This window comes from Mesorhizobium sp. M0060 (assembly GCF_040323155.1).
In the GTDB taxonomy this organism is placed as follows: domain Bacteria; phylum Pseudomonadota; class Alphaproteobacteria; order Rhizobiales; family Rhizobiaceae; genus Mesorhizobium.
Genome location: NZ_JAMYUP010000001.1, coordinates 282,250 through 394,760 on the forward strand (window position 1 = coordinate 282,250; position 112,511 = coordinate 394,760).

The window sequence follows — 112,511 nt, forward strand, 5'->3', positions numbered from 1 at the left end:
CACTCGCCTTGCGGACATAACGCACAGCAGCCTGATCCAGGTCGAACAGCGGCCCCTCGGCATAGCCGGCCGATGCCGAAATGCCCTGCAGCCTAAGCGGTTCGGGCATGGTCCTTGCCTTCGTCGAAATCGCGCCGCACCAGCTCGACCAGCGCGCCGACCGCCTCGCCGGCGCCGTCGCCCTTGGCCCTGATATGCAGGACAGTACCTTTCGGCGCCTTCGCTGCCATCACCTTGACGATGCTCTTGGCGTCGAACCACGGCCCGTTGGCGGCGACCGCCACTTCGACCTCGGCCGAAAACGTCTTGGCAAGCTTGGTGAATTTCACCGAGGGGCGCGCATGCAGTCCAACCTCATGGGTGATCAGGACGCTGGCTTCGGCTGCTGCGGACATGCTGTCAAAATTCCCGTTCGTTCACGACGGCGACAATTCGTGCGCCGTCGCCACCACTTCCCTGAGCGAGGCGCCGCCGGAAGCCTCGGTCGCCGCCATCACCGCGCCTTCGACGATCGGCGCATTGCAGACGATGATCTTCTGGGCGCGTGGTTCGCCGATCATTTCGACCGCCATCTCGCTATTGGTCTCGGCGCCGCCGAGGTCGACGAGGATTGCGACACCCGCCTCCGACCAGGCCTTGTCGATGGCGCCTATGATCGCCTCGACATTGGTTCCCAGCCCGCCATGGCCGTTTCCGCCGCACCATGCAAGCGGCACTTCGTCGCCGACCATCTGCCGCACCATGTCTGCGGTGCCTTCGGCGACCAGCGGCGAATGCGATACGATGACGATGCCGACATTGCTCATGCGCGCCCCTCGATTGCTTCGGCGACGGCCCGCACCAGAAGTGCGGTCGAGCGTGCTCCGGCATCCATATGGCCGATCGAACGGTCGCCAAGGAAGGAGGCGCGTCCGCGCAAGGCCTTCATCGGCACGGTCGCCTCGGCTGCATTGTCAGCAATATCGACGATTTCCCCTGCTGTCTTTCCCCGCAGCAGGGCTTCATGCACCGGCTGCAGCACGTCGAGCATGGTCTTTTGCCCGGCCTGCGACTTGCCTCTGGCGGCCACCGCTTCGATTGCCTTGCCGAAGGCTGCGGCCAGATTGGCGCGATTCGGCACGGCGGAAATCTCCTTGCCGAGCGCCATGAACAGCGTGCCGAACAAGGGCCCGGAAGCTCCGCCGACCGTCATCACCAGTTTGGTGCCGATCGCCTTCAGCGCCTCGGGCAACGGCTTTGCCGCGAACGCGTCGGCCTCGGCCCGCACTGCCTCGAAGCCGCGTTTCATGTTGAGCCCATGGTCGCCGTCGCCGATCGCCTGGTCGAGCCTGGTCAGCTCTTCGGCATGGGCGGCGATCGTGTTTGCCGCCGCCTTGATCAGCCTGGAAAGATCCGCTGCCGCCATGTCACCCATGCTCCTGGCCCCTGCGCTGACGGCAGTACGAGAAAATTGCGTATCCGGCAATTGAAGCATCCTCCGCTCCGTCAGGCGGTTTCTAGCAACGCGGCGAGGGCAGTGAAGACCTCGGCGACGGCAAAGGCGCCGGGGTCGACCACGCCGTCGAGATGACTGCCGATATAGACGGACCGCCCAGCCTTGGCCTTGCGCATGGCAGCGGTGGCCTCGGCGCCGCTTCGCGCCGCGACCGCCGCGTCCTCCAGACTGCCGCTATCCAGCGCCTTCAAAGCGGGTTCCAGGGCATCGATCATCGTGCGATCGCCGACCCTCGCTCCGCCATAGAAGGACATCCGATCGAGGCCGGCGAGCAACGCCTTGGTAAGAGTCGCGCCGGACGCCAACGCCTGCGCGGCGGCGGTGAAGAAGATCGACAGCAGCACGCCGCTGGAGCCGCCCATGCTGGCGCTCAGGATGTCGCCCACGGTGGCGAGGGTTGCGGCAGGGTCGGCGAGCGGCAGTGTCTCAAGGCGGCTAAGCACGCTGCGCGCACCGGCCGCCACCGTCGATCCAGTGTCGCCGTCTCCCGCCTTGGCGTCCAGTCCGTTCAACGTGCCTTCAAGCGAGATCAGCCGTTCGCAGATCGCGATGATCAGCCGCTCGCTGGGCGCATCCTGGCTGGCTTTCGACGCGTTGCCCGGGCCGGCGGCTTTGGCCACCGGGACGATGCTCACTGGGCGAACGGCTCTTGCCGGCATCCAGGCGTGAGGCCCGACCGGCGCTCGCAACGCCGCTTCGCGCGGCGCATCGAGCCGGATCAGCGACAGGGAAAAACCGTTCATGTTGAGCGCCGTCATAAGCTGCCCGGGCCCGATCGTCAGCGTCACCTTTCGTGCCAGCGGTGAAGCCAACACCGCATTGGCGACAAGCAACATTTCCAGCGGTGGCACCGAACCGAGATTGTTGATCAGCAAGGCGTAGTCGCTGGCGGGATCGAGCCGCGCGGCAAGGCGCTCCGACATGATCGCGACCAGTCTTTCGGCACTTTGCACCGCAATCCGCTCAACGCCCGGTTCGCCATGAATGCCGAGGCCGAGTTCGGCGTCATCGGCGCCAAATCTTTCTTCATGGCTCTGACCGGGGATCGAGCAGGATGACAGCGATATGCCGAGGGAAACGATATCCGCCGCCGCGGCCCGCGCCGCCGCTGCGACCGCCGCCAGATCAATGCCTGCTTCCGACAGATGGCCGGCGATCTTGTGCACGAGCAAGGTGCCGGCAACGCCGCGCGGCTGGGCAATGTCCGGGAGGGCGATGTCGTCGGCGACAATCACCATCTCGACGCGAAAGCCTTCGGCGCGCGCCTTCTCGGCGGCCAGCCCGAAGTTGAGGCGATCGCCCGTGTAGTTCTTGACGATCAGCAGGCACCCGGCGGGACCGGTCACGGCGCGGATCGCCGCCAACACCGCTTCCACGCTCGGCGAAGCAAAGATCTCGCCTAATACCGCCGCCGTCAGCATGCCCATGCCGACAAAGCCGGCATGGGCGGGTTCGTGCCCGGTCCCGCCGCCGGAGACGATGCTCACTCTGCTCTTGTCCCAGTCCGCACGGAGAACGACTTTGATCTCGGGATAGCCGTCGAGGCGAGCGAGATCACCGGCGCCGATCGTGCCGAGAAAACCGTCCAGGGCTTCGGTGACGATCGTGTCCCTGCGATTGAAAAAATGCTTCATCGAATTCGTCCAGTTCTGTGCCCGAAATCGTCAGTCAGAATTGCAAGCACTGCTAGGAAAAACCGCTCACGTCAGCCTTCGCCCGTCGGCGCCGAAATACAGCGGCGAGCGATAGCGGATCATGATCTTGTCGCCCTGCGCCAGATCGGTGTCGGGGTCGGTCAGCGTCACCAGCTTCCTGGTCCCCACCGTCACGTGCAGATGGTTCTGGTCGCCGAGATGCTCGACCCAGTCGACGACACCGTCGGCATGGCCGTTCGCGGCCTTCGCGATCGAGAGATGTTCGGTGCGCGCTCCGATGGTCTCCGTTCCCGCCGGCGCGCCCGCATCCGGCAGCAGCCCGACCGGCAACAAATTGATTGCCGGCTGGCCGAGCCTGGCAGCGACATGAAGGTTTGCCGGCTCAGAATAGATCGTGCGCGGCGAACCGATCTGCACCAGCACGCCGTCGGCGAGGATGCCGATGCGGTCGGCCATGGTCATCGCTTCGATCTGGTCGTGCGTGACGTAAAGCATTGTGGCGCCGAGCTCGGCCTGGATGCGCTTCAGCTCGAGCCTGAGATCGGCACGCAGCTTGGCGTCGAGCGACGACAGCGGCTCGTCCATTAGGTAGATCGAAGGTTTGCGCACCAGCGCGCGGCCGATGGCGACGCGCTGCATCTCGCCGCCGGAGAGTTTGGTCGAGCGATTGGAGAGCTTGTGGTGGATACGCACCATCTTGGCCACGTCCTCGACGCGGCGGCGGATCTGGTCCTCCGGCATTTTCCGCGCCGGCGAGCGCAGCGGAAAGGCGAGATTGTCGTAGACCGACAGATGCGGATAGAGCGAATATTGCTGGAAGACGAAAGCGGTGTCGCGCTCGGCCGGCGACAGCGTCGTCGTGTCGTGCCCGGCAATATGGATCGAGCCCGCCTCCGGCCGCTCCAGCCCGGCGATCAGCCTGAGCGTCGTCGTCTTGCCGGCGCCGGTCGGCCCGAGCAGCACGACGAATTCCCCGTCGGCAATATGCAGGTCGAGATTGTCGACGGCGATACGCTCGCCAAAAGCCTTGGTCACGCCTTTGATGTGAACGTCAGCCATGATGCGCTCTTCCCTGAGAGGCCGCGTCATGGATTTCGGTGCGCACCGCACGGCCGGATCCTTGTTCGAACAGCGACAGCCGCGCGCTGCTCAGCGCCAAGCCGACATGATCGCCCGGATTGAGCCGGATTTCGGCTGGCACCCTGGCCTTGATGATGCCGTCCGCCGTCTCCACCGCCACGATCTGCGTGGTGCCGAGATATTCCGTGCCATAAATGGCGCCACGCAGCTTCGAAGTATCATCGAAGCGGATGTGCTCCGGCCGGATGCCAAGCGCCATCTCGGCCGGAGCGATATCCTCGCGCACCTCCGGCACAGCCACCTTGGCGCCCTGCACCACGATCTCCTTGGCGCCCTTTGAAAGCCCGCCGCCGAAGCCGAGGAAATTCATCGGCGGCGAGCCGATGAAGTCGGCGACGAACATCGTTGCCGGCCGGTCGTAGATCTCACGCGGCGTGCCGAACTGCTCGATGACGCCATGGTTCATCACCGCGATCTTGTCGGCCATCGACATCGCTTCCATCTGGTCATGCGTGACATAGACGGTGGTCGCGTGGATGCGGTTGTGCAGCTCGCGCAGCTCATGGACCATCAGGTCGCGGAATTCGGTGTCGAGCGTGCCGAGCGGCTCGTCCATCAGGAAGCATTTTGGCCGCCGCACGATGGCGCGGCCGAGTGCCACGCGCTGGCGATCGCCGCCGGCAAGGCCGGAGACGGATTTGTTGAGCAGATGGTCAATCCGCAAAAGCTTCGCCGTCTCTCCCACCCGGGTCCGGATTTCGGCGCGCGGCATACCTTGCGCCAGCAGCGGAAAACCGATGTTCTTCCTCACATTCATGTGCGGATAGAGCGCAAACAGCTGGAACACGAAGGCGATGTCCCGCTCGCGGGCGCGCCGCATGGTGACGTCCTCGCCGTCGAGCAGGATCTTGCCGCCGGTCGGCAGTTCAAGCCCGGCGATCATGCGCAGCGTCGTCGTCTTGCCGCAGCCCGATGGACCCAGCATGACGAAGAACTCGCCGTCCTCGACGACGAAGTTGGAATCCTGCACGGCGACGAAATCGCCGAATGCCTTCCTCAGATGTTCGACTCTGATCTCGGCCATCGTCTACTCCGGGAACTTCGAGACGATGATGAACATCGCCGTGCCGGCCAGCATGGTGATGAAGGAATAGGTGTAGAGCGCCAGCGCGAAGGGCTGGAACAGCATCAGGAAGCCGATGGCGATGATCGCCGTGGCCACGTTTTCCATCAGCCCGCGCCTGGCCCAGACAGGCCAGCGCGATTTGCGTTTTGCGGTCAGGCTCATTTGCGCACCGCGCCGAAGGTGATGCCGCGCAGCAATTGCTTGCGAAGCAGGATGGTGAAGACCAGGATCGGCACCAGGAAGATCGTCGTGCCGGCCGCGACCGCCGGCCAGTCCTGGCCGCCTTCGCCGATGATCGTCGGGATGAAGGGCGGCGCGGTCTGTGCCGTGCCCGAGGTCAGCAGCGCGGCGAAGGCATATTCGTTCCAGGCAAAGATCAGGCAGAAGATGGCGGTCGCGGCAATGCCGGTGGTCGCCTGCGGCAGCACGGTGCGCCAGAACGCCTGCAGCCTGGTGTAGCCGTCGATCATCGCCGCCTCTTCATATTCGCGCGGGATCTCGTCGATGAAGCCTTTCAGCAGCCAGACTGCCAGCGACACGTTGACCGCCGTATAGAGCAGGATCATGCCGAGCGCCGTGTCCGACAGGCCAAGCTCCCGGTACATCAGGTAGATCGGAATGGCGACCGCGATCGGCGGCATCATGCGCGTCGACAGGATGAAGAACAAAAGGTCGTCGGCAAGCGGCACCTTGAAGCGCGAAAAACCATAGGCCGACAGCGTGCCGAGGAACACCGCGCAGAAGGTTGAGCCGAAGGCGATGATCAGCGAATTGAGGAAGCGCGGCATGAAGTTCGACGGGCCGGCGATCACCATGTTGCGCTTGCGCACCGTCTCGTCGCACAGGCCCGTCGCCGGCCCCAGCGAGTTGATGTATTCCGGCGTTTGCCTGGTCCGCGTCGTGAACAGGTTGCAGTAGCCTTCGAGGCTAGGCTGGAACAGGATCTTTGGTGGATAGGCGATCGAATCCGGTGGCGTCTTGAAGCTGGTGGCGAAGATCCACAGCAGGGGCACGATCGAGATCAGCGCATAAAGCACGATGATCGTGCCGGCGACGCGCTTCGACGTGGCCGAGGGTGCTACGACAGAATGGGCTGACGTCAGGCTCATCTCTGCTTCACCTTGTTGAGCGCTTTGACGTAGATGTTGGCAAGGCCGAACACCGCGACGAACAGGATGATAGCGAAGGCCGAGGAATAGCCCGTCCGCCAGCTTTCGAAGGCCTGCCGCTTCAGCGTGATCGAGGCCACTTCGGTGGTCGATCCCGGCCCGCCGCCGGTGAGCAGATTGACCATGTCAAACATCTTGAAGTTCTCGATGCCGCGAAACAGCACCGCCAGCATGATGAAGGGCAGCGCCATCGGCAGGGTGATCGACCAGAACTGCCGCCAATTGGAGGCGCGGTCGACCTCGGCCGCCTCATAGATGTATTCGGGGATCGAGCGCAGGCCGGCGAGGCAGATCAGCATCACGTAAGGCGTCCACATCCAGGTATCGACGATGATGATCGACCATGGCGCGAGCGACACGTTGGAGAGCATGCTGATCTCGGTTGCCGGAATGCCGGTGACGAACGAGACGGCATAGGCGAACAGCCCGATCTGCGGCTCGTAGAGAAAGCGCCAGAAATTGCCGACCACCGCCGGCGATAGCATCATCGGCACCAAGATGATGGTCGTCCAGAACGCGTGGCCGCGGAACTTGCGGTCGATCAGCCAGGCCAGCGTAAAGCCGATCAGCGTCTGCAGCAGGATGGTCCAGAACACGAAATGCGCCGTCGTCTGCATGGCGATCCAGATATCCTGGTCGGCGAGGATGCGCTTGTAGTTGGCCAGCCCGAGGTTCTTCACCACCTCATTGGGACGATTGGCGCGAAAATTGGTGAAGGACAGATAGATTGCCCAGAACAGCGGGAAGATGTTGATGGCTAAAAGCAACAGGATCGTCGGCGAGATGAACAGCCAGGCGAGGCCCTTGTCGCTGATGCCCCGGACCTTGCGGGCCAACGGCTCGGGCGTAGCCCGGGCAACGCTGTCCGCAGTCCGATTGAGCATGGTCAGTCCTGCTTCGGTCACTTCGATCGTCTCGACAATGGAATTTATCTGAACTGTGTCCCGTGCCAAGGGCGGCACGGGACGGTTCGGTCATGGGCTCGGGAGGAGCCGGTTACATTTTGCCGTCGTCCTGGAACACCTCGGTCCAGTCCTTGACCAGGCCGTCGAGCGCGTCCTTGGCCGAGCCCTGGCCGGCAACGACATAGTCGTGGAAGCGCTTCTGCGATGCCTGCAACAGCGGGGCATAGCTTGGCTCGGCCCAGAAGTCCTTCACGATGGCCATAGAGTCGAGGAAGGTCTGCGCGTAGGGCTGGCTGGCCGGGAAGCCCGGGTCCTTGACGACTGCATTCAGGCAGGAATAGCCGCCGAGCGACCACCATTTGGACTGCACGTCCTTGTTGGCGAACCATTTGATGTATTTGAGCGCGGCTTCCTGCTTGTCGGAATAGGAGACCACCGAGATGCCCTGGCCGCCGAGCTGGGCGAACTGGTCGCCGTCCGGACCCTTGGGATTGACGAAGTAGCCGATCTTGTCGCCGCCGACATTCTCGTCCTTCTGCAAGCCTGGCCAGGTGAAGGCGAAGTTCATATGCATCGCCACCTGGCCGGATTTGAAGGCATCGACGCCTTCACCCATGTAGCTGTTCGAAGCGCCCGGAGGGGTGCAGCAATCATAGAGCGCCTTGTAGAACTCCAGCCCCTTCACCGATTTCTCGGAGTTGACGAAGCCTTCCATCTCGTAGGGCCTTTTCGGGTTCTCGTACTGGAAGCCGAAGCTGTAGAGCACGTCCATGGCGCCCATGGTGATGCCTTCGGAGCCCCGCTCGGTATAGATCGAGGCGCCATAGACGGTCTTGCCGTCGATCTCGCGCTTCTGGAAGAATTCGGCAATCTGCTTCAGCTGGTCGAAGGTCGTCGGCGGGCCGAGATCCCAACCGTATTTCTCTTTGAATTCCTTCTGTAGCTCAGGCTTGGAGAACCAGTCCTTGCGATAGGTCCAGCCGACGACGTCGCCCATGGCCGGCAGCGCCCAGTAATTCGGCGAATTCTTCGGCCATTCCGAGTAGCCGACGACGGTCGCCGGCACGAAATCGTCCATGCTGATCTTCTCCTTGTCGAAGAAGTCGTTCAGCTTGACGTAGTGGCCGTTCTCGGCAGCGCCGCCGATCCACTGGCTGTCGCCGATGATCAGGTCGCACAGCTTGCCGTGCGAGTTCAGCTCGTTGAGAAAGCGGTCGGCATAGTTGGTCCACGGCACGAACTCGAACTTCATGCCGATGCCGGTCTCCTTGGTGAAGTCCTTGGACAATTCCACAAGCGCGTTGGCCGGGTCCCAGGCTGCCCAGCAAAGCGTCAGATCTTCTGCCTGCGCGACGTTCGAAACGGCTGTCGACGCAAAGAGTGTCGAGGCCAGTCCCAACGCCAGTTTCAAGGTCGATTTCATGCCTTCCTCCCATTTGCGAAACGCGTCCGGATGACGGTTTCAAGAGCCCGCTAACCCCTCCTCGGGGGCCCAAACACAACGGCGGGGCAACGCGCCGGATGTTTAGTAATTTGTTTAGTGATGCAATTTTTACTAAACAAGGCAAGCGAATTCGTCGCTGCACCGCAGCATGGCGCGTCGGCTCCGGGCGCTGGTTCAGGAAAGGCGGCTTCTGTCAGGTTGTTTGGCACGCGGGGTGCCGGCTCATTTGACCATCTTGTCGCTGACCGTCACCGGACGGATCACCGGGGGCGGCGGCAGCAGGGCGCGGATGTCGGCGAAGGGGAAAACCGGCTCGAAGCGGAAGGCCTCGGCGAAGGCGCCGGACGCACCGTTGCACTGGCCCGCGCGAAAGGCGTTCTGTGTGCGTGCCGTGTCGACGAAACGTTCGGGGTCCTGCGACTGGTGCGCCCGGATCGCTTCCGCCTTGAGATCGAAATGCCGGGAGATGTCGACGTAATGCGTCGGCAAAAACCCGGTGCCGCCGAGCGTGTCGGCATGCAGTACCGGGACCGAAAATGACGCAGCGATGCGCAAGCCGTCCGACAGCGTGCGGTGGTCGCCATGATAGTCATTTGGCGCGTGGGTGATCGCCAGATCCGGCCCTATGTCGCCGATCAGCGCCTTCAGCGCCCCGATTAGCGCGGCATCCGCCACCAGCGCGCCGTCCGGAAAGTCGAGGAAACGCGGCGTCACGCCAAGCAGACCGGCCGCCGCAGTCGCCTCCTTGCGGCGCGTGCGGGCCAGCGCAGCCGGATCGCCATAGCCGCCCCTGGCGCCGTCGGTGGCTATGGCAAAAAAGAGCTTTGCGCCTTGCGCGACATAGGCGGCCATCGTACCGAACATGAAGATCTCGATGTCGTCCGGATGCGCGCCAAGCGCCAATATCTTCACTCTCATCTCTCCCGGAAATGGAAAAACGTGCCCAACGGAATTCTGCTCGCCCTCATCGCATATGCAAGCTATTCGTGCAGCGACGCCGTTGTCAAAAGCCTGGGCGGGCAGTTCAACGTCTTCGAGATCGGCTTCTTCTCGACATTGTTTGCCGGCTGCTTTCTGCTCTTTGCCAGGCCGACTGGAGAGCGCTGGCGTGATTTCTGGCGGACCAACCGGCCCTGGGCGGTGCAGGCCCGCGCCTTGGCCGGCATCGCATCGGGCGTGCTCAGCGTCTACGCCTTCACCACCATCCCGCTGGCGGAAGTCTATGCGCTGATCTTCCTGGCGCCACTGTTCGTCACCATTCTGGCCACGCTGGTCCTCAAGGAGAAGGTCGGCCCATGGCGGTGGCTGGCGGTGGTCGCCGGCTTTGCCGGCGTCATGCTGGTTGTCAGGCCGGGGTTTCGCGAATTGCATCTCGGTCATCTGGCTGCGTTCATCATCGCCTTCCTGGCCGCCGCCAATGTCATCCTGATGCGTTCGCTCGCCGCGCAGGAGAAGCGCACGACGATGCTCGGCGTGCTGATCGGCTACGGCCTGCTCTTCAACGGCGTCGGTGCGGCGGCTACCGCGTTCTCGCTGCCGGATGGAAGGCAATGGGCTTGGCTGGTGCTGGCCGGCGCGTTTACCGCCGGCGGCCAGCTGCTGCATCTCCTGGCGGTCAAATACGCACCGGCCAACCGCATCGCGCCGACGCATTATTCGCAGATCGTCTGGGCGGTGGTCCTGGGCGCCGTGTTCTTCAGGGAATATCCCGATTTTCTGTCGCTGGTCGGGCTCGCCGTGGTCGGCGGTTCCGGCCTGCTGACGATGGTGCGCGAGGAGGTGCGGCTTGGTACGGTGCGCTGGAACCCTTTTTCGCGGACCCGGCTTTGAGCTGGCGCCAACGTTGCGGGGCGACCAGCACCGCTGATATGCGATCGCTGCCACCTGGTACACATCCTAGGACAATGACCACAAAACCTTTGCCGGACCTGCCGGTCTCCACTGTCCTGCCGGCCCTCAAAGAAGTGCTCGGACAAGGCAACAGCGCCGTGCTGGTGGCGCCGCCCGGCGCCGGCAAGACGACGCTGGTTCCGCTGGCGCTGCTCGACGCTGGATGGCTCGGCGCTGGAAAGATCATCCTGCTTGAGCCGCGCCGGCTCGCCGCTCGCGCTGCCGCCCGCCGTATGGCCGAGCTCATCGGCGAGGAGCCGGGCGGAACGGTCGGCTATGCCATGCGCATGGAAAACCGCGCTTCTGCCAAGACCAGGGTCCTCGTCGTCACCGAAGGCGTGTTGTCTCGCATGATCCTTGACGACCCCGAACTGCCCGGTGTCTCGGCGGTACTGTTCGACGAGTTCCACGAGCGGTCGCTCGATGGCGATTTCGGGCTGGCGCTGGCACTCGACGTGCAGGGTGCGCTGAGGCCCGACCTCAGGCTGCTGGTCATGTCGGCGACGCTCGACGGCGCGCGTGTCGCAAGATTGCTTTCCGGCGCGCCGGTGATCGAGAGCGCAGGCCGCGCCTTCCCGGTCGACATTCGCTATGACGAGCGACCGGCCGGCATCGCCATCGAGGATGCCATGGCCAAGGCGATCCGCTCGGCGCTTGCCGGGGAGGAAGGCAGCGTGCTTGCCTTCCTGCCCGGCCAGCGCGAGATCGAGCGCACTGCCGAGCGGCTGGCCGGCAAGGTCAATGCCGACACCGACATCGTGCCGCTCTACGGCATGCTCGACAACAAGACGCAGGACGCGGCGATCAAGCCTGCGCCGCCCGGCCGCCGCAAGGTGGTGCTGGCGACGTCGATCGCCGAAACCTCCATCACCATCGACGGCGTGCGTGTGGTCATCGATTCCGGCCTGTCGCGGCTGCCGCGCTACGAGCCGGCCAGCGGCCTGACGCGGCTGGAGACGGTGCGTGCTTCCCGCGATTCCGCCGACCAGCGCGCCGGCCGTGCCGGGCGCACGCAGCCGGGTGTCGCCATCCGGCTATGGCGAGCCGAGCAGACGGCGGCACTTCCAGCCTTCACGCCGCCGGAAATCCTCGAAGCCGATCTTTCCGGCCTGTCGCTCGATTGCGCGGCTTTCGGCGTTGCCGACCCGACGAGCCTGTCTTTCCTAGACCCACCGCCGGCCCCGGCGCTCAACGAGGCAAGGGCGCTGCTGCGCGCGCTCGATGCCGTCGATGCGGCAGGGCGCCTGACGGAGCAAGGTGCCGCGATGCGCAGGCTGGCTCTGCCGGTGCGGCTCGCCCACATGGTCGCCGAGGCTACAAGGACCGGCCAGGCGCTCGAGGCGGCGATGCTCGCCGTGCTATTGACCGAGCGCGGCCTTGGTGGCGACGGCGCCGACCTCGAACGACGGCTGATGCGCTTTCGCGCCGAAAGATCGCCGCGCGCCACCGCCGCCCGGCAGCTTGCCGAGCGATTGCCAAAGCAGGTTTCACCCTTTCCCTCGAGTGGAGGGTCGGCGAGCGAGCCGACGCGAGGGAGACGGGTCGCCGATGGCGTCCCCGACCCGACCCGACGCCGCTCCGCTTCGCGGATCGACGTGCCGGCGCGAGCCACGGGTCTCGTCCGTCCTTCGGACCCCCTCAAGGGGGAGGGTAGCGTCGGCGCTCTCCTCATCCATGCCTGGCCGGATCGCGTTGCCAGGGCGCGCGGCGAGCGCGGCCGCTTCGTGCTTGCCAATGGCTCGGGCGCCATGCTCGACGCCGCCGATCCGCTGGCAGGCGAAACCTGGCTCGTCGTCGCCGACCTGCAGGGCAAGGCGCAGAACGCCCGCATCACCGCGGCGGCGGCAATCGACGAGGCCGATATTCGATCCGCGCTCGCGGAAAAGATCGAGACCCGCCGCGACGTAAGCTTCGACCGCGACAGGCGTGCGGTGCGGGTGCGCGAAACGGTTCGTCTTGGCGCCATCACGCTGTCCGAACGCATGCTGCCGGCCCCGAGCGGTGCCGACGCGGATCGCGCCATTCTCGACGCCTTGCGCGAACACGGGTTGTCGCTGTTGCCGTGGAGCAGGGAAGCGGAGACATTGCGGCAGCGGCTCGGCTGGCTGCATCGCGGCCTCGGCGCGCCATGGCCCGATGTCTCCGATGCCGCGCTCATCGAGCGCCTCGACGACTGGCTGCTGCCGTTCCTTTCCGGCGCGGCGTCGTTTGCGGCGATCGATCCCGGCGTGCTTTCAGCTGGCCTGATGACGCTGGTGCCGCACGAATTGCAGCGCAAGATAGACACATTCGCGCCGACCCATTTCGACGCGCCGTCGGGCAGTCGGTTGCCGATCCGCTATGACGGCGAATGGCCGGTGCTGGCGATCCGCGTCCAGGAGCTGTTCGGCCTCGACCGGCATCCCGCGATCGCCAACGGCAAGGTGCCGCTGACGCTCGAACTGCTGTCGCCGGCGCACCGGCCGATCCAGACGACGCGCGACCTGCCCGGCTTCTGGCGCGGCTCCTGGGCCGATGTGCGGGCCGACATGCGCGGCCGCTATCCCAAGCATGTCTGGCCGGAGAACCCGCTTCTCGCCACCGCCACCCGCCGCGCCAAGCCACGTGGTACCTGATGCTTCCCAGACCATGATCCCAAACCGAAGGTCCGCGTCAGCGGAAAGTGGTCCCGGTTTTCGGAAAAGACCTCCGGCGGTTTCCGCTCTATAATCCGGCCATGATAAACATTCTGCACGCGCCCGACTTCCAGCAAAGCCAGCGGCTGCGCCTCAACACGCTGATCAGGCTGCGCTGGCTTGCCATCGTCGGCCAGAGCCTGACCGTCCTTGTTGTCGCCTATGGGCTAAAATTCCCGCTGCCGGTCAGCATATGTTTTGCGCTGATCGCCTGTTCGGCCTGGATGAACCTGTTGCTGACCTTCCGCTATCCGGCGGCGCATCGGCTTACCCCGTTCTCGGCCTTTGCCATCCTGACCTTCGACAGCCTGCAGCTTGCCGGCCTGCTCTACATGACCGGCGGCCTCACCAATCCGTTCTCACTGCTGATGACGGTGCCCGTCGTCATCTCGGCGACATCGCTGCCGCTGCGGCTGACCGCCATCCTCGGCGCGCTTGTCATGGTGGCGGCGACGCTGCTGGTCTTCCACCACCTGCCGCTGCCCTGGCATGAGGACGCGCCGCTGGCGATGCCGTTCATCTATGTCGCAGGCATGTGGATGGCGGTGTTCTGTTCCATTGCCTTCACCGCGATCTATGCCTTCCGGGTGGCCGAGGAAGCGCGCCTGCTCGCCAACGCGCTCGCCGCCACCGAACTGGTGCTGCAGCGCGAGCAGCATCTCTCGGCCCTCGACGGTCTCGCAGCGGCCGCCGCGCACGAGCTCGGCACGCCGCTCGCCACCATCACGCTTGTCGCCAAGGAGATGGAGAAGGCGCTCGGCGCCGATCCCAAATACGGCGAGGACGTGAAGCTGCTGCGCTCGCAGAGCGAACGCTGCCGTGAAATCCTGAAGCGCCTGACCAGCCTGTCCTCCGAGAGCGAGGCACATCTCTCGCGCTTGCCGCTGACCTCGTTGGTCGAGGAAGTGACGGCCCCGCACCGCGACTTCGGCATCTCGATCAAGCTTCGGCCTGGCCAGCGCATCGGTCCCGAACCGGTGGGGCGGCGCAATCCCGGCGTCATCTACGGCCTCGGCAATCTGGTCGAGAACGCCGTCGACTTCGCCCGCAAGAGCGTTACGGTGGGCTGGAGCTGGAGCGAGGCCGCTGTAAGCTTCTCGATCATCGATGACGGGCCGGGCTTTCCGCCGGAAATCATCGACCGCATCGGCGAGCCCTATATGTCGACGCGCCAGGGCACCGAAGCCGGCGGCGGTCTCGGCCTCGGGCTTTTCATCGCCAAGACCTTGCTCGAGCGCTCCGGCGCTACGCTCGATTTTCGCAATTCGAGCGAGCCGGGCGAGGGGGCTATCGTTCAGATATCGTGGCCGCGCAGCGTCTTTCTCAACCCCGAATCGGCTTCGGCCAGCATGTTCGATACTGCGTAAATTGGACAATAGCGTCGCGAAACTATATCTGCGTAAAAATCAGGCAGCAGGATTGTCAGCACGATGAGTAGCGATGAAACGATTGGCGCAATGGTCGAAGGCGATGACACCTCGCTGCTGATCGTCGACGACGACAAGCCGTTCCTGACGCGGCTTGCCCGCGCCATGGAAACCAGGGGTTTTGTGGTCGAGACGGCGGAGAGTGTCGAGGAGGCGGTTGCCAAGGCGCGCGCCAATCCGCCGGCCTATGCGGTGGTCGACATGCGGCTCGCCGACGGCAACGGCCTCGACGTCGTTGCCGCCATTCGCGAGAAGCGCGACGACGCCCGCGCCATCATCCTCACCGGCTACGGCAACATCGCCACCGCGGTGACGGCGGTAAAGCTCGGCGCCATCGACTATCTGTCGAAGCCGGCTGATGCCGACGATATTTTTGCTGCCCTGACCCGCACGGCGGGCGAACGCGCAGCGCCGCCCGAAAATCCGATGTCGGCCGACCGGGTGCGCTGGGAGCACATCCAGCGCGTCTACGAAATGTGCGACCGCAATGTCTCGGAAACCGCACGCCGCCTGAACATGCATCGCCGCACGCTGCAACGCATTCTCGCCAAGCGCGCGCCGCGTTAAAGGGTCCGACAACAGACTTGCCCCGCTGTCGGTGTTTGCGCATCATCGCGCAATGACGCCGGCCCTGCCGGCCGCAGGACGGAGACAACATGCAGGACGAAAAGCGGCGGGTCTCCATGCTTCGCGAATTCCTCGACAGCGAGGCGGCCGGCGGCCTCATCCTGATGGCGGCAGCGGCACTTGCCCTGATCGTCGCCAATTCGCCTTTCGCCGAGGCTTATTTCTCCGCCCTTCACGCCTATCTCGGACCGCTCAGCGTCTCGCACTGGATCAATGACGGCCTGATGGCGGTGTTCTTCCTGCTGGTCGGCCTCGAGATCAAGCGTGAGATGCTCGACGGCCAGCTCTCCACCTGGCCGCGCCGCGTGCTGCCCGGCATCGCCGCCGCCGGCGGCATGGCGGTTCCGGCACTGGTCTATGTCGCCATCAACCGCAACAATCCGGCCGCTCTGTCCGGCTGGGCGATCCCGACCGCCACCGATATCGCCTTTGCGCTCGGCGTGCTGTCGCTGCTCGGCAGCCGCGTGCCGGGCTCGCTGAAGATATTCCTCACCGCGCTCGCCATCATCGACGATCTCGGCGCCGTGCTCATCATCGCGGTGTTCTATACCAGCGGGCTGTCGCTCGCCTATCTCGGCGCCGCCTTCGCCGTCATCGCGCTGCTGGTGGTGCTCAACCGCATGCGGGTGCTGACGCTGCTGCCCTATATCGTGCTCGGCGTCGTCCTGTGGGTGCTGGTGCTGAAATCCGGGGTCCACGCCACGCTCGCCGGCGTCGCGCTGGCCCTCACCATACCGCTGAAGATCTCGCCGGGCAGCGGCCACGATCTCGACCATTCGCCGCTGCACCGGCTCGAACACGGCCTGCACAAAATCGTACCCTTTTTCGTCATCCCGATCTTCGGTTTTGCCAATGCCGGCGTTTCGCTCAGCGGTCTCAGCGCTGCCGCCCTGGTCGAGCCGCTGACGCTCGGCGTCGCCGCGGGTCTCGTCGCCGGCAAGCTGGTCGGCGTGTTCGGGTCTTCCGCGCTCGCCATCCGGCTCGGCTTTGCCGATCTGCCGGTCAATGCCGGCTGGCTGCACATGATCGGCATTTCGCTGCTCTGCGGCATCGGCTTCACCATGAGCCTGTTCATCGGCCTGCTCGCCTTCGCCAGCGACGTCGCTCTGCAGGATGCGGTCAAGGTCGGCATCCTCGCCGGCTCTTTCATTGCCGCGATCCTCGGCGCCGCTGTGCTTCTGATCGCGCCGGCGGCGGGTGAGGAGGCGGAGGAGCCGCAAGAATAGTCGCGCCGCCCCTTCCTGCCCTTCAGGCCGCCTTCTCCCGCGTCCGGGTCCTACCCGTGCGCAACCATGACGTGGCGGACGGCGGTATAGTCCTCCAGCGCGTAGAGCGACATGTCCTTGCCGTAGCCGGACTGTTTCAATCCGCCATGCGGCATCTCATTGGTCAGCATGAAATGGGTGTTGATCCAGGTGCAGCCATATTGCAGGCGGGCCGCCGTCGCCATGGCGCGCGAAACGTCCTTGGTCCACACCGATGACGCCAGGCCGTAGTCGCTGTCATTGGCCCAGTTCACGGCCTCGTCGACTTCGGAGAAGCGGGTGACCGAGACCACCGGACCGAACACTTCGCGGCGCACAATCTCGTCTTCCTGCAGCGCACCGGCGACGACGGTCGGCTGATAGAAGAAGCCGGAGCCCTCGCCCGGCTTGCCACCGGTGGTGATCTCGATGTGCTTGAGCTCCGAGGCGCGCTCGACGAAGCTCGAGACGCGGTCGCGCTGGCGGCGCGAGATCAGCGGCCCGATCTCGTTCTCGGTATCGTCGGGACGATTATACTTGATGGTCGAGACGGCAGAGGAGAGGTCGGCGACGAGCTTGTCGTAGATCTTCTTGCCGGCATAGATGCGGCAGGCGGCGGTGCAGTCCTGGCCGGCATTGTAGTAGCCGAAGGCGCGCAGGCCGTTGACCACCGCGCCGAGATCGGCGTCGTCGAAGACGATGACCGGCGCCTTGCCGCCGAGCTCGAGATGGGTGCGCTTGACCGACTTGGCGGCGGCCTGCAGCACCTTCTTGCCGGTGGCGACATCGCCGGTGATCGAGATCATGTTGACCTTCGGATGGTTTATCAGCGTGTTGCCGACGCTGTCGCCGCGGCCGAGCACGACATTGACGACGCCTTCCGGCAGGATCTCGGCAAGGATTTTAGCCAGCTTCAGCGCCGTCAGCGGCGTCTGCTCCGACGGCTTGAAGACGACGGTGTTGCCGCCGGCGATGGCCGGCGCCAGCTTCCACGCCATCATCATCAGCGGATAGTTCCACGGCGCGATGGAAGCGACGATGCCGATGGCATCACGCCGGACCATCGAGGTGTGGCCGGGCAGATATTCGCCGGCGACCACACCTGGCATCGAGCGGACCGCTCCGGCAAAGAAGCGGTAGCAGTCGACGATCGCCGGGGTCTCGTCATTGAGCACGGCATTGATCGGCTTGCCGCAGTTCAGCGCCTCGAGGTCGGCGAAATCCTTCGCGTCAGCCTCGATACGATCGGCGATCTTCAGGAGATAGCCGGCGCGCTGCGCCGGCGTGGTGCGCGACCAGGTGACGAAGGCTTTTTCGGCCGCAAGCACCGCCGCCTCGATCTGCGCCGGGCTGGCTTCGGGCAGGTTGAGAATGGTCGCCCCGGTCTTGGGATTGAGGATCGGTTCCTCGGTCTCGGTGCCCCTTTCGAACTTCGAGCCGATCAGCATCTGCGTGTCCATGGAAGTCTCTCCCTTATGAACGTGTGAGGTCATTTGCCCGAACCGGCGATCTGGTCGCCGTCGCGGGTCAGATAATAGGCAGCGAGGATGGGAAGCAGCGTCACCAGCACGACGACCATCGCCACGACATTGGTGACTGGACGCTGACGCGGGCGGATCAATTCCTCCAGCATCCAGATCGGCACCGTCTGCTGCTGGCCGGCGGTGAAGGTGGTGACGATAACCTCATCGAAGGACAGGGCGAAGGCAAGCATGCCGCCGGCCAGCAGCGCCGTGGCGATGTTGGGCAGCACGACGTGCCGGAAGGTCTGGAAACCGTCGGCGCCGAGATCCATCGACGCCTCGATCATCGAGCCGGAAGTGCGGCGGAAACGGGCGACGGCGTTGTTGTAGACGACGACCACGCAGAAAGTGGCGTGGCCGAGCACGATCGTCCAGAACGAGAACGGGATCTCGGCGAGCGCGAAAGCCGAGCGCAGCGCAATGCCGGTGATGATGCCGGGCAGCGCAATCGGCAGGATGACCAGTAGCGAGATGGTTTCGCGGCCGAAGAATTTTGTGCGGGACACGGCGGCGGCGCAGAGCGTGCCGAGGACCAGCGCGATAGTAGTCGAGATGGCGGCGACCCGGACCGAGAGCGACAGCGCCTGCCAGACGTCGGGCCGGTTCCAGGTGACGGCGAACCATTGCGTCGTCAGGCCCGGCGGCGGCCAGACGAAACTCTTCTCCTCAGTGGTGAAGGCGTAGACGAAGATCAGCAGGATCGGCAGGTGCAGGAACAGCAGGCCAGCCGTGGCGGCGATCTTCAGGCCGAGCGGAGCCGACTGGCCGCGGTCAGAGCGCATCGAAGGCCCCAATGCGCTTGGCGCCCCAGAGATAGAAGCCCATGATCACGATGGGCACCACCGTGAAGGCGGCGGCGAGCGGGATGTTGCCGGCGGTGCCTTGCTGCGAATAGACGGCCTGGCCGATGAACAGCCGCGACGTGCCGATGATCTGCGGGATGATGTAGTCGCCGAGCGTCAGCGAGAAGGTAAAGATCGAGCCGGCAACGATGCCCGGCAGCGCCAGCGGAAACAGCACGTTGCGGAAGGTCTGGCCGGGCGAGGCTCCCAAATCGGACGAGGCTTCGACCAGGTTGCCCGGCACACGCTCGAGTGCTGCCTGCACCGGCAGGATCATGAAGGGCAGCCAGACATAGACGAAGACGATGAAGGTGCCGGTTGACGACACCGACAGCGAATTGCCGCCGACGACCGGCAGCGACAGCCAGGCCTCGAGCAGCCACAGAAGATGCAGCTTGGCGAGCAGCCAGGTCAGGATGCCTTCCTTGGCGAGGATCAGCTTCCAGGCATAGATCTTGACAAGGTAGCTCGACCACAGCGGCAGCATGACGCCGAGATAAAACAGCGCCTTCCAGCGGCCGCGCGCATAGCGCGCCGCGTAATAGGCGATGGGAAAGGCGATGATCGCCGAGGCGAGCGTGACCAGCGCCGCCATCGTCACAGTGCGCAGGATGATGTCGAGATTGGCGGCCTGCAACAGGTCGCCATAGCTCTTCAGCGTGAACTCCCGGTTGATCAAGCCGGAGAATTCGTCGATCGAGAAGAAGCTCTGCAGCAACAGCGCGAATAGCGAGCCGATATAGACGATGCCGAGCCACAGAACCGGCGGCAGCAGCATCAGGAGCAGCAGCAGCTTCGGCTTGCGCCAAAAAATATCCGACAGCGCGCCGCGCATGCCGCCGCTTCCCGGCAAGATGGCGGGCGTGTGATTGGAGTTGAGCGCGGCGATGGTCACGACACTGCTCTGTCTTGGCGGAGGGCATATGAGAGGCCGCGATCCTTCGCGCCCCCCTCCAGCCCATTAGCCAGCTTCAGCGCCATCAGCCCAACTCGTCCATCAGATGCAAATGCTCGCGGTTGAAGGTGAGCACGACCGCCTCGCCTTCCCGGGGCAAGGCAGCACCCGCCGGCACGATGGCATGCAGTCGCAACCCTTCAGCGTCCAGCGCGAGCCTTGTCGTAGCGCCGAGATAATTGGTCGACACCAGGCGGGCGGCAACGCCGTCGCCCTTGGCCGCCCGGCCGATGCGAATGGATTCAGGGCGCAGGCTGCCCCAGCGGTGCTGGCCGGCATAACGCTGGACGAAATCCGGCGGCAGCACGTTGGACGAGCCGACGAAATCGGCGACGAAGCGGGTCTTCGGGCGCTGGTAGATGTCTTCCGGCGTCCCGATCTGCATGATCTTGCCGTCGTTGAAGACGGCGACGCGGTCGGCCATGGACAGCGCCTCGCCCTGGTCGTGGGTGACGAAGACGAAGGTGATGCCGAGCGCCTTCTGCAGCGACTTCAACTCTTCCTGCATGTTTTCGCGCAATTTGAGGTCGAGCGCGCCGAGCGGCTCGTCGAGCAGCAGCACCTTGGGCTGGTTGACCAGCGCGCGGGCGAGCGCGACGCGCTGGCGCTGTCCGCCGGAAAGCTGGCCCGGACGACGGGCACCGTAGCCGGGAAGCCGCACCAGCGACAGCGCCTCTTCCGCCGCCTTCTGCCGCTCCGGTCTGCGGACGCCCTTGACCATCAGCCCATAGGCGACGTTGTCGAGCACGTTGAGATGCGGGAACAGCGCATAGTCCTGGAATACGGTGTTGACGTTGCGGCGATAGGGCGGGACGCCCTCGGCGCGTTCGCCGAAGATCGAGATCGAGCCTGCCGTCGGCTGCTCGAAGCCGGCGATGAGGCGCAGGCAGGTCGTCTTGCCCGAGCCGGAAGGCCCGAGCATGGCGAAGAACTCGCCCGGCACGATATCGAGATCGACCGCGTCGACGGCACGCACGTTGCCGAAATGGCGGGAGACTTTTTGGAACGAAACGGCTGATGTCATAGGCTGTCAGTCTGTTGCCGGTTAGCTTTATCGAGATCGCCCTCACCGCCTCCCAAAGGACGCAGCGGATGGCGCGGCACTTCACCTCCCCCTCGATGGGGGAGGTCGCGGCGAAGCCGCGGGTGGGGGTGATTTTACAAGCAAGAACTTGTCGAGGCGAACCCCCACCCCCGACGCTACGCGTCGACCCTCCCCACAAGGGGAAGGGTGAGGGAACTCACCGCCCGCCGATGACCCCGATATAGTCCGACACCCAGCGGTAATAGGGTACGCACTGGTCGTTCTGCGTGGCGCATTTCGAGACCGGCGTCTTCCAGAACTTGATCTTGTCGAAATTGTCGTAGCCGTTGGTCTTGCAGCCCGCTTCGCCAAGCAGTTCGTTGCCCTTGCAGGCCGCGGGCACCACCGGCAGCGAGCCGAACCAGGCGGAGACGTCGCCCTGCACTTTCGGCGACAGCGAATGCTCCATCCACATGTAGGCGCAGTTCGGGTGGGCCGCATCGGCTTCCATCATCGTGGTGTCGGCCCAGCCGGTGACGCCCTCCTCGGGGATGGTCGAGGCGACCGGCTTCTTGGCGGCGATCAGCGTGTTGACCTGATAGGGCCATGAACCGGAGGCGACGACGCCTTCGTTCTGGAAATCGTCGACCTGGATAGCGGCGTCGTGCCAGTAGCGTCCAACCAGCGTACGCTGGACGCGCAACAGGTCGAGCGCGGCCTTGTACTGGTCCTCGGTCAGCTCGTACGGATCCTTGATGCCGAGCTCAGGCTTGTGGAACATCAGGTAGTTGGCGGCGTCGGCGATGTGGATCGGCCCGTCATAGGCCTGGACGCGGCCCTTGTTCGACTTGCCGTCGGGCAGGTTCATTTCCTCGAAGACGATGTTCCAGCTCTTCGGCGCTTCCTTGAACACCTCGGTGTTGTACATCAGCACGTTCGGCCCCCACTGGTAGGGAACGCCGTAATGAACGCCGCCGACGGTGAACCAGGGTGCATCCTTCAGCCGGTCGTCGACCGTCTTCCAGCTCGGGATGAGGTCGGTGTTGATCGGCTGGACGCGCTTGCCGGCGACGAGGCGCAGCGAGGCGTCGCCCGAGGCGGTGACAAGGTCGAAACCGCCTTCATTCATCAACGAGACCATCTCGTCGGAGGTGTTGGCGGTCTTGACGTTGACCTTGCAGCCGGTTTCCTTCTCGAACGAGGTGACCCAGTCGTAGCCCTTGTCGGTTTCGCCGCGCTCGATATAGCCGGGCCAGGCGACGATATTGACCTCGCCTTCACCCTTGCCGAGCTCCTTGACCTGGGCGATGGCCTGGCCGGAGAAGGTCAGCGCGACCGTCAAGGCAGTGCATGATTTCAGCAATGAATTCATCGTCGATCTCCCATTTTTGCGTAACCCCGAAATCGGTTTCGGTTTTCGGAAAGGTCATGCGCCCGTTCAAAAACGTTGGATGCGCGGCTCTAAGCGTCGTGCTCCTCGCATCGGCCCGAAAATCGGAATCGATTTTCGGAAAAGCCCGATGCGAAAACTAAAAGTCTTAGAGCATACTATGTGCGTCCAATTGGACGCACGTCGCTCTAACGGCAGCTTTGTTCCCTGATGGAAAGTGCTGTGAATTTTCCGGTTTCGCAAATTCATTTATCAGAAAGCCGATATCGATTTTTCCGATAGCTGTCGGGTGATCTTTTCGGGCCGTTGGCGCACCATGCGCTGCGACTGGGCAAGCCCGACGAAGTCGCGCGCCGCCTGCGGCAGGCCGGAGCCGCGCCGCCAGACCATGCCGACCTGGACGACCGGCAACGACCCCGAAATATCGCGCGATTCGATGCGGTCGCCTTCCAGCGACCACGGCCGGTAGACGAGGTCGGGCAGCAGCGCCACGCCGGCCCCGGTGGCAACGAGGCTGCGCACCGCTTCGACCGAGCGGGTGCGGAAGGCGACATGCGGTTTGGCGCCAATCGCCGTCAGCAGCTTTCCGGTATTCTCCTCGATCTCGTCGACGGTCAGCATGATCAGCGGTTCCGAGGCGATGTCGCCGATGCCGATGATGTCGGCGCCGGCTAAGGGATGGCCGAGCGGCAGCCATAGCCGGTAGGCCGAGACTTCGAGGATTTCGGACTGCAGCGCCGTGCGGTCGCGCAGGTTCGAGGTGACCATGACGGCAATGTCGAGCTTGCCGCCGATCAGCAGATGCTCGAGATAGTCGCCATTGTCCTCGATTGCCGAGACCTCGACGCCCGGAAAAGCGCGGCGGTAGCGGGCAAGAAGATCGGACAGCACATAGCCGGCGACCAGCGAGGTGACGCCAAGTTGCAGCCGGCCGCTTGCCGCGACCCGTTCGCCGAAGAAGGCGCGGCGCGCATCGGAAACGTCGGCAAGGATCTTCGTCGCATGGCGCAGGAACTGGTGACCCTTATGGGTGATGTTCAAGCCGCGCGGGTGGCGCTCGAACAGCTCGACGCCGAGATCGTGCTCCAGCTCCTTGATCGCCTCGGTGACCGAGGATTGCGAGATCGACAGGTTCTGGGCGGCGCCCGACACCGTGCCTTGCTCGGCGACGGCGATGAAGAACTGCAATTGGCGGATGGTGAAAGCCATGGTCGGACTAAACACGGCAGAGGCGGCGCTGGGAAGTGGGTGCTGGTGCCAATCTCCCGATAGAGCTCAGCCCTCGCTTTCGCCATCGGCAACGCTGAGCCGCGCGCCGGCCCCGGCGAGGGCGGCGGCGATGTCGTGCGGCGGCCGCCGGTCGGTGGCGAGTTCGGAAAAGCCGTCGAAGCCGCAGACCTGAACCAGGCCGTGGCGGCCGAATTTGCTGTGGTCGGTGATAACAAGCGAACGCTGGCCGCGCGACAGCACCATGCGGGCGAACTCCGCCTCTTCCAGATCATAGTCCATGACGCCGGTGACGGCATCGACGGCACCGGTCGAAATTACCGCATGGCTGACGGAGAAGCGGCTGACGAATTCGATGGCCGAGACGCCGAAAGCTGCACCGGAATCGCTGCGCAGCTCGCCGCCGGCCATATAGACCTTGTTGCCGTTGACGGTGGCCAGCGTGCGGGCGATGTCGGAAGAGTTGGTGACGACCGTCAGCCGCCGGTGGCCGAGCAGTTCCCGGGCCAGGAAAGAGGTGGTGGTGCCGGTGTCGAGCATGATCGATTCGCCGTCGCGGATGGTGGCGGCGACCATGCGGGCAATTGCCCGCTTGGCATCCGCGTTCTCGCGCATGCGCCGCTCGAACGGCGCTTCGCCGGCAATCGACGGCAGGCCGACGGCACCGTGCATCTTGAGGATGGAACCGTCGCTGGTCAGTGGCTTGACGTCGCGGCGCACTGTCTCCAGCGAGACGCCTAGCCGGTCAGCCAGGCTGGCAATGGTCACGGTGCCTTCCTCCTTGAGGAGGCGCAGGATTTCGCCATGCCGCTTCGAGTGGACCATGGGTTCCATCCGGTCGGATTGTTGCATCATTGACCGTTTCTACGGCATAAATGCCACTAACTCCAAGAAATTTCGCAAAATTCGGGCAAAAAAGCAGAAAACACCACAATTTCGCGTTGACAACGTCTCCAGCGTGGCGCGACATTATCGCTGTGACAGGCTCGGAACGGAGGACGACGGCTGAGCCGGACAAAAAATCGCCTGCCCGAACGCCTGGGAACCTGCCCGAACGCCTGGGAACCTGCCCGAACGCCTGGGAAATTGTCGGGTGCAAGGGAACCGAAATTTTAGGATCCGCGGGGGCGGATGCCGGGGTCGAAGAACCCGGCACAAAGGGGCTCGTCGGTGCGGTGCGGGATATCGATCCCGAAATCTGCACCGACGAGATCTTCGCGTTGCCTCCATTCCTCCGTCCGATTGTCATCGCTGGCCAGCGATGACATGCGTGGAAAATTGACCCAATGTTGGACGAGATCGTGACTGTCGAAGACCGCATCCGCGCGCTGCCTTGCTGGACCGGCAACATCGACATTGCGCCGTTGCCGGGCGGGCTGAGCAACGCCAATTATCTGGTCAAGGATGCGGCCGGACGGCATGTCGTGCGGCTCGGCCAGGACTATCCGTTCCACCATGTCTTTCGCGAGCGCGAGATGATGACCGCGCGGGCAGCGCACGCGGCAGGCTTCGCTCCAGCCGTCCACTACACCGGACCCGGCGTCATGGTGACGGAGTATCTCGGCGCCAAGGCCTATGTTGCGCAAGACGTGCGCGCCGATCTCGGCCGCGTTGCCGCCTTGCTGCGCGGCTTTCACCGCGAGATGCCCAGTCATGTCTCCGGCGCCGGCTTCATGTTCTGGGTGTTTCACGTCATCCGCGACTATGCGCGCACGCTGGAGGAAGGCGGCAGCCGCAAGCTAAGCGAATTGCCCCGCCTTTTGACGCTGGCGGACGAGCTCGAGCGCGCGCAAAAACTGCTGCCGATCGTCTTCGGCCATAATGACCTCTTGCCGGCTAACATAATCGACGACGGCCACAGGCTGTGGCTCATCGATTTCGAATATGCCGGCTTCAATACGGCGATGTTCGACCTTGCCGGTGCGGCCTCGAATGCCGGCATGAGCGACGAGGAATCCTTCGCCTTCCTGACCGCCTATTTCATGAAGGAGCCGGACGAAGCGATACGGCGATCGCACGCCGCCATGCAATGCGCGTCGCTGCTGCGCGAGGCGATGTGGGGCATGGTTTCCGAGCTTTACCTCGACGCGCCCGGCGTCGACTACGCCGACTACGCCGACGAAAACCTGAAGCGGCTCGAAGCCGCCCTGGAAAATTACAGGACGAAATACGGGATGCGAACATGACCTTGCCCGCGCAGGCCGGCATCGTCGTCATCGGTGGTGGCATCATCGGCTGTTCGACGGCCTACCATCTGGCGCGCGACCACAAGGCCGACATCGTGCTGCTCGAACAGGGCAAACTGACCTCGGGCTCGACCTGGCATGCCGCCGGGCTGGTTGGCCAGCTGCGCTCGTCGGCGTCGATCACGCGGGTGCTCAAATATTCAGTCGATCTCTACAAGGGGCTGGAAGCCGAAACCGGCCTCGCCACCGGCTGGAAGATGACTGGCTGCCTGCGCCTCGCCACCAATGCCGACCGCTGGACCGAGTATAAGAGGCTGGCAACGACGGCAAAGAGCTTCGGCATGGATATGCATTTGCTGTCGCCGGCCGAGGTCAAGGAAATGTGGCCGCTGCTGGAAACCGGCGACCTCGTCGGTGCTTCCTGGCTGCCGAGCGACGGTCAGGCAAGCCCTTCCGACATCACCCAGTCGCTGGCCAAGGGCGCGCGCATGCATGGCGCAAAATTGTTCGAGGAGGTGCGGGTCACCGGCTTCGAAATGACGAACGGCCGGATCGTCAAGGTAAGGACCAACAAGGGCGATATCGCCTGCGACAAGGTGGTGAACTGCGCCGGGCAATGGGCGCGGCAGGTGGGTGCGCTGGCCGGCATCAACGTGCCGCTGCAGCCCGTGAAGCACCAATACATCATCACCGAAAGGATCGACGGCTTGGCGAGTGACGCGCCGACGATCCGCGACCCCGACCGCCGCACCTATTTCAAGGAGGAGGTCGGCGGGTTGGTGATGGGAGGCTATGAGCCGAACCCGCAGGCCTGGACGACCGGTCTGCCCGGTGGTGATGTGCCGGACGATTGGGAGTTCCGGCTGTTCGACGATGATTACGATCATTTCGAGCAGCATATGAGCCAGGCGATCGAGCGCGTCCCGGCGCTCGCCAATGTCGGCGTCAAGCAGATGATCAATGGGCCGGAGAGCTTCACGCCGGACGGCAATTTCATCCTCGGCGTGGCGCCGGAATGCCCGAATATGTTCGTCGGCGCCGGTTTCAACGCCTTCGGCATTGCATCCGGCGGCGGCGCCGGCTGGGTGCTGGCGCAATGGGTGGTCGACGGCGAGGCGCCGCTTGATTTGTGGGTGGTCGACATCCGCCGTTTCTCCAATCTGCACCGCGACCGGCAATGGGTCCGCGACCGCACTCTTGAAGCCTATGGCAAGCACTACACGATCGGCTTTCCGCATGAGGAATATGTCAGCGGCCGGCCGCGCATCGTTTCTCCACTCTATGAACGGCTGAAAAAACATCGCGCCGTGTTCGGCTCGAAGCTCGGCTGGGAGCGGCCGAACTGGTTCGCGCCGGAAGGGTTCGAGCCGAAAGACGTCTATTCGATGGGCCGGCAGAACTGGTTTTCGCCGGTCGGCGACGAACACCGCCACGTGCGCGAAAAAATCGGCATCTTCGACCAGTCATCCTTCGCCAAGTACGAAATGACGGGCGCGGACGCGCTGAAGGCGCTGGACTGGATCTGCGCCAATGACGTCGCCAAACCGGTCGGCCGGCTGACCTACACGCAGCTCCTCAACACGCGCAGCGGCATCGAGGCCGATTTGACCGTGGCGCGGCTCGGTGAGGAGAAATTCTACATCGTCACCGGCACCGGGTTCCGCACGCATGATTTCTCCTGGATTGCCGATCATATCGGCAAGCGGCTCGACGTGAAGCTGACCGATGTTACCGAGGATTTTGGCACATTGTCGCTGATGGGGCCGCGCGCCCGCGACGTGCTGTCCGATGTGACCGACGCGGATGTGTCGAATACAGCTTTCCCGTTCGGCCATGTTCGCGAGATCGCGATTGCCGGCCACATCGTGCGGGCACTGCGCGTCACCTATGTCGGTGAGCTCGGCTGGGAATTGCATGCGCCGATCGCGGCGACGGGCGAGGTTTTCGATGCGCTGATGGCGGCGGGCGAGACCTACGACATCCGCCCGGTCGGCTACCGGGCGCTGGAATCACTGCGGCTGGAAAAGGGCTACCGCGCCTGGGGCGCCGACATCACGCCCAACGACACGCCGCAGGAGGCCGGCCTCGGCTGGGCGGTGAAGCTCAGAAAAAACACCGATTTCCTCGGCCGGCGGGCGCTTGAAAAGCTCGATGGTTCGGCGCCCAGGAAACGTTTTGCCGGCTTCACGGTCGACGATCCGGACGTCGTCCTGCTCGGGCGTGAGACCATCCTGCGCAACGGCGAGGTGGTCGGTTATCTCACGAGCGGCGGCTATGGCTACACAGTGGGCAAGAACATCGGCTATGGCTATGTGCGCAATGCCGACGGCGTCAGCGATGATTTCCTCACCTCCGGCGACTACGAGCTGGTGGTGGCAATGGAACGGACGCCGGCTAAGATCTATCTCGAGCCGCTTTACGACCCGTCGGGGGCAAAGGTGAAGGCGTAGAGCCTTCCGGTTTTCGCCTCAGCTCACCCTGAGCACCAGCCCCCGACTCGGCACGGTATACGACTCGCCCGGCATGGAGACATAGGGCGGCGTTTCTTCGGCGCGGGTGACGATGCCTTGCACCTCGAGCTCGGCGATCCGCGCGGCAAACCCGGCATCCCACAGCGTGTTCTTCACCGTCAGCACGATCACCCCACCCGGCCGGCAGATGCGGATCAGCTCGTCCAGCCCCTCGGCTCCGACATGGCCCGAAGTGAAGACGCCGGCGGAGATGATCCCGGCATAGGCATCGTCCACGAACGGCAGCGGTCCGCCAAGCGCCAAGCAGTGAAGCGCCGAATAGACGCCCTTGCGCGCCGCCTGGGCCAGCATGCCTTCCGAGATGTCGAGCGCCTCGACCTGCGGATAACCGGTGATGGCAAGCCATTCGCCGATAAGCCCGGTGCCTGCCCCGGCATCGAGGAGAGGTGCGGCGCCGCGCGGCAAATGGCGGGCCAGCAAGGCAAGGCAGATGGTCGGATGGCGATAGCCGGCCGCCGACATGTCGGCGTCATAGGTGCCGGCCCAACTGTCGTAGAGCGCCGCGACGTCTTCCGGCCGCTTCGCCGCATAGGCTGCGGCGAGCGCGCTCTGATGTTTGCTGTTTGCCATTGCTGTTCCGTCCGCCGCAAAATCAATGTGCTACCGCGTCCTTTGCGCATCCAGAAAGGACGCGCCGCGCTGGAGTGGATCGCACGCCACGCTATGATAGCCAAGCGGCGAAAACTGTGGAACCGTCTCCACGATAAATAAAGCCGTGAAAGGGAGGCAGAGGTGATGGTGGACGAGGCACGCGCGGCGCTTGCGGCCATTCCGGTGCTGGCCGGCTACGAGGGACCGCTGGAACGGCTTGGCGGCCTCACCAATCTCGTCTTCAGAGCGGGAGATTTCTGCCTGCGCATCCCCGGCAAGGGCACCGAGGAATATATCAACCGCGCCAACGAGGCAGTGGCGGCGCGGGAGGCGGCGAAGGCCGGCGTCAGTCCGGAAGTGCTGCATGTCGATGCCCGGACCGGCGTGCTGGTGACGCGGTTCGTTGCGGGCGCCAAGACGATGTCGCCGGAAAAGTTCAAGACCCGCTCCGGCAGCCCGGCACGCGCCGGCAAGGCTTTTCGCAAACTGCACACATCCGGCGCAGTGTTTCCCTTCCGCTTCGAGCTGTTCGCCATGATCGACGACTACCTGAAGGTGTTGTCGACCAAGGATGTCGCGCTGCCTTCCGGCTACCATGACGTGGTCCGCGAGGCCGAAAGCGTGCGCTCGGCACTCACCGCTCATCCTCTGCCGATCGTCGCCTGCCACTGCGACCCGCTCTGCGAAAACTTTCTCGATACCGGCGACAGGATGTGGATCGTCGATTGGGAATATTCCGGGATGAACGATCCGCTCTGGGACCTTGGCGACCTCAGCGTCGAAGGGCAATTCGACACCGCGCAGGAGGAGGAGATGACGCTGGCCTATTTCGGCGGTGAGCCGACACCGGCGGAGCGCGGCCGCATCGTCATCTACAAGGCGATGTGCGATCTGCTGTGGACGCTCTGGGGCTTGATCCAGCTTGCCAACAAAAATCCGGCGGACGACTTTCGCGCCTATGCCGACGGCCGGTTTGCGCGCTGCAAGGCGCTGATGGAGACGCCGGAATTTTCGCGGCATCTCGCGGCGGTGCGCCGGGATTAATTGACACCTTTCGGCACGTTTTCGGGCGGCACGGTGTCGACCACCTTCTGGCGGTGGAAGATGAACAGGCCGGCCAGCACGACGATGGCCGAGCCGACCAGGATGCGCGGCCCAGGCACATCGCCGAAGAAGGCCAGGCCGAAGACCACTGCCCACAAAAGCAGGCTGTAATGCAGCGGCGCCAAGGTCGAGGCAGGCGCAAGCTTCAACGCCCTGGTGATCATCAGATGCGCGCCGCAGGAGACAATGCCGAGAAGCAGCATGGCGCCGAAATCGAGCGAGGACGGCGCCTTCCAACTGCCGATGGTCAGCACCGCGCCGACCAGCAGCGTGCCGATGGTTTGCCACGTGACCAGCGACGTGTCGCTGGTGCCGCGCAGCCGCCGGTTGAGGATGATGGCGAAGGCAAAGGAAATGCTGCCGGCGAGTGCGAACATCGACGACAGCGAGAACGCGGCCGAAGACGGCCTCAGCATGATCAGCACGCCGCAGAAACCGACCAGGATAGCCGCCCAGCGGCGCCAGCCGACCCGTTCGCCGAGTAAAAAGTGCGACAGCGCCGCGACGTAGATCGGCCCGGCCATGTAAAAGCTCATCACATCGGCGAGCGGCAGATAGACGACTGCCGCATAGAACAGCGCCGTGTCGAGCGTCGTCATCACCACGCGCAGCAGCTGCAGCTCCGGCCGCTCCATGCGAAACAGCTTGGCCGCACCCTGATGTGCAATCATCGGCCCGAGTATGAAAAACGCGCCGATCGAGCGGATCAGCACGACCTGGCCGACGGAAAAACTGGCGACCAGCCACTTGCCCATCGCGTCGTTCAGCGCAAACAGGAAATCGCCGGCGAGCATCAGCAGGATGCCGGCCAGCAGCACGTTCCTGATCGCCGAATTCTGGGCTGCGGGCTGCGCCATTCCGTTACCGGTTCCTCGCCGTGGATACGGTGACCCGCGTCGTAGTCGCTAGCAGCGGCCGTGACGAGGCGAAAATCGAGAATTCGGTAAGACCAGCGGCGGAAATCGGCTGGACTAAGCGTGGCGCCGGTTCACGGTGCCCGGCCTTCCGGCGATCGAAAGCCGCGTGTCCTGCCGGCTGCGCTCGGCCACCACCTTGCCCCTGGCAATGACGCAGAGACGCTCGGGGCGCAGGCGCAGCGCCTCGACCGGGCTGCCGGCATCGAGAACGATCAGGCTGGCGCGCTTGCCGACGGCCAGGCCAAGGTGGTCGAGGCCCATGATGGCGGCATTGACGTTGGTGACCATGTCGAAACAGCGCGCCATCTCGGCCGGGCTCGACATCTGGGCGACGTGCAGGCCCATGAAGGCGACGTCGAGCATGTCTGCCGTGCCCAGCGAATACCAGGGATCGAGCACGCAATCCTGACCCCAGCCGACGCGGATGCCCTGCGCCAGCATCTCCTTGACCCGCGTCAGGCCGCGGCGCTTGGGGAAGGTGTCATGGCGGCCCTGCAGCATGATGTTGATGAGCGGATTGGGGATCGCTGAAACGCCGGCCTCGGCAATCAGCGGCAACAGCTTCGAGACGTAGTAATTATCCATCGAATGCATCGAGGTCAGGTGCGAGCCGGCCACTCTGCCCTGCAATCCCAGGCGCTGCGTCTCATAGGCAAGCTGCTCGATGTGGCGCGACAGCGGATCGTCGGTCTCGTCGCAATGCAGGTCGACCATCAGGCCGCGCTTGGCCGCGATTTCGCAGAGCTCGGTGACAGAGCGCGTGCCGTCGGCCATTGTGCGCTCGAAATGCGGAATACCGCCGACGACATCGACGCCCATGTCGAGCGCCCGGATGGTGTTGTCGCGCGCCGTCGGCGAGCGGTAAAACCCGTCCTGAGGGAAGGCAACCAATTGCAGGTCGATATACGGCGCAACCGTCTTCTTCACGTCGAGCAGCGCTTCCGCCGCCAGCAGGCGGTCGTCGCAGACATCGACATGGGTGCGGATGGCGAGCAGGCCCATCGACACCGCCCAGTCGCAATAGGCGAGCGCACGGTCGCGCACCGCCTCGTGGGTCAGACGCGGCTTCAGCTCGCCCCACAGCGAAATGCCTTCCAGCAGCGTGCCCGAGACATTGATGCGCGGGATGCCGAGCGAAAGCGTGGCGTCCATATGGAAATGCGGATCGACGAAGGGCGCCGAGACCAGATTGCCACGGGCGTCGATCGCCGTGCCGGCGGTGACGTTGAGTTCGGACTCGATCGCCGCGATCGTCTCGCCGACGATGCCGATATCGGCAATCCTGCCGTCGGGCAGCGTGCCGCCACGCACCACAAGGTCGAAATCCATCTGCCGTCATCCCTTTGAAGAATCAAACCTATTCCGGCACATACCTCACCGCCCCCTTGGCAGCACTTGTCGCCATTGCCGCATAGGCGCGCAAGGCTGTCGTCACCTTGCGCTTGCGCTTTTCCTCGGGCTTCCAGGCAGCGGTTCCCTTGGCCTCCATGGCCACGCGGCGGGCGGCGAGTTCCGCGTCGTCGACAGCAAGCCTAATAGTGCGGTTCGGGATATCGATCTCGATCGTGTCGCCCTCATGCACCAGTCCGATCAGCCCGCCTTCCGCCGCCTCGGGAGAGGCATGGCCGATCGACAGGCCGGAGGTACCGCCGGAAAAGCGGCCGTCGGTGACCAGCGCGCAGGCTTTGCCGAGTCCCTTCGACTTGAGATAGCTGGTCGGGTAGAGCATTTCCTGCATGCCGGGGCCGCCGCGCGGCCCTTCATAACGGATGACGACGACATCGCCGGCCTTGATCTCGTTCGACAGGATCGCCTTGACGCTGGCGTCCTGGCTTTCGAACACCCTCGCCGGGCCGGTGAATTTCAGGATCGATTCATCGACGCCGGCGGTCTTTACGATGCAGCCGTCGAGCGCGAGATTGCCTTTCAGCACGGCAAGGCCGCCATCCCTGGAGAAAGGATGTTCGGCCGAGCGGATAACACCTTTCTCGCGGTCGAGATCGAGATCGTCCCAGCGGCGGTCTTGGCTGAACGCGACCTGCGTTGGCACGCCGCCGGGTGCTGCCAGGAAGAAATCGCGGACATTCTGGCTGGTGGTGCGCGAGATATCCCAATGGTCGAGCGCTTCGCCAAGGCTTGCCGTATGCACCGTCGGCAGGTCGCGGTTGATCAGCCCGGCGCTATCCAGCTGGCCGAGGATCGCCATGATGCCGCCGGCGCGATGGACATCCTCCATGTGGACGTCAGCCTTGGCCGGAGCCACCTTGCACAGCACCGGAACCCGCCGCGACAGCCGGTCGATGTCCTCCATGGTGAAGTCGACCTCGCCCTCGTGTGCTGCGGCGAGGATGTGCAGCACCGTGTTGGTCGAGCCGCCCATGGCGATGTCGAGCGTCATTGCGTTCTCGAAGGCGCCCTTCGAGGCGATGCTGCGCGGCAGCGCGGTGTCGTCGTCCTGCTCGTAATAGCGCTGGGCGAGATCGACGATCAGATGACCGGCCTCGACGAACAGCCGCTTGCGGTCGGCATGCGTGGCCAGCGTCGAGCCGTTGCCGGGCAGCGAGAGGCCGAGCGCCTCGGTCAGGCAGTTCATCGAATTGGCGGTGAACATGCCGGAGCAGGAGCCGCAGGTCGGACAGGCCGAGCGCTCGATGATCTTGACGTCCTCGTCGGAGATATTGTCATCGGCGGCCGCAACCATGGCGTCGACCAGGTCGAGCGCCTGGGTCTTGCCGGCGAGCACCACCTTACCGGCCTCCATCGGGCCGCCGGAGACGAAGACGGTGGGGATGTTGAGGCGCAGCGACGCCATTAGCATGCCCGGCGTGATCTTGTCGCAATTCGAGATGCAGACCATGGCGTCGGCGCAGTGCGCGTTGACCATGTATTCCACCGAGTCGGCGATCAATTCGCGCGACGGCAGCGAATAGAGCATGCCGTCATGGCCCATGGCGATGCCGTCATCGACGGCGATGGTGTTGAATTCCTTGGCGACGCCGCCGGCCTTTTCGATCTCGCGGGCAACCAGCTGGCCGAGATCCTTCAGATGGACATGGCCGGGCACGAATTGGGTAAAGGAATTGACCACCGCGATGATCGGCTTGCCGAAATCCGAATCCTTCATCCCGGTGGCGCGCCACAGGCCGCGTGCGCCGGCCATGTTGCGGCCATGGGTGGTGGTGCGGGAACGGTAGGCGGGCATTGAACTGTCCTTGCTGTCTGCGTCGCGCCAGCGGGGGCGCGGAAAACCGGAATTGAGCCGCAGGCCTTATAGACGCCACGCTCTGGTCTGGCCACAATTTTGCGCTGCGCCAGATATTGGCTGCATGGTGGAACGAGCGGCCGTGATCTCGGGCCAAAGGCGGCAAGCCGGTCCACCCAGTAAAAAAGTCAGAGGTGCTGTCGGATCGCGGTTTGCTCGAGCGTCCTTGGGTCAAACGGCGGGGACCAGGGCATTGATCGCCAGCCGGCCGTTTTACGAGTGAAAGCAAAGCCAAAACCAGCCCGAGGAGCAAGAGAATGCAAAAGATCACCACCTTCCTGTGGTTCGACGACCAGGCCGAGGAGGCCATGAACCACTACGTCTCCATCTTCAAGAACTCGAAGGTGCTGAGCGTGACGCGCTGGCCCAAGGGCAGCGGCGATCGTGAGGGCAAGGTGCTGGTGGTCTCGTTCGAGCTCGACGGTGTTCAGTTCCAGGCGCTCAACGGCGGGCCGCAATTCAAGTTCACCGAGGCAGTGTCGCTCTCCATCGACTGCAAGACGCAGGAAGAGGTCGACCATTTCTGGAACAGGCTCATCGAGGGCGGCGGCGAGCCCAGCCAGTGCAGCTGGCTGAAGGACAAATTCGGCCTCTCCTGGCAGGTCGTGCCGGAGCAACTGCCCAGGCTGCTGCAAGATCCCGACAGGGAAAAGGCTGGCCGGGTGATGCAGGCGATGATGCAGATGAGCAAGATTGATATCGCGAAGATCGAAGAGGCAGCCAGGGGGTGAGCGATGGCGCTCTTCCCCTTCTCCCCCTGTGGGAGAAGGTGGATTGGCGCGGAGCGCCAAGACGGTTGAGGGGTGTTGGACGTAACGAGGCGTTGGTGTTTCCTGGAACACCCCTCATCCGTCGCCTTCGGCGACACCTTCTCCCACAAGGGGAGAAGGCAAGGTGGCGCATCAAGCCGCTCTGTCGCGGACCTGGTAATCCTTGACCGCCGCGAAGCGGATCGCCTTCCAGCGTTCGGCCTCGTAGTTTAGCGAGAAGGCGTGCTGGGCGAGGAACACCGGATCGTTGTCGAGGTCGCGGGCAATGTCGCCGCGATGCGCCTCGATGAAGCGCTGGAGTTCGGCCTTGTCGTCGGCCGATATCCAGCGGCAGACGGAAAAACGCGGCATCTCGAAATCGACCGGCAGCGTGTATTCGAAGTTCAGGCGTTCTTTCAGGACATCGAGCTGCAGGGCGCCGACGACGCCGACGATGGCCGGCGAGCCGTCCTCCGGCGAGAACAATTGCACGACGCCTTCCTCGGCCATCTGGTGCAGCGCCTCCTTGAGCTTCTTGGCTTTCATGGCATCGCCGAGGCGAACGCGGCGCAGGATTTCTGGCGCGAAATTCGGCACGCCGCGAAACAGGATCTCCTCGCCTTCGGTCAGCGTGTCGCCGATGCGCAGCGTGCCGTGGTTGGGAATACCGACGACGTCGCCGGCAAACGCCTCGTCGGCGGTGACGCGGGTGCGGGCGAAGAAGAATTGCGGTGCCGACAGGCTCATTGGCTTTCCCGTGCGCACCAGCTTGGCCTTCATGCCGCGCTCGAGCTTGCCAGAACAGACGCGGACGAAGGCGATGCGGTCGCGATGGTTGGGGTCCATATTGGCCTGGATCTTGAAGACGAAGGACGTCATCTTGTCCTCGGTCGCCTCGACCTTGCGGCTGTCGGCCTCCTGCGCGCGCGGCGGCGGCCCATAGGCGCCTAGCGCCTCGATCAGATCGCGCACGCCGTAATTGCGCAGCGCCGAGCCGAAATAGACCGGCGTCAAATGGCCCTCGCGGAAGGCATCGAGGTCGAGCGGGCGGCAGGCTTCGCGCGCCAGCTCCAGCTCCTCGATGAAGGCCTCCCGCTCGTTCTCCGGCAACAGGCCGGCGACGCGGTTGGAATCGGGTCCATTGACCGGCGTGCGCTCCTTCTCGGCGTCGCCCTTGCGCACCGCGTTCAGCGCCAGATGGTAGGTGCCGGAAAAAGTCTTGCCGCGGCCGATCGGCCAGGTGATCGGTGCCGTGTCCAGCGCCAGCTTCTGCTCGATCTCGTCGAGGATCTCGAACGGGTCACGGCTTTCGCGGTCCATCTTGTTGACGAAGGTGATGATCGGGATATCGCGCAGCCGGCATACCTCGAACAGTTTCAGCGTGCGCGGCTCGATACCCTTGGCGGCATCGATGACCATGACCGCACTGTCGACCGCCGACAGCGTGCGATAGGTATCGTCGGCGAAATCCTCGTGGCCGGGCGTGTCGAGCAGGTTGAAGACAGTGTCCTCATATTCGAAGGTCATCACCGAGGTGACCACCGAGATGCCGCGCTCGCGTTCGATCTTCATCCAGTCGGACCGGGTCTGGATGCGGTCCTTCTTGGCCTTGACCTCGCCGGCAAGCTGGATGGCGCCGCCGAACAGAAGCAGTTTTTCGGTCAGCGTGGTCTTGCCGGCGTCGGGGTGGGCGATGATCGCGAAAGTGCGGCGGCGCGATACCGCTTGTTCGATGTCTTCAGCCAATTTCAGGAATCCTGTCTGTGGCGCGGGCTTCTAGCAGCGCTTTCCCTGCCTGTCGAACGGAAACACCGCTGATATCCCGGCAGCAGGTTCAGTCTCTGACGATAGCCGCCTGCGTGACCGAGCCAGCGTCATCCAGGCGCATAACCAGCCATTCAGAGTCGATCGAAAAAAATCCCCTTTCCGAACCAAGAACATAAACCAGACTCCAGTCCTCGAAATAGTCCGTCTTCGGCGGCTCGCCGAGCATGGCAACAACTTCTGCCCGCGATTTCCCAACCAACGCCGCGGTCAGCACCAAACGGTCAGCAATGCGATGGCGCTTATGCAAAGGATCCAGCCAGTTGTCGTCCTGCCACCAAGATCGAACGAACGGCAGCGGGCCGAAGAAGACGGCATAGACAATGGCGGCTCCGGCTGCAGCAAAAACCAGCCCTTTTATCCAGCGGCGCAAATGACCCTCATGTGATTGAGCTGAACGTTTCCAGTGAGGCGATCGTCATCGACCGCGCTTCGAGAGCGGTCCCGGCAACGTTCTTGGCAAGTATGTACCACGATGGCATGAGGGCAAGAAAGTCCTGGCGATTGAAGGTGCACTGCCGTGAGCAAGAACATCATCGTCATCGACGCCGGCATCATCGGCGCCTCCATCGCCCGGCACCGGCAGAGCTAAGCTGTCGACCTCTCCGGCGGCCGCGGCTGCTGGTTTACACTCCGGCGTCAGGCCGGTTCGGCGGCATAGCTCTCGGTGGCTATCTCGGGAATCCACTCGGCAATAGCGGCGCCGATCTTGTCGGCATGGTCCCTCCTGCAGATAATGCGCACCGGGTCCGAGGTCGATCAGGCGGCAGTTCTTCAGCCCGGCTGCGAATTCCCGTGCCGCCTGCGGCGAAACGAGGGCGCCCGGATCCGCTGAGAAAAGCAGCTTCGGGTAGGAGGAAGCCCGGAGCGCCCGATGGTCGTGCTCACTGATGGCAGCGACATCGGCAGGCTGGCCTTCGATCGGCAGGTCGCGCGGCAGCTGCAGGATCGGCTTGCGCGATTGCGGTGTCGGGAACGGCGCCCGGTAGGCGGCCATTTCCTCATCGCTCATCGTGCGCAGCACAGCAGCCGGCAGCACCTTTTCGACGAAGACGTTGTCTTCCAGAACAAGCTTCTCACCGACGCCAGGCGTACGCATTGCCTTGAACAATTCGCGCGCTTGCGGACGCTGGCGAAAATCGTCCCAACTCTCGAAGGGGCGGATGAATTCCATGAAGGCCAGGCCGAGGATCCGCTGCGGCCGCTGGAAGGCAAGTGCGGTGCCCCAGTCCTGCGCGACCACCATCATGTTGGTGATGCCAAGCGCCTCAAGGAAAGCGTCGAGATACCGGACGTGGTCAAAGAAGCGGTAGTCGATGTCCGGCTTGCCGGACTGGCCGCAGCCGATCAGGTCGGGCGCGATGCAGCGGCCGAACGGCGCCACATGCGGAATGATGTCGCGCCGGATGTAGGACGACGTCGGGTTGCCGTGCAGGAAAAGCACCGTCGGACCGGCCGCGCCTGCCTCGATATAGGACATGGTGGAATCGAGTACCGCGACTTGCGAGCGCGGCACCATTATGCGGGCTTCCAGCTTTTCGAGTTTCGGGTTCATCGGATCAGCTCCTTTTTGCGAAGACTGTTTTGAAGACGATGTTCTTGAAACGCTCGAGCGGTTCGGGACTACGCTCAATCTTCATGCGCAGCATCGCGCCTTGCCAGGAGCTCAAAAGGAAATCGGCGAGGTCCCCGGCATCGAACGCGTCCGTGATATCGCCGGCCGCCTGGCCTTCGGCGATGCATTCGGCGAAGGGCTTACGCCAGCGTTCGAAGATGGCGACGAGTTGCAGCCTCAGCGCCTCACTGTGAGCCGCGGTCTCAAGGCTGAGATTGCCGATCATGCAGCCCTGTGCCCAGCCATGTACCTCCAGTTTCGAAGTGATGACGTCGAGATAGCGGCGCAACCGCCCGACCGGGGCCGTGCCGTCCCGGGCGAGGGCCTGTTCCACCAAACCGCTCACATAGGCGAAATAGCGGTCCAGCACCTCGCTGGTGAATGCCTCCTTGGAGGCAAAATGATTGGTGAAGGAGCCCGGGCGGGCATCGGCCGCGGCGACGATGTCGCGTATGCCGGCGGACGAATAGCCGGAATTCCAGATGGTTTTGAAACCAGTGTCGAGGAGTTTTTCGCGAAGTGAATGTCTAGCCATCGTGACATAATACGTACGTACGTATTAGAGTTAAGAAGCGTGTTTGATGCCGCGCTCTCTTGGCAGAACCCCTCGGCAATGGCATCGGAGTGGTCGCGTTGGAACGAGGAGTGAAGCATGACACTGGCGAAAGAAATGATCGTCGTCGGCACCGGCATCATCGGCGCCTCCATCGCCTGGCACCTGACCAGGGCCGGGGCAAAGGTGACGGTCATTGCCGACAGCGGCGCCGGCGGCGTCGCGACGCCGAATTCCTTTGCCTGGATCAATGCCAGCTGGGGCAATCCAGAGCCGTACTTCCGGCTGCGGATCCGATCGATGGCCGAATGGAGGCGATTGGCGAACGAGGTGCCCGGCATCCCGTTGCAATGGTGCGGTGGCCTCCGCTGGGACCTGCAGCGTGCCGAGCTTGAAACCTATGCCGCCGAGCATTCCTCATGGGGCTACGGCATCGAGCGTGTCGACCACGCCGGGGCAGCGCGCATCGAGCCCAATGTGACCGAGCTTCCCGATTTCGCCCTTTATGTCGCCGAGGAAGGTGTCGCCGAGCCGGTCGCTGCCACGCAAGCACTGCTGACCGAGGCCGAACGGCGCGGCGCGCGGCTGCTGATGGGAGTTACCGCGACCGCGCTTGTGCAGGCCAACGGCTGGATAACCGGCGTCGAGACATCTGGCGGGCGGATCGCCGCCGACGAGGTGGTGATCGCGGCCGGAGCCGGCTCTCCGGCAATAGCGGCAACAGCCGGGATAGAACTGCCGATCGAGACACCACCCGGCCTGATCGTGCATTCGCGGCCGCACCAAAAGCTGCTCAACGGCCTGGTGATCGGCGACCGCCTGCACATGCGCCAGACGGCGGAGGGACGCATCATCGCCGGCTCGGATTTCGGCGGCGCCGATCCTGGCATGGATGCCGCAGCCACCGCCCGCAACCTGTTTGCAGCGATGAAGGCCATGCTGCGCGGCGCGGACGGGCTGGAACTCGATTTCCACACCGTCGGCTATCGGCCGACGCCGATCGACGGCTTTCCGATCATTGGGCGCGCGGAAGGCAGGAGCGGCGTTTACGTCGCGGTCATGCATTCCGGCATCACGCTGGCGCCGGCAGTCGGCCTGTTCGCCGCCCGTGAAATCCTCGAAGGCGAGCGCGATCCGCTGCTTGCGCCCTATGGCCTTACGCGGTTTTCTCAATAGCCGGGCGGCCTGCGAAAGCCGCCGGTGAGCGGCTCGATTGCCCTGGCGATCCCGAGCAGCCGCGCCTCCGACCAGCGTTTGCCGACCAGTTGCAGGCCGATGGGCAGGCCATTGCTGTCCTGCCCGCATGGCAGCGACAATGCCGGATGGCCGCTATAGTTGAACACCGCGCCATAGGCCGGCAGCATCCAGTAGCTTTGCTTCTTGCCGTCGACCTCGATCGGCGTTCCCGGCTCGCAATGCGGGAAGGCGGTGACCATGGCGACGGGGCACAGCAAGGCGTCGCAGTCTTCGAAGAACCGATCCCAGGCCAGGATGGAGCGGTCGCGGCGGGCGAGCGCCTCGAACCAACGCGAGACCGGCGTCGGCTTCTCCGGTGGTTCGGGCTGCGCCGTCTCCAGCATCATGCCGATCAGCGCGCCGCCTTGCTCCAGATCGTCGTGCAGGTCGAGCTTCGGCAATTTGGCCTCCTCGACGATCGCGCCTGCCGACTGAAGCTCCTTTGCCAGACTTTCGACCGCCGCACTGATTTCGCCTGCCACTGGAAAACCTGGGAAGGACGGCGCGACGGCAATACGCAAATTTTTGAGATCCAGCTCGGGCATGTCTTCGACCGGTACCGGCGCAAGGTCGGTGTCGCTTCCATCCGGCCCGGCAATGAGGCCGTAGATCAGTGCCAGGTCTTCGACGCTGCGCGCCAGCGGTCCGAGGCAGGACATCAGCCGCACGCTGCGCGATGCCCCGCCCGGATCGGGAAACGCGCCGGCCAGCGAGACGCGATGCTCGGTCGGCTTGAGGCCATAGACGCCGCAGAAGGCAGAAGGCAGCCGGATCGAATCCTGCATGTCGGTGCCGACCTCAAACGGCGTCATACCGGTGGTGAGCGCCGCCGCCGCACCGCCGCTGGAGCCGCCGGCGGTGCGCTGGAGATCCCAGGGATTGCCGGTGCGGCCGAACAGCGGATTGTTCGACTGCCAGTCGCCCAGCATCGTCGCCACGTTCGTCTTGCCGACCAGCACGCCGCCTGCGGCTTTCAGCCGGGCAACGACCGGGCTGTCTTGCCTCGCGACATAGTCGGCAAAGGGCGGGAAGCCGACGGTGGTCTTCATGCCCGCGGTCTCGTGCATGTCCTTCAGCGTGAACGGCACGCCGTGCAGCGGCCCGAGTGCGTCGCCGCGCGTCCGCGCTTGGTCGGCCTTTGCGGCGCGTTGCCGCGCGCCTTCCCGGTCGAGGGTTACGACGGCGTTGACCGCCTCATTGTGCCTGTCGACCTGCGCCAGATGCGCGTCGATCGCTTCCAGCGCGGAAATCTTGCCGTCGCGGATGGCGGAGGCCAGTTTGGTGGTCGAGGAAAAGACGATATCCATCGGGAGTGCTCCGGGCTATCGCGCCGCGCTCCTCAAAATGGCGGATTGCGGCGCGGCTTCAAGCCTGGCTCAGCATTTCGACGACGGGCGGCGCTTGATCGGGATTGCGCTGCCGGGATCCGTTGAGGGGTCGGCGCTGTCCCGCGGCCTTGCCGCAATCGGCACCTCCACGGCTTAACGTCCTCGGTGGTGCGTCCGCTCGTAGAGCTCGCGGATGATGCCGCTTGCCGTAGACTCGAACAAGAACGGCAAGAAAGCGTGAACGAGCGCGGCAAAAGCCGCCATGAACAATCGCGACGAGAACCATGCCGCGAAAGCCATATGGCCGAAATAGCTCTCGCCGACCGTGGCCGGGTGAGAGGTGAAAAGTCTTGCGAGCCGTGCCGTCATGTCGAATCCCTCCTGCCGGCATGAAGAGCCGGCCATGAGTATCCTGACATGGGCGCTCGGTTCATTCGTCTCAATTTATCCTTGTATAAGGCTGAATTTTGAGACAAACATCCCACAGGATGCCGGATATCGACGAAATAGACCGAAGATTGCTGGCCGAGCTGCAACGCGACGGCACGCTATCCGTCGACCAGCTCTCGGCAAGAATATCGCTGTCACGCAATGCCTGCTGGCGTCGGGTCAAGCGGCTGGAGGAAGACGGCGTCATCACCGGTCGGGTGGCGCTTGTCGATGCCGATAAGCTCGGGCTCGGCCTTTCCGTGTTCATCCTGATCCGCACCTCGAATCACGATCCCGACTGGCTGCAAAAGTTCCGGGCGGCGGTGACCGGCTTTGCCGAGATCACCGGTGCCTACCGCATGTCCGGCGACCTCGACTATGTGCTGCGCGCTCGCGTCGCCGATGTGAAGGCCTATGACCGGCTCTACCAGCGCCTGATCGCCAAGGTGGCACTGTCGGACGTCTCGGCCTCCTTCGTCATGGAGGAGATCAAGGAGACCACCGTCGTTCCGATGGAACTGCGCTGAAGCGGAACTGTGCTGAAAGAAAGCCGTTGATAGCATTGCCGCCGAGTTGACTGGATCGGCGTTCGCGACGATAGGATCAGCCTTATGCGCGCAGCACTTTATCCCTCCTCCGTCATCGGTCCGGCCGTCGGTTTCGTCAGGCTGCCGCATGGCGAGGGATTGCCGCTCCCCGCCTATGAGAGCTCGGGCGCCGCCGGCATTGATCTGCGCGCCGCGGTGCCGGACGACCGGCCGCTTTTGATCCTGCCGGGAAAGCGAGCGCTGGTGCCTACCGGGCTGATCCTGGAAATTCCGGAGGGCGTGGAAGGCCAGGTGCGGCCGCGTTCCGGCCTCGCCTTCAAGCACGGGCTCACCTGCCTCAACACGCCGGGCACCATCGACAGCGATTATCGCGGCGAGGTCAAGGTGCTGCTGATCAATCTCGGCGACGAGGATTTCGCGGTGACGCGCGGCATGCGGATCGCCCAGATCGTCTTCGCCCCGGTGACGCAGGCGACCGTCGAGGAGCGCACATTGGCCGGCGGCACGGCGCGCGGCTCGGGCGGCTTCGGATCGACCGGGACCGCTTAATGAAAATACCCAAGCTCGTCATCTTCGATTGCGACGGGGTTCTGGTCGACACCGAGAACCTGGCCAACCGGCGGCTCGCCGAATGGCTGACCTCGGCAGGCTTTCCGGCCAGCTTCGAATATTGCCGCAAGAATTTTTCCGGCCGCAGCATGGTCTCGGTGCAGAAGGAAGTCGAGGCGACCGGCGTCAGTCTTGGCGCCGATTTCGTCGAGCGCTGGAACGCCGGCCTGCCGGACCTGTTCGCGCATGGCGTCGAGGCCGTCCCCTATGTTCGCGAGTTCATCGAAACCGTGCACGCCGCCGGCATCGCCACCTGCGTCGCCTCGTCGGCACGGGTATCGAAAATGCACATCACGCTTGGCCAGACCGGGCTGCTGCCGCTGTTCGAGCACGCGCTGTTCAGCTCGACCATGGTCTCCCATGGCAAGCCGTTCCCCGACCTCTTCCTGCATGCGGCAGCGACGATGGGCTTCGCGCCCGCCGACTGCATCGTCATCGAGGACAGCGTGGCCGGGACGACAGCCGGCATCGCCGCCGGCATGCGCGTCTATTCCTACCACGGCGACCCGCTTTCCGACCACGACGGGCTGATCGAAGCCGGCGGTATCCTGTTCGACGACATGCGTGAACTGGCCGGGCTGGTGCCGATCCACTGATCGGGCCTTTGTTGAGGCTACATGCCTTAACGCTGTGTCGCCTTACGGGACGGTCCCAGCAAATGCTCTCGTCGCCTCGCGCAAATCCCCCTCGATTTCAGACCGGGCGCGGCGCCCCAAGTACTCGGTCGACCGTGTCGCGTATGAGAGTGCGCAGATTGGCCGGCCTGTCGAGATGACTGACGACAAGGAGGCCGTCGGCCGCCACTGTTAGCGCGTCTGCGGTGCGGTCCGGATCGGGATTTGCGTCCGTGATCAGCAGGTCCTTGAGGATGCCCCACTTCCAGTGACGATGCTTATCGATCGCCTGGCGAACCGAGCTGCTGGGGTCGGGATATTCGGCAGCGGCATTCTGGAACGGGCAGCCGCGGTAGCCCGGCTGATCTGCCGCATCGGCGATGAGATCGAATATGGCAAGGATCATCTGGCGAGCTGGCCGTCGGCCAAGGCTCGCGATGGCGGCCCGTCCTCCCTTGCTGAGCTCCTCGATATAGGCGCGGACGAGATCGTCCTTGGCCGCGAAGTGGTGATAGAACGTCGCTTTGGCAACGCCGGCCTCGGCGATGATGCGGTCGATGCCGACTGCGCGGACTCCCCCCAGAGAAAACAGCGCGGTCGCCGTATCGAGGATGCGGCGGCGCGCAAGGCTTTCGGGTCGACCATTGGTTCGGGCTGCGGACATGCCTTGACTATAGCAGACAGGTCTGTATAGATCCAGGTACAGACAGACAGGTCTACCCGCTAACAGAGGAACAGCGAAAATGGCTTCGATAGTCAGGGAAATCATCGTAGATGCTTCACCGGAAAGCGTATGGGCGACGGTCGGCGACTTCGCCGGCGGCGCCCAACGGATAGCCCCAGGCGTTTTCGTCGACTGCCGGGTGGATGAGGGCGACGTGCGGGCTCTTACTTTTGCCGACGGCAAAGTTGTACGAGAGCGGCTCATCGCCCGCGACGAGCAGAACCGGCGGATCGTGTGGGGATGGCTCGGCGACGAGGTCACCCACGATAATACCTCTATGCAGGTCTTCGCCGAGAGCGAGGGCCGGAGCCGCCTGGTCTGGATCCACGATACTCTGCCCGACGAACTCGGCACGTGGCTCGCAGCCGCCATGGATCAGCTGGTGCCGGTGTTCCAGCAGACTCTGGCGACCGAAGCCAAACCAGCATAGTGACGCAACGCCAGGTGTTTCCTCTTGGCCGCAAAATGATTTAGCTTGTGCGCGCCCGACATAACGAGCGCGCGCATGACCTTCCCCCGGCTTCGTTTCCTCTTTGCCTGCCTGCTGCTGCCCTGTCTCTGGACGACGGCCAGCGCTGAGGCCGTCAGCTTCCCGGAGCTCGGCAGCGCCGTCCCCCGCCACGGCGATATCACCTATCTCGATCTCGCCAGGATGGTCATTCCCGATCTGGCCGCGGACAAGGACGGCTTTTTTCGGGGATCGATGCCGATCGAGATGCGCCACATCGCTGGGCCGGACTACGGCGGCTCGCCGCCGGCGACGTCGGGTCTTTCCAACGCCGGCGTGCTCGGCATCAAGGCCGGCGGCAAGGACCGGCTGACCATGCTGTTCGACCTCGGCGACTCGCCTGACAGTGCCGAAGGTTATGCCGTGCTGGCACTCTACGACATCGCCGGCAAGCCGGCGTTGCTCGACGCGGTCAATGTCGCCGTCGACCGCAGCACCTATTTTCGCGATCCGGGCAGGCTATCGATCGGGCTCGGCGATGACGTCATCATCAATACGAGCACGCATTTCAATTCGAGCCAGGGCTATGTGATCACGCCGCTGGTCATGGTCCGCAACGACAGGTTCGAGCTGATCGACATGATCTATACGTTCGACGAAAACCTCTGCACCAACAGAAGGACGCAGAATGCGGCCTTCCAGGCGATTGCCGACGGCCAGCCCTATGCAGCCATCAAGGTCACGGTGACCGACGCGACGGTGCCGGGCGATGAAAGCTGCGATGGCCAGCAGCCGCCAAAGGCGTCTTCGCGCGACATTTCCGTCACCTACCATTGGGACAAAAATGCTTCGCGCTACGTCAAGGATTCCGATGCGCTGGACCGATTGGCAGGAGAGAACGCCAAACGCTTCTGAGCCAACCGCATTTGTTTGCCCGGCGCGTGCCGCCGGGCTAGAATTTCCTTCATAGTCCGCACTGGAGGGGAGCATCCATGGATAAGGGAAAGATTTTTCGCGACCTGCATGCATCGATCTTCGTCATGGCCAATTCCTGGGACGTCGGCACGACCAAGCTCTTGGCCTCATTCGGCTTCAAGGCGCTGGCCACGACCAGCGCCGGCTTTGCCTTTTCGCGCGGCCTGCCGGACGGCGCGGTGACGTTCGAGGCAATGATCCACCATTGCCGCGAAGTGTCGGCGGCGACCGGACTGCCGGTTTCGGCCGACCTCGAAAAGGGCAAGGGCGATAGCGCGACAAGTGCCGGCGAGACCATCTTCGCCGCCGAGGCGGCGGGCCTCGCCGGCTGCTCGATCGAGGACCATACCGGCGAGCCCGACAAGCCGATCTACGATTTTTCGCATGCCGTCGAGCGCGTCGCGGCGGCGGCCGAAGCGGCCAGGGCACTGAAGCGCGATTTCGTCTTCACCGCTCGGGCTGAGAATTTCCTGTGGGGCAAGCCCGATCTCGACGACACGATCAAGCGGCTGCAGGCCTTCGAGAAGGCCGGCGCCGACGTGCTCTATGCACCGGGCCTCGGCGACATCGAGATGGTGCGAACCGTCTGCTCGGCGCTGACCAAGCCGGTCAACGTCATGGCCAGGCCCGGCTTCACCATCGCCGATCTTGCCATGGCGGGGGTAAAGCGCATCTCGCTTGGGCCTTGGCTCACCAATTTCGCCTTCGGCATGCTGGAGACCGCGGCGCGCGAGATCCAGCAGGACGGCACCTTCGGCTTCACCCGCGCAGCCATGCCGTTCGGCAAGCTGCAGGCCCTGTTTGCCAAGCCCGGCGAATGACGCTCACCGTCATCGACATGCACACCGGCGGCGAGCCGCTGCGGATCGTCACCGGCGGCTACCCCAATATTCCCAAGGGCACGATCCTCGAAAAGCGTGCCTATGTGCGCGACCATCTCGATCACCTCAGAAAGATCCTGATGTTCGAGCCGCGCGGCCATTACGATATGTATGGCGCGCTGCTGGTGGAACCCGACCTGCCGGACGCCGACCTCGCGGTGCTGTTCATGCACAATGAGGGCTATTCGACGATGTGCGGCCACGCCATCGTCGCGCTCGGCCGCTACGCCGTCGACGAGCGGCTGGTTGCGGCACGCGAGCCGCTAACGACGGTCAACATCGAGGCGCCATGCGGGCTGATCTCGGCTGCGGTCGAGGTAAAGGACGGCAAGGCCGGTGCGGTGTCCTTCGAAAGCGTGCCGGCGTTTCTGTTTGCTGGCGACCAGCACATCGAGCTGCCGGGCTATGGTGCGGTCGGCTTCGACGTTGCCTATGGCGGTGCCTTCTATGCGCTGGCCGATTGCCGCCAGTTCGGGCTGGCGTTCGGCAAGAACCGCGTGCGCGATTTCGTCGACGCGGCAACGACGCTGACCGGGAAGCTGAAAGCGGAATTGCCGCTGTCGCATCCCGACCATGCCGACCTTGCTTTCCTCTATGGCACGATCCTGACCGATGGACAGGATGCGTTCTCCGATACGCCGACCAAAAACATCTGCGTTTTCGCCGAGGCCGAGGTCGACCGCTCGCCGACCGGCTCGGGCGTTACCGCGCGGCTGGCGGCAATGCACGCCAAAGGCCAGATCGAGATTGGCCGGACGCGGCTGTTCGAGAGCATCGCCGGCTCGCGCTTTTCCGGCGCGGTCGCGCGGACGGCCAAAGCCGGGACGCATGACGCCATCATCGCCCGCGTCGGCGGCCGCGCCTTTTATAGCGGGCGAGCCGAATTCATCGTCGAGGACGACGACGAACTGGGGCGCGGCTTTCTGCTGCGCTAGCTCGCTTCCCGCGCCGAGATGGCCTTGTGCAGATGCACCATCATGGCGGCGGCGAACAGCGGCGTCAGAAGGTTGAGCAGCGGCACGGCGAGGAAAGCGGCGACAACCAGACCGGCCAGGAACACGGTGACCGAGTGCTTTCTGCGCAGCGCCTTGGCCTCGGCCTCCGGGCGAAAGCGCATGGCGGCGAACTCGAAAAACTCGCGCCCCAGCAGATAGCCGTTGACGATGAAGAAGGCGGCGATGTTGATGCCTGGCACCAGCAGAAGCAGCAGAGCCAGGATGTTGCCGAGGATGACGACGCCGAAGAACCGGATCGCCAGCACCAGCGAGCGCAGCGCCGGCACGGCGCGGCCGGGCGGATCGTTGGGATAGTCGGTGCGCTCGACCATCTCGGCGACGTCGTCGAGGAACAGGCCGGCGATGATCGCCGTCACCGGCGCGATGAGCAGCGCCAAGCCCAGCGCAAGGCCGATCCCGGCGACAATGACGCCCAGCCATCCGGCCCACGACGGCAGGCTGGGCAGCCATGCATCGATCCACGGCCAGGCCAGCCATTCGAACAGGCTCTTTATCCCGAACCACAGCGCCGCCAGCGCCAGCAAGGTCAGCCCCAGCGTCTTCAGGAACACGGAACGGAATTCGGGCGAGAACAGCCGGCTCAAGGCGGCGCGGGCAGCGTCGAGGATCACGGCGTTTCCAATCCCATGTCAAACGTGCCCGTGGCTGATGTCTCCCGGAATAGGCGGAGATAGCGCAGGCTGCAAGCGCAACCGCACAATGCGAAGCATCTGCGTTCTGCCCGGATTTATAACTCGCGGTCTAGGCAAAGCCGCATCAAACCGCTAGACCCGCCCGCGCCCGGCGTGGCAGAAAGCCGGTGGGTTTTTGGCGGAGACATGAATTGATGCCGGACTATGACGTGCTTTGTATCGGAAATGCCATCGTCGACATCATCGCCCAGTGCGACGAGGCGTTCCTGGAGACCAACGGCATCATCAAGGGCGCGATGAACCTGATCGACACAAGGCGCGCCGAACTGCTCTACAGCCGCATGGGCCCGGCGATCGAAGCCTCGGGCGGCAGCGCCGGCAACACGGCGGCGGGCGTCGCCTCCTTCGGCGGTCGCGCCGCCTTCTTCGGCAAGGTCTCCAACGACGCGCTCGGCGAGATTTACGCGCACGACATCCACGCGCAGGGCGTCGCCTTCGACACAAAACCGCTCGACGGCGAACCACCGACGGCGCGCTCGATGATCTTCGTCACGCCGGACGGCGAGCGCTCGATGAACACCTATCTCGGCGCCTGCATCGAACTCGGCCCGGAGGACGTCGAGGCCGACAAGGCCTCGGGCGCGGCGGTCACCTATTTCGAGGGTTATCTGTGGGACCCGCCGCGCGCCAAGGAGGCGATCCGGCAGACGGCGAAGCTCGCCCATGCGGCGGGGCGCGAAGTATCGATGACATTGTCGGATTCGTTCTGCGTCGACCGCTACCGCGACGAGTTCCTCGACCTGATGCGCTCCGGCACCGTCGACATCGTCTTTGCCAACAGCCACGAGATCAAGTCGCTCTACCAGACCGCGTCCTTCGACGAGGCGCTGGCCCGGATCCGCAAGGATTGCAAGATCGCCGCCGTCACCCGCTCGGAAAGGGGCTCGGTGATCGTGCGCGGCGACGAGACGGTCACCATCGAGGCGACCAAGATCCGGGAGCTGGTCGACACCACCGGCGCCGGCGACCTCTACGCCGCTGGCTTCCTCTACGGCTACACGCAAGGCCGCAGCCTGAAGCAGTGCGGCGATCTCGGCTCGCTGGCCGCCGGGCTGGTCATCCAGCAGATCGGCCCAAGGCCAAGGCAGGATTTGCGCCGAGAGGCCGAGCAGGCGGGGCTGCTGTAGGAGCGCTTGGTCTCGCTCGATGGCAGGACAATCGCAGATCGGCAAGTGCCCCCTCACCCGGATTGCCAACCGAATTGCGAAGGGCAATTCGGGGCAATCCGACCTCTCCCCGAGGGGAGAGGAGGTCGCCAGCGTTGATGCCAGCCTCTTCTCCCCAGCGGGGAGAAGGTGGCCGCGAAGCGGCCGGATGAGGGGGACCCCCTTATGTGATAGCCGTGCCCCTCGATGGGCGTCGCCTTCGCATGACCCTCCCCACCGAGAGGAGGGTAAGCTCGCTCCTCAAGCCCCCGCGCTATACGCCGCGATCGCCGCCATGTTGACGATGTCGCTGTCCTTGGCATTCAGCGAGACGATCTGAACCGGCTTGTTCAAGCCGACCAGCAGCGGGCCGATGACGGTCGAGCCGCCGAGCTCCTGCAGCATCTTGGTCGAGATCGAGGCCGAGTGGAAGGCCGGCATGATCAGCACGTTGGCCGGACCGGTGAGGCGGATGAACGGATATTGCGCCATGGCACGGGCGTTGAGCGCCACGTCGGCGGCCATTTCGCCGTCATACTCGAAATCGACGCGCCGCTTGTCGAGGATGCGCACCGCCTCCTGGACGCGCTCGGAGCGCTCGCCCTGCGGATGGCCAAAGGTCGAATAGGCGAGCATGGCAAGCCTCGGCTCGTAGCCCATGCGGCGGGCAAAGCCGGCGGCCTCCTCTGCGATGTCGGCGATCTCGACGGCATTCGGCATGTCGTGCACGGCGGTGTCGGCGACAAGCACGGTTCGGCCGCGCGCCAGCACGATCGACACACCGATGACGCAATGGCCGGGCCTTGCGTCGATGACGCGGCGGATATCGTCGAGCGCCGTCGAATAGTTGCGGGTGACGCCGGTGACGATGCCGTCGGCATCGCCCAGCGCCACCATGCAGGCGGCGAAATGATTGCGGTCGTTGTTGATCAGCCGCTGGCAGTCACGGAACAGGAACCCCTTGCGCTGCATGCGCTCGTAGAGATAGTCGGTGTAGACGCCGTTGCGGCGCGACAGCCGCGCATTGATGATCTCGATGCCCTGCTTGCCAAGCTCGATGCCGGCATGCCTGGCGTTCTCCTTGATGACGTCGTCGCGGCCGAGCAGGATGGCGGTGCCCAGCCGCTGGCTCACATAGGAGACGGCGGCGCGCATCACCTGCTCCTCCTCGCCCTCGGCAAAGACGATGCGCTTGGGCTGGCGGCGGACGCGGTCATAGATGCGCTGCAGCGTCGAGGCGATCGGGTCGCGGCGGGCGGAAAGCTCCTGCGCGTAGCGGTCGAGATCGAGGATCGGCTTGCGCGCGACGCCGGAGTCCATCGCCGCTTTGGCGACCGCGATCGGAATGGCCGAGATCAGGCGCGGATCGAACGGCACCGGGATGATGTAGTTTGGGCCGAATTTCGGCCGCATGCCCTGATAGGCGGCGGCGACGTCGTCGGGCACGTCCTGGCGCGCCAGTTCGGCGAGCGCTTTGGCCGCGGCGATCTTCATGTCGTCGTTGATGGTGGTCGCCCGCACATCCAGCGCGCCGCGGAAGATATAGGGGAAGCCAAGCACGTTGTTGACCTGGTTCGGATAGTCGGACCGCCCCGTCGCCATGATGGCGTCGGTGCGGATCTCGGCGACCTCCTCCGGCGTGATCTCGGGGTCGGGATTGGCCATGGCGAAGATGATCGGGTTCTTGGCCATCGACTGCACCATCTTGGTGGTCAGCGTGCCCTTGGCCGAGAGGCCGAGGAAGACGTCGGCGCCGTCCAGCGCCTCGGCCAGCGAGCGCGCCTCCGTCTTGACCGCGTGCGCCGATTTCCACTGGTTCATGCCTTCGGTGCGGCCCTGGAAGACGACGCCCTTGGTGTCGCAGAGGATGATATTGTCGGGCGCAAAGCCCATCGCCTTCATCAATTCGATGCAGGCGATGCCGGCAGCACCGGCGCCGTTGCAGACCATTTTGGTGGTCTTCATGTCGCGGCCGGTGATTTCCAGCGCGTTGATCAGGCCGGCGGCCGAAATGATGGCGGTACCGTGCTGGTCGTCATGGAAGACCGGGATGTCCATCAGCTCGCGCAGCCGCTGCTCGATGATGAAGCATTCCGGCGCCTTGATATCCTCAAGGTTGATGCCGCCGAAGGAGGGCCCGAGGAAACGCACGCAGTTGATGAATTCGTCGGCATCCTCGGTGTCGACCTCGAGGTCGATGGAATCGACATCGGCGAAGCGTTTGAACAGCACCGCCTTGCCTTCCATCACCGGCTTCGAGGCTAGCGCGCCGAGATTGCCGAGACCGAGGATGGCGGTGCCGTTGGAGATGACGGCGACCATGTTACCGCGAACCGTGTAGTCGAAGGCGCGGCTCGGGTCCTCGGCGATGGCGAGAACCGGCACGGCGACGCCCGGCGAATAGGCGAGGCTGAGATCCCGCTGCGTCGCCATCGGTTTCGTGGCGACGATCTCCAGCTTGCCGGGACGGCCCATGGCGTGGAATTCCAACGCCTCCTGGGCGCTGACGGAGGGCCCGTTGCTTTCGGTTTTCTTGGCCATGATACTTTCGGTTTCCTCGCCCGTACGGCACCGCTTGAGATGGGTGCGCATGCTTTCTTTTGTGGAAGGTTCGGGATTAAGGCTACACTTCGCCGCTGTAAACCGCCAAGCATGGCTTGGAAAATTTTGGAAGCAGCTTCTTGAACGACGAGACGCCCATTCGAAGCGACAACGCCACGCCGGCCTTCGCGCCGGCGACGCCGATGATGGAGCAGTATATCGAGATCAAGGCGGCGAACCCGGATTCGCTGCTGTTCTACCGCATGGGCGATTTCTACGAGCTGTTCTTCGACGATGCCGAGAAGGCAAGCCGGGCGCTCGGCATCGTGCTGACCAAGCGCGGCAAGCACCAGGGGCTCGACATCCCGATGTGCGGCGTGCCGGTGCACGCGGCCGACGATTATCTGCAGAAGCTGATCGGCCAGGGGTTCCGCGTCGCCGTCTGCGAGCAGATCGAGGATCCGGCCGAGGCCAGGAAGCGCGGCGGCAAATCGGTGGTGCGCCGCGACGTGGTGCGGCTGGTGACGCCCGGCACCATCACCGAGGACAAATTGCTGGCGCCGTCGGAAGCGAGTTTTCTGATGGCGCTGGGACGGGTGAAAGGTGGGGCAGATCACGCTTTTGCCTTGGCCTGGACCGAGATCTCGACCGGTGTCTTCCGCGTCGCCGAAACCACCGCCGACCGGCTGCTCGCCGATGTCTTCCGCGTCGACCCGCGCGAGCTGATCGTCGCCGAGCCGGTGTTCCACGACCCGGAGCTGAAACCGGTGTTCGACGTGCTCGGCCGCGTCGCCAGCCCGCAGCCGCCGTCGCTGTTCGATTCGGCTTCCGCTGCCGGCCGCATCGCCCGCTTCTTCGAGGTGGCGACGCCGGACAGTTTCGGCACGTTTTCGCGCGCCGAGCTGTCGGCGATCTCAGGCGTCATCGCCTATGTCGAGAAGACGCAGAAGGCCGAGCGGCCGCCGCTGTCGCGGCCCGAGCGCGAGGAGCAGGGCTCGACCCTGTTCATCGACCCGGCGACGCGCGCCAATCTGGAGCTGCTGCGCACGCTGTCCGGCAGCCGCGACGGGTCGCTGTTCACGGCGATCGACCGCACGGTGACCGGCGGCGGCGCAAGGCTGCTCGCCGACCGGCTGATGGCGCCGCTGACCGACCCGGCGGCGATCGGTGCAAGGCTGGACTCGGTGTCGTTCTTCCGCTCGGAGACGCGCCTCTGCCAGGCGGTACGGGGGAGCCTGAAAAGCGTTGCCGACATGCCGCGCGCGCTGTCCAGGCTGGCGCTCAACCGCGGCGGTCCGCGCGATCTCGGCGCACTGCGCGCCGGTTTCGAGGCAGCCTGCGCCATCGCCGAACTGTTCGGGCAAACTGCCTTGCCTGCCGAACTGGCAGCGGCGCTGGCGGCGATCAAGGCACTGCCCAGCGCGCTGGCGGCGCATCTGACGCAGGCGCTCAGCGACGAGCTGCCTTTGCTCAAGCGCGACGGCGGCTTTGTCCGGGGCGGCTACCACGCCGAACTCGACGAGATGCGGGCACTGCGCGACGAGTCGCGAAAAGTGATCGCCGGGCTGGAGCGTTCGCTGATCGACGAGACCGGCATCCGCTCGCTGAAGATCAGGCACAACAATGTGCTCGGCTACTATATCGAGGTCACCGCCAATCATCATGCAATCATGACCGGCAGCGACGGCGCCAAGGCGCGCTTCATCCATCGCCAGACCATGGCCAACGCCATGCGCTTCACCACCACGGAACTCGCCGAACTGGAATCGAAGATCGCCAATGCGGCCGACCGGGCGCTGGCGATCGAGCTTGCCGCTTTCGAGGCGCTGACGGCGGAAGTCGTCGGCCAGGCCGACAGGATCCGCGCCGGCGCCGAAGCGCTCGCCGTGCTCGACGTTTCGGCCGCACTGGCCCTGCTTTCCGAAAGCGAGGCCTGGTGCCGGCCCCTGGTCGATGCGAGCCTTGCCTTCGAGATTTCGGGCGGACGCCATCCGGTGGTCGAACAGGCGCTGCGGCGTTCCGGCGAAGGCCCGTTCGTCGCCAATGATTGCGATCTGTCGCCGCAAGGCGACGCGAAGGCCGGCGCGATCTGGCTGCTGACCGGCCCCAATATGGGCGGCAAGTCGACCTTCCTCAGGCAAAACGCGCTGATCGCCATTCTCGCCCAGACCGGCTCCTTCGTGCCGGCGGCAAGCGCCCATATCGGCGTCGTCGACCGGCTGTTTTCGCGGGTCGGCGCTTCCGACGATCTGGCGCGCGGCCGCTCGACCTTCATGGTCGAGATGGTCGAGACGGCGGCGATCCTCAACCAGGCCGGCGAACGCGCGCTGGTCATCCTCGACGAGATCGGCCGCGGCACCGCCACCTTTGACGGGCTGTCGATCGCCTGGGCGGCGGTCGAATATTTGCACGAGAAAAACCGCTGCCGGGCGATCTTCGCCACGCATTTCCACGAAATGACGGCGCTGGCCGGAAAACTGCCGCGGCTGCACAACGTCACCATGCGGGTCAAGGAATGGGAAGGCGACGTGGTCTTCCTGCACGAGGTCGGCAAGGGTGCGGCCGACCGTTCCTACGGCGTCCAGGTGGCGCGGCTGGCCGGCCTGCCGGAAGCCGTCGTCGGCCGGGCCAAGGAAGTGCTGCACCAGCTCGAGGCGGGCGAGGTCTCGGGCAAGGCCAACCGTCTGGTCGACGACCTGCCGCTGTTTTCCGTGGCGGCGAAGCGGCAAGCGCAGCAGCCGGCAAAGAGTGATGGGCTGGGCGCGGCGCTAGGCGAGATCAATCCTGACGAGATGACGCCAAGGGAGGCGCTGGAGGCGCTGTACAGGCTGAAGGGGATGGTGGGGAAGTAGCCGTCGCTGGCTGAGCCCGCCGTCTGTCGGCATTCCTTCGCGCCCCCCTCTGTCCTGCCGGACATCTCCCCCACTTGGGGGGGGAGATTGGCAGCTTCGCTGATAGCGCTTTTTCTTCGATGTTTGAAGTTGGTGAAAGCCGATGCGACGTCCAATCTCGCCATTCGTGGGGGAGATGTCCGGCAGGACAGAGGGGGGCGCGAAGGATCGCAACCTTAGTTTCTGGTCCCGCGCCGCAACCCTCAAATCATCGCCAAGCCCTGCTTCCGCCTCGGTGGTGGAAAAGCGCGGTCGATTTCTGCGAAATCTTCACTCGTAAGCTCGATGTCCAACGCCGCGACATTCTGCCGGACATGCTCTTGTTTGCCGGCCTTCGGAATGGCGATAACACCCTCTTGCGCCATCACCCAGGCAAGCGCGATCTGCGCCGAGGTGACGTTGTGGCGAGCGGCGATGGTTTCGAGCCTGGCGTTGCGCGCCAATACCCCCTGATCGACCGGCGAATAGGCCATCAGCGGCATGCCGCGTTGCCGGCTCCACGGGGCGAGATCGAACTCGACGCCGCGCTGCGACAGATTGTAGAGCACCTGATTGATCTGGACGTTGTTGCCGCCCGGCAAGCTGGTCAGCTCTTCCATCTCATCGGTATCGAAATTGCTGACGCCCCAGTGGCGAATCTTGCCGGCGTGCCGCAATGCCTCGAAGGCCTCGACCGTCTCCGCCAGCGGCACGCTGCCCGGCCAATGCAGGAGATAGAGATCGATGCGGTCGGTGCGCAGCCGTTTCAGGCTTTTGTCGCAGGCTTGCGGCACGCCGGTGCGCGAGGCATTGGACGGCAGCACCTTGGAGACCAGGAAGACCTCGTCGCGGCGCCCGGCGATGGCCTCCGCCACCACCTCCTCGGCACCGCCGCTGGCATACATTTCGGCGGTGTCGATCAGCGTCATGCCGAGGTCCAGCCCGAGCTTCAGGGCATTGGCCTCATCGCCACGGCGGCGGGTATCCTCGCCCATCTTCCAGGTGCCCTGGCCGAGCACCGGCACGGCTTCGCCGAAGGGCAGGGTGGTCGTTCTTATGGTCGATGGCATGGCATGCTCCAGTCGGGCGGCATCATAGCCGCCAAGGGAAATCCAGGTGAAGCCTCTTTCCTGGATTCCCACTGACGGCGTGAACCGCTACTTCACCGGATGGGCAGCGAGCCAGTCCTGCATCTGCTTGATCTCGGCTTCCTGCGCGGCGATCACCGCTTCGGCCAGCTTGCGGATTTCCGGATCCTTGCCATTGGCAAGCTCGACCTTGGCCATGTCGATCGCCGCCTGGTGATGCGGGATCATGCCGCGGGCGAAATCGACATCGGCATTGCCGGAATATTCGATCGCCATCATGTCGGTATGCATCTTGTCCATCGCTGCCTTGTAGCCGTCGGTCGAAGGGCTCTGCGCGCCCATCGCGCCCATGTCGTGTTTCATCTCCTCGGCTTGCGCCGGAACGCTTTCGAGGAAAACGGCAAGCAGCATTCCCGCCGCCATCATCAGCAGCACGATCTTCTTGGCCAAGGTCATTCATCGTCTCCTTTTTTGAACAGGGTCTATCTGGGCAGTTGACTCAGAGTTTCAACGTCCTGAGCCGCAATGCGTTGGCGATGACCGAAACCGAAGACAGGCTCATCGCCGCCGCCGCCAGCATCGGCGACAACAGCGTGCCGGTGAGCGGATAGAGCACGCCGGCAGCAACCGGCACGCCAAGCACATTGTAGAGGAAAGCGAAAAACAAGTTCTGGCGGATGTTGCGGATCGTTGCGCGGGCCAGCGTGCGGGCCCTAACGATGCCGTTGAGATCGCCCTTGACCAGCGTAATCCCGGCACTTTCGACCGCAACATCGGCGCCGGTGCCCATGGCGATGCCGACATCGGCGGCGGCGAGCGCGGGCGCATCGTTGACGCCGTCGCCGGCCATGGCGACGCCGGCGCCGCCGGCTCGCAACTCCTCGACCAGCGCGTTCTTCTGTTCGGGCAAAAGCCCGGCACGCACCTCGTCGATGCCGAGCTTGGCTGCGATGGCCTTGGCCGTGCGCTCGTTGTCGCCGGTCGCCATGACGATCTTCAGCCCGCTGTCATGCAGCGCCTTGATCGCCTCGGCGGTGGTCGCCTTGATCGGGTCGGCGACGGCGACGAGGCCGGCGAGCCTGTTGCCGACGGCAACGAACATCGCGGTCTTGCCGTCGGCCTGCAGCGCCTCGGCGCTGGCCAGGACCGACGCCGTGTCGATGCCGAGATCGGCCATCATCGCGGCATTGCCGAGCGCCACCTTCTGCCCCGAAACCGTGCCGGAAACGCCCTTGCCGGTGACGGCCTCGAAACCGCCGGCCTCGGGAGTATTCACCCCGCGTTCGCGGGCGCCTTCGACGATCGCCTCGGCCAGCGGATGCTCCGAGCCTTTTTCCAGCCCGGCGGCGAGCGCCAGGAGATCGTCTTGCGCCATCCCTTCGACGGCGACGACGTCGGTCAGTCGCGGCCGGCCTTCGGTCAGCGTTCCCGTCTTGTCGACGATCAGCGTATCGACCGAGGCAAAGCGTTCGAGCGCCGCCGCTTCCTTGATCAGCACGCCGGCAAGCGCGCCGCGTCCGGTGGCGGTCATGATCGACATCGGCGTGGCAAGGCCGAGCGCACAGGGGCAGGCGATGATCAGCACCGAGACCGCCGAGACGATGGCAAAGACCAGGCTGGGTTGCGGTCCGACGATCGCCCAGGCGACGAACGCTATGATCGCGACCAGCACGACGGCCGGGACGAAGTAGAACGAGACGCGGTCGGCCAATCCTTGGATCGGCGCGCGCGACCGCTGCGCCTTGGCGACCAGTTCGACGATGCGCGCCAGTGTCGTCTCGGCGCCGATCCTTTCGGCGCGCATGATCAGCGAACCGTTCTTGTTGAGCGTGCCGCCGGTGAGGTTGTCGCCTTCGGTCTTTTCGACCGGCAGCGGCTCGCCCGATATCATCGATTCATCGATGGAGGAGCGTCCTTCGAGCACAATGCCGTCGACCGGCACGGCGTCACCTGGGCGGATGCGCAAGCGGTCGCCGGCCTTGACCGTGTCGAGCGGCACGTCGTTCTCGGAGCCGTCCGCGCCGATCAGCCGCGCCGTCTTCGGCGCCAGGTCGAGCAACGCACGGATCGCCGAGCCGGTTTTCTCACGAGCGCGCAATTCCAGCACCTGGCCGAGGAACACCAGCGCGACGATTACCGCCGCCGCCTCGAAATAGACCGGCACGGTGCCGTCATGGCCGCGGAACTGGTGCGGAAAGAGGCCTGGAAACAGCGTGGCGATGACGCTGTAGAGATAGGCGGCACCGACGCCGAGCGAAATCAGCGTCCACATATTGGGGCTGCGGTTGAGCACCGAGTCCCAGCCGCGGTGGAAGAACGGGAATGCCGCCCACAACACCACCGGGCTGGCCAGCGCCAGTTCCAGCCAGACCTTCGCCCGCTCGTCGATGAAGGCCTGAAACGTCAGGCCGAGCATCGGTGCCATGGCGATGACCAGCAACGGCACGGACAGCACCGCGCTCACCCACAGGCGCCTGGTGAAGTCGACCAGTTCGGGGTTCGGGCCCTCGTCGCCGGTCGGCACGCCCATCGGCTCCAGCGCCATGCCGCAGATCGGGCAGGAGCCGGGTTTGTCGCGGATGATTTCCGGATGCATCGGGCAGGTGTATTGCGTGCCTTTCGGCATCGCCTGCGGCGCCGGCCTGTCGCCGAGGTATTTTGCCGGCTCGGCCTCGAACTTCGCCTTGCAGCCGGCCGAGCAGAAATAGAAGCCCTGGCCCTCATGCCGCAAAAAGTGCTTGGCCGTGACGCGATCGACGCTCATGCTGCAGACGGGATCAATGGCCGTCAGGTATTTTTCCGGTTCTGCGACGAATTTCGCGCGGCAGCTTTCGCTGCAGAAATGATAGCGATGGCCGCCATGCTCGGCCGTTGGCTTGCCGGCAGCCGGATCGACGGTCATGCCGCAGACCGGATCGCGGACGACGGCGGCGGTCGAAGCGCCCTTCGCCGAGCAGCAGCTGCCATGGCCATGGGGGTGATGATCGTGGTCGGAATGCGTCATGCCAAATGCCTCTGTATTTCGATGTTGGGGCGGAGGTAGTGCTTCCAGTGACTGGAAGGTCAAGGGCCAATTTCGACTTTTCGCGCCATAGGCCAAATTGAACCGACCGCGGGGACGATAGGATCGTCCCGTTCCACCGCTACGGAGCACGCGTCCGTCCGCCCCATACCCAGCGCCGCGAAAACGCGCTATAGACGCCGCCGAAACGGCGAGGCCTAACGGCATCCATGGCAAGAATATCACTGAAGCTCGAGGAACTGATCGACGGCGAAGCCTTGCGCCGCGAGATGACCGAACTGACCGCGGCCACGGCAGGCGACGGTTCCGGCAAGGCCGCACGTAGCGGCGTTCTCAAGCTTCTCAAAAGCCGGCTCGCCGACGGGCGCACTGTCGCCGAACGCATGCTGATGGACGATGGCAGCGGCACCGCCTGCGCCGCCCGGCTGTCGCATCTGATGGACGAGATCATCCGCGCGCTCTACGATTTCGCCGCCACCCATGTCTATCGTGTCAAAAACCCGTCATCAGCCGAGCGCATGGCGGTCGTCGCCGTCGGCGGCTATGGCCGCGGCACGCTGGCGCCGGGGTCCGACATCGATCTCCTGTTCCTGCTGCCCTACAAGCAGACGCCCTGGGGCGAACAGATCGTCGAATACATGCTCTACATGCTGTGGGACCTCGGGCTGAAGGTTGGCCACGCCACCCGCAACATCGACGAGTGCCTCAGGCTGTCGCGCACCGACATCACCATTCGCACCTCGATCCTTGAAGCGCGCTTCCTGTGGGGCGAGCAAAAGCTCTATGACGAGCTTTTGCAGCGCTTCGATCACGAGGTGGTGCGCACCACCGGCCCCGAATATGTGCAGGCCAAGCTTGCCGAACGCGACGAGCGCCACGCCAAGGCCGGCGAGAGCCGTTACCTGGTCGAACCCAACGTCAAGGACGGCAAGGGCGGCCTGCGCGACCTGCAGACGCTGTTCTGGATCGGCAAATATTTCTACCGGGTGCGCACCGGCGAAGAACTGGTCGACAAGGGCGTCTTCACCGACGCCGAATACCGGGAATTCCAGAAGGCCGAGGATTTTCTGTGGGCGGTGCGCTGCCACATGCATTTCCTCACCGGCAAGGCCGAGGAGCGGCTGCATTTCGACATCCAGCGCGACATCGCCGAGCGGCTGGGCTACACCACCCATCCCGGCCTGTCGGCGGTCGAGCGCTTCATGAAGCACTACTTCCTCGTCGCCAAGGACGTCGGCGACCTGACCCGCATTTTCTGCGCCGCGCTCGAGGAGGAGCAGGCCAAGCATGTGCCGGGTTTCAACCGCATCTTTCTCACCTTCTCGCGGCGCAAGCGCAAGCTTGCCGGCACGGCTGATTTCATCGTCGACAACCACCGCATCAACATCGCCGACGACCAGGTGTTCGAACGCGATCCGGTCAACCTGCTCAGGCTGTTCTGGTTCGCCGACAAGCACGGCCTGGAATTCCACCCCGATGCGCTGAAGCTTCTGACCCGCTCGCTCGGCCTGGTCGGCAAGGCGCTCAGGCGCGACGAGGAGGCCAACCGGCTGTTCCTCGACATCTTGACCTCGGACCGCAACGCCGAGCTCAATCTGCGGCGCATGAACGAGGCCGGACTGCTTGCCAAGCTGATCCCGGATTTCGGCAAGATCGTCGCCATGATGCAGTTCTCGATGTACCACCACTACACGGTGGACGAGCACCTGATCCGCTGCATCGGCGTGCTGGCCGAGATCGAGCGCGGCGACGGCGAAAAGGTCCATCCGCTTTCCCATACGCTGATGCCGGGGCTGAAGAAGAGCCGCGAGGCGCTCTATGTCGCCGTGCTTCTGCACGACGTCGCCAAGGGCAGGCCGGAGGACCATTCGCAGGCCGGCGCCAGGATCGCCCGGCGCATCTGCCCGCATATGGGGCTCTCGCCGGCCGACACCGAAACGGTCGCCTGGCTGGTCGAGAACCACCTCGTCATGTCGATGACGGCGCAGACCCGCGATCTCAACGACCGCAAGACGATCGAGGATTTTGCCGCCATCGTGCAGTCGGTCGAACGGCTGAAGATGCTGCTGGTGCTTACTGTCTGCGATATCCGTGGCGTCGGGCCGGGCGTCTGGAACGGCTGGAAAGGCCAGTTGCTGCGCACGCTCTACTACGAGACCGAGCTTTTGTTGACCGGTGGGTTTTCGGAGGTGTCGCGCGCCAAGCGGACGGCGGCGGCGCGCGAACAACTGGCCGAGGCGCTTGCCGACTGGCCGGAAAAGGCCCGCAAGCGTTATGTCGGCCAGCACTACGAGAACTACCTGCTGGCGGTCGATCTTCCCGACCAGCTGCGCCATGCCGAATTCATCCGCGAGGCCGACCACGCCGGCAAGAAGCTCGCCACCATGGTCAAGACCCACCAGTTCGAGGCGGTGACCGAGATCACGGTGCTGGCGCAGGATCATCCGCGCCTGCTCTCGGTGATTGCCGGTGCTTGTGCGGCGGCCGGCGGCAACATCGTCGACGCGCAGATCTTCACCACCTCGGACGGCCGCGCGCTGGACACCATCCTGATCTCGAGGGAGTTCGACCTCGACGAAGACGAGCGCCGCCGTGCCGAACGCGTCGGCCGGCTGATCGAGGACGTGTTGTCGGGCAAGAGCTGGCTGCCGGAGATGATCGAGAAGCGCACCAAGCCGCGGCGCGGCGCCAAGGTTTTCCGCATCCCGCCGCGGGCCGAGATCCGCAACACCCTGTCGAACCGGTTCTCGGTGATCGAGGTCGAAGGACTGGACAGGCCAGGCCTTTTGTCGGAGATCACCGGCGTGCTGTCGGACCTGTCGCTCGACATCGCCTCGGCCCACATCACCACCTTCGGCGAAAAGGTCATCGACACGTTCTACGTCACCGACCTCACCGGCCAGAAGATCGACAGCCCGTCGCGCACGGCGACCATTCGCAACAGGCTGATCGCGGTGCTCGAAGGCACGGCGTCCGAGCGCGGCAAGACCAAAGCGGCCGCCGAGTGACTGTTACCTTCCATTTGCCCCAATCCTACAGGCAGTCTCCAAGCGCATGAGCCTTGTCAAGAAATTCGCGACGGTCGCTTCCGGCACGCTGATGAGCCGCGCCCTCGGCTTCGGCCGTGAGATGCTGATGGCTGCGGCACTCGGCACCGGGCCGATCGCCGACGCCTTCAACGCCGCCTTCCAGTTCCCCAATACCTTTCGCCGGCTGTTCGCCGAAGGCGCCTTCAACGCCGCCTTCGTGCCGCTATTCGCCAAGGAGATCGAAACGCACGGCACCGACGGCGCCAAGCGCTTTTCCGAAGAGGTGTTCGGCGTCTTGTTCACGGCGCTTCTGGCGCTGACCATCGCCATGGAACTGGCGATGCCGCTGATCGTGCGCTACCTGGTGGCGCCGGGCTTTGCCGACACGCCGGGAAAATTCGAAACGACGGTCGCGCTGGCAACCGTCATGTTCCCCTACCTGATCTGCATGTCGCTCGGCGCCATGATGGCCGGCATGCTGAATTCGCTGCGCCGCTATTTCGCCGCCGCGGTGGCGCCGGTGTTCCTCAACGTCATCCTCATCGCGGTGCTTGCCTATGCCTGGTACAAGGGTTCGGACGCCCGCACCGTCGGTTTCGGGCTGGCCTGGGGTGTGCTGGCGGCCGGTTTGGTGCAGCTGGCGATCGTCTGGGCGGCGGTGCGCCATGCCGGCATCTCGATCGGCTTCCGCCGGCCGAAGATGACACCGAACGTCAAGCGGCTGCTGATCCTGGCGCTGCCGGCGGCGATCACCGGCGGCATCACCCAGATCAACCAGCTGATCGGCACGGCGATCGCCTCCGCCCAGGACAGCGCGGTGTCGTCGCTGGCCTATGCCGACCGCATCTACCAGCTGCCGTTGGGCGTCGTCGGCGTCGCCGTCGCCATCGTGCTTTTGCCGGAACTGTCGCGGGCGCTGAAGTCAGGCAATCTGATCGAGGCGGCCAATCTGCAGAACCGCTCGGTCGAGTTCACTTTGTTCATGACCTTGCCGGCGGCGGCGGCGCTGCTGGTCATGTCCGAGCCGATCGTGCGGCTGGTCTATGAGCGCGGCGCCTTTGCCGCCAACAATTCGACGCCGACGGTCGCGGCAATCCTGGCGATTTTCGGCCTCGGCCTCCCGGCCTTCGTGCTGATCAAGGCGTTCACCCCAGGCTATTTCGCCCGCGAGGACACGCGCACGCCGATGATTTTCGCCGCCATCTCGGTGGCGGTGAACGTTACAACCGCGCTGACGCTGTTTCCGACGATGGGCGCGCCCGGCATCGCGGTTGCCTCCGCCGTCGCCGGCTGGGTCAATGCGTTCATGCTGCTCGCCGTGCTGGTCCGGCGCGGCCATTGGGGCCGCGACGTGCCGCTCATGAAGCGCATTCCGCGGCTGGTGCTGTCGGCGGCGGTGATGGCCGCGGCGCTTTATTTTGCCGAGCATTGGTTCGCCGCAAGGCTCGCCTCCGGCTCGCCGCTGGTGATCAAGGCGGTAACCCTGCTTGCGCTCGTCGCCGGCGGGGCGCTGCTTTACTTCGTCACCGCCTTCGCCACCGGCGGCGCCGATTTCGGCATGATCCGGCGCAATATCGGGCGGAAGGGGTCCCAGCCGGTCAAGGAACAGTCTCCAGATCCGTGAAGCGGAATTCGTCCGCCGTCGAAAGCATCGGAACGGCGTAGTAGCGCGCACAGGCATAGTGGAAACAGTCGGCCATGTTCAGGCGGCCAGCGTTGCCGCGAAACCGCGACGCAGCCTCGACAGACAGAGATGCTGCGTCCGAGGCAGGCGGAAGCTCCCGCAAGGTGATTCCACGCTCTTCGAGAAAACGGCTGACTATCTCCAGGCTTATGGCGACCGATATGGCCAGCTTTTCCGATCGCGAAAGCGCCATCGCGGCTTCCCAAACCGCGATCGCCGACGTGAACGGAGCCGACGCTTTCATGACCGCCTGCGCGCAGCGCTGGGCTTCGGGCTCGTTGCTCAGTATTGCAACGATAGCGGCTGCGTCGATGAACATCAGTCTTCGCCGGACAATTCGTCGTAGACCGAGCGCGGCAGCGGGTTGCGCGCCTGCTCGCTCAGCTCAATACCGAACTCAGCCCGGAGCCGTGCCGCCGTCTCCAGCGGCGTCTCGCGGTTGCGCCGGCGCTCCAGAGCTTCGCGCATGGCGATCACGATTGCCTCGGTGATGCCGACACCTTCAAGCCTGGCAAAAGCCCGCGTCAGGCTGTCCGCTTCCTTGTTGTTGATGTTGATCGTCATTGTTTTGCTTCCGTTGTGTGTAGCAAATGGTAGCTATCTACATCAATGCGTCAATGCGGGCCTGAGCCAAATTGAACGCAATCGCCAAGGCGAGCTATTTTGTTCTTGCTTTGTGCCGGCAGCTATGCTACTAATTTGGCTATGGTGCTGATTCGCGCCGAGGACCCGCCGCAAGGCGGGTTTTTGTTTCTGATCGGCGACATCCCCTTCAAACAGCCTTCTGCTCGGCCGAAGCCAAAGCCCTGCGCCGTCCAGTCGACACCCTCTTGATCGTCTCCTCGCTCTCGTCCATAAGCGCGCCGTCGCAAGACTTTCGCCGCGCGCGAAACGGCCCTCCACAAGCCAAGGAAACACCATGACCGCCTTCAAGCCACTCGTCTTTTCCGGCGTCCAGCCGACCGGCAATCTGCATCTCGGCAATTATCTCGGCGCCATCAAGAAATTCGTCGCCCTGCAGGACACCTCCGACTGCATCTATTGCGTCGTCGACCTGCATTCGCTGACCGCGCAGCTCGTCTATGAGGACCTTCAGGACCAGACGCGTTCGATCACCGCGGCGTTTCTCGCCTCCGGCATCGATCCGGCCAAGCACATCGTCTTCAACCAGTCGCGGGTGATGCAGCACGCCGAGCTCGCCTGGATCTTCAACTGCGTGGCGCGGATCGGTTGGATGAACCGCATGACGCAGTTCAAGGACAAGGCCGGCAAGGACCGCGAGAACGCCTCGCTCGGCCTGCTCGCCTATCCGAGCCTGATGGCCGCCGATATCCTCGTCTACCGCGCCACCCATGTGCCGGTCGGCGACGACCAGAAGCAGCATCTGGAGCTGACCCGCGACATTGCGCAGAAATTCAACAACGACTTTTCGGACCGCATCGCAGCGCTTGGTGTCGGCGTCGAGATGCAGGTAGGCGAAGAGACCGTGAACGGCTATTTCCCACTGACCGAGCCGGTCATCGGCGGCCCGGCGGCGCGCATCATGTCGCTGCGCGACGGTTCGAAGAAGATGTCGAAGTCCGACCCGTCCGACCTGTCGCGCATCAATCTGACCGACGATGCCGATGCCATCTCGAAGAAGATCCGCAAGGCCAAGACCGACCCGGAAGCCTTGCCGGGCGAACTGGACGGCCTTGCCGGCCGGCCGGAAGCGGAAAACCTTGTGGGCATCTATGCCGGTCTTGCCGAGATATCGAAAGAGGCGGTGCTGCAAGAGTTCGGCGGCCAGCAGTTTTCGGTGTTCAAGCCGGCACTGGCTGATCTCGCGGTGGAAAAGCTGGCGCCGATCGCCGGCGAGATGCGCCGCATCTCCGGCGACCGCACCTATGTCGACGCGGTGCTGCGGGATGGCGGCGAGCGCGCCGGTACGTTGGCCGAAGCGACGATGAAGACCGTGCGCGACATTATCGGCCTGCTGCAAGGCTGAGCTTAGAGCGGCGCCCTATCGCCACAGCCGCCGGTCGCTTGCGGGCGGGCTGTGGCGGTGGCAGATTGCGAACCGAAACCATCGAACAGGGTGAATATGGTCTCCAAACGCCTCAGCCGCGAAGCCGGTCATCGCCGCAAGTTCCTGGCGATCATCGACGATACGCCGGAATGCGAGCGCGCCGTCGCCTACGCCTCGAAGCGGGCGCAAAGCACGGGCGGCGTGCTGGTGCTGCTCTATGTCATCGAGCCCGACGATTTCCAGCACTGGCTGGGCGTCGAGAAGATCATGCGCGAGGAGGCGACCGCCACGGCGCGCGCGGCACTGGACAGCTACGCCAACAAGGTGCGCCAGAAGCTCGGCATCGAGCCGGAGCTGGTGGTGCGCGAAGGCAAGCCGACCGAAGAGATCCACAAGCTGATCGAGGAAGACCAGGACATCGCCATCCTGGTGCTGGCGGCAGGCGCCGGCAAGGAAGGGCCTGGGCCGCTGGTCGGCGCGGTCGCCGGCAAGGGCGCCGCGTTTCCCATTCCGGTCACCGTGGTGCCGCAGAACCTGTCGGACGAAGAGATCGACAGCCTCGCCTGAGCGCGCCTCGCTCGGGGCCGGGGGTAAAACATTCCGCCTGCGGCCGGTTGCAGCGATGCCTTTCGCTTGAATGTCGGGCGGATAAAGCCTAATTAGAATTATTCCAAACTAGTTGCCCGAAACGGGCACGGAGACGGCCATGTTCATCCAGACCGAGTCGACGCCAAACCCGGCGACGCTGAAATTCCTGCCCGGCAAGGAAGTGCTTGTTGAAGGCACCGCCGATTTCCGCGATGCCGACAGTGCCGCGACGGCTTCGCCGCTGGCCGGCCGGCTGTTCGAGATTCCCGGCGTTACCGGCGTCTTCTTCGGTTATGATTTCATCACCGTGACCAAGGACGGCCCCGACTGGCAGCATCTGAAGCCGGCGATCCTCGGCGCCATCATGGAGCATTTCATGTCCGGCGCCCCGGTGATGGCCAGGGCCGGCCCCGCCGCCGAGACCAGCCAGACCGGCGAATTCTACGACAAGGCCGACGAGGAGCTGGTGATCACCATCAAGGAACTGCTCGACACGCGGGTGCGCCCGGCGGTGGCCCAGGATGGCGGCGACATCACCTTCCGCGGCTTCGAGAACGGCACCGTGTTCCTGCACATGAAAGGCGCCTGCGCCGGCTGCCCGTCGTCGACGGCGACGCTGAAGCACGGCATCCAGAACCTGCTCCGGCACTTTGTGCCGGAAGTGCAGCACGTCGAACAGGTCTCCTGATATTTCTGCTCCGCCGACAGCCTGACGCGGTTTCCGCGCTTCCAAATACAAACGGCAAAAAACAAAAAACCGGGCCAAGTGCCCGGTTTTCTGTTTGCGACGTCTGTGTTGCCTAGACGGTCCGCGTAAGGATAGTTTTATAAGACGATGACCTTGGCGCCGACCGAGGTGCGGTCGTAGAGGTCGATAATGTCCTGGTTCATCAGCCGGATGCAGCCCGACGACATCGCCTTGCCGATCGAATTCCATTCCGGGCTGCCATGCAGGCGGTAGCCCATATCGCCGCCCTTGTTGAACAGGTACATGGCGCGCGCGCCGAGCGGGTTCTTCAGTCCCGGATCCATGCCGCTGGCAAATTTGGCCAGCTCCGGCTGGCGCCTGATCATCTGCGAAGGCGGCGTCCAGGTCGGCCATTCGCGCTTCAGCGCGATATGGGCGGTGCCGTGCCACTCGAAACCCTCACGGCCGACGCCGATGCCGTAGCGCATCGCCTCGCCGTCGCCCATGACGAAGTAGAGGAATTTGTTCTGCGTATCGACGATGATGGTGCCCGGCTTTTCCTTGGTGTCGTAGTCGACGATCTGCCGGCGGTATTTGAACGGCACCTTTTCGATGGGGATGCGCGGCAGGTGATAGCCGGCATCGGTCACCGCGCCATAGTCGTTGGTGAAGATCTGCGAGCCGATGGTGCTGCAACCGGCGACAGCCGTCGACAGCGCCAGGGCCGCGACGATTGCAAGTGACTTCATGCGCATGAAAAGGTCCGATGCCCTGCCCAAACAACAGCGGCTCGAGTCGGCCGCTTTTTCATCTTCATTCATGCTGGCATTTGCTTTGCTTGCCAAGCGGGCGATGCCTATATCCATGGGCTTGCGTGCCGGTAAACCAGCGACTATGGCATTTCGGCAACAGCCCCCGCAGGATTATGCTGCAAAATCAATGGGCCAAGAACAAGAACCAGCAGACGAGGAAATCACCATGAATGTCGGTGACGCTGCCCAGCGTTCTGGCCTGCCGGCCAAGACCATCCGTTACTACGAGGAGATCGGCCTGATCTCGCCTGCGCGTGCCAACAACGGTTACCGCGACTATTCGGGCGATGACATCCACCGGTTGGCGTTTCTGCGCCGCGCCCGCAATCTCGGTTTTTCCATCGACGACTGCCGCCAGCTGATGGCGCTCTACCAGGATCGCAGCCGCGCCAGCCACGACGTCCGCGAGATCGCCGCCGCGCATGTCACGGCAATCGAGGACAAGATACGTGAGCTGCAGTCGATGCGGGCAACCCTGCAGAAGCTGATCCACGCCTGCCACGGCGACGACAGGCCGGACTGCCCGATTTTGGAGGATATTGCGCGGGCGGCGCCGGCCGGCGAGAAGAGTGCTTCGGCGGCGGCGTAGAACCGCGTCGACGAATTCACGATGCAGCAGGGCGCGGCCGGCGGCTATGCCTCGAAACTCGGCAAAGCCGCAAGGCGTCCTTATGATCCCGGTGGGCGATACCGGATCGACTTCGCCCTCCCAAGGGCTTCCATCGTCTCTTCGACACTTAACAGCACGGTGGTCTGGTATGAGCTGAGCGCGCCTCCCGCACCAATGGCAAGCATGACAGATGCCATGGACACATTGTCCGGCGCCTCCCACAGATTCCAGCCATCGTGCTCTCCGAAGGCGTACCAGAAGCCGTGCAGCTTTCCGCCGACCGACTCGATGTAGGAACGGGCAGCCTCGCGTCTGTCCTCGGGGTTTTCGATCAAGCGCGCCCAGGTTCCGGGCTCGTAGCTGAATTGCGTGAGATACATCGGCATGGTTCGTCTCCTCCCAGAGCTGCCCCCCACGAAGACATAGTAAGCGCCGCGATCCGGGGGAACGCGAGTCGTTTCCGAGCCGGTGTGTCAAAAATATACGGCCGGCCATCCCCTAGGCTGGGTAGTTCGGCCGGCTTAGTTGCGGGAATGCTAATGGACGTGCTTCAATCCCCTCCTTGAGGGAGTAAGATCAATGGCAGCATATCTTATTGCTGATGTCGCCATAACCGACGCCGCCGTTTTCGAGGAATACCGCAGGGAAGTGCCGGCAACCGAAGCGCGCTACGGAGGAAGATATATCGCTCGTGGCGGACCCACCAAAGTGCTGGAAGGCGACTGGGAGCCTCATCGCCTCGTCATCGTCGAATTCCCGGATATGGCCTCCCTCATGGCATGGTACGACTCTCCAGAATACGGCCGGCTCAAAGCCATCCGCGAACGCTCCGCAAAGACCAGGATCATTGCCCTGGAGGGCATGATGCCGGCTAGTTAAAAGTCGAATATCTACGCATGTCACGGCGACGACAGGCCCGACTGCCCGATTTTGGAGGATATGCGGGTGGCGGACGGCTGGTGACAAGCGTGCTTCGGCGACGGCTGGGTATCCTGGCATCGACGGGTTGACTGCGCTGATGGATTGGGCATAGAGGCACCGAGGTCTGAGGGCGGGACGGTGACGCATCGGTCTGCAAAACCGACGTAGTGGGTTCAATTCCCACTCAGACCTCCAGCCAGCCCACCGGCGCTGATTTGTTCCGCTGTAATCAATTATAGACGCATCTTAAAATGTTGATGCCGGCCGGTCGAGGACCATATTCCTATTCGTCTTTGGGTTTGTCGAACAGATAATCGCCGGAAAAGTCCGCACGATCTTCGTCCGGAGTACCGCCCTCATAGGCAGGGCGCGCGGGGTGAGACCAAACGCATTTATGCACTCATTGAACGGGACCTCCATATCAATATGGACCCAACACCGGATCGGCAGGCGATGTTTGACCTAGGGTTGTGTCATGGCGTTGAAAATGCCGGCGCCAACTATCGCACATAAGGCTGCGGCCCCAAGCCCCCCACAATGATGCACCACCAGGCGCGGCCATTTCCCCGAAGCATGGGATTCATTTTTATCATCCGTCGCGCCAGAAGCCCCTGGTAAAGCGCATAAGAAGACCCGAAACCGGCAAGCCAAACAACGGAAAATACGATGCCCCGAGTGAGCATCCTATTGAGCCTAGTCTGCTCGACCGTCAAACTTGCATTCTCAGTAACCACGCTTCGCCACCTTTTTGATTAAGCTGCGACCACTATCGGGCCTGCAGCGGTGAATATTAGATCAACGGCGACGCCTCGCGAAAACATAGCTCCCCTCACCCGTAGGAATTGCATTGCTAACGCGAGCGGCCCGCCTTGGGTAGGGTGGGCCTCTATCGTTTCTCAAAAGGCAATTATGTACTTTACAAACAGGAAGGCCTGAAGACACGGGTAGGCCCTTCTTCGGGCTCGATCACCAGCACAACGTTTTCTGGGTTTTGCCAAGGCAACAACATCACGTAGGCCGCAAAATCGTCTTCAGGGAAATGGTTGAAGCCACCACCGGCTACAAACATTTGCGGGTGCTTGCTGCCGCCAAAGCTATCCTCGACGCTGTTAAGTTGTTGGAAGGGGGCGCGCTCTGCCAGCCATTCCTGTATGCTCTCGAAGAGAATGGGCAGGCCGTTCGGGCTCGATCGATCTTCAACAGAAGACGTACAAAGCACCACACCGCTCACGACGCTCATTGTGACTCAGCCATTGCCTAACGGGCCTTCTTGCCCGTCTCCAGCCGTTCGAAAGCAGCTTCTTCGTTGTGGAAGTGTGGCTCGAAAAGGACACTCATAACCCGGATTCCTACTGTGGATTCAAGGTATCAGGCACATCGCCGTGTTTGTAAAGTGCGTAATCGCCCATCAAAAACAGGTTCAAATCGTGAACAAAATCTGGCATGGTGCCGCCATGCCGATCATCTCACCGATTTCCCTCAATCCGCTCATCGACGGCCGCCAGTCGGAGCGCGCCATGCTGGTCAGGCGCGGCGTGCAGCGGCTGCTCAGGGATATGGGCGCGCATGTCTTGCCCGAACTGTCGCTGGCCACCGGCCGGCGCGCCGATCTCGTCGCGCTGACCCGCCACGGCGACATTTGGATCATCGAGATCAAATCCTCGGTCGAGGATTTCAGGGTCGACCGCAAATGGCCTGACTACCGGCTGCATTCCGACCGCTTCTTCTTCGCCACCCATCCCGGCGTACCCCAGGAGATCTTTCCGGAGGAGTGCGGCTTCATTCTCTCCGACGGCTACGGTGCCGAGATTTTGCGCGATGCGCCCGAGCACCGCATGGCAGCGGCGACGCGCAAGGCGCTGATGCTGCGGATCGCACGCGCCAGTGCGTCGCGGCTGCTCGCGGCCGAGCTTGCCGGCGTGTCGGTGCCGGCGCTGGACGGCGAGAGCGAGTAGGGGTTGCTCTCCGTAATTGTAGATGTGGGCGCTGCCCCTCATCCGGCTGCCGCCACCTTCTCCCCGTAAGTGACGGGGAGAAGGGAGATGGCCGGACAGCTATTCCACGATGCGGTAGATGTTCCATAGGCTGGTGCCCGACACGACATAGGGCTCCATCTCCTTGCCCCATTTGGCGTGCGCGTCGATCTTGCCGATCCTGGCGAAGAACTCTTCCAGCTGGGCGAGGCTCTCGACCTGGTGGTGGGACTCGATCGTCGCCTCCCGCGCGCCGATCGATCCGGTCATGATCTGGAACTTGAGGTCGTCGAGACCGACCTGCGAGCCGATCTCGCGTTCCCATTTTTTCAACAGGTCGAGCACGGTCTGCTTGTGCCCGAACCTGGCGTCGATCTGCCATCTGGCGCTGAACATGGCCGCCTCACTCGTCCCAGGCCTGCACGACCGTCTGCCGTGCGATGAGGCCGTTCTTCAACTCCAGCATCGCCGCGCAGAACACCTTGGTCCCGTCCGGATAGGAGCAGGCCTGGGTGAAGGCGAGACTGTTGCCGTCGGCGATGGTGGTGTCGACCTTGTGGGTCATCGCCCGGCTGCAGATGTCGTCCCAGAACGTGGTGATCGCCGCGCGTCCGTGGATTTCACGCGGCTTGCTCGGCGGGTTGTTGCGGTCGATCACCCGCACCAATGCATCGTCGGCATAGAAGCTCGACAGCAATTTTCCGTCACGGCCCTCGATCGCCTTCTTGATCGCCGCACCGTCTACCGTCTGTGTCTTGGTCAGCATTTTATCCTCCATTGGCCCGTCTTCACCGGGCGTTCAATTGATCAGAACCGCCCGGCGCTCGCCGCCGGGCAGTGGTCTTTCACTGCGACTTGGCCTTGACGGCCGCGAACACCTCATCGGACTGCTTCTTGAAGGCGGTGAAGTCGACCTGGCTGCCGTTGAGCATCGTCGACCAGTGCCGCACGATCGCCGCCATCGCCACGGCCTCCTTGATCTCCTCGTCGCTGGCGCCATTGAGCTTGGCCGCCTGCGTGTGGAAATAGATGCAGTACTGGCAGGGGATCTGCGAGGCGACGGCGAGGCCCATCAATTCCTTGGTCTTGCCGTCGAGCGCGGTGTTCGGGTTGAGCTGCACGCCCTTGATCTCGGCCCAGGCGCCGGCAACGGCGACGTCCGGCAGCGTCTTGAACATGTCCGGTACCGAGCCGAGCGTTGCCTGGATGTCCTTGTAGGCAGCCGTCGCCGAGGCGTCTTCGGCCTTGGCAGGAACGATCGCCAACAGCGCGCCAACGCCTGCCGCCAGCACCAGTGATTTGAGTGTCGACTTCAGCATTTTATTCCTCCCTTCGCAGCGCCTTTCCCGGCGATATCCGCCTGGCCTGCATGGGACGAAGTGATAGCGCTTACGCATGCCCGGCCGCTTCGCCCGAAAGCGCCATGGCTCCTATGGCCCGTGCGGGCCAGCGTGCCGGGCCGAGAACGCCGCCGCCGCCGCCCGCGACGGCAGGTCCAGCTTGAGCAGAATATTGGCGACGTGGCGCTTGACGGTGTGTTCGCTCAGCCCGAGTTCGGCGGCGATCGCGGCATTGCTCTTGCCATCGGCGATGAGGTTCACCACCTCGCTTTCGCGCGCCGTCAGTGCGGCCGGCTCGGCAGCCTTGGCCTTCGGCCGGCAGGCCGGCTCCAGATGCTGTTCCGAGGTCGCCTGCACCAGCGCCAGCGGCTCATCCAGCTCGTCAAGCGCGATGCGCCCGGCGTCATTGAAATGAAGGCCTGAACCGGCGGCGAGGTCGGCGACCAGCCGCGAAGCGAGGATGTCGCCGCGCCCGGCATGCGCGGCAAGCTGCATCGTCACGCGCGCCGTCAACCCCGTCGGCGGCCCACGCAACTCGACCTCGCCGACATGCACGCCCTGCGCGCTGAGGACGCCGATCTCCTGCGCCGCATCGCGCAGCGCCGCCGCGCAGCGTACGGCCCGCGCCGGGCCGTCGAAGCGCGCCATCATCAGCTCGCCATGCGTGCCGGCCGGGCGGCCGCCATGGCGCCCGACCAGCAGCCGCCATGTTTCCTGAAAACGCTGGCTGCGCTCGCTCCACATGCGGTCGCCAAGCCGCGCCGTGTCGTAGATCCGGGTGACCAGCAGTGCAGCCAGCACGCGCTCGGCCTCGGCAACGGCGCGCGCTCCGGTCAGGAATTCCTCGATCAGATCGGCCACCCGGTCGATATCGCCGGTCCAGATCGGGTGGTCGCGCCCGGCCACCTCGACCAGCCGCGAATTCGGGATCTTCCTTGCCAGGAAGCGGCTGGCCTCCGGGTCGACGCGCGCGTCGTTGCGGCGATGGATGAGCAGCGTCGGTGCGCTGATCGCCGCCAGCACGCCGCGCACGTCGATAGCTGCATTCATGCGGGCCAGGGCGATTGCCGCGGTCGGGCTCGCCGACAGCCGCTCGAAGCGCGCCCACCATGTGGCGAAACGCGGATCGTCGACGCGGCCGGGCGCGAAATGCGGCAGGGTGGCGCCGGTGCCCCATGCGGTCTCCGCCGTCGCGATGAACGCCTCAAGGCGTTCCGGCGGCATCACCCATTTGTGGAAATGCGCATAGCCGCCATAAAGCGTCAGCGCCCGCGTCCGCTCCGGGTAGGTGGCGGCGAACAGCATTGCCATCGGCGCGCCTTCCGAAGCGCCAAGCAAGGCGGCGCGGCCGCTGCCGGCCGCATCCATCACCGCGCGCACGTCGTCCATGCGGGTTTCAAGGCTGGGCAGGTGGTGGGCATCGACGCGGTCGGACAGACCGGTGCCCCGCTTGTCGAACAGAATCAGGCGCGAGAACGCCGAAAGCCGCTTCAACAGCCGGCTGTAGCCCTCGTCTTCCCAGTGCAGGTCGAGATTGGAAATGAAGCCCGGCACAAAGACGAGATCGAACGATCCCTGGCCGACCACCTGATAGGCGATCCGCACGTCGCCGCTAAGCGCGTATCGAGTTTCGATCGGCCTCACGAGATTTGTCCGCTCGACCCGACGATTTCTTATCGCCGATCATAGCAGAGGCGCGCGGCTTGCGTCAGATGAAACTTTAGAGCGAGTGAATATAGGCCGGCGGCGGCTACTTCTGTGACGCGGCGGTCTCGGTCTTCGCTCCGCCGACGCTAAAACCGGCGCCCTCAGGCGCGGCTCGGCCGCTTGATCCTGGGCGCGGCGGCGACGACAAGCTCGTCGAAGCCCTCGCGCCCGCTGTCCAGCATCTCGAACAGTTGCCGGCGCATCCTCGGTTCCCAGAATTTGTTGATGTGCTCGGCGACGCCGGCAATGCCTTGCTCGCGCGGCTTGGAGTGGAAAAAGGCAGCGATCTGGTTGGCCATGCGGACCAGCTTCTCGCTGGTGCTCATGAGGTGGCCTTCGTCATGCGACATGCTTGGCAACTCCGGAAACCACGCGGTCAGGGTGGGTGAAAATATCGAAATCGTCGCCGCGCACCAGCGCCACCAGCGTCATGCCGGCGTCGTCCGCGGTGCGGATGGCAAGCGCGGTCGGCGCCGAGACGGCAATGATGACGGCCGCGCCGATCGCCGCCGTTTTCTGCACCATCTCGACCGAAACGCGCGACGTGACGACTACGGCACCGCTGGCGCCGTCAATGCCGGCTCTGGCCAGCGCCCCGGCCAGCTTGTCCAGCGCATTATGGCGGCCGACATCCTCGCGCGCCATGACGATGCCCTTGCCGGGGACGTAAAAACCGGCGGCGTGGACGGCACCGGTCTCGGCATGCAGCGGCTGCAGCTTCGACAGCAGCTTGACCGAGCGGACAATGTCGTCGGCCTGAAGTGTCAGCTTTGACACACCGACCGCATCGACCGAGCGCATCGCCTCCTCGATCGATTCGATGCCGCACAACCCACAGCCGACCGGGCCGGCCAGCCTGCGCCGCCGCGACTCGAACCGGGTGTTGGCCTGGTCCTTCAGCCGGATCTGGATGTCGATACCGGCGCCATGATCCTCGACCTCGATCGCCTCGATCTCATCAGGTGCCGCAATGATGCCTTCGGTCAGCGAGAAGCCGAGCGCGAAATCCTCGAAATCGGCCGGGCTTGCCATCATCACAGCGTGCGTGGTGCCGGCAAAGGAGAACGCCACCGGCGTCTCTTCCGGCACCATCCGGTTGGCGGCTTGAGTGCCGCCGGCGCGGCGCGCCAGCCGCGAGATCTGCGCAATGGCTTTGCGGCGCGCGGTCAAGGTTACTCCGCTGCTTCCAGCGAGGCGATGCGTCGGCTTTGCTTTGCCTGCTCGTCATAGTCGCGCTGCCATTCCGACGGGCCGTTGGACGCGCCGACCTGCACCGCCGTCACCTTGTATTCCGGGCAGTTGGTCGCCCAGTCGGAGAAGTCGGTGGTGATGACGTTCGCCTGGGTGTCGGGATGGTGGAACGTCGTATAGACCACGCCCGGCGACACCCGATCGGTGATCAGCGCGCGCAGCGTCGTCTCGCCGGAACGGCTGGTCAGCCGCACCCAGTCGCCGTCGCGCAGGCCGCGATTTTCGGCGTCATGCGGATGGATCTCCAGTCGGTCCTCGCTATGCCAGACCACGTTGTCGGTGCGCCTGGTCTGCGCGCCGACATTGTATTGCGACAGAATGCGGCCGGTGGTCAGCAGCAGCGGGAAGCGCGGCCCGGTCCTCTCGTCGGTCGCGACATATTCGGTGCGGATGAACTTGCCCTTGCCGCGCACGAAGCCGCCAATATGCATGATCGGTGTGCCTTCCGGCGACTTCTCGTTGCAGGGCCACTGCACCGAACCCACTCTGTCGAGGAGGTCGAAGGAAACGCCGGCGAAGCTCGGCGTGGTCTTGGCGATCTCGTCCATGATCTCGGAGGGATGCGTGTAGGTCCAGTCGAGGCCGAGCGCCTTGGCGAGCTCCTGCGTCGTTTCCCAGTCGGCATAGCCGCATTTCGGCTCCATCACCTTGCGCACCATGTTGATGCGGCGCTCGGCATTGGTGAAGGTGCCGTCCTTCTCGAGGAAAGTCGAGCCGGGCAGGAAGACATGCGCGTAGTTGGCCGTCTCGTTGAGGAAGAGATCGTGCACCACCACGCATTCCATCGCCGCCAGGCCGGCGGCGACATGCTTGGTGTCGGGGTCCGACTGCAGGATGTCCTCGCCCTGCACATAGAGGCCCTTGAACGAACCATCGACGGCTGCGTCCAGCATGTTGGGGATGCGCAGGCCGGGCTCTTCGTCGAGCTTGACGCCCCACAGGCTCTCATAGATCGCGCGCACCGCGTCGCCTGAAATATGACGATAGCCGGGAAGCTCGTGCGGGAACGAACCCATGTCGCAGGAGCCCTGCACATTGTTCTGGCCGCGCAGCGGGTTCACGCCGACGCCCGGCCGGCCGATATTGCCGGTCGCCATGGCAAGGTTGGCAATGGCGATGACGGTGGTCGAGCCTTGGCTGTGCTCGGTCACGCCGAGGCCGTAATAGATCGCGCCGTTGCCGCCGCGAGCGTAGAGCCGCGCTGCGCCGCGTATGTCGTCGGGATCGACATTGGCAAGCTGGCCGACGACCTCCGGGCTGTTTTCCGGCAGTGCCACGAACGACGCCCAGTCCTGGAACTCGTCCCAGTCGCAGCGCTCGCGGATGAAGGCCTCGTCGAACAGGCCTTCGGTGACGATGACGTGGGCAAGCGCGGTCAGCATGGCGACGTTGGTGCCCGGCTTCAGCGGCAGATGGTACTGCGCCTCGACATGGGCCGAGCGCACGATGTCGGTGCGGCGCGGATCGAGCACGATCAGCTTGGCGCCCTGGCGCATGCGCTTTTTCATGCGCGAGGCGAACACCGGATGCGCATCGGTCGGATTGGCGCCGATGAGCAGGATGACGTCCGTCTGCTCGATCGAATCGAAATCTTGCGTGCCGGCGGAGGTGCCGAAGGTCTGGCCGAGGCCATAGCCGGTCGGCGAATGGCAGACACGGGCGCAGGTGTCGACATTGTTGTTGCGGAAGCCCTGCCGGACCAGCTTCTGGACGAGGTAGGTCTCCTCGTTGGTGCAGCGCGAGGAGGTGATGCCGCCGATCGAGGTGCGGCCGTACTGGTACTGGATGCGGCGGAATTCGTTCGCCGTATGGGTGAGCGCCTCTTCCCACGACACTTCGCGCCACGGATCGCTGACCCGCTCGCGGATCATCGGTTTCAGGATCCGGTCCTTGTGCGTCGCATAGCCATAGGCGAAGCGGCCCTTGACGCAGGAGTGGCCGTGGTTCGCCTTGCCCGCCTTGTAGGGCATCATGCGAATGACCTCGTCGCCCTTGACCTCGGCCTTGAATGAGCAGCCAACGCCGCAATAGGCGCAGGTGGTGACGGTCGAACGCTCGGGCAGGCCTTTCGCCAGCACGGTCTTTTCCCTCAGCGCATCAGTCGGGCAGGCCTGCACGCAGGCACCGCACGACACGCATTCGGAATCGACGAACGCCTCGTGCATGCCGGCCGAGACCCTGGATTCGAAGCCGCGGCCCTCGATGGTCAGCGCGAACGTGCCCTGCACCTCTTCGCAAGCGCGCACGCAGCGCGAGCACACGATGCATTGCGCCGGATCGTAGGTGAAATAAGGGTTCGATTCATCGCTGGCGATATAGTCGATGGTCAGCGAGCCATGGCCGGGCGCCACGCCGTTTTCTTGCATGACGTGGTTGCGGCCGTCCACGCCGTAGCGGTTCTCGGTCAGGCCGACCGTCCTGACGACCTTGTCGAATTCGCTGGCGCCGGTGCCGGCCGTCTCGCCCCACGCCACCGGGTGGTCGGAGACGTAGAGCTCCATCACGCCGCGGCGGATGGCGTTCAGCCGGTCGGTCTGCGTATGCACGACCATGCCTTCGCCGACCGGCGTCGTGCACGAGGCCGGCGTGCCGCCGCGCCCGTCGATCTCGACGAGGCAGACCCGGCAGGAGCCGAACGAGTCCAGCATGTCGGTTGCGCACAGTTTCGGGATTTCGACGCCCGCTTCCATCGAAGCGCGCATGATCGACGTACCCGCCGGCACCGTCACCGACTTGCCGTCGACGGTCAGCGTCACCTGCTGTTCGGCTTCAGAGGCGGGTGTGCCGTAGTCGATTTCCTGGACCAGCGATTTGATGTCGAATGCCGCGTTCATGCCTGTCCGCTCCTATTCCGCTGCTTCGGCGACCGGCGTCGGCCGAAAGTCGTCCGGAAAATGGTTGAGTGCACTCATCACCGGATATGGGGTGAAGCCGCCCAGCGCGCAAAGCGAGCCGAACTTCATCGTGTTGCAAAGGTCGGTGACCAATGCGATCTGCTTTTCCGGTTCGACGTTCTGGGCGAGCCGGTCCAGCACCTCGACGCCGCGCGTCGAGCCGACGCGGCAGGGCGTGCACTTGCCGCAGCTCTCGATGGCGCAGAATTCCATGGCGAAGCGTGCCTGCTTCAGCATGTCGGCGCTGTCGTCAAAAACGACGATGCCGGCATGGCCGATCAGCCCGTCCTTGGCGGCAAACGCTTCGTAGTCGAACGGCGTGTCGAACAGCGCGCGCGGGAAATAAGCGCCGAGCGGGCCACCCACTTGCACAGCTTTGACCGGACGCCCGGTCGCCGTGCCGCCGCCGATGTCGTCGATGATCTCACCCAGCGTCATGCCGAACGCAGCCTCGTAGAGACCGGGATGCTTCACGTTGCCGGCAATCTGGATCGGGATGGTGCCGCGCGAACGGCCCATGCCGAAATCCTTGTAGTAGGCAGCGCCCTTGTCCATGATCACCGGCACCGAGGCCAGCGAGATGACATTGTTGATCACCGTCGGCTTGCCGAACAGGCCCTTATGCGCCGGCAGCGGCGGCTTGGCCCGCACCTGTCCGCGCTTGCCCTCGAGGCTGTCGAGCAGCGCGGTCTCCTCGCCGCAGACATAGGCGCCGGCGCCGACGCGGACTTCCATGTCGAATGAATTGGGCGAGCCGAGCACATTGACGCCGAGCACGCCGGCCTTGCGGGCGATCTCGACGGCCTTCTGCATCACCGCCACGGCATGCGGATATTCGGAGCGGATATAGATGAAGCCCTTGGTCGCGCCGGTGGCGATGCCGGCGATCGCCATGCCTTCGATCAGCACGAACGGGTCGCCTTCCATGATCATGCGGTCGGCGAACGTGCCGGAATCGCCTTCATCGGCATTGCAGACGATGTATTTGCGGTCGGCCGACGTATCGAGCACCGTCTTCCATTTGATGCCGGTCGGGAAGCCGGCGCCGCCGCGACCGCGCAGGCCGGACTCGGTCACCTGGCTGACGATGTCGGCCGGCGTCATCGCCACGGCATTCTGCAGGCCCTTCAGCCCGTCATGCGCCTTGTAGTGATCGAGCGACAGCGGATCGGTGACGCCGCAGCGCGCAAAGGTCAGCCGCGTCTGTCTGGCCAGGAACGGGATTTTGTCCGGTGCGCCCAGCCAGCGCTTGTGATGGCCGCCGGTGAGGAAGCCGCAGTCGAACAGGCTTTTGACGTCGGATGGCTTCACCGGCCCATAGGCGACACGGCCATTGGCCGTCGCCACTTCGACCATCGGCTCGAGGAAATAGGCGCCGCGCGAGCCGTTGCGCACGATCTTGGCCTCGATGCCGCGCTCGGCCAATTCCGTACGAACCGCCTTGGCGACCTTTTCCGCGCCCAGCGCCAGCGCGCCGGAATCGCCGGGAATGTAGATACGCGGGATCATGAGCGCACCTCGGCAACGATATCATTGAGCTTTTCGTCGTCCAGCCGCCCGATCACCTCGCCGTCCAGCATCGCCGACGGCGAGCAGGCGCAAAGGCCGAGGCAATAGACCGGCTCCAGCGTCACCGAACCGTCGTGGGTTGTCTCGTGGAAACCGATGCCCAGCAATGATTTGAGCTTGGCGGCAATCGCATCCGAACCCATCGACTGGCAGGCTTCCGCCTGGCAGAGCTTCAGCACATGCCGGCCGGCCGGCCGGCTGCGGTAATCGTGATAGAAGGTGACGACGCCGTGCACCTCGGCCCTGGAGATGTTCAGCGCCTCGGCGATGACCGGCAGCGCGTCCTGCGGCACATAGCCGAACTCTTCCTGGATGCCGTGAAGGATGGGCAACAGCGGGCCTTCGAGGCCTTTTAGCTCGTGGATGATCGCCGCCGTGCGCGATGCGATCTCGGTACTTGCAGGCTGCATCGTCATGCAGCGCCCTCCCTGTCGTAGCGATCTTCCGCTAAGTGCTTAGGAAATCAGAGGAAACCCGCCAAATCAATAAAGCCGATCCGTTGCTCGATAGAAACCTTCTATCGATCGCGTTCACCAGCATTGTCTAGCCTAGCGGCGGCCGCGGAAATCGTCCGCCAGCGCCATCGCCTCGTCCAACAGCGCCGAGACCAGCGGCGTGTGCGGTTCGCGCGGTGCCGCCACCAGCCCGACCGTGTGGCTGGCATCCGGCTCGACGATCGGAATCGCCCGGATCGGCTCGGAAAAACCGAACGTTTCCGCAAGGTTAAGCGGCATGATCGACGACCATTTGCCGGTACGGATATGCGAAAACAGCACGATCATCGAATTGGATTCCAATGTCGGCCGCACCTGCACGCCGGCTTCGGCCAGATGCTGGTCGATGATGCGGCGGTTCTGCATGTCCGGCGTCAGCAGGCAGAGCGGCAGCTGGCTGAGCTCGGCCCATGTCACTTTGTCGCGGTCAAAATACGGGTTCCCGACCGCGGTGATCAGCTGATAGCGCTCGTCATAGAGCGGCACGCTGGTGACGCGTCCGAGCGGCTCGTTGTCGAGATAGGTGATGCCGGCGTCGATGTCGAAATTGCCGAGCAGCGACAGCACCTCGATCGAGGTCCGCGACAGCACCGAGAAGGTGACGCCGGGGTGCTTTGCCCGAAACGGCGTCGTCAATCGCGCCACCATGGCCAGCGCTGTCGGGATCGCCGCGATGCGGATGCGCCCCGACAGGCCGTGGCGCGCCGCCCGCATCTCCTCGCGCATGGTGCGGGTGTCGCCGACGATGCGGCGCGCCCACACCAGCACCTGCTTGCCTTCCGGCGTCAGCCCCTGGAAGCGCGAGCCGCGCAGTACCAGCATCACGCCGAGCTGGCCCTCCAGCTGCTTGATGCCGGCCGAAAGCGTCGGCTGGGTGACGCCGCACACCTCCGCCGCGCGGCCGAAATGCTCCTCCTTGGCAAGTGCTATAAAGAATTCCAGCTTGTCGATCATGCCGTCGGGAGCCTGTCACGGACCATGTGTCCGATCGTAGCGCGCAAGGTCGGGGAAATTGTCTTCGTCCGCAAGCCGCATGTGCAAATCGCCCGCATCCACATCTTTCAGCCGGCTTACTGTTTCCCGCGACGAACTGCGGCGCTATGTGGATGGAACCTGGGTCATGCACTGGTACCACGGGAGGTCAAACATGCTGGGCTGGTTCCGCAAGCTTTTGCCGCGCGAAGATCGCTTCTTCGACCTGTTCGAACGGCATTCCCGTACCGTGGTCGGTGGCGCCGAGGCCCTGCAGCAGCTTCTTCAGGGCAACGACGTCGACCGCTGGTGTCAGACGATCATCGATCTCGAGGACGAAGCCGATCAGATCACCGCGGAATTGCTGCTGGCCGTGCGCCGCTCCTTCATCACGCCCTTCGACCGCGGCGACATCAAGGACCTGATCCAGTCGATGGATGATGCCATCGACATGATGCACAAGACCGTCAAGACGGTAAGGCTGTTCGAAAAGAAAGAATTCGACCCGCTGATGCAGGAAATGGGAAGCGTCATCGTCGAGGCCGCCAAGTTGGTGGCCGAGGCAATCCCGCTGCTCAGCAAGGTCGGGGCGCATACGGTGCGCCTCAACGCCATCGCCGAGGAGGTTATGCGCGCGGAGGGCCGGGCAGACGACCTGCACGAGCAGGGCCTGAAGGACCTGTTCAAACGGCACGGCCGCAGCGACCCGATGGCCTATCTGATCGGCAGCGAGATCTACGGCGAGCTGGAAAAGGTGGTCGACCGCTTCGAGGACGTCGCCAATGAAATCAGCGGCATCATCATCGAGAACGTCTAGTGGAAGTCGCGATAGCCTTTCCCGTGCTGGTCGGCCTTGTCGCCGTCGCGCTGTTCTTCGATTTCCTCAACGGCCTGCACGATGCCGCCAACTCCATCGCCACCATCGTCTCCACCCGCGTGCTGAGGCCACACTATGCTGTGTTCTGGGCGGCCTTCTTCAATTTCATCGCCTTCATGTTCTTCGGTCTTCACGTCGCGGAGACGCTGGGAACCGGCATCATCGACGCCAGCATCGTCACGCCGGCAGTGATCTTCGCAGCACTTGTCGGCGCCATCGTCTGGAATATCGTCACCTGGCTCGTCGGCATTCCGTCCAGCAGCTCGCACGCGCTGATTGGCGGACTGGTCGGCGCCGGCGTTGCCAAGGCAGGCACCGGCGCCATCGTCTGGGCCGGGTTGGGCAAGACGACGGCGGCCATCGTGCTATCGCCGGCGGCCGGCTTTCTGCTGGCGCTCGTCTTGATCCTCGCGGTCTCCTGGTTGTTCGTGCGGCAGACACCGTTCGCCGTGGACAGCACCTTCCGCGTCATGCAGTTCTTTTCCGCCTCGCTCTATTCGCTCGGACATGGCGGCAACGACGCGCAGAAGACCATGGGCATCATTGCCGTGCTGCTCTATTCGCAGGGCATGCTCGGCGCGAATTTTTACGTGCCGCTGTGGGTCGTCATCACCTGTCAGTCGGCGCTGGCGCTTGGCACGTTGCTCGGCGGCTGGCGCATCGTCCACACGATGGGCTCGAAGATCACCCGGCTGAACCCGATGCAGGGGTTCTGCGCCGAGACCGGTGGCGCGATCACGCTGTTCGCCGCCACCTGGCTCGGTATTCCGGTGTCGACCACCCACACGATCACCGGCGCCATCATCGGCGTCGGTGCTGCCCGCCGCGTCTCTGCCGTTCGCTGGGGCATCGCCGGCAACATCGTCATCGCCTGGATCGTCACTCTGCCGGCCACGGCCGCGATCGCGGCTCTTACCTACTTCGCGGTCGGCCTGGCAAAGTGATGTGAACGGGCCGGCGTCTGCAGCCGCCCCCATTGAGCGCAGCCGAACCTACCTGTCCACCAGGTTCAGGATGTTGCCGTCCGGATCCTTGAACCACGCGACCTTCATGCCCTGGCCGACATGGATATCGCCCTCCAGCGCCAGGCCGGGCATGTCGTAGTGCTCGAAGGCGACGCCCTTCGATTTCAACGCCTTGACGATATTGTCTATCTCGTCGCCGACCATCCAGGTCACAGCCGTCGCCTTGTTGGTCCCAGCGAAGTTCGAACGGTACACGTTGATGCTGGTATCGCCGCTTTTATAGACGATCAGTTCGCCACCCTCATTGTGAATCTCCGTCAAACCCAAGATGTCCTCATAGAAGGCCCTGGCCTTGGCCAAATCCTTCACCGCGAGATTGGCCGTCGCATTGCTGTTGGCGAGCATGATCGTCTCCTTCCCTGGTTGTCGTTCCCTATGCGATCACTGAAATAGGTCGCATGGACTGTTCGGCGAAGGGTCATCCCGCCGGAATGCCCGTTCGCGGGACCCGGTTTCCCGGTCACACCGGGCAACCGTTGTTCCACGACTTGGTTCTGGTCGGAAACTGCACTATCTGAAGCGCCGAACACCCAGGAAAATTGCCATGCCCGTCACCAAGCAAATCGTCATCGAGCGCCTGAAGACGGTCAACGGACCGGACTTCACCGGCAACATTGTCGATCTCGGCATGGTTTCGGAGATTTTCATTGCCGATGCCAAGGTGTTCTTCTCGATCACTGTTCCCGCCGCCCGCGCCCAGGAGATGGAGCCGTTGCGCGCCGCCGCCGAGCGTGTCGTCAAGGCGATCCCCGGTGTCGCCGGCGCCGTTGTCGCGCTGACGGCGGAAAAGAAGGGCGGCGGCATGGAGGCGCCGGTTCCGCAAAGACCTGCTCAGAGGCCCGCCCCGGCGGCTGCACCTGCGCGTCCCGCCCCGCAGGCACCCGCCTCGCACAGCCAGGGCAAGCGCGGCGTGCCCGGCATCGAGGCGATCATCGCCGTCGCTTCCGGCAAGGGCGGCGTCGGCAAGTCGACCACTGCCGTCAATATCGCGCTTGGGCTTGCCGCCAACGGGTTGCGGGTCGGCGTGCTCGATGCCGATATTTACGGCCCGTCCATGCCGCGTCTGCTCAACATTCGTGGTCGGCCGCAGACCATCGACGGCAAGATCCTGAAGCCGATGCAGAATTATGGCCTCAAGGTCATGTCGATGGGCTTCCTCGTCGATGAGGAGACGCCGATGATCTGGCGCGGGCCGATGGTGATGTCGGCGTTGACGCAAATGCTGCGAGAGGTCGAATGGGGCCCGCTCGACGTGCTCGTCGTCGACATGCCGCCCGGCACCGGCGACGCGCAACTGACTATGGCCCAGCAAGTGCCGCTGGCCGGCGCCGTCATCGTCTCGACGCCACAGGACCTCGCCCTGATCGATGCGCGCAAAGGCCTCAACATGTTCAGGAAAGTCGACGTGCCGCTGTTGGGCATCGTCGAGAATATGAGTTATTTTCTCGCTCCCGATACGGGGAAACGCTACGACATTTTCGGTCATGGCGGCGCGCGCCGCGAGGCCGAGCGTCTCGGCGTCACCTTCCTCGGCGAAGTGCCGCTTGAAATGGGTATCCGCGAAAGCTCGGATGCTGGCACGCCGGTGGTGGTTTCGAAGCCCGATAGCGCCGAGGCGAAAATCTATCGCGACATCGCCGCGAAGGTCTGGGACAGGGTCAATGAAGAGCGCGGCGCGGCCGAAGCCGCGGTGCCGAGCATCGTCTTCGAGTGACCCCTCCCCCTTGAGGGGCGGGTGCCGCGCGAAGCGCGGCGGGAGGGGGTCGCCTCAACCGCCTCGACCTTCGAACTTAAACTTAAAAAAGACGGAGCACGTCGCTGCGGACCCCACCCGGCCCTGCGGGCCACCCTCCCCTCAAGGGGTCCTCAAGGGGGAGGGGAGCCGCCGACCTTCTCGCCAAAGCTCGAAAAAAACTGCCCGGCAAGTTTCTTCGACGTCGATTCGATCAACCGGCTGCCGAGCTGGGCGATCTTGCCGCCGACATCGGCCTTGGCCGCATATCTCAGCACTGTCGTTTCCGGCCCGTCTTCGGTCAGCGTGACGTCGGCGCCGCCCTTGGCGAAGCCGGCGACGCCGCCCTTGCCTTCGCCCTGGATGGTGTAGGAATGCGGCGGGTTGAGATTATTCAGCGTCACCTCGCCGTTGAACGTCGCCTTGATCGGTCCGATCTTCAGCACCACCGTCGCTGCCATCTCGGTGTCCGACCTTTTCTCGAGGCTTAGGCAGCCGGGAATGGTTTGTCTCAGAACATCCGGGTCGTTCAGCGCTTCCCACACCTTTTGCAGGGGTGCGGCGATGCGTTCCTCGCCCTCGATCACCAAAGCCATCAAAATCTCCCGGATAGCGGACTGACAAACCTCGATCCCGTCTAGCGCGGGGGCAGATGCATGTCTATCGCACCAAAGTGCGGATTCGGATGACGCGTGCCCTTGCCTGCTCCCGCGCGTTGTCATATCGATTTGTCATACAAATACGGAGACCATGATGGCAGGCGCCCCCACCAGCAAGAAAAAATTTCGCTCGCAGGAGTGGTTCGACAATCCCGACAATCCGGGCATGACGGCACTCTATCTGGAGCGCTACCTGAATTACGGGCTGACGCGGGCCGAGCTGATGTCCGGCAAGCCGCTGATCGGCATCGCCCAGACCGGCTCGGACCTGTCGCCCTGCAACCGCCATCACATCGAACTGGCCAAGCGGGTGCGCGAGGGCATCGTCTCGATGGGCGGCATTCCTTTCGAGTTCCCGTGTCACCCGATCCAGGAAACCGGCAAGCGGCCGACCGCCGCGCTCGACCGCAACCTTGCCTATCTCAGCCTGGTAGAGGTGCTCTACGGCTATCCGCTCGACGGCGTGGTGCTCACCATCGGCTGCGACAAGACGACGCCGGCCATGCTGATGGCTGCGGCCACCGTCAACATTCCGGCCATCGCGCTTTCGGTCGGCCCGATGCTCAACGGCTGGCACAAGGGCAAGCGCACCGGCTCCGGCACGATCGTCTGGGAATCGCGCCAGCGCCTGTCGGCCGGCGAGATCGGCTATGACGAGTTCATGGACATCGTCGCCTCCTCGGCGCCGTCGACCGGCTATTGCAACACGATGGGCACCGCCACCACGATGAATTCGTTGGCCGAGGCGCTCGGCATGCAATTGCCGGGCTCGGCCGCTATCCCCGCCCCTTATCGTGAACGCGGCCAGATCGCCTACGAGACGGGAAAGCGAATCGTCGACATGGTGCATGAGGATCTGAAGCCGTCCGACATCATGACCCGCAAGGCTTTCGAGAACGCCATCGTCGTCAACTCGGCGATCGGCGGCTCGACCAATGCGCCGATCCACCTCAACGCCATCGCCCGCCATCTCGGCGTGCCGCTCGACAATGACGACTGGCAAAAGATCGGCCTCAAAATTCCGCTCATCGTCAATCTGCAGCCGTCGGGCGAATATCTCGGCGAAGACTATCATCATGCCGGCGGCGTGCCGGCCGTCGTCGCCGAACTGATGAAAGGCGGCCTGCTGCCCTATCCGGAAGCCATGACCGCCAACGGCAAAACCATCGGCGACAATTGCAGCGGCGCCGTCAACGAGAACCTCGATGTCATCCGCACGGTTGCCGAACCGCTGAAAGCCAATGCCGGCTTCATCAATCTCAAGGGCAATTTGTTCGATTCGGCGATCATGAAGACCAGCGGCATCTCGCCCGAATTCCGCGAGCGCTATCTGTCAAACCCGAAGGATCCCGAAGCCTTCGAGGGCAACGCCATGGTGTTCGACGGGCCCGAGGACTACCACGCCCGCATCGACGATCCGGCACAAGGCATCGACGAGCACACCATCCTGTTCATGCGCGGCGCCGGCCCGATCGGCTATCCGGGTGGCGCCGAAGTCGTCAACATGCAGCCGCCGGCCTATCTGATCAAGAAGGGCATCCACGCGCTGGCCTGTATCGGCGACGGCCGCCAGTCGGGCACCTCGGGTTCGCCCTCGATCCTCAACGCCTCGCCGGAAGCCGCCATCGGCGGCGGGCTGGCGCTGCTGAAGACCGGCGACCGTGTCCGCGTCGATTTGCGGAAGGGCACCGCCGATATCCTCGTCAGCGACGACGAGATCACGCGGCGGCGCGCCGAGCTGCAGAACAATGGCGGCTATCACTATCCCAAGCACCAGACGCCGTGGCAGGAGATCCAGCGTGGCATGGTCGACCAGTTTTCCGAAGGCATGGTGCTGAAGCCGGCGGTGAAATACCAGGATGTGGCGCATACCAGCGGCGTGCCGAGGGACAATCACTGACCAGGATCCGTCGCATGAGGCGGCCAGGAAAACTGCTGCGTGCAGCTCTTTTCCTGGCTGCTGCATTGTTGCCGTCCGTCGCCTCCGCCACCGAATTTCCGGTAACGGCCGATCGCTGGACCGTTGCGGTCGCCGGGCGCTGGTGCGACGCGTCCAACCGCGATCCGGTTGAATTCGCCGCCACCCCCTATAACGGCCTGAAGTTCGGCCGCACGCGCGACTGGACGGGAATTGTCATGCGCGTGTTCCTGTGGCCGGGTGCCGTCAAGGACGACATGCCCGTGACTGCGACGCTGCAACTTGGGAACGTCGACACGCCGCTGGTGATGACGGCGATGACCACGGTCGATTATATCGTCGATCTCGACTATGCTCTGACGAGCGAGGAGCAGAAGGCAATCGCCGGTGCCGGATCGATGACTGTGCGAGTGACGGGTGTCGAACAGCCGCTGGTTTTTCGCACCGAAGGCGTTGCCGGAGCGCTGGAGTTGCTCAACGAGTGCGCCAAGACGATCAAACACGAATGAGTCGGTGCTGCGGCTCTTGGCATGCGCCAAGGCCCGGCCCTTTCTCCCTGGTCTTCGGGCGGCCTCGCAAACTGGATGTGTCAACAGCCGGCAGAATGCTTGACAAGCGAGCGCGACAAATCCACGATCATCGCAAGGGGTTAATCGCGACGACCCCGTGAGGCGTCAGCCCAATGTTCGCGTCCAAGCTTCTCTCTCAAGGAGGTGGACGCCATGCCGTCGACAACAACCATCACCGTACCGCAACTATCCCGTCTGATTGGTCTGCCGGGTGCACCCGCGATCATCGATGTCCGCATCGACGATGACTACAATTCCGATCCGCGCCTGCTGCCAGGTTCAACCCGGCGTGACTTCAAGACCATCTCCACCTGGGCTGCCGATTTCACCGGCAGGCAAGTGGCGGTCGTCTGCCAACAGGGAAAAAAGCTCTCGCAAGGGGTGGCCGCATGGCTGCGGCACGAGGGCATTGCCGCCGAATCGCTCGAAGGCGGGTTTGAAGCCTGGCGCGATGCCAAGGGGCTTCTGGTCCACGCTGAAAAGATTCCGCGCCTCGACGCAAAGGGCCGCACAGTCTGGGTCACGCGGGCTCGCCCGAAGATCGACCGCATCGCCTGCCCGTGGCTGATCCGGCGCTTCATCGATCCTCACGCGGTCTTCCTCTTCGTCGAGGCGGCCGAAGTGTCGGCCGTCGCTGATCGTTTTCACGCCGTGCCGTTCGACATCGACGCCGTGTTCTGGAGCCACCGCGGCGAACGCTGCACCTTCGACACCATGATCGAGGAGTTCGGGCTTGAATCCGAGCCGCTCGATCGCCTCGCCATGATCATACGCGCTGCCGACACTGCGGACCTCGGTCTGGTTCCCCAGGCAGCCGGGTTCCTGGCCGCTTCGCTTGGCCTGTCGCGGATGTTTCGCGATGATCTGGAGCAGCTTGAGGCGGGTATGCTGCTTTACGATGCGTTTTTCCGATGGTGCCGTGATGCCACCGAGGAAACGCATAACTGGCCGGCCGCAGGCGCGGGTAGTCTCGGCGCGGGCAAACCGTCGTGAGCGCCGTCTTTTCGAAGGATCCGGCGGAGATCCAAGCTCCGGCTGTGCCAAGCTTCCGGCAGGCCGTGAAGCTCTGGGCGAAAATCGGCTTGCTCAGCTTCGGCGGCCCGGCAGGACAGATCGCGCTCATGCACAAGGAGTTGGTCGAGGAGCGGCGCTGGATCGGCGAACAGCGTTTCCTGCATGCATTGAATTACTGCATGCTGCTGCCCGGCCCCGAGGCTCAGCAGCTTGCCATCTATATCGGCTGGCTGCTGCACAAAACAGTCGGCGGCCTTGTTGCCGGCATTCTCTTCGTTGTGCCGGGCGCGCTTGTCATGCTCGTCTTGAGCAGCCTCTATGCGCTCTACGGCGATATACCCTTCGTCGAGGCGCTGTTTTTCGGGGTCAAAGCGACGGTGCTCGCCATTGTCATCGAGGCGGTGATCCGGATCGGGCGACGTGCGCTGAAGAACCGGATCATGGTGTCGATCGCACTCGCCGCCTTCATCGCCATCTACGCGCTAAACGTGCCGTTCCCGCTGATCGTCCTGCTTGCCGGCCTGACAGGCTGGATCGGCAACCGCATTGCACCGGCATTTTTTTCCGGCACATCGCAGGGCAAAGGCGATGTTCCCGACATCAAGGGCGCGGTCGATCTGATGTTCGAGCGCGGCGAACTGACCCACGTCAAGCCGACGCGATGGCATGCGCCGCGCATTTTGGCGATCTGGCTGCCGATCTGGCTCGGGCCTGTTCTGCTGATCTGGGCTTTCACCGGCTCTGCCAGCGTGTGGACGCAAATCGGTGGGTTCTTCAGTCTCATGGCGGTCGTCACCTTTGGTGGCGCCTATGCCGTGCTTGCCTATGTCGCGCAGGCAGCGGTCGAGTCCTTCGGCTGGCTCGCACCCGGTGAAATGGTCGACGGCCTTGGGCTGGCCGAAACCACGCCGGGCCCGCTGATCCTGGTCTTGCAGTTCGCCGGTTACATTGCCGCCTTCCGCCACTCCGGCGCGCTCGCCCCGCTGCTTGCCGGCGCGCTTGGGGCACTGCTCACACTGTGGGTGACGTTTACGCCGTGCTTCTTGTGGATATTCCTCGGCGCGCCCTACATCGAAGCGCTGCGCGGCAACAGGGCGCTGTCGGCGGCGCTCGGCGCGATCACCGCTGCGGTCGTCGGCGTCATCATGAACCTCGCGCTTTGGTTCGGCTTACACGTCATCTTCGGCGAAGTGCGCAATGTCGGGCTTGGAATGGACGTGCCGGTGCTCGCGTCGATCGACTGGCGCGCGGCGCTGCTTTCCTGTGCCGCCATGATCGCCATTCTGAAGCTGAAAATCGGCATGCTGCCGACGCTTGCCGGATCGGCGCTGGCCGGTGTGTTGTTGCTGGCGGTGAGCGGGTAGAGCTCAACCGCCCATGCCGCTGCGCGGCAGCTTGATCATATCGCCGAAGCGGGCACGCAATCTGTCGTCGACCGGCTTCGGCACATGGCGCGGGAAGCGTTCGGCAAGCACGCGTTTCTTCTCGATGATTGCCCGCTGCAAGATGTCGGGCCTGCCTTTCTCGTTCCATTCCTTCGGCGAAAAGCGGTCGCCGACGGCCGGATAGAAATATTCGGTCTGCATCAGCCGCAGCGTCTGCTCGTTGCCGAGATAATGGCCCGGCCCTTTCAGGCAAACATCGGCGATGGTGTCGATCGACAGCGACTCGTCCGTCACCTCGATGCCGCGCACGCAGCGCAGGCAGTGGCCGAGCATGTCATTGTCGATGATCAGGCTCTCCAGGCAGAAGCCGAGCAGCGACGCATGCATGCCGGCCGACTCATAAACTAGGTTGAGGCCGGCGAGACCGGCCATCACGTCGGTTATGCCCTTTTCGTAGCCGGACTGGATGTCAGGCAGTTTCGAATCCGTCATGCCGGCGGCCGAACCGCCTGGCAGGTCGTAGAACTGCGCCATCTGTGCACAGGCCGCGGTCAGCACCGCCTGCTCGGCCGAACCGCCCGACATGGCGCCGGTCCTGAGATCCGAGACAAACGGCCAGGTGCCGAAGATCGCCGGATGGCCGGGCTTGATGGCGTTGACATAGATAAGGCCGACGAGCACTTCGGCGACCGCCTGCACCACAGCACCGGCAATCGCCGCCGGTGCTGTTGCACCCGCTTGGCCGGCCGACAGCAGCAGGATCGGAATGCCGCCCTCCACGCAGGCTTCGAGCACGCCGCAGGCGTCCTCGGCAAACTTCATCGGCGGCACGACGAAGCAGTTCGAATTGGAGACGAAAGGCCGCGCGCGAAAATTCTCTTCGCCGCCCGCGATCGCATAAAGCATGTCGAGCGCCGGCTTGACGTTCTCACGCACAGTGAACGAGGTGCCGACATGCTTCGATGTGCCCATGACGCAGGCGTAGAGCGTGTTGAAATCCATATCGAGCGGGTCGGGAATGTCGCGCGGCACCATCGGCCGCTGGAAGAAATGGATGTTGTCGAGCCCTTCGACCAAGCGCGCGGCATCGTAGATGTCCTGCAGCAGCGACTCGCGATACTCACGCTTTTCGACGTCGACAAGGTGCACCGCAGCACCGGCCGTGCCGTAATGCACGCGCTTGCCCTGGATCACCATGTCGTGCCTCGGATTCTGGCCGTAGAGGGTGAAATGCCGTGCCGCTTTCTTGATCGTGTCGAGCACGAGACCGCGGGGAAAGCGCAGACGGGCATCTTCGCTGAGGCTCGCACCGGCCTTGGTCAGCGCCTCGATGCAGGAGGGGATGGCATTGGCGAAGCCGACTGTCTCCAGAAGCGTCAGCACGGCTTCGTGGATACGTTCGCAATCGTTCCCGCTAAGCGGGCTGTAGCTTCCGCCTTCAAGGCCGGCGCGCACCGGCTTGATGTCGTCGGCAAGCGGTGCCGCCCGCATGGCGCGGCGCGCCTCGCGCCCGCCGGAACGCCGCGACCGCTGGTCTGCGGACGAATCCTGCTTCTCATGAGCCACCGGCATGAAGGCACTCCACCTTTAGCTGCGAAGCGGGCGCGGCGGTTGGTCCACCATCGGCCTGCTTCGTCCCCTTATACTGCGACTATGCCGCCGGCATTGGCACAGCCTATGTGCCAGCCGGTCCCGTCGCATATGCCAAGGTGCTAAAGAACCGGAGCCGCGCTACATGCGCCAAGCTCCGGTCGGGGGAGGGCGATCAAGCCGCTGCCGGCCTTCGTCCAGCTGCCGTCGCCAGTTCGCGGATACCGGGCTCGATGTGCTGCAGCGCGATCGATGAAATGCCCAAGCGCATGAAACGCGACGGCTTGTCGGTGCGGTCGAAGAACCGGTCGCCGGGCTCGATAATGACGCTGCGCGACGCCGCGGCCTCGGCCAGGCCGCGCGAATCGGTGCCGCGTGGCCCTTCGAGCCAGAGCGACGTGCCGCCGGCCGAATCGGTCGAACGCCACTCCGGCAGGAAGGCGGAAATCGCATGGACCAGACGCTTGCGCCGCTCGTCGAAGGCGCTCGACAGCCGCCGCACCAGCGCCTCGTGATGGCCGAGCGACAGGAATAGCGCGACGGCGCGCTGGTTGTTCGCCGGCGGATGGCGCAGCATGAAGCGGCGCAGCGCCCGAAGCTCGGAGATCAGCCCGGCCGAGGCGACGATGTAGCCGAGCCTGAGGCCCGGAGCCAGCGTCTTCGACATCGAGCCGACATAGACGACGCGGCCTGAACGATCGAGGCTCTTCAGCGCCTGCTGCGGCGCCTCGTCCAGGAGCTGGCTGTCATAGCCGTCCTCGATGATGATCTGGTTGTAGCGGTTGGCGCGCGCCAAAAGATCCTGCCGCCGCTCGGCCGACAGCGGCACCATGGTCGGGCAATGGTGGCTGGGCGTGACGAAGACGAAGCCGGAATCATTGGGAATGGCAGAGGTTACGATGCCGGAGTGGTCGACCGGAACCGGCTGGATGTCGGCGCCGGCCAGCCGGAAGATCGAGCGTGCATCGGGATAGCCGGGGTCTTCCATCGCCACCTTGGAGCCCTTCGTCATCAAAAGCGTCGCCAGCATGTAAAGCGCGTTCTGGGCGCCCAGCGTCACGATGATCTCGTCCGGGTTGGCGAAGATGCCGCGTCGCGGCAGCAGCCGCGCCTGGATCTGCTCGATCAACAGCGGATCGTCGCGGTCGACCATGTCGGACGCCCAGTTGCGGATTTCGAGCACCGCCAGCGCCATGCGGTTGCACTCGCGCCATTCGGCGGTCGGGAACAGCGCCGGGTCGAACTGGCCATAGACGAAGGGGTAGGACGACTTGATCCAGTTGTCGTGCTTGGCCGGCGGCGGCATGTCGCTGGCCGCGATCTGCCGGCGCGCCTTCCAGTCGATCTCGTTGGCCTGGTCGGGCGCCTTCTGGTGCGGCTTGGCCGGCGTCGCCAGCACTTCGGGATTGACGAAGTGGCCGCGCCGCTCGCGCGCCACCAGGAAACCCTGGTCGACCAGCTGCTGGAAGGCCAGCACCACGGTGCCGCGCGCGACGCCGAGTTTCTCGGCAAGAATCCGGCAGGACGGAAGCGGCATCGAAGCCGCGATCTGCCGGTCGAGGATAGCGGCGACGATCGCCTGGCGGATCTGCGCCTGCAGGGTCTGACCGGATTCCGCCGAAATCCGGAACAGGCCGGACCATATGGCCGTGTCGTTTCGCTGTGGCATGGGAGATGTTCCTCGATGGCCAGCTTTTTTCACTTGGCTGGACCAGTCGAATGTACCGGTGGCACAAGGTGTTGCGCCAATCAATTTTTCTGATCGCTGGGATTTATGCCAGTGATCCTTTGCGCCGGCCCGCGCTGCGCTGCGGCATCGCTGCGCATTGAAACAGATGGAATTCGACCCGATAGTTTGCCGCGACGACACGCGCCGGAAACATCCGGCCTGATAAGATGCCTCTCAAGAGACCGGAGCGAAGCAGTGGATCAATCGTCCTTTCAAAAGCAGCTCGACGCGTTGCGCGATCATCGTGCGGCCAAATCGGGCTCGATGCGCGAGGCTTTCGCCGCCGATCCGCAGCGCTTCGAGAAATTCTCCGCCAGCGACGGCGACCTGCTGCTCGACTGGTCGAAATGCGCGGTCGATGCGTGGACGATGGAACTGCTGGAGAAGCTGGCTGCGGCCGCCGACCTCGAAGGCCGGTGCGCTGCGATGTTTGCCGGCAAGAAGATCAACGTCACTGAAGACCGCGCCGTGCTGCACACGGCGCTGCGCAATCTGACCGGCAAGGGCATCGTGCTCGACGGCCAGGACGTGAAGGCGGAAGTCCTCGCCGTGCTCAACGCGATGGGCGCCTTCGCCGATGCGGTACGTTCCGGCAATGCGGCCGGCGCGACCGGCAAGAAGATCACCGACATCGTCAACATCGGCATCGGCGGCTCCGATCTCGGCCCGGCCATGGCGACGCTGGCGCTGGCGCCCTATCATGACGGCCCGCGCGCGCATTACGTGTCCAATATCGATGGCGCGCATATCCATGACACGCTGAAGGGCCTTTCTGCCGAAACCACCCTGTTCATCATCGCTTCCAAGACCTTCACCACCGTCGAGACGATGACCAATGCCGAGACGGCGCGCAGATGGGTCGAGAGGGCGCTCGGCAAGGAAGCGGTCGGCAAGCATTTCGCCGCGGTCTCGACGGCGCTCGAGCTGGTCGCCAAGTTCGGCATCGCACCCGACCGCGTCTTCGGCTTCTGGGACTGGGTCGGCGGCCGCTATTCGGTCTGGGGCGCTATCGGCCTGCCGGTGATGATTGCCATCGGCCCGAAGAATTTTCACGCCTTTCTCGACGGCGCGCATGAGATAGACGAGCATTTCCGCACCGCGCCGCTGGCGAGGAACCTGCCGGCGCTGATGGGCCTGATCGGCTGGTGGCACCGCGTGATCTGCAAATATCCGGCTCGTGCCGTCATCCCCTACGATCAGCGCCTTTCCAGGCTGCCGGCCTATCTGCAGCAGCTCGACATGGAATCGAATGGCAAGAGCGTCACCCTGGATGGTGGCGCTGTAACGACGCCGACCGGCCCGCTGGTCTGGGGCGAGCCCGGCACCAACGGCCAGCACGCCTTCTTCCAGCTGCTGCACCAGGGCACCGACTTCATCCCGGTCGAATTCCTCGCCGCCGCCGTCGGCCACGAGCCGGAACTGAAGCATCACCACGACCTTCTGCTCGCCAACTGCCTGGCGCAGTCGGAAGCCTTCATGAAGGGCCGCACGCTGGCGGAAGCCCGCGCGCAGATGCTGGCGAAAGGCATGAAGCCCGCCGACGTCGACAGGATTGCTCCGCACCGCGTCTTCTCCGGCGACCGCCCCTCGGTGACGATCCTCTACAGGAAGCTCGACCCCCACACATTCGGACGGCTGATTGCCCTCTACGAGCATCGCGTCTTCGTCGAAGGCACGCTGTTCAACATCAACTCCTTCGACCAATGGGGCGTCGAACTCGGCAAGGAACTGGCGACCGGGCTGCTGCCCGTCGTTGAAGGCAAGGAGAATGCCGCAAAGCGGGATGCCTCGACGGCTGGATTGGTGGAACACATCCACCGCTTGCGTGGCTCGGAGTGAAAAGCTTGGCGGACATCAAGGGAATATTGTTCGACAAGGACGGCACGCTCGTAGATTTCAACGCGACATGGCTGGGCATCGCCGACTTCATGGCGATGGATGCGGCCGAAGGCGATCGCTGGAAAGCAGACAGGCTGCTTGCGGCGGCGGGCTTCGATTTCGCCGCCAAGCGCTTCAAGCCGGATTCGATTTTTGCCTCCGGCACCAACATGGATGTCGTCGAACTGTGGTTCCCGCGGCTGTCCGATGAGGACCAGATGCTTGCCGTCGCCCGCTTCAATGCCATCACCTCGGCGCAAGGATCGGCGATGGCCGTGGCGCTGCCGGGCGTGGTCGAGACGCTTGGGCTGCTTCACAGAAAATCCTACCGGCTTGGCGTCGCCACCAATGACTCAACCAGCGGCGCGGAAAAGACCCTGGTCACGCTGGGCGTCGCGCAGCTTTTCGAAGCCGCCTATGGTTACGACGCGGTGGCCAATCCAAAACCGGCGCCGGATACGATCCTTGCCTTCTCGGATCTGACAGGGCTAAGGCCGGCAACGATCGCCGTGGTCGGCGACAACCGTCACGATCTGGAAATGGCGCGCGCCGGCGGCTGCGGCCTGGCGATCGGCGTGCTGTCCGGCACCGGCACACGTGAATCGCTATCGCAGATCGCCGACGTCATCCTGGATTCGGTTGCCGATCTGCCCGATTTTCTTGCGGCCCGAGTCAGCGAGACGGCTTGAGCGCGCAGCTATCCGGCTCGAACGAAAACACGCCGCTTGGTTTCATCGCCGCATTCCTGCCGGCGCCGACATCCGGCACCTCGTATTCGGCCAGCAGGCGAAGCCGCGAGCGGGGCAGATAGGCGCGGCCCGGATCGCCGATCAGCACGGCGATGCCGGCAGCAAGGCAGCGGTCGAGGAAGGGAACGACCCGGCCGGCAAGATCGTGGGCGTAAAACAGGTCGCCGACCATCACGATATCCACTGGTGGCGGCGGACCGCCGGTGATGTCTTCGCCAATGATCATGATAGCGACGCCGTTCGCAGCCGCATTGAGGCCGAGCGCGGCCACGCCATTGCGGTCGATCTCTGTCGCGACGACCTCGCTGGCTCCGGCCTTTGCCGCAGCGATGCCGACAAGGCCCGAGCCGGCGCCGAGGTCGAGCACGCGCCGCCCAGCCACGGTCTCCGGCCGGTCGATTATATAGCGGGCGAGCACCGCGCCGCCGGCCCAGGCATAGGCCCAGTACGGTGGCTCCGGTTCAGGTCCGTCTTCTTCGATCCCGTGTTGGTTCCACTCGACAAGCCGCCTGAGCCCGCTTCCCGGATGGGCGGTGTAAAGCTGGATTTCGGGAAGCGCGGGCACGGCGGTGATCCGCATGTTCGCCCGGATGAAGTCTGCCGGGTCTGGACGCGAACCTATATCCCCGGTGTTGGCGCCGGCGATGCAATCGCTCAAGCTGCGCCTAGCTCCGCAACGCTCGTCGCAGAATCTTGCCGACCGGTGTCTTCGGCAGCTCGGGGCGGAACTCGATATATCTGGGTCGCTTGTAGCCGGTCAGGTTCTCGCGGCAATAAGCCGTCAGCATCTCGGCGGTCAGTGCCGGGTCCTTCTTGACGACGAACAGCTTCGGCACTTCACCCGAATGCTCGTCCGGTACGCCGATCGCCGCCACTTCGAGCACGCCCGGATGCTGCGCCACCACCTCCTCGAGTTCGTTCGGATAGACGTTGAAGCCGGAAACGAGGATCATGTCCTTCTTGCGGTCGACGATCTTGGTGTAGCCACGCTCGTCCATGAAGCCCATGTCGCCCGACTTGAAGAAACCGTCCTCGGTCATCACCTTGGCGGTCTCGTCCGGCCGGTTCCAGTAGCCGGCCATCACTTGCGGTCCGCGAATGCAGATTTCGCCGACCTCGCCGAGCGGCAAATTGTTGCCGTCGTCGTCGCGGATGGCGATCTCGGTCGAGGGCAGCGGCAGGCCGATCGTGCCGGTGAAGGCTCCGTCGCTGAATTTGTTGGCGGTCGCCCCCGGCGAGGTTTCGGAGAGCCCGTAGGCTTCGCTGATCGGGCAGCCGGTCAGCGCCTTCCAGCGCTCGGCGATGCCCTTCTGCACCGCCATGCCGCCACCCAGCGTCAAGATCAGCGGCTTGAAGTCGAGCTTGCGAAAATCCTCATTGTTGAGCAGGGCATTGAACAGTGTGTTGAGGCCCGGGAAGATGTGAATCGGGTATTTCTGCAGCTCCTTGACGAAGCCGGGAATGTCGGGCGGATTGGGAATGAGCACGTTCTGCGCGCCTTGCTGCATGCCCATCATCGCGTTCACCGTCAGCGCAAAAATATGATAGAGCGGCAGCGCGCAGAGGAAATTCAGATGCGCCGGCTTCGGCTTGACCGTGTAGGCGTCTTCGACCCACAGCGCGTTCTGCGCGACGTTCGCCAAAACATTGCTGTGCAAAAGCATCGCGCCCTTGGAGATGCCGGTCGTACCGCCCGTATATTGCAGGAAGGCGATGTCGGCGGTCGCGACCTCGGCGGGTTTGAAGGCCACGCCGGCGCCGGCCTTCAATGCGGCGTTGAACTTGACATGGCCGGGCAGCGACCATGCCGGCACCATCTTCTTGACGCGGCGCACGACGAAGTTGACGATTGTTCCCTTGAGCCCGCCGAGCATATCGCCCATCGTCGCGACCACGACATGCTTGACCGCGGTCCTGGCGATCACCGCCTGCAAGGTGCAGGCGAAATTTTCGAGGATGACAATGGCTTGAGCGCCGGAATCCTTGAGCTGGTGCTCCAGCTCGCGCGGCGTGTAGAGCGGGTTGATGTTCACCACGACATAGCCGGCGCGAAGCACTGCCATCATCGCGACCGGATATTGCAGCACGTTCGGCATCATCAGCGCGACACGCGCGCCCTTCTGCAGCCCCTTTGATTGCAGATAAGCGCCAAAGGCCGCCGACTGTCGCTCGAGATCGGCATAGGTGATCGATTTGCCCATGCAGACAAAGGCCGGCCGATTCGCAAACTGCTTGCAGGCGGCGACGAGAAAGTCGCCGATCGAGCTGGAGGGCAGGGCGCCGATCTCGGCCGGCACGATCTTTGGATAACTCTTGAGCCACGGTTTTTCCGGCAGGCCGGCGGCCAGCGACGTGATCGCCTTCGGTAATCTCTTGGCCGGACCTGCCGGCGGTTTTGGCGCAGTCGGCACTGCCTTCGCCGCCGGCTTGGCAGCAGCGGCGGACTTTGCGGGGGTCGCCGTCTTACTGGCTGCCGGCTTGGCAGACTTTCCAGCCGCGGTTTTCGCCGCCGGCTTCGCGCTTGTCTTCGCGGTAGCCTTCGGCTTGGCGGCGGCCGCTTTTGGCTTGACCGCTTTCGATGTTGCCTCGGCCTTTGCTTTCGCCGGGGTTGTTGTCTTTGCCGGTTTTGCCACCTGTCGCTCCCTCAATCGTTCTTATTGTTTCGGCACGCTTGAGCGCCACCGCCGCCCCTGGCGAACAAAGGTATCCCACGCTGCCGCAATGTCCGGAACCTGGGAAATCCAGCACGCCGTCCATCTATCTATGTATTGCCACTAGCGGCGGCCGTGCAAGCCTCGCCCACCTGGCAGTGCGGCAAGACTTGCCTTCAAACCTCTCGGCCGCGACCGGGTTTCGGACGGGCATCTCTTGGCATCGCTGCCGAACCGAACGGCTGGATTCCCCGAATTGGCGGCATCGCCGATCAACAAAAAATTGAGGTCGCTAATAATGTCGTGATCTGCGGATTCGGCTCGTTTTTTCCACAATCCGCCGCATGCCGGAATTTTTTTCTGCTTCCCGTGGGTTAGGCAAACAAGCAGTTCCAAAGCTAGAAAAACGGTGCTTATATGCGCGCTTCGCGAGCCTGATAGAGGGGCTTGGAAGAACATCAGGGAGTGCTCAATGAAAAAGAAACTGACTTTTGCAGCCGCGTTGCTGGCTGCAAGCGTCCTCGGCGGCATGGCCAATGCAAAACAACTGGTCTATTGCTCGGAGGCATCGCCGGCCGGCTTCGACCCGTCGCCATGGAGCGGCGGCAACGACTTCGACGCCTCGTCGCGCACTATCTATTCGCGCCTGGTCGAGTTCGAGCATGGCAAGACCACCATTTCGCCCGGCCTCGCAGAGAGCTGGACGGTTTCCGACGACGGTCTCGAATATACATTCAAGCTTCGCCCGGGTGTGAAATTCCAGACGACCGACTATTTTACGCCGACTCGCGACCTCAATGCCGACGACGTGATCTTTTCCTTCGAACGCCAGTGGAAGAAAGAAAGCCCGTGGTACAGCTATCTGGAAGGCACCGGCTGGGAATATTTCACCGGCATGGGCTTCCCCGATCTCCTGAAGGAAATCGTCAAGGTCGACGACCTGACCGTGAAATTCGTTCTGAACAAGCCTGAAGTCGCCTTCCTGCCTGACCTCGGCATGGATTTCGCCTCGATCGTCTCCAAGGAATATGCCGACCAGCTCGACAAGGCCGGCACCAGGCAGCAGTTCACCCAGAAGCCGGTCGGCACCGGTCCGTTCCAGTTCGTCGACTACCAGGTCGATGCGGTCATCCGCTACGCCGCATGGGACGGCTACTATGGCGGCCGCCAGAAGATCGACGATCTGATCTTCGCCATCACGCCCGATCCGGCCGTGCGCGCGCAGAAGCTGAAGGCAGGCGAGTGCGATATCATGTCGTACCCGGCGCCGGCCGACATCGCCGGACTGCAGGCCGACACGAACCTCAAGGTGGACGAGCAGGAAGGCCTGAATATCGGCTACATGGCTTACAATACGACGCAGCCGCCCTTCGACAAGGTCGAGGTCCGCAAGGCCCTCAACATGGCGGTCAACAAGAAGGCGATCATCGACGCGGTCTATCAGGGCGCCGGCGCGCCGGCCATCAACCCGATCCCACCGACCATGTGGTCCTACAACAAGGACATCAAGGACGATCCCTATGATCCAGAGGCGGCCAAGAAGATGCTGGCCGACGCGGGCGTCAAGGATCTGTCGATGAAGATCTGGGCTATGCCGGTCAGCCGCCCTTACAACCCGAACGCCCAGCGTGTCGCCGAACTGATCCAGGCCGACTACGCCGCCGTCGGCGTCAAGGCGGAGATCGTCAGCTACGAATGGACCGAGTACCGCCAGCGCGGCAAGGCCAAGGATCGCGACGGCGCCTTCCAGCTGGGCTGGACCGGCGACAATGGCGACCCCGACAACTTCCTGTTCCTGCTCGGTTGCGATGCCATCGGCCAGTCCAATTATGCGATCTGGTGCAACCAGGAATTCGAAGGCCTGCTGAAGAAGGGCAAGGCGACAACGGACGTCGCCGAGCGCACCAAAATCTACGAGGAAGCCCAGGTCGTGTTCAAGCGTGAGGCGCCGTGGCTGACCATCGCCCACTCCAAGGTCTTCATGCCGATGAACAAGAAGGTTTCGGGCTTCGTTATGGACCCGCTTGGCATTCACCGGTTTGACGGCGTCGACGTCACCGAATAAGTCCTGAGAAATTGAACGGCGGCGCTGGACTCCCAGCGCCGCCGTTCTATGAAGCAAGATGCTCCGTTATCTACTCCACAAGCTCGCCTTGATCATCCCGACCGTGTTCGGCATATCGCTGGCGGCGTTCGCTTTCGTCCGGCTTCTGCCGGGCGATCCGATCCTGGCCCTTGCCGGCGAGCGCGGTGTCAGCCCCGAGCGCTACGCGCAGCTTATCGAGCAGTTTGGCTACAACCGGCCCTATGTCATCCAGTATCTGGAATATATCGGCAGGGTCCTGACCGGCGATTTCGGCATATCGATTGCCACCAAGCGGCCAGTGCTTGGCGAATTCCAGGCGCTGTTTCCGGCCACGCTGGAACTGGCGACGGTGGCGTTGATCATCGCCATTCTGCTTGGCATCCCCGCCGGCATTTTCGCTGCGGTCAAGCGCGGCTCGTGGTTCGACCAGGCGACGATGGGTGTCGCGCTGACCGGCTATTCGATGCCGATCTTCTGGTGGGGATTGCTGCTCATCATCTTCTTCTCCGGTTATCTCGGCTGGACGCCGGTTTCCGGCCGCATCGGCCTGCAGTATTTCTTCAGGCCGACAACGGGGTTCATGCTGATCGACAGCCTGATCTCCGGCAAGAGCGGCGCTTTCAAGTCCGCCGTCAGCCATTTGATCCTGCCGTCGATCGTGCTGGCGACGATCCCGCTCGCCGTCATAGCGCGCCAGACGCGCTCGGCGATGCTCGAGGTGCTGGGCGAGGACTATGTCCGCACCGCGCGCGCCAAGGGCTTGGCGCCGCGCCGTGTCATCGGGCTGCACGCTTTTCGTAACGCGCTGATCCCGGTGGTCACCACCATTGGCCTGCAGGTCGGGACGTTGATGGCGGGCGCCATTCTGACCGAGACGATCTTTTCTTGGCCCGGCATCGGCAAATGGATGGTCGACGCCATCGGCAAGCGCGACTATGTCGTCGTCCAGAGCGGATTGCTGATCATCGCGCTGATCGTTATGGCGGTGAACCTGATCGTCGACGTGCTCTACGCCGTCATCAATCCGCGCATCCGGGTGCAGTGAGATGACCGACGAATCCGCCGCCGAAGCCACCGCTGCCTCCATCCCGACCGGCGGCAGGCAACGGGCTTTCGCCGAGTTCTGGCACTACTTCTCGATGAACACCGGCGCCGTCATCGGCCTTGTCGTGTTTTCGGCGCTGGTGCTGGTGGCGATCTTTGCGCCGTTCGTCGCGCCGCATTCGCCTGACGAGCAGTTTCGCGATTCGCTGCTGGCGCCCCCTGCCTGGCAGGAAGGCGGCAAATCGTTGTTCCTGCTCGGCACCGATGCGGTCGGCCGCGACATGCTTTCGCGACTGATCTTCGGGGCGCGTTTCTCGCTGTTCATCGGCCTGGTCGTCGTTGTCTTCTCGTTGACCAGTGGCATCGTGCTTGGCGTGCTCGCCGGCTATTTCCGCGGCTGGGTCGACACGCTGATCATGCGCATCATGGATATCATCCTGGCCTTCCCGTCACTGCTTCTGGCGCTGGTGCTTGTGGCGATCCTCGGCCCTGGCCTGTTCAATGCCATGCTGGCGATCGCGCTGGTGCTGCAGCCGCACTTTGCGCGTCTCACCCGCGCCGCCGTAATGGCGGAAAAGAACCGCGAATATGTGATCTCCGCCAAGGTGGCCGGTGCCGGCCACCTTCGCTTGATGGTGAGGACGATCCTGCCGAACTGTCTTGCGCCGCTGATCGTGCAGGCAACGCTGTCCTTCTCCAACGCTATTCTCGAGGCTGCGGCGCTCGGCTTCCTCGGTGTCGGCGCGCAGCCGCCGACGCCCGAATGGGGTACAATGCTCGCTTCGGCGCGCGAGTTCATCCTGCGCGCGCCTTGGGTGGTGACCTTCCCCGGCCTTGCCATCCTGATCACTGTGCTTGCCATCAACCTGATCGGCGATGGCCTGCGCGATGCCTTCGACCCCAAGCTGAAGAGGTCATAATCCGATGCCTCTTCTCGAGATCAAGAACCTCACCGTTTCCTTCGACACCGCCGCCGGGCCGTTCATGGCGGTGCAAGGCATCGACCTGTCGGTCGAACCGCGCGAGGTGCTGGCGATTGTCGGCGAATCCGGTTCCGGCAAATCGGTGGCGATGCTGGCGGTGATGGGGCTTTTGCCCAACACGGCGACGGTGAGGGCGGACCGCATGGCCTTCGACGGCATCGACCTGCTCAAGCTCGGCCCGTCCGAGCGGCGCAAGATCGTCGGCAAGGACATCTCGATGATCTTCCAGGAGCCGGTCGCCAGCCTCAACCCATGCTTCACCGTCGGCTTCCAGATCGAAGAAGTGCTGCGCTTCCATATGGGTATGGACCGTGCCCAGCGCCGGGCGCGCGCCATCGAACTGATGACGCTGGTCGGCATCGCCGATCCCGAAGAACGGCTGGGCTCCTTCCCGCACCAGATGTCGGGCGGTCAGTGTCAGCGCGTCATGATTGCCATCGCAATCGCCTGCAATCCGAAGCTTTTGATCGCCGACGAGCCGACCACGGCACTCGATGTCACCATCCAGAAGCAGATCCTCGATCTACTGGTCGGCCTGCAGGCCAAATACGGCATGGGCCTGATCATGATCACCCACAATATGGGGGTGGTTGCCGAGACCGCCGACCGGGTCATCGTCCAGTACAAGGGCCGCAAGATGGAAGAGGCCGACGTGCTGTCGCTGTTCGAGTCCCCGAAGAGCAATTATACGCGCGCGCTCCTCTCGGCGCTGCCGGAAAACGCCGTCGGCGACCGGCTGCCGACCGTTTCCGACATGCTGTTCGAGCCGGCTCCGTCTGTAGTCGCAGCGCGATCCGCAGGGGGAACTGCCTCATGAGCGTGACGGTAGTCGAAGGCAAGAACATCGTGCGCGACTATCATGTCGGCGGCGGGCTTTTCCGCCCCTCCCGTACCGTTCATGCGGTCAAGGGCGTCTCGTTCAGCGTCGACAAGGGCAAGACGCTGGCCATCGTCGGCGAGAGCGGCTGCGGCAAGTCAACGCTGGCCCGCATCATCACCCTTATCGACCCGGCGACCTCCGGCGAGCTTTTCATCGACGGCAAGAAAGTAGATATCGCCAAGGACGGCCTGTCGAAGGAAATGCGCCGCAAGGTGCAGATCGTCTTCCAGAACCCCTATGGTTCGCTCAATCCACGCCAGAAGATCGGCGACGTGCTTGGCGAACCGCTGCTCATCAACACCGACAGCACGGCCGGCGAGCGGCGCGATCTCGCCATGAAGATGCTGAAGAAGGTCGGTCTCGGCCCCGAGCATTATAATCGCTACCCGCACATGTTTTCGGGCGGCCAGCGCCAGCGGATCGCCATTGCCCGCGCGCTGATGCTCAACCCCAGCCTTCTGGTGCTGGACGAGCCGGTCTCGGCACTTGATCTTTCGGTGCAGGCGCAGGTGCTGAATCTGCTCGCCGACCTGCAGGATGAGTTTCAGCTGACCTATGTCTTCATCAGTCACGACCTGTCGGTGGTGCGCTATATCGCCGACGATGTGATGGTGATGTATTTCGGCGAAGCGGTCGAATATGGCTCGCGCGACGAGGTCTTCGCCGACCCCAAACACAGCTATACCAAGACGCTGTTCGCGGCGACGCCGCGTGCCGACGTCGCCAGTATCAAGGCAAGGTTGGCGAAGAAGAGGGCCGCCTGATCCGGCGAGGTTTGCCGTCCGGCTACTGCTTCTCGATCCCCGAAATGCCGGCGATCCGCTCGGCGAGAAAGTCGACCAGCAGCCGCACCCGGGCAATGCCCGCACGCTCCGGAACGATCAGCATGCTCAGCGGGACGGGAGGCGGAGAATAGCCCGGCAGGACCATTTCCAGCCGGCCGGCCGCCAGAAGATCGTCGACGAGCCAGTGATGGGCAGGGGCGATACCGCGTCCGGCGACAAGGGCTTGGCGTGCGGCAAGCCCATGGTCGACCCGAAATCGACCGCCAAAGGGCACCGCAAAGCGTTCGCCGCCCGGCCCCTGCAGGGCGAGCGTGTCGCTTCCCGCGATGTTCGACATCCGGATGCCTTCATGGCCAGGCAGATCCTGCGGGACAGCCGGTCTGCCCCGCGCCGCCAGATAGGCTGGTGCCGCCACCAGCAAACGCCGGGACAGGCCGAGCGCCCGCAGTTTCATCGAGCTGTCGGTGAGCGGACCGAGGCGAAGCGCGATGTCGACGCCCTCTCGTACAAGGTCGATGCGCTCGTCGGTGAGGCTAAGATCGATGCCGATATCGGGATAGCGGTCCTGAAAGGCGAAGATCAGCCGGCTGACGTGCAAGACCCCGAGCGCGGCCGTGCAGGATATCCGGATCGTGCCGGCCGACGCGCCGCGCGTGCCCCGCGCCTCATCGCCGGCCTGCTCGACGAGGCGCAGGATCTGGACGCTGTCGGCATAGTAACGGCTGCCTTCATCGGTCATCGTGACACGCCGGGTGGTCCTGCTGAGCAAGGGCACGCCGACGGCCTCCTCGAGCTCCCGCAATTGTCGTGTGACCGTCGACTGCCCAACTCCGAGTTCGCGCGCCACCGCCGAGAGGTTGCCGCGCTCGGCGACGCGAACGAAGGTGCGCATGCGCTCGAGTGTGACGTCCGATCTATCCATTATTCGGCATAATCTTATACATTATATACATATAGCGGATCAGCCCACGGCTGGCTACCTTTGGTATCTATCGTCCTTCTGCGGAGTAGACCCATGAAAGTCCTGCTTGTTTTTGCTCATCCTGAACCGCGTTCGCTCAACGGCGCGCTGCGTGACGTCGCCATCAGGGAACTCGAGGCCCAAGGCCACGAAGTGCGGGTGTCGGATCTTTATGCCGATGGCTGGAAAGCCGAGGTGGACCGTGCCGACTTTCCGTCGTGGCCGCTCGAAGCACGCTTCCTGCCGGCTGGGGCCTCCAAAAAGGCTTTCGCAACCAACACGCTGACCGGAGACGTCAAAGCGGAGATCGACAAGCTGCTATGGGCCGACACCTTGATCCTCCAGTTCCCGCTGTGGTGGTACGCGATGCCGGCGATCCTCAAGGGCTGGGTCGACCGGGTGTACGCCTACGGCTTCGCCTATGGTGTCGGCGAGCACAGCGACAAGCGGTGGGGTGACCGCTTTGGTGAGGGAACGCTCGCCGGCAAACGCGCGATGCTGATCGTGACCACCGGCGGCTGGGAGGAGCATTATTCCGCCCGCGGCGTCAACGGCCCGATCGACGACCTGCTGTTCCCGATCAATCACGGGATCCTCTATTATCCGGGCTACGACGTGCTTCCGCCGTTCGTGGTCTACAGAGTGGACCGTTTTGGGGAGGCCGATTTCGAGCCTGTCGCGGCGCGGCTGCGCGAAAGGATGCGGACGCTCGAGACAATCCGGCCCATTCCTTATCGGCGGCAGAATGGCGGCGATTACCTGATCCCAAGCATGCAGTTGCGCCCCGGCCTGGAGAACCCAGGTGCAACCGCCTTCGCGCTCCACCAGAACGGCGCAAGCGCAGCCGGACAGCCCGATCAGGACAGCCGGGCGATGATGGCACGCAGCGCCTCGCCGAAGCGCCGGACCTCCTCGATCGTGTTGTAATGCACCAGCGAGGCGCGGACGGCGCCGCTGTCCATGCTGAGGTTGAGCCGCTTCATCAGGCGCGGCGCATACATATGGCCGTCGCGAATGCCGATCTGCATCTCGGCCATTTCCTCGACGATCCTCTGCGGCGACAGCATGCCGATGTTGAAACAGAAGGTCGGCACGCGCTCGCTGAGGCGCGCCTCGTCGGCGACACCGTAGATCGTCGCGCCGCAATCCTTGAGCACCGCCAGCATTTCGCGCGCCAGCACCTGCTCGTAGTCGCGGATGGCATTCATGCCGGCGACGATGTTGTCGCGTCGCGACCTGTTGTTCTCGGACAAGAAATTGCGACCGATCGATTCGAGATAGCGCACCGCGGCATCCATGCCGGAGACGTTCTCGTAGATGAAGGTGCCGGCCTCGATTTTGTAGGGCGGCTCGTCGGGGATGAAATCCTCGCGGAAGGTCGGCAAGCGCTTCAGCGTTTCGAAGCGGCCCCACAGGAAGCCCATATGCGGCGAGAAATTCTTGTAGCCGGAGCAGACCAGATAGTCGCAATCCCATGCCTGCACGTCGATCAGCCCGTGAGGGCCGTAATGCACGCAGTCGAGGAACACTTCGGCGCCGGCCGCATGCGCGATCCCAGCCACGGAAGCAACGTCGACGATCGAGCCGATCGAATGCGCCGTCACCGTGCAGGCGACAAGCCGGGTACGCTCGGAGACCAGCGGGCGCAAATCGTCGACATGCAGATTGCCGTCCTCGCGCATCCGCCACCATTTGAACTTGGCGCCGGCGGGCGCCAGCGCCAGCCACGTCGCGATGTTGGCATCGTGGTCCATGTCGGTGATGACGATCTCGTCACGCTCCCCATTTGGGCGCTCAGAAAGCATCTGGCCGACGCCGAGGCTGACCAGGCGGATGAACGAGGTGGCGTTCATGCCGAAACAGATCTCCGCCGGGTTGGTGGCGTTGATCAGTAAGGCCACACTTTCGCGCGCTCCGGCGACCGCTTGGTCGACGGTGACGCTGCGGCCATAGCGGCCGCCGCGCTGCACATTATGCGCGACCAGGTGGTTGGTCACCGCGTCGAGGACACTTTGCGGAATCTGCGCGCCGGCGGCATTGTCCATGAAGACGAAGTCGCCGGCCTGCTGCAGGGCGGGAAACATGGCGCGGATCTTCTCGACCGGGAAAGCTACAGCGTCGCCTGTTTTCGAAATCTGATGCTGGTTCAAGGTCGTCTCCTGCGAAGTGCCTGACGGATAGGAAAGTTGATATTTGGGAGAATTGGCGGATGGAAATCGTTGGCGACCTCAGCGGGTCTTTTCGGTCTGGAAGCGGCGTTCAAGAAGGCTGACGAGGCGGACCATCGGCCAGAGAAAGATGAGATAGACCAGCGCCGCGCCGATCAGCGGCGAGGGGTTGGCATAGAGCGATTGCGCGTTGGTCGCTTCCTTCAGCAGTTCAGGCAATGCTACCGTGGAGGCGAGCGAGGTATCCTTGAACATCGAGACGCAATTGCTGGTCATCGGCGGAATGACCACGCGGATCGCCTGCGGCAGCACCACCTTGCGCAGGGTCAGCAAAAACGGCAGGCCAAGCGCCTGCGCCGCCTCGAACTGGCCGCGCGGAATGCTTTCTATGCCGGAGCGGAACACCTCGGCCGAATAGGCTGCCATGATGATGGCGAAGGCTAGCACCGCCGAGGTCCACGACGACAAGCGAATGCCGAGGAACGGCAGCGCATAGTAGATCAGGATCAGCACGACCAGCACCGGCATCGCCCTAAAGATGTCGATGTAGCCGACCGCCAGCAGCCGAAATGGCTTTGGCGCATAGAGCCGCACTAGACTGATCGCCAGGCCGACGGGAATACCGATGCCGATGCTGAGGATTCCGAGCAGCAGCGTGTTCAGGAAACCGCGCAGCAGCGCCGGCAGGCTGGAGATCATGACGTCGGCGTTGAAGAAGGTGTCCAGCAGCGACATCGCAGCATTCCCGAAACGTTTGGCGTCCCGCGACGCTCGAGCCCAAGCCCGAAATCCGAAATCGTGCCGGCATCGAAAGCCGGCACGACATTAAGCGCGAACTGCCTCTCAGGCCTTCGGCATAGGCATTTCCTTGACGGTCGAGGAATCGGCCGGTGCGTCGCTGCCGAACCACTTCTTGTGAATCGCGGCGAGTGAGCCGTCCGTCTTCATCGCGGTCAGCGCGTCGTTCAGCTTGCCGAGCAGCGGGTGGTCCTTGGTCATCATCAGGCCGTACTGCTCGCCGGTCTTGATACGCTGCTTTACGGCGAGATCCTTCATCTTGGTGAAGGAATATTCCAGGCCCGGAATGTCGCTGACCGCCGCATCGACGCGGCCGGAGCCGAGATCGAGCAGCAAATTCTGCTGCGTGTCGTAGCCTTTCACCTCGCTGAACCCGTCCGCTTCCTGGTGCGCCTTGACCCAGGCTTCGCCAGTCGAGCCGGACAGCACGCCGACGATCTTGCCCTTGAGGTCGGCCTCGGCCTTGATTGGGCTGTCGGCCTTCGCGGCGATGCCCATGTCGGAATCATAGTAGGGCTGCGTGAACGACTGCGACTTCAGCCGCTCCGGCGTAATCGTGATCGATGAGATGGCGACGTCGATGCGCTTCGAGGTGGTGGCGGCGAACAGCGCCTGGAAACCGAGGTCGGCGATATCAGTGGTCATCCCGATACGCTTTGCCGCTTCGTTGATGATGTCGACTTCGAAACCCTCGAATGTGCCGCTCTCGTTCTTGTATTCGAAAGGCGGATTGGTCGGATAGGCGCCGACATTCAGCGTGCCTTCGGCATAGGCCGGGCCGCCGGCGATGCCGATGGCGGCCGCAAGAAGTAGCAGGTTGCGACGGGTGAAGTTCATTTTCGTTCCCTCTGGTTGTGATCGGGCGGGTTTGGCCCCGCACGGTTTTTGATGCGCCAATTGACCGGACTGCCGGAAAGCCCTCCCGGCACGGCAGTCGTAAGACATCGGATGCTATCCAAAGTACGGCGCTTTTCAAGGCGAAAGTTTAAGCTTAAAAAATTGCCGCGTGATGCCAGGCAGACGAGCTTGCAGGCGCCAAGGGCCGGTGTTTCAGGCCTACCGCCCCTCGCGGAATGCGGGTCAGTCCGGAATAACCGCCGTAGCCTGGACCTCCACCTTGGCGCGATCCTCGACCAGCGCCATCACCTGGATGGCGGCCATCGCCGGAAAATGCCGGCCGATCACCTCGCGATAGGCCTCGCCGATTCCCTTGAGATTGGCCAGATATTCGGCCTTGTCGGTAAAATACCAGGTCATGGAGGTGATGTGCTGCGGCTTGGCGTCGGCCTCGGCGAGCACGGCGACGATATTGGCCAGCGTCTGCCGCACCTGGCCGACAAGATCGTCGGTCTCGAAGCGGCCCTGTCCGTTCCAGCCGACCTGCCCGCCGACGAAGACAAGCTGCCCACGCGCGGCGACGCCATTGGCGTAGCCGACGGGTTTCGCCCAGCCTTCCGGCTGCAGGATGGTGTGCATATCAAAGCCTCCCAATGCTCAAATCCGGTCACTCAAAACTCGAAGACAATCAATTCTTCCACACAAACTCCGGTCTCAGGCCGCTCCCATCACTTGCCGTGCAATCACCACCTTCTGCACGTCGGACGCTCCCTCGTAGATGCGCAGTGCCCGGATCTCGCGATACAGTCTTTCGACGATATGGCCCTTGCGGACGCCGTCGCCGCCATGCAGCTGCACAGCCTTGTCGATCACCTCTTGCGCCTTGTCGGTGGCGAACAGCTTCGCCATAGCGGCTTCGCGGGTAACGCGAGCCGCGCCCATGTCCTTGGTCCAGGCGGCACGATAGACCAGCAACGCGGCGGCATCGACATCCAGCGCCATATCGGCGATGTGGCCCTGCACCATCTGCAACTCGGCCATGGGTGCACCGAACAGCCTGCGCTCGGCCACTCTTGTGATGCTTTCGTCCAGCGCGCGCCGGGCAAAGCCGAGCGCCGCTGCGCCGACAGTCGAACGGAACACGTCGAGCACGGACATGGCGATGCGAAAACCGTCGCCCGGCCGGCCGATCAGCGCCGAGGCTGGAACGCGGGCGTTGTCAAAGGACAGGCGGGCGAGCGGGTGCGGTGCGATCACCTCCAGCCGTTCGGCGATGGTCAGGCCTTTTGTCTCGGCCGGCGCGATGAAAGCTGAAAGCCCCTTGGCGCCGGGCGCCTCGCCGGTGCGGGCGAAAACGACGTAGAGATCAGCGATGCCGCCATTGGAGATCCAGGTCTTTTCGCCGGATAGCACGTAGCTGTCGCCATCGCGCGTTGCCGTCATCTCCATATTGGCGACGTCCGATCCCGAGCGCGGCTCCGACAGCGCGAAAGCCGAAATCGCCTTGCCGGCGCGCGTCTTCGCCAGCCAGCGCTGCTGGTCGGGCGTGCCGAACAGGCTGAGTGCGCCTGTGCCGAGCCCTTGCATAGCGAAGGCGAAATCGGCCAGCCCGTCATGCCGGGCCAGCGTCTCGCGCGTGAGGCACAGCGTCCGCACGTCGAGCGGCCCAGAGTTTTCGGTGTCGAGTGCAGTCGGCTTCAGCCAGCCGTCCTGGCCGAGTTTGGCTACCAGCTCGCGGCAGGCGGCGTCGACATCGTCATGCGAGACCGGCAGGTTTTTCGCGCACCATGCTTCCAGCCGCTCGGCCAGCTCACGATGGTGGTCCTCGAAGAACGGCCAGGAGAGGAAGGATCGGTCAGGCATGACTGCCTCCGCTCTGCTTCGGGCCTGCCAACCTGTCCATTCCCGGGGATGCAGCTTCCATGCTAATTTCCCTCGAACACCGGTTTTTCCTTGGCGACGAAAGCCGTGTACGCCCGCTCGAAATCGCCCGTCTGCATGCAGATCGCCTGCGCCTGCGCTTCCGCTTCGATCGCCTGGTCGAGGCCCATCGACCATTCCTGGTTCAGCTGCGTCTTGGTGATGCCATGGGCGAAGGTCGGGCCGGAAACGATGCGCGCGGCCATGTCGAGCGCGTCGGCCTCGAGCACTTCGGCATCGACCAACCGGTTGTAGAAGCCCCAGCGCTCGCCTTCCTCGGCACTCATCGTGCGGCCGGTATAGAGCAGCTCGGCGGCGCGGCCCTGGCCGATGATGCGCGGCAGGATCGCGCAGGCGCCCATGTCGCAGCCGGCAAGACCAACGCGGGTGAACAGGAAAGCCGTTTTGGCCTGTTGCGTGGCGATGCGGATGTCGGAGGCCATGGCGATAATTGCGCCGGCGCCGACCGCCACGCCGTCGACCGCCGCAATAATCGGCTTGCCGCAATTCAGCATCGCCTTGACGAAATCGCCGGTC

General features: G+C 63.9%; 107 protein-coding genes, 1 tRNA gene and 1 pseudogene (2 of these 109 only partly in view). 45 read left to right on the plus strand and 64 right to left on the minus strand.

The features are described from left to right. The 12 genes from ptsP to NKJ94_RS01365 all read right to left on the minus strand — a co-directional run. On the minus strand, nt 1-109 hold the 5' portion of the coding sequence (ptsP, locus tag NKJ94_RS01310) for a phosphoenolpyruvate--protein phosphotransferase (RefSeq protein WP_352522587.1). It extends 1,493 nt beyond the left edge of the window; the window shows 109 of its 1,602 coding nt (coding positions 1-109); the start codon lies at nt 107-109; the stop codon falls past the left edge of the window. Beyond that, nucleotides 93-395: an HPr family phosphocarrier protein gene (locus NKJ94_RS01315; RefSeq protein ID WP_352522588.1), complete on the minus strand. Its 303-nt coding sequence runs from the start codon at nt 393-395 to the stop codon at nt 93-95. The genes ptsP and NKJ94_RS01315 overlap by 17 nt, the downstream gene beginning before the upstream one ends. A gap of 21 nt (nt 396-416) precedes the next feature. Then, nucleotides 417-806 (minus strand): dihydroxyacetone kinase phosphoryl donor subunit DhaM, encoded by a 390-nt coding sequence (dhaM, locus tag NKJ94_RS01320; protein ID WP_352522589.1) that lies wholly within the window; start codon nt 804-806, stop codon nt 417-419. Further along, entirely contained in the window at nt 803-1,405 is a 603-nt protein-coding gene (gene dhaL, locus NKJ94_RS01325; protein ID WP_352522590.1) for a dihydroxyacetone kinase subunit DhaL, read from the minus strand. Before dhaL ends, dhaM begins: the two co-directional genes overlap by 4 nt. 80 nt (nt 1,406-1,485) lie before the next feature. Continuing rightward, nucleotides 1,486-3,129, minus strand: coding sequence for a dihydroxyacetone kinase subunit DhaK (locus tag NKJ94_RS01330; RefSeq protein ID WP_352522591.1), 1,644 nt, complete (start codon nt 3,127-3,129; stop codon nt 1,486-1,488). Nucleotides 3,130-3,195: 66 nt separating this feature from the next. Next, a complete protein-coding gene (locus NKJ94_RS01335) occupies nt 3,196-4,209 on the minus strand; it encodes an ABC transporter ATP-binding protein (protein WP_352522592.1) in 1,014 nt (337 codons plus the stop codon). Beyond that, nucleotides 4,202-5,314, minus strand: coding sequence for an ABC transporter ATP-binding protein (locus NKJ94_RS01340; RefSeq protein WP_352522593.1), 1,113 nt, complete (start codon nt 5,312-5,314; stop codon nt 4,202-4,204). Before NKJ94_RS01340 ends, NKJ94_RS01335 begins: the two co-directional genes overlap by 8 nt. A 3-nt stretch (nt 5,315-5,317) precedes the next feature. Next, nucleotides 5,318-5,518, minus strand: coding sequence for a hypothetical protein (locus NKJ94_RS01345; protein ID WP_352522594.1), 201 nt, complete (start codon nt 5,516-5,518; stop codon nt 5,318-5,320). Then, a complete protein-coding gene (locus NKJ94_RS01350; protein ID WP_352522595.1) occupies nt 5,515-6,465 on the minus strand; it encodes a carbohydrate ABC transporter permease in 951 nt (316 codons plus the stop codon). The genes NKJ94_RS01345 and NKJ94_RS01350 overlap by 4 nt, the downstream gene beginning before the upstream one ends. Then, on the minus strand, nt 6,462-7,409 hold the full coding sequence (locus NKJ94_RS01355) for a carbohydrate ABC transporter permease (protein ID WP_031211681.1): 948 nt from the start codon (nt 7,407-7,409) through the stop codon (nt 6,462-6,464). The genes NKJ94_RS01350 and NKJ94_RS01355 overlap by 4 nt, the downstream gene beginning before the upstream one ends. A 112-nt stretch (nt 7,410-7,521) precedes the next feature. Next, entirely contained in the window at nt 7,522-8,853 is a 1,332-nt protein-coding gene (locus NKJ94_RS01360; RefSeq protein ID WP_352522596.1) for an ABC transporter substrate-binding protein, read from the minus strand. A gap of 243 nt (nt 8,854-9,096) precedes the next feature. Further along, nucleotides 9,097-9,786 (minus strand): PIG-L deacetylase family protein, encoded by a 690-nt coding sequence (locus tag NKJ94_RS01365; protein ID WP_352522597.1) that lies wholly within the window; start codon nt 9,784-9,786, stop codon nt 9,097-9,099. A 27-nt stretch (nt 9,787-9,813) separates the two neighbouring features. On the opposite strand from NKJ94_RS01365, the gene NKJ94_RS01370 reads away from it, so the two are divergent. The 5 genes from NKJ94_RS01370 (at nt 9,814) to nhaA (ending at nt 16,719) form a co-directional block, all read left to right on the plus strand. Beyond that, complete coding sequence (locus NKJ94_RS01370) at nt 9,814-10,704, plus strand: DMT family transporter (RefSeq protein ID WP_352522598.1); 891 nt, start codon at nt 9,814-9,816, stop codon at nt 10,702-10,704. 74 nt (nt 10,705-10,778) lie between these two features. Next, entirely contained in the window at nt 10,779-13,379 is a 2,601-nt protein-coding gene (gene hrpB / locus NKJ94_RS01375) for an ATP-dependent helicase HrpB (RefSeq protein WP_352522599.1), read from the plus strand. A gap of 101 nt (nt 13,380-13,480) precedes the next feature. Then, complete coding sequence (locus NKJ94_RS01380) at nt 13,481-14,806, plus strand: ActS/PrrB/RegB family redox-sensitive histidine kinase (protein WP_352522600.1); 1,326 nt, start codon at nt 13,481-13,483, stop codon at nt 14,804-14,806. A 63-nt stretch (nt 14,807-14,869) separates the two neighbouring features. Next, nucleotides 14,870-15,433, plus strand: coding sequence for an ActR/PrrA/RegA family redox response regulator transcription factor (locus tag NKJ94_RS01385; RefSeq protein ID WP_352522601.1), 564 nt, complete (start codon nt 14,870-14,872; stop codon nt 15,431-15,433). Nucleotides 15,434-15,522: 89 nt separating this feature from the next. Beyond that, nucleotides 15,523-16,719, plus strand: a complete 1,197-nt coding sequence (nhaA, locus tag NKJ94_RS01390; RefSeq protein WP_352522602.1) for a Na+/H+ antiporter NhaA — start codon at nt 15,523-15,525, stop codon at nt 16,717-16,719. Between the two features lie 50 nt (nt 16,720-16,769). On the opposite strand, the gene NKJ94_RS01395 is transcribed toward nhaA, so the two are convergent. From NKJ94_RS01395 to NKJ94_RS01425, 7 genes are all read right to left on the minus strand, one after another. Next, a complete protein-coding gene (locus NKJ94_RS01395) occupies nt 16,770-18,197 on the minus strand; it encodes a gamma-aminobutyraldehyde dehydrogenase (protein WP_352522603.1) in 1,428 nt (475 codons plus the stop codon). 29 nt (nt 18,198-18,226) lie between these two features. Further along, nucleotides 18,227-19,042, minus strand: coding sequence for an ABC transporter permease (locus NKJ94_RS01400; RefSeq protein ID WP_352522604.1), 816 nt, complete (start codon nt 19,040-19,042; stop codon nt 18,227-18,229). Then, nucleotides 19,032-19,937 (minus strand): ABC transporter permease, encoded by a 906-nt coding sequence (locus NKJ94_RS01405; RefSeq protein WP_352522771.1) that lies wholly within the window; start codon nt 19,935-19,937, stop codon nt 19,032-19,034. The genes NKJ94_RS01400 and NKJ94_RS01405 overlap by 11 nt, the downstream gene beginning before the upstream one ends. Nucleotides 19,938-20,082: 145 nt before the next feature. Further along, nucleotides 20,083-21,081: an ABC transporter ATP-binding protein gene (locus NKJ94_RS01410; RefSeq protein ID WP_352522605.1), complete on the minus strand. Its 999-nt coding sequence runs from the start codon at nt 21,079-21,081 to the stop codon at nt 20,083-20,085. Between the two features lie 217 nt (nt 21,082-21,298). After that, nucleotides 21,299-22,453 (minus strand): ABC transporter substrate-binding protein, encoded by a 1,155-nt coding sequence (locus NKJ94_RS01415; protein ID WP_352522606.1) that lies wholly within the window; start codon nt 22,451-22,453, stop codon nt 21,299-21,301. A gap of 270 nt (nt 22,454-22,723) precedes the next feature. Continuing rightward, nucleotides 22,724-23,680, minus strand: a complete 957-nt coding sequence (locus tag NKJ94_RS01420) for a LysR family transcriptional regulator (RefSeq protein ID WP_352522607.1) — start codon at nt 23,678-23,680, stop codon at nt 22,724-22,726. Nucleotides 23,681-23,746: 66 nt separating this feature from the next. After that, nucleotides 23,747-24,523: a DeoR/GlpR family DNA-binding transcription regulator gene (locus NKJ94_RS01425; protein ID WP_352522608.1), complete on the minus strand. Its 777-nt coding sequence runs from the start codon at nt 24,521-24,523 to the stop codon at nt 23,747-23,749. A 476-nt stretch (nt 24,524-24,999) separates the two neighbouring features. On the opposite strand from NKJ94_RS01425, the gene NKJ94_RS01430 reads away from it, so the two are divergent. Further along, nucleotides 25,000-25,884, plus strand: a complete 885-nt coding sequence (locus NKJ94_RS01430) for a phosphotransferase (RefSeq protein ID WP_352522772.1) — start codon at nt 25,000-25,002, stop codon at nt 25,882-25,884. Continuing rightward, nucleotides 25,881-28,334: a GcvT family protein gene (locus tag NKJ94_RS01435; protein WP_352522609.1), complete on the plus strand. Its 2,454-nt coding sequence runs from the start codon at nt 25,881-25,883 to the stop codon at nt 28,332-28,334. The genes NKJ94_RS01430 and NKJ94_RS01435 overlap by 4 nt, the downstream gene beginning before the upstream one ends. Nucleotides 28,335-28,352: 18 nt before the next feature. Here the strand turns inward: NKJ94_RS01435 and NKJ94_RS01440 are convergent, their stop codons facing one another. Continuing rightward, nucleotides 28,353-28,985 carry a class I SAM-dependent DNA methyltransferase gene (locus NKJ94_RS01440; protein ID WP_352522610.1) on the minus strand — a complete coding sequence of 211 codons (633 nt, stop codon included), beginning with the start codon at nt 28,983-28,985 and terminating at the stop codon, nt 28,353-28,355. Nucleotides 28,986-29,147: 162 nt separating this feature from the next. Here NKJ94_RS01440 and NKJ94_RS01445 point away from each other — a divergent pair, with 162 nt between their 5' ends. Continuing rightward, nucleotides 29,148-30,050, plus strand: coding sequence for a phosphotransferase (locus tag NKJ94_RS01445; RefSeq protein WP_352522611.1), 903 nt, complete (start codon nt 29,148-29,150; stop codon nt 30,048-30,050). On the opposite strand, the gene NKJ94_RS01450 is transcribed toward NKJ94_RS01445, so the two are convergent. The 3 genes from NKJ94_RS01450 to ilvD form a co-directional block, all read right to left on the minus strand. Beyond that, a complete protein-coding gene (locus NKJ94_RS01450; protein WP_352522612.1) occupies nt 30,047-30,967 on the minus strand; it encodes a DMT family transporter in 921 nt (306 codons plus the stop codon). The genes NKJ94_RS01445 and NKJ94_RS01450 overlap by 4 nt on opposite strands. Nucleotides 30,968-31,081: 114 nt before the next feature. Next, entirely contained in the window at nt 31,082-32,356 is a 1,275-nt protein-coding gene (locus NKJ94_RS01455) for an amidohydrolase family protein (RefSeq protein ID WP_352522613.1), read from the minus strand. Nucleotides 32,357-32,384: 28 nt separating this feature from the next. Then, the gene (gene ilvD / locus NKJ94_RS01460) at nt 32,385-34,229 is read right to left on the minus strand and encodes a dihydroxy-acid dehydratase (RefSeq protein ID WP_352522614.1); all 1,845 of its coding nucleotides are present in this window, start codon (nt 34,227-34,229) and stop codon (nt 32,385-32,387) included. A 317-nt stretch (nt 34,230-34,546) separates the two neighbouring features. Here ilvD and NKJ94_RS01465 point away from each other — a divergent pair, with 317 nt between their 5' ends. Continuing rightward, entirely contained in the window at nt 34,547-35,020 is a 474-nt protein-coding gene (locus NKJ94_RS01465; RefSeq protein ID WP_352522615.1) for a VOC family protein, read from the plus strand. Between the two features lie 171 nt (nt 35,021-35,191). Here NKJ94_RS01465 and NKJ94_RS01470 read toward each other — a convergent pair whose 3' ends face one another. From NKJ94_RS01470 to NKJ94_RS01485, 4 genes and pseudogenes are all read right to left on the minus strand, one after another. Beyond that, nucleotides 35,192-36,784 carry a peptide chain release factor 3 gene (locus NKJ94_RS01470; protein ID WP_352522616.1) on the minus strand — a complete coding sequence of 531 codons (1,593 nt, stop codon included), beginning with the start codon at nt 36,782-36,784 and terminating at the stop codon, nt 35,192-35,194. Nucleotides 36,785-36,872: 88 nt separating this feature from the next. Further along, the gene (locus tag NKJ94_RS01475) at nt 36,873-37,235 is read right to left on the minus strand and encodes a hypothetical protein (RefSeq protein WP_352522617.1); all 363 of its coding nucleotides are present in this window, start codon (nt 37,233-37,235) and stop codon (nt 36,873-36,875) included. A 266-nt stretch (nt 37,236-37,501) separates the two neighbouring features. Then, nucleotides 37,502-38,381: pseudogene (locus tag NKJ94_RS01480) on the minus strand (haloalkane dehalogenase). Between the two features lie 40 nt (nt 38,382-38,421). Continuing rightward, the gene (locus NKJ94_RS01485; protein ID WP_352522618.1) at nt 38,422-39,012 is read right to left on the minus strand and encodes a TetR family transcriptional regulator C-terminal domain-containing protein; all 591 of its coding nucleotides are present in this window, start codon (nt 39,010-39,012) and stop codon (nt 38,422-38,424) included. Nucleotides 39,013-39,129: 117 nt separating this feature from the next. On the opposite strand from NKJ94_RS01485, the gene NKJ94_RS01490 reads away from it, so the two are divergent. Continuing rightward, entirely contained in the window at nt 39,130-40,206 is a 1,077-nt protein-coding gene (locus NKJ94_RS01490; protein WP_352522619.1) for an NAD(P)/FAD-dependent oxidoreductase, read from the plus strand. On the opposite strand, the gene NKJ94_RS01495 is transcribed toward NKJ94_RS01490, so the two are convergent. Beyond that, nucleotides 40,200-41,573 (minus strand): amidase, encoded by a 1,374-nt coding sequence (locus tag NKJ94_RS01495; protein WP_352522620.1) that lies wholly within the window; start codon nt 41,571-41,573, stop codon nt 40,200-40,202. The genes NKJ94_RS01490 and NKJ94_RS01495 overlap by 7 nt on opposite strands. On the opposite strand from NKJ94_RS01495, the gene NKJ94_RS01500 reads away from it, so the two are divergent. After that, entirely contained in the window at nt 41,548-41,751 is a 204-nt protein-coding gene (locus NKJ94_RS01500; protein WP_352522621.1) for a hypothetical protein, read from the plus strand. The genes NKJ94_RS01495 and NKJ94_RS01500 overlap by 26 nt on opposite strands. On the opposite strand, the gene NKJ94_RS01505 is transcribed toward NKJ94_RS01500, so the two are convergent. Further along, nucleotides 41,748-41,963: a DUF6356 family protein gene (locus tag NKJ94_RS01505; RefSeq protein WP_352522622.1), complete on the minus strand. Its 216-nt coding sequence runs from the start codon at nt 41,961-41,963 to the stop codon at nt 41,748-41,750. The two genes, NKJ94_RS01500 and NKJ94_RS01505, sit on opposite strands and share 4 nt — an antisense overlap. Before the next feature lie 119 nt (nt 41,964-42,082). Here NKJ94_RS01505 and NKJ94_RS01510 point away from each other — a divergent pair, with 119 nt between their 5' ends. The 3 genes from NKJ94_RS01510 (at nt 42,083) to NKJ94_RS01520 (ending at nt 43,776) form a co-directional block, all read left to right on the plus strand. Further along, entirely contained in the window at nt 42,083-42,550 is a 468-nt protein-coding gene (locus tag NKJ94_RS01510; protein ID WP_352522623.1) for an Lrp/AsnC family transcriptional regulator, read from the plus strand. An 84-nt stretch (nt 42,551-42,634) separates the two neighbouring features. Next, nucleotides 42,635-43,120: a dUTP diphosphatase gene (dut, locus tag NKJ94_RS01515; protein ID WP_352522624.1), complete on the plus strand. Its 486-nt coding sequence runs from the start codon at nt 42,635-42,637 to the stop codon at nt 43,118-43,120. Beyond that, nucleotides 43,120-43,776 carry an HAD family hydrolase gene (locus tag NKJ94_RS01520; protein ID WP_352522625.1) on the plus strand — a complete coding sequence of 219 codons (657 nt, stop codon included), beginning with the start codon at nt 43,120-43,122 and terminating at the stop codon, nt 43,774-43,776. The genes dut and NKJ94_RS01520 overlap by 1 nt, the downstream gene beginning before the upstream one ends. A 97-nt stretch (nt 43,777-43,873) precedes the next feature. Here NKJ94_RS01520 and NKJ94_RS01525 read toward each other — a convergent pair whose 3' ends face one another. Continuing rightward, nucleotides 43,874-44,458, minus strand: coding sequence for a TetR/AcrR family transcriptional regulator (locus NKJ94_RS01525; RefSeq protein ID WP_352522626.1), 585 nt, complete (start codon nt 44,456-44,458; stop codon nt 43,874-43,876). A 79-nt stretch (nt 44,459-44,537) separates the two neighbouring features. Between NKJ94_RS01525 and NKJ94_RS01530 the strand changes: the two genes are divergently transcribed. The 4 genes from NKJ94_RS01530 (at nt 44,538) to NKJ94_RS01545 (ending at nt 47,757) form a co-directional block, all read left to right on the plus strand. Next, entirely contained in the window at nt 44,538-44,948 is a 411-nt protein-coding gene (locus NKJ94_RS01530; RefSeq protein ID WP_352522627.1) for an SRPBCC family protein, read from the plus strand. A gap of 75 nt (nt 44,949-45,023) precedes the next feature. Next, the gene (locus NKJ94_RS01535) at nt 45,024-45,881 is read left to right on the plus strand and encodes a hypothetical protein (protein WP_352522628.1); all 858 of its coding nucleotides are present in this window, start codon (nt 45,024-45,026) and stop codon (nt 45,879-45,881) included. Between the two features lie 77 nt (nt 45,882-45,958). Continuing rightward, nucleotides 45,959-46,762: an isocitrate lyase/PEP mutase family protein gene (locus NKJ94_RS01540; protein WP_352522629.1), complete on the plus strand. Its 804-nt coding sequence runs from the start codon at nt 45,959-45,961 to the stop codon at nt 46,760-46,762. Beyond that, entirely contained in the window at nt 46,759-47,757 is a 999-nt protein-coding gene (locus tag NKJ94_RS01545; RefSeq protein ID WP_352522630.1) for a proline racemase family protein, read from the plus strand. Before NKJ94_RS01540 ends, NKJ94_RS01545 begins: the two co-directional genes overlap by 4 nt. On the opposite strand, the gene NKJ94_RS01550 is transcribed toward NKJ94_RS01545, so the two are convergent. Beyond that, on the minus strand, nt 47,754-48,449 hold the full coding sequence (locus tag NKJ94_RS01550) for a sulfate transporter family protein (protein ID WP_352522631.1): 696 nt from the start codon (nt 48,447-48,449) through the stop codon (nt 47,754-47,756). The two genes, NKJ94_RS01545 and NKJ94_RS01550, sit on opposite strands and share 4 nt — an antisense overlap. 215 nt (nt 48,450-48,664) lie before the next feature. Here NKJ94_RS01550 and NKJ94_RS01555 point away from each other — a divergent pair, with 215 nt between their 5' ends. Beyond that, complete coding sequence (locus tag NKJ94_RS01555; protein ID WP_352522632.1) at nt 48,665-49,657, plus strand: adenosine kinase; 993 nt, start codon at nt 48,665-48,667, stop codon at nt 49,655-49,657. 279 nt (nt 49,658-49,936) lie between these two features. On the opposite strand, the gene NKJ94_RS01560 is transcribed toward NKJ94_RS01555, so the two are convergent. Continuing rightward, nucleotides 49,937-52,216: an NADP-dependent malic enzyme gene (locus NKJ94_RS01560; protein ID WP_352522633.1), complete on the minus strand. Its 2,280-nt coding sequence runs from the start codon at nt 52,214-52,216 to the stop codon at nt 49,937-49,939. A 203-nt stretch (nt 52,217-52,419) separates the two neighbouring features. Here NKJ94_RS01560 and mutS point away from each other — a divergent pair, with 203 nt between their 5' ends. Further along, complete coding sequence (mutS, locus tag NKJ94_RS01565) at nt 52,420-55,068, plus strand: DNA mismatch repair protein MutS (protein ID WP_352522773.1); 2,649 nt, start codon at nt 52,420-52,422, stop codon at nt 55,066-55,068. A gap of 242 nt (nt 55,069-55,310) precedes the next feature. Here mutS and NKJ94_RS01570 read toward each other — a convergent pair whose 3' ends face one another. From NKJ94_RS01570 to NKJ94_RS01580, 3 genes are all read right to left on the minus strand, one after another. Further along, the gene (locus tag NKJ94_RS01570; protein ID WP_352522634.1) at nt 55,311-56,156 is read right to left on the minus strand and encodes an aldo/keto reductase; all 846 of its coding nucleotides are present in this window, start codon (nt 56,154-56,156) and stop codon (nt 55,311-55,313) included. Nucleotides 56,157-56,243: 87 nt separating this feature from the next. Next, the gene (copM, locus tag NKJ94_RS01575) at nt 56,244-56,630 is read right to left on the minus strand and encodes a CopM family metallochaperone (RefSeq protein WP_352522635.1); all 387 of its coding nucleotides are present in this window, start codon (nt 56,628-56,630) and stop codon (nt 56,244-56,246) included. Nucleotides 56,631-56,673: 43 nt separating this feature from the next. Further along, a complete protein-coding gene (locus tag NKJ94_RS01580) occupies nt 56,674-59,178 on the minus strand; it encodes a heavy metal translocating P-type ATPase (protein ID WP_352522636.1) in 2,505 nt (834 codons plus the stop codon). A 227-nt stretch (nt 59,179-59,405) separates the two neighbouring features. Between NKJ94_RS01580 and NKJ94_RS01585 the strand changes: the two genes are divergently transcribed. After that, a complete protein-coding gene (locus NKJ94_RS01585; protein WP_352522637.1) occupies nt 59,406-62,204 on the plus strand; it encodes a [protein-PII] uridylyltransferase in 2,799 nt (932 codons plus the stop codon). Between the two features lie 46 nt (nt 62,205-62,250). After that, on the plus strand, nt 62,251-63,849 hold the full coding sequence (gene murJ, locus NKJ94_RS01590; RefSeq protein ID WP_352522638.1) for a murein biosynthesis integral membrane protein MurJ: 1,599 nt from the start codon (nt 62,251-62,253) through the stop codon (nt 63,847-63,849). On the opposite strand, the gene NKJ94_RS01595 is transcribed toward murJ, so the two are convergent. Further along, nucleotides 63,824-64,228, minus strand: coding sequence for a type II toxin-antitoxin system VapC family toxin (locus NKJ94_RS01595; protein WP_352522639.1), 405 nt, complete (start codon nt 64,226-64,228; stop codon nt 63,824-63,826). The two genes, murJ and NKJ94_RS01595, sit on opposite strands and share 26 nt — an antisense overlap. Further along, the gene (locus NKJ94_RS01600; protein WP_352522640.1) at nt 64,228-64,473 is read right to left on the minus strand and encodes a type II toxin-antitoxin system VapB family antitoxin; all 246 of its coding nucleotides are present in this window, start codon (nt 64,471-64,473) and stop codon (nt 64,228-64,230) included. The genes NKJ94_RS01595 and NKJ94_RS01600 overlap by 1 nt, the downstream gene beginning before the upstream one ends. A 355-nt stretch (nt 64,474-64,828) precedes the next feature. On the opposite strand from NKJ94_RS01600, the gene trpS reads away from it, so the two are divergent. The 3 genes from trpS to NKJ94_RS01615 all read left to right on the plus strand — a co-directional run bounded on the left by trpS (nt 64,829) and on the right by NKJ94_RS01615 (nt 67,193). After that, nucleotides 64,829-65,896, plus strand: a complete 1,068-nt coding sequence (gene trpS, locus NKJ94_RS01605) for a tryptophan--tRNA ligase (RefSeq protein WP_352522641.1) — start codon at nt 64,829-64,831, stop codon at nt 65,894-65,896. 96 nt (nt 65,897-65,992) lie between these two features. Continuing rightward, the gene (locus tag NKJ94_RS01610) at nt 65,993-66,484 is read left to right on the plus strand and encodes a universal stress protein (RefSeq protein ID WP_023717912.1); all 492 of its coding nucleotides are present in this window, start codon (nt 65,993-65,995) and stop codon (nt 66,482-66,484) included. A 139-nt stretch (nt 66,485-66,623) separates the two neighbouring features. Next, nucleotides 66,624-67,193: a NifU family protein gene (locus NKJ94_RS01615; protein ID WP_352522642.1), complete on the plus strand. Its 570-nt coding sequence runs from the start codon at nt 66,624-66,626 to the stop codon at nt 67,191-67,193. A 137-nt stretch (nt 67,194-67,330) separates the two neighbouring features. Here the strand turns inward: NKJ94_RS01615 and NKJ94_RS01620 are convergent, their stop codons facing one another. After that, nucleotides 67,331-67,948 (minus strand): L,D-transpeptidase, encoded by a 618-nt coding sequence (locus NKJ94_RS01620; RefSeq protein ID WP_352522643.1) that lies wholly within the window; start codon nt 67,946-67,948, stop codon nt 67,331-67,333. A gap of 223 nt (nt 67,949-68,171) precedes the next feature. Here NKJ94_RS01620 and cueR point away from each other — a divergent pair, with 223 nt between their 5' ends. Next, nucleotides 68,172-68,594, plus strand: a complete 423-nt coding sequence (gene cueR, locus NKJ94_RS01625) for a Cu(I)-responsive transcriptional regulator (protein WP_352522644.1) — start codon at nt 68,172-68,174, stop codon at nt 68,592-68,594. Between the two features lie 80 nt (nt 68,595-68,674). Here the strand turns inward: cueR and NKJ94_RS01630 are convergent, their stop codons facing one another. Next, the gene (locus NKJ94_RS01630) at nt 68,675-69,001 is read right to left on the minus strand and encodes a GYD domain-containing protein (RefSeq protein ID WP_352522645.1); all 327 of its coding nucleotides are present in this window, start codon (nt 68,999-69,001) and stop codon (nt 68,675-68,677) included. Between the two features lie 193 nt (nt 69,002-69,194). On the opposite strand from NKJ94_RS01630, the gene NKJ94_RS01635 reads away from it, so the two are divergent. Beyond that, complete coding sequence (locus NKJ94_RS01635) at nt 69,195-69,494, plus strand: DUF1330 domain-containing protein (protein WP_352522646.1); 300 nt, start codon at nt 69,195-69,197, stop codon at nt 69,492-69,494. Nucleotides 69,495-69,657: 163 nt separating this feature from the next. After that, a tRNA-Cys gene (locus NKJ94_RS01640) sits at nt 69,658-69,731 on the plus strand. Between the two features lie 721 nt (nt 69,732-70,452). Here NKJ94_RS01640 and NKJ94_RS01645 read toward each other — a convergent pair. Next, a complete protein-coding gene (locus tag NKJ94_RS01645; RefSeq protein ID WP_352522647.1) occupies nt 70,453-70,776 on the minus strand; it encodes a hypothetical protein in 324 nt (107 codons plus the stop codon). 214 nt (nt 70,777-70,990) lie between these two features. Between NKJ94_RS01645 and NKJ94_RS01650 the strand changes: the two genes are divergently transcribed. Continuing rightward, entirely contained in the window at nt 70,991-71,491 is a 501-nt protein-coding gene (locus NKJ94_RS01650) for an MmcB family DNA repair protein (protein WP_352522774.1), read from the plus strand. A gap of 99 nt (nt 71,492-71,590) precedes the next feature. Here the strand turns inward: NKJ94_RS01650 and NKJ94_RS01655 are convergent, their stop codons facing one another. The 10 genes from NKJ94_RS01655 to NKJ94_RS01700 all read right to left on the minus strand — a co-directional run bounded on the left by NKJ94_RS01655 (nt 71,591) and on the right by NKJ94_RS01700 (nt 81,718). Next, on the minus strand, nt 71,591-71,905 hold the full coding sequence (locus NKJ94_RS01655; protein WP_352522648.1) for a hypothetical protein: 315 nt from the start codon (nt 71,903-71,905) through the stop codon (nt 71,591-71,593). 7 nt (nt 71,906-71,912) lie between these two features. Next, on the minus strand, nt 71,913-72,275 hold the full coding sequence (locus NKJ94_RS01660; RefSeq protein WP_352522649.1) for a nuclear transport factor 2 family protein: 363 nt from the start codon (nt 72,273-72,275) through the stop codon (nt 71,913-71,915). 79 nt (nt 72,276-72,354) lie between these two features. After that, entirely contained in the window at nt 72,355-72,828 is a 474-nt protein-coding gene (locus NKJ94_RS01665; RefSeq protein WP_352522650.1) for a carboxymuconolactone decarboxylase family protein, read from the minus strand. Between the two features lie 111 nt (nt 72,829-72,939). Further along, entirely contained in the window at nt 72,940-74,493 is a 1,554-nt protein-coding gene (locus NKJ94_RS01670) for an alpha/beta fold hydrolase (RefSeq protein ID WP_352522651.1), read from the minus strand. Nucleotides 74,494-74,657: 164 nt separating this feature from the next. Further along, a complete protein-coding gene (locus tag NKJ94_RS01675) occupies nt 74,658-74,906 on the minus strand; it encodes a formate dehydrogenase subunit delta (RefSeq protein ID WP_352522652.1) in 249 nt (82 codons plus the stop codon). Then, the gene (fdhD, locus tag NKJ94_RS01680) at nt 74,896-75,726 is read right to left on the minus strand and encodes a formate dehydrogenase accessory sulfurtransferase FdhD (protein WP_352522653.1); all 831 of its coding nucleotides are present in this window, start codon (nt 75,724-75,726) and stop codon (nt 74,896-74,898) included. Before fdhD ends, NKJ94_RS01675 begins: the two co-directional genes overlap by 11 nt. A 2-nt stretch (nt 75,727-75,728) precedes the next feature. Continuing rightward, nucleotides 75,729-78,641, minus strand: coding sequence for a formate dehydrogenase subunit alpha (gene fdhF / locus NKJ94_RS01685; protein WP_352522654.1), 2,913 nt, complete (start codon nt 78,639-78,641; stop codon nt 75,729-75,731). 12 nt (nt 78,642-78,653) lie between these two features. Further along, nucleotides 78,654-80,210, minus strand: coding sequence for a formate dehydrogenase beta subunit (locus NKJ94_RS01690; protein ID WP_352522655.1), 1,557 nt, complete (start codon nt 80,208-80,210; stop codon nt 78,654-78,656). Beyond that, nucleotides 80,207-80,686, minus strand: a complete 480-nt coding sequence (locus NKJ94_RS01695; RefSeq protein WP_352522656.1) for a formate dehydrogenase subunit gamma — start codon at nt 80,684-80,686, stop codon at nt 80,207-80,209. The genes NKJ94_RS01690 and NKJ94_RS01695 overlap by 4 nt, the downstream gene beginning before the upstream one ends. 132 nt (nt 80,687-80,818) lie before the next feature. Further along, on the minus strand, nt 80,819-81,718 hold the full coding sequence (locus NKJ94_RS01700) for a LysR family transcriptional regulator (protein ID WP_352522657.1): 900 nt from the start codon (nt 81,716-81,718) through the stop codon (nt 80,819-80,821). A gap of 193 nt (nt 81,719-81,911) precedes the next feature. On the opposite strand from NKJ94_RS01700, the gene NKJ94_RS01705 reads away from it, so the two are divergent. After that, on the plus strand, nt 81,912-82,553 hold the full coding sequence (locus NKJ94_RS01705; protein WP_352522658.1) for a DUF47 family protein: 642 nt from the start codon (nt 81,912-81,914) through the stop codon (nt 82,551-82,553). Then, entirely contained in the window at nt 82,553-83,557 is a 1,005-nt protein-coding gene (locus tag NKJ94_RS01710; protein ID WP_352522659.1) for an inorganic phosphate transporter, read from the plus strand. The genes NKJ94_RS01705 and NKJ94_RS01710 overlap by 1 nt, the downstream gene beginning before the upstream one ends. 48 nt (nt 83,558-83,605) lie before the next feature. Here the strand turns inward: NKJ94_RS01710 and NKJ94_RS01715 are convergent, their stop codons facing one another. Continuing rightward, complete coding sequence (locus tag NKJ94_RS01715) at nt 83,606-83,983, minus strand: VOC family protein (protein WP_352522660.1); 378 nt, start codon at nt 83,981-83,983, stop codon at nt 83,606-83,608. 199 nt (nt 83,984-84,182) lie between these two features. Between NKJ94_RS01715 and NKJ94_RS01720 the strand changes: the two genes are divergently transcribed. Next, entirely contained in the window at nt 84,183-85,352 is a 1,170-nt protein-coding gene (locus NKJ94_RS01720) for an Mrp/NBP35 family ATP-binding protein (RefSeq protein ID WP_352522661.1), read from the plus strand. Nucleotides 85,353-85,504: 152 nt separating this feature from the next. Here the strand turns inward: NKJ94_RS01720 and NKJ94_RS01725 are convergent, their stop codons facing one another. Next, nucleotides 85,505-85,966: an SRPBCC family protein gene (locus NKJ94_RS01725; protein ID WP_352522662.1), complete on the minus strand. Its 462-nt coding sequence runs from the start codon at nt 85,964-85,966 to the stop codon at nt 85,505-85,507. Between the two features lie 157 nt (nt 85,967-86,123). Here NKJ94_RS01725 and NKJ94_RS01730 point away from each other — a divergent pair, with 157 nt between their 5' ends. From NKJ94_RS01730 to chrA, 4 genes are all read left to right on the plus strand, one after another. Next, a complete protein-coding gene (locus tag NKJ94_RS01730; RefSeq protein WP_352522775.1) occupies nt 86,124-87,929 on the plus strand; it encodes an IlvD/Edd family dehydratase in 1,806 nt (601 codons plus the stop codon). Nucleotides 87,930-87,943: 14 nt separating this feature from the next. Beyond that, complete coding sequence (locus NKJ94_RS01735) at nt 87,944-88,456, plus strand: hypothetical protein (protein ID WP_352522663.1); 513 nt, start codon at nt 87,944-87,946, stop codon at nt 88,454-88,456. 213 nt (nt 88,457-88,669) lie between these two features. Continuing rightward, nucleotides 88,670-89,509: a chromate resistance protein ChrB domain-containing protein gene (locus NKJ94_RS01740; protein ID WP_352522664.1), complete on the plus strand. Its 840-nt coding sequence runs from the start codon at nt 88,670-88,672 to the stop codon at nt 89,507-89,509. Then, nucleotides 89,506-90,894: a chromate efflux transporter gene (gene chrA, locus NKJ94_RS01745; protein ID WP_352522665.1), complete on the plus strand. Its 1,389-nt coding sequence runs from the start codon at nt 89,506-89,508 to the stop codon at nt 90,892-90,894. Before NKJ94_RS01740 ends, chrA begins: the two co-directional genes overlap by 4 nt. A 3-nt stretch (nt 90,895-90,897) precedes the next feature. Here chrA and NKJ94_RS01750 read toward each other — a convergent pair whose 3' ends face one another. Continuing rightward, complete coding sequence (locus NKJ94_RS01750; RefSeq protein ID WP_352522666.1) at nt 90,898-92,487, minus strand: trimethylamine methyltransferase family protein; 1,590 nt, start codon at nt 92,485-92,487, stop codon at nt 90,898-90,900. A gap of 193 nt (nt 92,488-92,680) precedes the next feature. Beyond that, a complete protein-coding gene (gene pdxR / locus NKJ94_RS01755; protein WP_352522667.1) occupies nt 92,681-94,174 on the minus strand; it encodes a MocR-like pyridoxine biosynthesis transcription factor PdxR in 1,494 nt (497 codons plus the stop codon). A gap of 5 nt (nt 94,175-94,179) precedes the next feature. On the opposite strand from pdxR, the gene NKJ94_RS01760 reads away from it, so the two are divergent. From NKJ94_RS01760 to NKJ94_RS01770, 3 genes are all read left to right on the plus strand, one after another. After that, the gene (locus NKJ94_RS01760; RefSeq protein ID WP_254816186.1) at nt 94,180-94,335 is read left to right on the plus strand and encodes a hypothetical protein; all 156 of its coding nucleotides are present in this window, start codon (nt 94,180-94,182) and stop codon (nt 94,333-94,335) included. Between the two features lie 94 nt (nt 94,336-94,429). Beyond that, nucleotides 94,430-96,073, plus strand: a complete 1,644-nt coding sequence (gene pgi, locus NKJ94_RS01765) for a glucose-6-phosphate isomerase (RefSeq protein WP_352522668.1) — start codon at nt 94,430-94,432, stop codon at nt 96,071-96,073. A gap of 5 nt (nt 96,074-96,078) precedes the next feature. Beyond that, entirely contained in the window at nt 96,079-96,801 is a 723-nt protein-coding gene (locus NKJ94_RS01770) for an HAD family hydrolase (RefSeq protein WP_352522669.1), read from the plus strand. Here the strand turns inward: NKJ94_RS01770 and NKJ94_RS01775 are convergent. The 3 genes from NKJ94_RS01775 to NKJ94_RS01785 are packed head-to-tail and all read right to left on the minus strand — an operon-like array spanning nt 96,785 to nt 99,618. Beyond that, nucleotides 96,785-97,519: a class I SAM-dependent methyltransferase gene (locus tag NKJ94_RS01775; protein WP_502896163.1), complete on the minus strand. Its 735-nt coding sequence runs from the start codon at nt 97,517-97,519 to the stop codon at nt 96,785-96,787. The genes NKJ94_RS01770 and NKJ94_RS01775 overlap by 17 nt on opposite strands. 7 nt (nt 97,520-97,526) lie before the next feature. Then, nucleotides 97,527-99,272, minus strand: a complete 1,746-nt coding sequence (locus NKJ94_RS01780) for a long-chain fatty acid--CoA ligase (protein WP_352522670.1) — start codon at nt 99,270-99,272, stop codon at nt 97,527-97,529. Between the two features lie 52 nt (nt 99,273-99,324). Then, the gene (locus NKJ94_RS01785) at nt 99,325-99,618 is read right to left on the minus strand and encodes a hypothetical protein (RefSeq protein ID WP_352522671.1); all 294 of its coding nucleotides are present in this window, start codon (nt 99,616-99,618) and stop codon (nt 99,325-99,327) included. A 366-nt stretch (nt 99,619-99,984) separates the two neighbouring features. Here NKJ94_RS01785 and NKJ94_RS01790 point away from each other — a divergent pair, with 366 nt between their 5' ends. Genes NKJ94_RS01790 through NKJ94_RS01810 form a run of 5 tightly spaced genes read left to right on the plus strand, consistent with a single transcriptional unit; the run spans nt 99,985 to nt 105,269 of the window. Then, on the plus strand, nt 99,985-101,577 hold the full coding sequence (locus NKJ94_RS01790) for an ABC transporter substrate-binding protein (RefSeq protein WP_352522672.1): 1,593 nt from the start codon (nt 99,985-99,987) through the stop codon (nt 101,575-101,577). A 58-nt stretch (nt 101,578-101,635) separates the two neighbouring features. Next, nucleotides 101,636-102,643, plus strand: coding sequence for an ABC transporter permease subunit (locus NKJ94_RS01795; protein ID WP_352522673.1), 1,008 nt, complete (start codon nt 101,636-101,638; stop codon nt 102,641-102,643). A 1-nt stretch (nt 102,644) separates the two neighbouring features. Further along, complete coding sequence (locus NKJ94_RS01800) at nt 102,645-103,562, plus strand: ABC transporter permease subunit (RefSeq protein WP_352522674.1); 918 nt, start codon at nt 102,645-102,647, stop codon at nt 103,560-103,562. 4 nt (nt 103,563-103,566) lie between these two features. Continuing rightward, the gene (locus NKJ94_RS01805) at nt 103,567-104,442 is read left to right on the plus strand and encodes an ABC transporter ATP-binding protein (RefSeq protein WP_352522675.1); all 876 of its coding nucleotides are present in this window, start codon (nt 103,567-103,569) and stop codon (nt 104,440-104,442) included. Further along, nucleotides 104,439-105,269, plus strand: a complete 831-nt coding sequence (locus tag NKJ94_RS01810; RefSeq protein WP_352522676.1) for a dipeptide ABC transporter ATP-binding protein — start codon at nt 104,439-104,441, stop codon at nt 105,267-105,269. Before NKJ94_RS01805 ends, NKJ94_RS01810 begins: the two co-directional genes overlap by 4 nt. Nucleotides 105,270-105,291: 22 nt before the next feature. Here the strand turns inward: NKJ94_RS01810 and NKJ94_RS01815 are convergent, their stop codons facing one another. Further along, nucleotides 105,292-106,212 carry a LysR family transcriptional regulator gene (locus NKJ94_RS01815; protein WP_352522677.1) on the minus strand — a complete coding sequence of 307 codons (921 nt, stop codon included), beginning with the start codon at nt 106,210-106,212 and terminating at the stop codon, nt 105,292-105,294. Nucleotides 106,213-106,305: 93 nt separating this feature from the next. On the opposite strand from NKJ94_RS01815, the gene NKJ94_RS01820 reads away from it, so the two are divergent. Next, the gene (locus NKJ94_RS01820) at nt 106,306-107,178 is read left to right on the plus strand and encodes an NAD(P)H-dependent oxidoreductase (RefSeq protein WP_352522678.1); all 873 of its coding nucleotides are present in this window, start codon (nt 106,306-106,308) and stop codon (nt 107,176-107,178) included. Here NKJ94_RS01820 and NKJ94_RS01825 read toward each other — a convergent pair. The 6 genes from NKJ94_RS01825 to NKJ94_RS01850 form a co-directional block, all read right to left on the minus strand. Then, nucleotides 107,109-108,401 carry a cysteine desulfurase-like protein gene (locus tag NKJ94_RS01825; RefSeq protein ID WP_352522679.1) on the minus strand — a complete coding sequence of 431 codons (1,293 nt, stop codon included), beginning with the start codon at nt 108,399-108,401 and terminating at the stop codon, nt 107,109-107,111. The genes NKJ94_RS01820 and NKJ94_RS01825 overlap by 70 nt on opposite strands. Nucleotides 108,402-108,479: 78 nt before the next feature. Next, nucleotides 108,480-109,154: an amino acid ABC transporter permease gene (locus NKJ94_RS01830; RefSeq protein WP_352522680.1), complete on the minus strand. Its 675-nt coding sequence runs from the start codon at nt 109,152-109,154 to the stop codon at nt 108,480-108,482. A gap of 108 nt (nt 109,155-109,262) precedes the next feature. Continuing rightward, the gene (locus tag NKJ94_RS01835) at nt 109,263-110,054 is read right to left on the minus strand and encodes an ABC transporter substrate-binding protein (protein ID WP_352522681.1); all 792 of its coding nucleotides are present in this window, start codon (nt 110,052-110,054) and stop codon (nt 109,263-109,265) included. A 243-nt stretch (nt 110,055-110,297) separates the two neighbouring features. Beyond that, on the minus strand, nt 110,298-110,693 hold the full coding sequence (locus tag NKJ94_RS01840; protein ID WP_352522682.1) for a RidA family protein: 396 nt from the start codon (nt 110,691-110,693) through the stop codon (nt 110,298-110,300). Between the two features lie 75 nt (nt 110,694-110,768). After that, nucleotides 110,769-111,917 (minus strand): acyl-CoA dehydrogenase family protein, encoded by a 1,149-nt coding sequence (locus NKJ94_RS01845; RefSeq protein ID WP_352522683.1) that lies wholly within the window; start codon nt 111,915-111,917, stop codon nt 110,769-110,771. A 62-nt stretch (nt 111,918-111,979) separates the two neighbouring features. Next, on the minus strand, nt 111,980-112,511 hold the 3' portion of the coding sequence (locus NKJ94_RS01850; protein WP_352522684.1) for an enoyl-CoA hydratase family protein. It continues 281 nt past the right edge of the window; 532 of the gene's 813 nt are visible here — the last part of the coding sequence; the start codon falls outside the window, past its right edge; its stop codon occupies nt 111,980-111,982.

What these genes read in the sequence shown, in the direction of transcription:
- NKJ94_RS01315 (WP_352522588.1), bottom strand. Translation starts at nt 395, where the DNA reads ATGTCCGCAGCAGCCGAAGCCAGCGTCCTGATCACCCATGAGGTTGGA.
- dhaM (WP_352522589.1), bottom strand. Translation starts at nt 806, where the DNA reads ATGAGCAATGTCGGCATCGTCATCGTATCGCATTCGCCGCTGGTCGCC.
- dhaL (WP_352522590.1), bottom strand. Translation starts at nt 1,405, where the DNA reads ATGGCGGCAGCGGATCTTTCCAGGCTGATCAAGGCGGCGGCAAACACG.
- NKJ94_RS01330 (WP_352522591.1), bottom strand. Translation starts at nt 3,129, where the DNA reads ATGAAGCATTTTTTCAATCGCAGGGACACGATCGTCACCGAAGCCCTG.
- NKJ94_RS01335 (WP_352522592.1), bottom strand. Translation starts at nt 4,209, where the DNA reads ATGGCTGACGTTCACATCAAAGGCGTGACCAAGGCTTTTGGCGAGCGT.
- NKJ94_RS01340 (WP_352522593.1), bottom strand. Translation starts at nt 5,314, where the DNA reads ATGGCCGAGATCAGAGTCGAACATCTGAGGAAGGCATTCGGCGATTTC.
- NKJ94_RS01345 (WP_352522594.1), bottom strand. Translation starts at nt 5,518, where the DNA reads ATGAGCCTGACCGCAAAACGCAAATCGCGCTGGCCTGTCTGGGCCAGG.
- NKJ94_RS01350 (WP_352522595.1), bottom strand. Translation starts at nt 6,465, where the DNA reads ATGAGCCTGACGTCAGCCCATTCTGTCGTAGCACCCTCGGCCACGTCG.
- NKJ94_RS01355 (WP_031211681.1), bottom strand. Translation starts at nt 7,409, where the DNA reads ATGCTCAATCGGACTGCGGACAGCGTTGCCCGGGCTACGCCCGAGCCG.
- NKJ94_RS01360 (WP_352522596.1), bottom strand. Translation starts at nt 8,853, where the DNA reads ATGAAATCGACCTTGAAACTGGCGTTGGGACTGGCCTCGACACTCTTT.
- hrpB (WP_352522599.1), top strand. Translation starts at nt 10,779, where the DNA reads ATGACCACAAAACCTTTGCCGGACCTGCCGGTCTCCACTGTCCTGCCG.
- NKJ94_RS01380 (WP_352522600.1), top strand. Translation starts at nt 13,481, where the DNA reads ATGATAAACATTCTGCACGCGCCCGACTTCCAGCAAAGCCAGCGGCTG.
- NKJ94_RS01385 (WP_352522601.1), top strand. Translation starts at nt 14,870, where the DNA reads ATGAGTAGCGATGAAACGATTGGCGCAATGGTCGAAGGCGATGACACC.
- nhaA (WP_352522602.1), top strand. Translation starts at nt 15,523, where the DNA reads ATGCAGGACGAAAAGCGGCGGGTCTCCATGCTTCGCGAATTCCTCGAC.
- NKJ94_RS01395 (WP_352522603.1), bottom strand. Translation starts at nt 18,197, where the DNA reads ATGGACACGCAGATGCTGATCGGCTCGAAGTTCGAAAGGGGCACCGAG.
- NKJ94_RS01400 (WP_352522604.1), bottom strand. Translation starts at nt 19,042, where the DNA reads ATGCGCTCTGACCGCGGCCAGTCGGCTCCGCTCGGCCTGAAGATCGCC.
- NKJ94_RS01405 (WP_352522771.1), bottom strand. Translation starts at nt 19,937, where the DNA reads ATGCGCGGCGCGCTGTCGGATATTTTTTGGCGCAAGCCGAAGCTGCTG.
- NKJ94_RS01410 (WP_352522605.1), bottom strand. Translation starts at nt 21,081, where the DNA reads ATGACATCAGCCGTTTCGTTCCAAAAAGTCTCCCGCCATTTCGGCAAC.
- NKJ94_RS01415 (WP_352522606.1), bottom strand. Translation starts at nt 22,453, where the DNA reads ATGAATTCATTGCTGAAATCATGCACTGCCTTGACGGTCGCGCTGACC.
- NKJ94_RS01420 (WP_352522607.1), bottom strand. Translation starts at nt 23,680, where the DNA reads ATGGCTTTCACCATCCGCCAATTGCAGTTCTTCATCGCCGTCGCCGAG.
- NKJ94_RS01425 (WP_352522608.1), bottom strand. Translation starts at nt 24,523, where the DNA reads ATGGTCCACTCGAAGCGGCATGGCGAAATCCTGCGCCTCCTCAAGGAG.
- NKJ94_RS01435 (WP_352522609.1), top strand. Translation starts at nt 25,881, where the DNA reads ATGACCTTGCCCGCGCAGGCCGGCATCGTCGTCATCGGTGGTGGCATC.
- NKJ94_RS01440 (WP_352522610.1), bottom strand. Translation starts at nt 28,985, where the DNA reads ATGGCAAACAGCAAACATCAGAGCGCGCTCGCCGCAGCCTATGCGGCG.
- NKJ94_RS01450 (WP_352522612.1), bottom strand. Translation starts at nt 30,967, where the DNA reads ATGGCGCAGCCCGCAGCCCAGAATTCGGCGATCAGGAACGTGCTGCTG.
- NKJ94_RS01455 (WP_352522613.1), bottom strand. Translation starts at nt 32,356, where the DNA reads ATGGATTTCGACCTTGTGGTGCGTGGCGGCACGCTGCCCGACGGCAGG.
- ilvD (WP_352522614.1), bottom strand. Translation starts at nt 34,229, where the DNA reads ATGCCCGCCTACCGTTCCCGCACCACCACCCATGGCCGCAACATGGCC.
- NKJ94_RS01465 (WP_352522615.1), top strand. Translation starts at nt 34,547, where the DNA reads ATGCAAAAGATCACCACCTTCCTGTGGTTCGACGACCAGGCCGAGGAG.
- NKJ94_RS01485 (WP_352522618.1), bottom strand. Translation starts at nt 39,012, where the DNA reads ATGGCTAGACATTCACTTCGCGAAAAACTCCTCGACACTGGTTTCAAA.
- NKJ94_RS01490 (WP_352522619.1), top strand. Translation starts at nt 39,130, where the DNA reads ATGACACTGGCGAAAGAAATGATCGTCGTCGGCACCGGCATCATCGGC.
- NKJ94_RS01495 (WP_352522620.1), bottom strand. Translation starts at nt 41,573, where the DNA reads ATGGATATCGTCTTTTCCTCGACCACCAAACTGGCCTCCGCCATCCGC.
- NKJ94_RS01505 (WP_352522622.1), bottom strand. Translation starts at nt 41,963, where the DNA reads ATGACGGCACGGCTCGCAAGACTTTTCACCTCTCACCCGGCCACGGTC.
- NKJ94_RS01510 (WP_352522623.1), top strand. Translation starts at nt 42,083, where the DNA reads ATGCCGGATATCGACGAAATAGACCGAAGATTGCTGGCCGAGCTGCAA.
- dut (WP_352522624.1), top strand. Translation starts at nt 42,635, where the DNA reads ATGCGCGCAGCACTTTATCCCTCCTCCGTCATCGGTCCGGCCGTCGGT.
- NKJ94_RS01520 (WP_352522625.1), top strand. Translation starts at nt 43,120, where the DNA reads ATGAAAATACCCAAGCTCGTCATCTTCGATTGCGACGGGGTTCTGGTC.
- NKJ94_RS01525 (WP_352522626.1), bottom strand. Translation starts at nt 44,458, where the DNA reads ATGTCCGCAGCCCGAACCAATGGTCGACCCGAAAGCCTTGCGCGCCGC.
- NKJ94_RS01530 (WP_352522627.1), top strand. Translation starts at nt 44,538, where the DNA reads ATGGCTTCGATAGTCAGGGAAATCATCGTAGATGCTTCACCGGAAAGC.
- NKJ94_RS01535 (WP_352522628.1), top strand. Translation starts at nt 45,024, where the DNA reads ATGACCTTCCCCCGGCTTCGTTTCCTCTTTGCCTGCCTGCTGCTGCCC.
- NKJ94_RS01540 (WP_352522629.1), top strand. Translation starts at nt 45,959, where the DNA reads ATGGATAAGGGAAAGATTTTTCGCGACCTGCATGCATCGATCTTCGTC.
- NKJ94_RS01545 (WP_352522630.1), top strand. Translation starts at nt 46,759, where the DNA reads ATGACGCTCACCGTCATCGACATGCACACCGGCGGCGAGCCGCTGCGG.
- NKJ94_RS01555 (WP_352522632.1), top strand. Translation starts at nt 48,665, where the DNA reads ATGCCGGACTATGACGTGCTTTGTATCGGAAATGCCATCGTCGACATC.
- NKJ94_RS01560 (WP_352522633.1), bottom strand. Translation starts at nt 52,216, where the DNA reads ATGGCCAAGAAAACCGAAAGCAACGGGCCCTCCGTCAGCGCCCAGGAG.
- mutS (WP_352522773.1), top strand. Translation starts at nt 52,420, where the DNA reads ATGATGGAGCAGTATATCGAGATCAAGGCGGCGAACCCGGATTCGCTG.
- NKJ94_RS01570 (WP_352522634.1), bottom strand. Translation starts at nt 56,156, where the DNA reads ATGCCATCGACCATAAGAACGACCACCCTGCCCTTCGGCGAAGCCGTG.
- copM (WP_352522635.1), bottom strand. Translation starts at nt 56,630, where the DNA reads ATGACCTTGGCCAAGAAGATCGTGCTGCTGATGATGGCGGCGGGAATG.
- NKJ94_RS01580 (WP_352522636.1), bottom strand. Translation starts at nt 59,178, where the DNA reads ATGACGCATTCCGACCACGATCATCACCCCCATGGCCATGGCAGCTGC.
- NKJ94_RS01585 (WP_352522637.1), top strand. Translation starts at nt 59,406, where the DNA reads ATGGCAAGAATATCACTGAAGCTCGAGGAACTGATCGACGGCGAAGCC.
- murJ (WP_352522638.1), top strand. Translation starts at nt 62,251, where the DNA reads ATGAGCCTTGTCAAGAAATTCGCGACGGTCGCTTCCGGCACGCTGATG.
- NKJ94_RS01595 (WP_352522639.1), bottom strand. Translation starts at nt 64,228, where the DNA reads ATGTTCATCGACGCAGCCGCTATCGTTGCAATACTGAGCAACGAGCCC.
- NKJ94_RS01600 (WP_352522640.1), bottom strand. Translation starts at nt 64,473, where the DNA reads ATGACGATCAACATCAACAACAAGGAAGCGGACAGCCTGACGCGGGCT.
- trpS (WP_352522641.1), top strand. Translation starts at nt 64,829, where the DNA reads ATGACCGCCTTCAAGCCACTCGTCTTTTCCGGCGTCCAGCCGACCGGC.
- NKJ94_RS01610 (WP_023717912.1), top strand. Translation starts at nt 65,993, where the DNA reads ATGGTCTCCAAACGCCTCAGCCGCGAAGCCGGTCATCGCCGCAAGTTC.
- NKJ94_RS01615 (WP_352522642.1), top strand. Translation starts at nt 66,624, where the DNA reads ATGTTCATCCAGACCGAGTCGACGCCAAACCCGGCGACGCTGAAATTC.
- NKJ94_RS01620 (WP_352522643.1), bottom strand. Translation starts at nt 67,948, where the DNA reads ATGCGCATGAAGTCACTTGCAATCGTCGCGGCCCTGGCGCTGTCGACG.
- cueR (WP_352522644.1), top strand. Translation starts at nt 68,172, where the DNA reads ATGAATGTCGGTGACGCTGCCCAGCGTTCTGGCCTGCCGGCCAAGACC.
- NKJ94_RS01630 (WP_352522645.1), bottom strand. Translation starts at nt 69,001, where the DNA reads ATGCCGATGTATCTCACGCAATTCAGCTACGAGCCCGGAACCTGGGCG.
- NKJ94_RS01635 (WP_352522646.1), top strand. Translation starts at nt 69,195, where the DNA reads ATGGCAGCATATCTTATTGCTGATGTCGCCATAACCGACGCCGCCGTT.
- NKJ94_RS01645 (WP_352522647.1), bottom strand. Translation starts at nt 70,776, where the DNA reads ATGAGCGTCGTGAGCGGTGTGGTGCTTTGTACGTCTTCTGTTGAAGAT.
- NKJ94_RS01650 (WP_352522774.1), top strand. Translation starts at nt 70,991, where the DNA reads ATGCCGATCATCTCACCGATTTCCCTCAATCCGCTCATCGACGGCCGC.
- NKJ94_RS01655 (WP_352522648.1), bottom strand. Translation starts at nt 71,905, where the DNA reads ATGTTCAGCGCCAGATGGCAGATCGACGCCAGGTTCGGGCACAAGCAG.
- NKJ94_RS01660 (WP_352522649.1), bottom strand. Translation starts at nt 72,275, where the DNA reads ATGCTGACCAAGACACAGACGGTAGACGGTGCGGCGATCAAGAAGGCG.
- NKJ94_RS01665 (WP_352522650.1), bottom strand. Translation starts at nt 72,828, where the DNA reads ATGCTGAAGTCGACACTCAAATCACTGGTGCTGGCGGCAGGCGTTGGC.
- NKJ94_RS01675 (WP_352522652.1), bottom strand. Translation starts at nt 74,906, where the DNA reads ATGTCGCATGACGAAGGCCACCTCATGAGCACCAGCGAGAAGCTGGTC.
- fdhF (WP_352522654.1), bottom strand. Translation starts at nt 78,641, where the DNA reads ATGAACGCGGCATTCGACATCAAATCGCTGGTCCAGGAAATCGACTAC.
- NKJ94_RS01690 (WP_352522655.1), bottom strand. Translation starts at nt 80,210, where the DNA reads ATGATCCCGCGTATCTACATTCCCGGCGATTCCGGCGCGCTGGCGCTG.
- NKJ94_RS01695 (WP_352522656.1), bottom strand. Translation starts at nt 80,686, where the DNA reads ATGACGATGCAGCCTGCAAGTACCGAGATCGCATCGCGCACGGCGGCG.
- NKJ94_RS01700 (WP_352522657.1), bottom strand. Translation starts at nt 81,718, where the DNA reads ATGATCGACAAGCTGGAATTCTTTATAGCACTTGCCAAGGAGGAGCAT.
- NKJ94_RS01705 (WP_352522658.1), top strand. Translation starts at nt 81,912, where the DNA reads ATGCTGGGCTGGTTCCGCAAGCTTTTGCCGCGCGAAGATCGCTTCTTC.
- NKJ94_RS01715 (WP_352522660.1), bottom strand. Translation starts at nt 83,983, where the DNA reads ATGCTCGCCAACAGCAATGCGACGGCCAATCTCGCGGTGAAGGATTTG.
- NKJ94_RS01720 (WP_352522661.1), top strand. Translation starts at nt 84,183, where the DNA reads ATGCCCGTCACCAAGCAAATCGTCATCGAGCGCCTGAAGACGGTCAAC.
- NKJ94_RS01725 (WP_352522662.1), bottom strand. Translation starts at nt 85,966, where the DNA reads ATGGCTTTGGTGATCGAGGGCGAGGAACGCATCGCCGCACCCCTGCAA.
- NKJ94_RS01730 (WP_352522775.1), top strand. Translation starts at nt 86,124, where the DNA reads ATGGCAGGCGCCCCCACCAGCAAGAAAAAATTTCGCTCGCAGGAGTGG.
- NKJ94_RS01735 (WP_352522663.1), top strand. Translation starts at nt 87,944, where the DNA reads ATGAGGCGGCCAGGAAAACTGCTGCGTGCAGCTCTTTTCCTGGCTGCT.
- NKJ94_RS01740 (WP_352522664.1), top strand. Translation starts at nt 88,670, where the DNA reads ATGCCGTCGACAACAACCATCACCGTACCGCAACTATCCCGTCTGATT.
- NKJ94_RS01750 (WP_352522666.1), bottom strand. Translation starts at nt 92,487, where the DNA reads ATGCCGGTGGCTCATGAGAAGCAGGATTCGTCCGCAGACCAGCGGTCG.
- pdxR (WP_352522667.1), bottom strand. Translation starts at nt 94,174, where the DNA reads ATGCCACAGCGAAACGACACGGCCATATGGTCCGGCCTGTTCCGGATT.
- NKJ94_RS01760 (WP_254816186.1), top strand. Translation starts at nt 94,180, where the DNA reads ATGTTCCTCGATGGCCAGCTTTTTTCACTTGGCTGGACCAGTCGAATG.
- NKJ94_RS01785 (WP_352522671.1), bottom strand. Translation starts at nt 99,618, where the DNA reads ATGGACGGCGTGCTGGATTTCCCAGGTTCCGGACATTGCGGCAGCGTG.
- NKJ94_RS01790 (WP_352522672.1), top strand. Translation starts at nt 99,985, where the DNA reads ATGAAAAAGAAACTGACTTTTGCAGCCGCGTTGCTGGCTGCAAGCGTC.
- NKJ94_RS01795 (WP_352522673.1), top strand. Translation starts at nt 101,636, where the DNA reads ATGCTCCGTTATCTACTCCACAAGCTCGCCTTGATCATCCCGACCGTG.
- NKJ94_RS01800 (WP_352522674.1), top strand. Translation starts at nt 102,645, where the DNA reads ATGACCGACGAATCCGCCGCCGAAGCCACCGCTGCCTCCATCCCGACC.
- NKJ94_RS01805 (WP_352522675.1), top strand. Translation starts at nt 103,567, where the DNA reads ATGCCTCTTCTCGAGATCAAGAACCTCACCGTTTCCTTCGACACCGCC.
- NKJ94_RS01810 (WP_352522676.1), top strand. Translation starts at nt 104,439, where the DNA reads ATGAGCGTGACGGTAGTCGAAGGCAAGAACATCGTGCGCGACTATCAT.
- NKJ94_RS01815 (WP_352522677.1), bottom strand. Translation starts at nt 106,212, where the DNA reads ATGGATAGATCGGACGTCACACTCGAGCGCATGCGCACCTTCGTTCGC.
- NKJ94_RS01820 (WP_352522678.1), top strand. Translation starts at nt 106,306, where the DNA reads ATGAAAGTCCTGCTTGTTTTTGCTCATCCTGAACCGCGTTCGCTCAAC.
- NKJ94_RS01830 (WP_352522680.1), bottom strand. Translation starts at nt 109,154, where the DNA reads ATGTCGCTGCTGGACACCTTCTTCAACGCCGACGTCATGATCTCCAGC.
- NKJ94_RS01835 (WP_352522681.1), bottom strand. Translation starts at nt 110,054, where the DNA reads ATGAACTTCACCCGTCGCAACCTGCTACTTCTTGCGGCCGCCATCGGC.
- NKJ94_RS01840 (WP_352522682.1), bottom strand. Translation starts at nt 110,693, where the DNA reads ATGCACACCATCCTGCAGCCGGAAGGCTGGGCGAAACCCGTCGGCTAC.
- NKJ94_RS01845 (WP_352522683.1), bottom strand. Translation starts at nt 111,917, where the DNA reads ATGCCTGACCGATCCTTCCTCTCCTGGCCGTTCTTCGAGGACCACCAT.